102 protein-coding genes, 2 tRNA genes, 1 other RNA gene and 1 riboswitch (1 of these 106 running past the window's edge) are annotated in these 115,343 nt (G+C 47.3%); of the genes, 84 read left to right on the top strand and 21 right to left on the bottom strand.

Features of this window, described 5'->3' with window-relative positions; all coding sequences use genetic code 11:
- The 16 genes from K8S19_08450 to ruvX all read left to right on the top strand — a co-directional run.
- A protein-coding gene (locus K8S19_08450; protein MCD4813705.1) for a VWA domain-containing protein crosses the window boundary here: on the top strand, positions 1-243 show its final stretch. The gene continues 732 nt to the left of window position 1, outside the view; 243 of the gene's 975 nt are visible here — the last part of the coding sequence; its start codon lies off the left edge, out of view; its stop codon occupies positions 241-243.
- Positions 244-263: 20 nt separating this feature from the next.
- The gene (locus tag K8S19_08445; protein MCD4813704.1) at positions 264-1,100 is read left to right on the top strand and encodes a hypothetical protein; all 837 of its coding nucleotides are present in this window, start codon (positions 264-266) and stop codon (positions 1,098-1,100) included.
- Between the two features lie 392 nt (positions 1,101-1,492).
- Complete coding sequence (gene priA / locus K8S19_08440; GenBank protein ID MCD4813703.1) at positions 1,493-3,673, top strand: primosomal protein N'; 2,181 nt, start codon at positions 1,493-1,495, stop codon at positions 3,671-3,673.
- 436 nt (positions 3,674-4,109) lie between these two features.
- On the top strand, positions 4,110-4,652 hold the full coding sequence (gene def, locus K8S19_08435; protein MCD4813702.1) for a peptide deformylase: 543 nt from the start codon (positions 4,110-4,112) through the stop codon (positions 4,650-4,652).
- Positions 4,649-5,635, top strand: a complete 987-nt coding sequence (gene fmt, locus K8S19_08430) for a methionyl-tRNA formyltransferase (GenBank protein MCD4813701.1) — start codon at positions 4,649-4,651, stop codon at positions 5,633-5,635. Before def ends, fmt begins: the two co-directional genes overlap by 4 nt.
- 123 nt (positions 5,636-5,758) lie before the next feature.
- On the top strand, positions 5,759-6,148 hold the full coding sequence (locus tag K8S19_08425) for a response regulator (GenBank protein ID MCD4813700.1): 390 nt from the start codon (positions 5,759-5,761) through the stop codon (positions 6,146-6,148).
- Positions 6,145-6,861 carry a hypothetical protein gene (locus K8S19_08420; protein ID MCD4813699.1) on the top strand — a complete coding sequence of 239 codons (717 nt, stop codon included), beginning with the start codon at positions 6,145-6,147 and terminating at the stop codon, positions 6,859-6,861. The genes K8S19_08425 and K8S19_08420 overlap by 4 nt, the downstream gene beginning before the upstream one ends.
- Positions 6,862-6,895: 34 nt before the next feature.
- Complete coding sequence (locus tag K8S19_08415; GenBank protein ID MCD4813698.1) at positions 6,896-7,609, top strand: TPM domain-containing protein; 714 nt, start codon at positions 6,896-6,898, stop codon at positions 7,607-7,609.
- A gap of 50 nt (positions 7,610-7,659) precedes the next feature.
- Positions 7,660-8,253, top strand: a complete 594-nt coding sequence (locus tag K8S19_08410; protein MCD4813697.1) for a LemA family protein — start codon at positions 7,660-7,662, stop codon at positions 8,251-8,253.
- 112 nt (positions 8,254-8,365) lie between these two features.
- Positions 8,366-8,780: RNase P RNA component class A (gene rnpB, locus K8S19_08405), an RNA gene on the top strand.
- A 251-nt stretch (positions 8,781-9,031) separates the two neighbouring features.
- Positions 9,032-10,051: a 3-deoxy-7-phosphoheptulonate synthase gene (gene aroF, locus K8S19_08400; GenBank protein MCD4813696.1), complete on the top strand. Its 1,020-nt coding sequence runs from the start codon at positions 9,032-9,034 to the stop codon at positions 10,049-10,051.
- Positions 10,052-10,332: 281 nt separating this feature from the next.
- Complete coding sequence (locus K8S19_08395; protein MCD4813695.1) at positions 10,333-10,962, top strand: recombination regulator RecX; 630 nt, start codon at positions 10,333-10,335, stop codon at positions 10,960-10,962.
- A 295-nt stretch (positions 10,963-11,257) separates the two neighbouring features.
- The gene (alaS, locus tag K8S19_08390) at positions 11,258-13,885 is read left to right on the top strand and encodes an alanine--tRNA ligase (GenBank protein MCD4813694.1); all 2,628 of its coding nucleotides are present in this window, start codon (positions 11,258-11,260) and stop codon (positions 13,883-13,885) included.
- A gap of 308 nt (positions 13,886-14,193) precedes the next feature.
- The gene (locus K8S19_08385; protein MCD4813693.1) at positions 14,194-14,562 is read left to right on the top strand and encodes a phasin family protein; all 369 of its coding nucleotides are present in this window, start codon (positions 14,194-14,196) and stop codon (positions 14,560-14,562) included.
- Positions 14,559-16,232, top strand: coding sequence for an AarF/ABC1/UbiB kinase family protein (locus K8S19_08380; GenBank protein MCD4813692.1), 1,674 nt, complete (start codon positions 14,559-14,561; stop codon positions 16,230-16,232). Before K8S19_08385 ends, K8S19_08380 begins: the two co-directional genes overlap by 4 nt.
- The gene (gene ruvX, locus K8S19_08375) at positions 16,232-16,654 is read left to right on the top strand and encodes a Holliday junction resolvase RuvX (GenBank protein MCD4813691.1); all 423 of its coding nucleotides are present in this window, start codon (positions 16,232-16,234) and stop codon (positions 16,652-16,654) included. Before K8S19_08380 ends, ruvX begins: the two co-directional genes overlap by 1 nt.
- A 414-nt stretch (positions 16,655-17,068) precedes the next feature.
- Here the strand turns inward: ruvX and K8S19_08370 are convergent, their stop codons facing one another.
- Together K8S19_08370 and K8S19_08365 are read right to left on the bottom strand one after the other, a co-directional pair.
- Complete coding sequence (locus K8S19_08370) at positions 17,069-17,815, bottom strand: glycosyltransferase family 2 protein (GenBank protein MCD4813690.1); 747 nt, start codon at positions 17,813-17,815, stop codon at positions 17,069-17,071.
- A gap of 47 nt (positions 17,816-17,862) precedes the next feature.
- Complete coding sequence (locus K8S19_08365) at positions 17,863-18,186, bottom strand: hypothetical protein (protein MCD4813689.1); 324 nt, start codon at positions 18,184-18,186, stop codon at positions 17,863-17,865.
- A 303-nt stretch (positions 18,187-18,489) separates the two neighbouring features.
- On the opposite strand from K8S19_08365, the gene K8S19_08360 reads away from it, so the two are divergent.
- From K8S19_08360 to K8S19_08205, 32 genes are all read left to right on the top strand, one after another.
- On the top strand, positions 18,490-20,424 hold the full coding sequence (locus tag K8S19_08360; protein ID MCD4813688.1) for a S8 family serine peptidase: 1,935 nt from the start codon (positions 18,490-18,492) through the stop codon (positions 20,422-20,424).
- Between the two features lie 73 nt (positions 20,425-20,497).
- Complete coding sequence (locus K8S19_08355) at positions 20,498-21,898, top strand: hypothetical protein (protein ID MCD4813687.1); 1,401 nt, start codon at positions 20,498-20,500, stop codon at positions 21,896-21,898.
- A gap of 198 nt (positions 21,899-22,096) precedes the next feature.
- On the top strand, positions 22,097-23,143 hold the full coding sequence (mltG, locus tag K8S19_08350) for an endolytic transglycosylase MltG (protein MCD4813686.1): 1,047 nt from the start codon (positions 22,097-22,099) through the stop codon (positions 23,141-23,143).
- Positions 23,080-25,083 carry a DUF5693 family protein gene (locus K8S19_08345; protein MCD4813685.1) on the top strand — a complete coding sequence of 668 codons (2,004 nt, stop codon included), beginning with the start codon at positions 23,080-23,082 and terminating at the stop codon, positions 25,081-25,083. The genes mltG and K8S19_08345 overlap by 64 nt, the downstream gene beginning before the upstream one ends.
- The gene (gene csaB / locus K8S19_08340; GenBank protein ID MCD4813684.1) at positions 25,080-26,108 is read left to right on the top strand and encodes a polysaccharide pyruvyl transferase CsaB; all 1,029 of its coding nucleotides are present in this window, start codon (positions 25,080-25,082) and stop codon (positions 26,106-26,108) included. The genes K8S19_08345 and csaB overlap by 4 nt, the downstream gene beginning before the upstream one ends.
- A gap of 441 nt (positions 26,109-26,549) precedes the next feature.
- The gene (gene ftsE, locus K8S19_08335; protein ID MCD4813683.1) at positions 26,550-27,227 is read left to right on the top strand and encodes a cell division ATP-binding protein FtsE; all 678 of its coding nucleotides are present in this window, start codon (positions 26,550-26,552) and stop codon (positions 27,225-27,227) included.
- Positions 27,217-28,107, top strand: a complete 891-nt coding sequence (locus K8S19_08330) for a permease-like cell division protein FtsX (GenBank protein MCD4813682.1) — start codon at positions 27,217-27,219, stop codon at positions 28,105-28,107. The genes ftsE and K8S19_08330 overlap by 11 nt, the downstream gene beginning before the upstream one ends.
- Complete coding sequence (locus K8S19_08325) at positions 28,104-29,297, top strand: peptidoglycan DD-metalloendopeptidase family protein (protein ID MCD4813681.1); 1,194 nt, start codon at positions 28,104-28,106, stop codon at positions 29,295-29,297. Before K8S19_08330 ends, K8S19_08325 begins: the two co-directional genes overlap by 4 nt.
- A 111-nt stretch (positions 29,298-29,408) precedes the next feature.
- Positions 29,409-30,923 (top strand): S41 family peptidase, encoded by a 1,515-nt coding sequence (locus tag K8S19_08320; protein ID MCD4813680.1) that lies wholly within the window; start codon positions 29,409-29,411, stop codon positions 30,921-30,923.
- 281 nt (positions 30,924-31,204) lie between these two features.
- A complete protein-coding gene (tsaD, locus tag K8S19_08315; GenBank protein ID MCD4813679.1) occupies positions 31,205-32,221 on the top strand; it encodes a tRNA (adenosine(37)-N6)-threonylcarbamoyltransferase complex transferase subunit TsaD in 1,017 nt (338 codons plus the stop codon).
- Between the two features lie 65 nt (positions 32,222-32,286).
- Complete coding sequence (locus K8S19_08310; GenBank protein MCD4813678.1) at positions 32,287-33,009, top strand: nucleotidyl transferase AbiEii/AbiGii toxin family protein; 723 nt, start codon at positions 32,287-32,289, stop codon at positions 33,007-33,009.
- Positions 33,006-36,848, top strand: a complete 3,843-nt coding sequence (locus K8S19_08305) for a helix-turn-helix domain-containing protein (GenBank protein ID MCD4813677.1) — start codon at positions 33,006-33,008, stop codon at positions 36,846-36,848. The genes K8S19_08310 and K8S19_08305 overlap by 4 nt, the downstream gene beginning before the upstream one ends.
- Positions 36,849-36,978: 130 nt before the next feature.
- Positions 36,979-37,227 (top strand): AbrB/MazE/SpoVT family DNA-binding domain-containing protein, encoded by a 249-nt coding sequence (locus K8S19_08300; GenBank protein ID MCD4813676.1) that lies wholly within the window; start codon positions 36,979-36,981, stop codon positions 37,225-37,227.
- Positions 37,221-37,544: a type II toxin-antitoxin system PemK/MazF family toxin gene (locus K8S19_08295; protein ID MCD4813675.1), complete on the top strand. Its 324-nt coding sequence runs from the start codon at positions 37,221-37,223 to the stop codon at positions 37,542-37,544. The genes K8S19_08300 and K8S19_08295 overlap by 7 nt, the downstream gene beginning before the upstream one ends.
- A 37-nt stretch (positions 37,545-37,581) precedes the next feature.
- Complete coding sequence (dusB, locus tag K8S19_08290; protein MCD4813674.1) at positions 37,582-38,550, top strand: tRNA dihydrouridine synthase DusB; 969 nt, start codon at positions 37,582-37,584, stop codon at positions 38,548-38,550.
- Positions 38,551-38,635: 85 nt separating this feature from the next.
- Positions 38,636-39,496 (top strand): tetratricopeptide repeat protein, encoded by an 861-nt coding sequence (locus K8S19_08285; protein ID MCD4813673.1) that lies wholly within the window; start codon positions 38,636-38,638, stop codon positions 39,494-39,496.
- Between the two features lie 24 nt (positions 39,497-39,520).
- Positions 39,521-40,822: an NAD(+) synthase gene (nadE, locus tag K8S19_08280; GenBank protein ID MCD4813672.1), complete on the top strand. Its 1,302-nt coding sequence runs from the start codon at positions 39,521-39,523 to the stop codon at positions 40,820-40,822.
- 34 nt (positions 40,823-40,856) lie between these two features.
- A complete protein-coding gene (locus K8S19_08275; protein MCD4813671.1) occupies positions 40,857-41,315 on the top strand; it encodes a hypothetical protein in 459 nt (152 codons plus the stop codon).
- 15 nt (positions 41,316-41,330) lie between these two features.
- Positions 41,331-42,212: a 16S rRNA (cytidine(1402)-2'-O)-methyltransferase gene (gene rsmI, locus K8S19_08270; protein MCD4813670.1), complete on the top strand. Its 882-nt coding sequence runs from the start codon at positions 41,331-41,333 to the stop codon at positions 42,210-42,212.
- A 310-nt stretch (positions 42,213-42,522) separates the two neighbouring features.
- Positions 42,523-43,314 carry a DUF4065 domain-containing protein gene (locus tag K8S19_08265; protein ID MCD4813669.1) on the top strand — a complete coding sequence of 264 codons (792 nt, stop codon included), beginning with the start codon at positions 42,523-42,525 and terminating at the stop codon, positions 43,312-43,314.
- Entirely contained in the window at positions 43,298-43,663 is a 366-nt protein-coding gene (locus K8S19_08260) for a hypothetical protein (protein MCD4813668.1), read from the top strand. The genes K8S19_08265 and K8S19_08260 overlap by 17 nt, the downstream gene beginning before the upstream one ends.
- A complete protein-coding gene (locus K8S19_08255; GenBank protein ID MCD4813667.1) occupies positions 43,657-44,202 on the top strand; it encodes a hypothetical protein in 546 nt (181 codons plus the stop codon). Before K8S19_08260 ends, K8S19_08255 begins: the two co-directional genes overlap by 7 nt.
- A gap of 196 nt (positions 44,203-44,398) precedes the next feature.
- Positions 44,399-44,671 (top strand): stage V sporulation protein S, encoded by a 273-nt coding sequence (locus tag K8S19_08250; GenBank protein ID MCD4813666.1) that lies wholly within the window; start codon positions 44,399-44,401, stop codon positions 44,669-44,671.
- Positions 44,672-44,787: 116 nt separating this feature from the next.
- Positions 44,788-46,515: an AAA family ATPase gene (locus K8S19_08245; GenBank protein ID MCD4813665.1), complete on the top strand. Its 1,728-nt coding sequence runs from the start codon at positions 44,788-44,790 to the stop codon at positions 46,513-46,515.
- The gene (locus tag K8S19_08240) at positions 46,512-47,405 is read left to right on the top strand and encodes a hypothetical protein (GenBank protein ID MCD4813664.1); all 894 of its coding nucleotides are present in this window, start codon (positions 46,512-46,514) and stop codon (positions 47,403-47,405) included. Before K8S19_08245 ends, K8S19_08240 begins: the two co-directional genes overlap by 4 nt.
- A gap of 2 nt (positions 47,406-47,407) precedes the next feature.
- Positions 47,408-48,157 (top strand): alpha/beta fold hydrolase, encoded by a 750-nt coding sequence (locus tag K8S19_08235; protein ID MCD4813663.1) that lies wholly within the window; start codon positions 47,408-47,410, stop codon positions 48,155-48,157.
- A gap of 372 nt (positions 48,158-48,529) precedes the next feature.
- Positions 48,530-48,820: a co-chaperone GroES gene (locus K8S19_08230; GenBank protein MCD4813662.1), complete on the top strand. Its 291-nt coding sequence runs from the start codon at positions 48,530-48,532 to the stop codon at positions 48,818-48,820.
- A gap of 48 nt (positions 48,821-48,868) precedes the next feature.
- A complete protein-coding gene (gene groL, locus K8S19_08225; protein ID MCD4813661.1) occupies positions 48,869-50,524 on the top strand; it encodes a chaperonin GroEL in 1,656 nt (551 codons plus the stop codon).
- A 498-nt stretch (positions 50,525-51,022) separates the two neighbouring features.
- Positions 51,023-52,495, top strand: coding sequence for an IMP dehydrogenase (gene guaB / locus K8S19_08220; protein MCD4813660.1), 1,473 nt, complete (start codon positions 51,023-51,025; stop codon positions 52,493-52,495).
- A 191-nt stretch (positions 52,496-52,686) separates the two neighbouring features.
- Positions 52,687-54,234, top strand: a complete 1,548-nt coding sequence (gene guaA, locus K8S19_08215) for a glutamine-hydrolyzing GMP synthase (GenBank protein MCD4813659.1) — start codon at positions 52,687-52,689, stop codon at positions 54,232-54,234.
- A 137-nt stretch (positions 54,235-54,371) separates the two neighbouring features.
- The gene (locus tag K8S19_08210; protein ID MCD4813658.1) at positions 54,372-54,812 is read left to right on the top strand and encodes a secondary thiamine-phosphate synthase enzyme YjbQ; all 441 of its coding nucleotides are present in this window, start codon (positions 54,372-54,374) and stop codon (positions 54,810-54,812) included.
- A gap of 17 nt (positions 54,813-54,829) precedes the next feature.
- Positions 54,830-58,342, top strand: coding sequence for a DNA polymerase III subunit alpha (locus K8S19_08205; protein ID MCD4813657.1), 3,513 nt, complete (start codon positions 54,830-54,832; stop codon positions 58,340-58,342).
- Between the two features lie 70 nt (positions 58,343-58,412).
- Here the strand turns inward: K8S19_08205 and K8S19_08200 are convergent, their stop codons facing one another.
- Both K8S19_08200 and K8S19_08195 read right to left on the bottom strand, forming a co-directional pair.
- Positions 58,413-60,692 carry an O-antigen ligase family protein gene (locus tag K8S19_08200; protein ID MCD4813656.1) on the bottom strand — a complete coding sequence of 760 codons (2,280 nt, stop codon included), beginning with the start codon at positions 60,690-60,692 and terminating at the stop codon, positions 58,413-58,415.
- A 75-nt stretch (positions 60,693-60,767) separates the two neighbouring features.
- Positions 60,768-62,324: a YifB family Mg chelatase-like AAA ATPase gene (locus K8S19_08195; protein ID MCD4813655.1), complete on the bottom strand. Its 1,557-nt coding sequence runs from the start codon at positions 62,322-62,324 to the stop codon at positions 60,768-60,770.
- Positions 62,325-62,566: 242 nt separating this feature from the next.
- Between K8S19_08195 and K8S19_08190 the strand changes: the two genes are divergently transcribed.
- The 15 genes from K8S19_08190 to K8S19_08120 all read left to right on the top strand — a co-directional run bounded on the left by K8S19_08190 (position 62,567) and on the right by K8S19_08120 (position 74,799).
- The gene (locus K8S19_08190; GenBank protein MCD4813654.1) at positions 62,567-62,932 is read left to right on the top strand and encodes a response regulator; all 366 of its coding nucleotides are present in this window, start codon (positions 62,567-62,569) and stop codon (positions 62,930-62,932) included.
- A 61-nt stretch (positions 62,933-62,993) separates the two neighbouring features.
- Positions 62,994-63,824, top strand: a complete 831-nt coding sequence (locus K8S19_08185; protein MCD4813653.1) for an AAA family ATPase — start codon at positions 62,994-62,996, stop codon at positions 63,822-63,824.
- Positions 63,825-63,963: 139 nt separating this feature from the next.
- Positions 63,964-64,833, top strand: coding sequence for a ParB/RepB/Spo0J family partition protein (locus tag K8S19_08180; GenBank protein ID MCD4813652.1), 870 nt, complete (start codon positions 63,964-63,966; stop codon positions 64,831-64,833).
- Between the two features lie 119 nt (positions 64,834-64,952).
- Entirely contained in the window at positions 64,953-65,855 is a 903-nt protein-coding gene (locus tag K8S19_08175; GenBank protein ID MCD4813651.1) for a M23 family metallopeptidase, read from the top strand.
- Positions 65,856-65,876: 21 nt separating this feature from the next.
- A complete protein-coding gene (locus tag K8S19_08170; protein ID MCD4813650.1) occupies positions 65,877-66,257 on the top strand; it encodes a polymer-forming cytoskeletal protein in 381 nt (126 codons plus the stop codon).
- Positions 66,258-66,477: 220 nt separating this feature from the next.
- Positions 66,478-67,947 carry a glutamate--tRNA ligase gene (gene gltX, locus K8S19_08165; GenBank protein ID MCD4813649.1) on the top strand — a complete coding sequence of 490 codons (1,470 nt, stop codon included), beginning with the start codon at positions 66,478-66,480 and terminating at the stop codon, positions 67,945-67,947.
- A gap of 96 nt (positions 67,948-68,043) precedes the next feature.
- Positions 68,044-68,119 (top strand) — tRNA-Gln (locus K8S19_08160).
- A gap of 10 nt (positions 68,120-68,129) precedes the next feature.
- A complete protein-coding gene (locus K8S19_08155; protein ID MCD4813648.1) occupies positions 68,130-68,495 on the top strand; it encodes a hypothetical protein in 366 nt (121 codons plus the stop codon).
- A 224-nt stretch (positions 68,496-68,719) separates the two neighbouring features.
- Positions 68,720-68,794: transfer RNA gene (locus K8S19_08150), tRNA-Glu, on the top strand.
- A 199-nt stretch (positions 68,795-68,993) separates the two neighbouring features.
- Positions 68,994-69,362 (top strand): four helix bundle protein, encoded by a 369-nt coding sequence (locus tag K8S19_08145; GenBank protein MCD4813647.1) that lies wholly within the window; start codon positions 68,994-68,996, stop codon positions 69,360-69,362.
- Positions 69,363-70,206: 844 nt separating this feature from the next.
- Entirely contained in the window at positions 70,207-70,749 is a 543-nt protein-coding gene (locus K8S19_08140) for a helix-turn-helix domain-containing protein (protein ID MCD4813646.1), read from the top strand.
- 315 nt (positions 70,750-71,064) lie between these two features.
- Positions 71,065-71,247, top strand: coding sequence for a helix-turn-helix transcriptional regulator (locus tag K8S19_08135; GenBank protein MCD4813645.1), 183 nt, complete (start codon positions 71,065-71,067; stop codon positions 71,245-71,247).
- Positions 71,248-71,413: 166 nt separating this feature from the next.
- Positions 71,414-71,608 (top strand): hypothetical protein, encoded by a 195-nt coding sequence (locus K8S19_08130; GenBank protein MCD4813644.1) that lies wholly within the window; start codon positions 71,414-71,416, stop codon positions 71,606-71,608.
- A gap of 102 nt (positions 71,609-71,710) precedes the next feature.
- Positions 71,711-74,044 carry a hypothetical protein gene (locus K8S19_08125; GenBank protein MCD4813643.1) on the top strand — a complete coding sequence of 778 codons (2,334 nt, stop codon included), beginning with the start codon at positions 71,711-71,713 and terminating at the stop codon, positions 74,042-74,044.
- A gap of 32 nt (positions 74,045-74,076) precedes the next feature.
- Positions 74,077-74,799, top strand: coding sequence for a hypothetical protein (locus tag K8S19_08120; protein ID MCD4813642.1), 723 nt, complete (start codon positions 74,077-74,079; stop codon positions 74,797-74,799).
- 147 nt (positions 74,800-74,946) lie between these two features.
- Here K8S19_08120 and K8S19_08115 read toward each other — a convergent pair whose 3' ends face one another.
- Positions 74,947-75,150, bottom strand: a complete 204-nt coding sequence (locus K8S19_08115) for a cold shock domain-containing protein (GenBank protein MCD4813641.1) — start codon at positions 75,148-75,150, stop codon at positions 74,947-74,949.
- A gap of 340 nt (positions 75,151-75,490) precedes the next feature.
- Between K8S19_08115 and K8S19_08110 the strand changes: the two genes are divergently transcribed.
- The 9 genes from K8S19_08110 to K8S19_08070 all read left to right on the top strand — a co-directional run bounded on the left by K8S19_08110 (position 75,491) and on the right by K8S19_08070 (position 84,532).
- Positions 75,491-78,130, top strand: coding sequence for a hypothetical protein (locus K8S19_08110; GenBank protein MCD4813640.1), 2,640 nt, complete (start codon positions 75,491-75,493; stop codon positions 78,128-78,130).
- A 101-nt stretch (positions 78,131-78,231) separates the two neighbouring features.
- The gene (locus K8S19_08105; GenBank protein ID MCD4813639.1) at positions 78,232-79,014 is read left to right on the top strand and encodes a YoaP domain-containing protein; all 783 of its coding nucleotides are present in this window, start codon (positions 78,232-78,234) and stop codon (positions 79,012-79,014) included.
- A gap of 88 nt (positions 79,015-79,102) precedes the next feature.
- Positions 79,103-79,287: riboswitch (cobalamin riboswitch) on the top strand.
- Positions 79,288-79,419: 132 nt separating this feature from the next.
- Complete coding sequence (gene metE / locus K8S19_08100) at positions 79,420-81,720, top strand: 5-methyltetrahydropteroyltriglutamate--homocysteine S-methyltransferase (protein MCD4813638.1); 2,301 nt, start codon at positions 79,420-79,422, stop codon at positions 81,718-81,720.
- A 14-nt stretch (positions 81,721-81,734) separates the two neighbouring features.
- Positions 81,735-81,881: a hypothetical protein gene (locus K8S19_08095; GenBank protein MCD4813637.1), complete on the top strand. Its 147-nt coding sequence runs from the start codon at positions 81,735-81,737 to the stop codon at positions 81,879-81,881.
- 170 nt (positions 81,882-82,051) lie between these two features.
- Positions 82,052-82,261: a cold-shock protein gene (locus K8S19_08090; protein MCD4813636.1), complete on the top strand. Its 210-nt coding sequence runs from the start codon at positions 82,052-82,054 to the stop codon at positions 82,259-82,261.
- 105 nt (positions 82,262-82,366) lie between these two features.
- A complete protein-coding gene (locus tag K8S19_08085; GenBank protein ID MCD4813635.1) occupies positions 82,367-82,924 on the top strand; it encodes a manganese efflux pump MntP family protein in 558 nt (185 codons plus the stop codon).
- Positions 82,884-83,090, top strand: a complete 207-nt coding sequence (locus K8S19_08080; GenBank protein MCD4813634.1) for an EamA family transporter — start codon at positions 82,884-82,886, stop codon at positions 83,088-83,090. Before K8S19_08085 ends, K8S19_08080 begins: the two co-directional genes overlap by 41 nt.
- 145 nt (positions 83,091-83,235) lie before the next feature.
- The gene (locus K8S19_08075) at positions 83,236-83,790 is read left to right on the top strand and encodes a hypothetical protein (protein MCD4813633.1); all 555 of its coding nucleotides are present in this window, start codon (positions 83,236-83,238) and stop codon (positions 83,788-83,790) included.
- Between the two features lie 43 nt (positions 83,791-83,833).
- Entirely contained in the window at positions 83,834-84,532 is a 699-nt protein-coding gene (locus K8S19_08070; protein ID MCD4813632.1) for an SDR family NAD(P)-dependent oxidoreductase, read from the top strand.
- Positions 84,533-84,694: 162 nt separating this feature from the next.
- On the opposite strand, the gene htpG is transcribed toward K8S19_08070, so the two are convergent.
- The 3 genes from htpG to K8S19_08055 form a co-directional block, all read right to left on the bottom strand.
- Positions 84,695-86,626 (bottom strand): molecular chaperone HtpG, encoded by a 1,932-nt coding sequence (htpG, locus tag K8S19_08065; GenBank protein ID MCD4813631.1) that lies wholly within the window; start codon positions 86,624-86,626, stop codon positions 84,695-84,697.
- Positions 86,627-87,234: 608 nt separating this feature from the next.
- Positions 87,235-88,017, bottom strand: a complete 783-nt coding sequence (locus K8S19_08060; GenBank protein ID MCD4813630.1) for a hypothetical protein — start codon at positions 88,015-88,017, stop codon at positions 87,235-87,237.
- A 166-nt stretch (positions 88,018-88,183) separates the two neighbouring features.
- Positions 88,184-89,029: a polymer-forming cytoskeletal protein gene (locus K8S19_08055; GenBank protein MCD4813629.1), complete on the bottom strand. Its 846-nt coding sequence runs from the start codon at positions 89,027-89,029 to the stop codon at positions 88,184-88,186.
- 282 nt (positions 89,030-89,311) lie between these two features.
- Here K8S19_08055 and K8S19_08050 point away from each other — a divergent pair, with 282 nt between their 5' ends.
- Together K8S19_08050 and K8S19_08045 are read left to right on the top strand one after the other, a co-directional pair.
- Positions 89,312-89,518, top strand: coding sequence for a DUF2892 domain-containing protein (locus tag K8S19_08050; protein MCD4813628.1), 207 nt, complete (start codon positions 89,312-89,314; stop codon positions 89,516-89,518).
- Between the two features lie 100 nt (positions 89,519-89,618).
- The gene (locus K8S19_08045; protein MCD4813627.1) at positions 89,619-90,161 is read left to right on the top strand and encodes a class I SAM-dependent methyltransferase; all 543 of its coding nucleotides are present in this window, start codon (positions 89,619-89,621) and stop codon (positions 90,159-90,161) included.
- Positions 90,162-90,202: 41 nt separating this feature from the next.
- On the opposite strand, the gene K8S19_08040 is transcribed toward K8S19_08045, so the two are convergent.
- The 7 genes from K8S19_08040 to K8S19_08010 form a co-directional block, all read right to left on the bottom strand.
- Entirely contained in the window at positions 90,203-92,389 is a 2,187-nt protein-coding gene (locus K8S19_08040; protein ID MCD4813626.1) for a caspase family protein, read from the bottom strand.
- Positions 92,389-93,171, bottom strand: coding sequence for a hypothetical protein (locus K8S19_08035; protein ID MCD4813625.1), 783 nt, complete (start codon positions 93,169-93,171; stop codon positions 92,389-92,391). Before K8S19_08035 ends, K8S19_08040 begins: the two co-directional genes overlap by 1 nt.
- Complete coding sequence (locus K8S19_08030; protein ID MCD4813624.1) at positions 93,161-93,652, bottom strand: RNA polymerase sigma factor; 492 nt, start codon at positions 93,650-93,652, stop codon at positions 93,161-93,163. Before K8S19_08030 ends, K8S19_08035 begins: the two co-directional genes overlap by 11 nt.
- A 132-nt stretch (positions 93,653-93,784) precedes the next feature.
- Positions 93,785-93,955: a hypothetical protein gene (locus K8S19_08025; protein ID MCD4813623.1), complete on the bottom strand. Its 171-nt coding sequence runs from the start codon at positions 93,953-93,955 to the stop codon at positions 93,785-93,787.
- A gap of 184 nt (positions 93,956-94,139) precedes the next feature.
- Entirely contained in the window at positions 94,140-94,442 is a 303-nt protein-coding gene (locus tag K8S19_08020; GenBank protein MCD4813622.1) for a hypothetical protein, read from the bottom strand.
- Positions 94,443-94,445: 3 nt separating this feature from the next.
- The gene (locus K8S19_08015) at positions 94,446-94,823 is read right to left on the bottom strand and encodes a hypothetical protein (GenBank protein MCD4813621.1); all 378 of its coding nucleotides are present in this window, start codon (positions 94,821-94,823) and stop codon (positions 94,446-94,448) included.
- 98 nt (positions 94,824-94,921) lie between these two features.
- The gene (locus tag K8S19_08010) at positions 94,922-98,695 is read right to left on the bottom strand and encodes a DUF3857 domain-containing protein (GenBank protein ID MCD4813620.1); all 3,774 of its coding nucleotides are present in this window, start codon (positions 98,693-98,695) and stop codon (positions 94,922-94,924) included.
- 658 nt (positions 98,696-99,353) lie between these two features.
- On the opposite strand from K8S19_08010, the gene K8S19_08005 reads away from it, so the two are divergent.
- The gene (locus K8S19_08005) at positions 99,354-101,699 is read left to right on the top strand and encodes a glycoside hydrolase family 65 protein (protein MCD4813619.1); all 2,346 of its coding nucleotides are present in this window, start codon (positions 99,354-99,356) and stop codon (positions 101,697-101,699) included.
- A complete protein-coding gene (locus K8S19_08000; protein ID MCD4813618.1) occupies positions 101,671-102,915 on the top strand; it encodes a glycosyltransferase family 4 protein in 1,245 nt (414 codons plus the stop codon). Before K8S19_08005 ends, K8S19_08000 begins: the two co-directional genes overlap by 29 nt.
- Positions 102,916-102,958: 43 nt before the next feature.
- Here the strand turns inward: K8S19_08000 and K8S19_07995 are convergent, their stop codons facing one another.
- The gene (locus tag K8S19_07995) at positions 102,959-103,435 is read right to left on the bottom strand and encodes a chemotaxis protein CheX (GenBank protein ID MCD4813617.1); all 477 of its coding nucleotides are present in this window, start codon (positions 103,433-103,435) and stop codon (positions 102,959-102,961) included.
- A gap of 274 nt (positions 103,436-103,709) precedes the next feature.
- On the opposite strand from K8S19_07995, the gene K8S19_07990 reads away from it, so the two are divergent.
- Both K8S19_07990 and K8S19_07985 read left to right on the top strand, forming a co-directional pair.
- Complete coding sequence (locus K8S19_07990; GenBank protein ID MCD4813616.1) at positions 103,710-103,922, top strand: hypothetical protein; 213 nt, start codon at positions 103,710-103,712, stop codon at positions 103,920-103,922.
- A gap of 275 nt (positions 103,923-104,197) precedes the next feature.
- Positions 104,198-104,698, top strand: coding sequence for a hypothetical protein (locus K8S19_07985; GenBank protein ID MCD4813615.1), 501 nt, complete (start codon positions 104,198-104,200; stop codon positions 104,696-104,698).
- A gap of 16 nt (positions 104,699-104,714) precedes the next feature.
- On the opposite strand, the gene K8S19_07980 is transcribed toward K8S19_07985, so the two are convergent.
- On the bottom strand, positions 104,715-105,188 hold the full coding sequence (locus tag K8S19_07980) for a hypothetical protein (protein ID MCD4813614.1): 474 nt from the start codon (positions 105,186-105,188) through the stop codon (positions 104,715-104,717).
- A 302-nt stretch (positions 105,189-105,490) separates the two neighbouring features.
- On the opposite strand from K8S19_07980, the gene K8S19_07975 reads away from it, so the two are divergent.
- The 4 genes from K8S19_07975 to K8S19_07960 all read left to right on the top strand — a co-directional run bounded on the left by K8S19_07975 (position 105,491) and on the right by K8S19_07960 (position 109,559).
- Entirely contained in the window at positions 105,491-106,093 is a 603-nt protein-coding gene (locus tag K8S19_07975; GenBank protein ID MCD4813613.1) for a hypothetical protein, read from the top strand.
- 99 nt (positions 106,094-106,192) lie between these two features.
- Positions 106,193-107,686 carry a response regulator gene (locus K8S19_07970; GenBank protein MCD4813612.1) on the top strand — a complete coding sequence of 498 codons (1,494 nt, stop codon included), beginning with the start codon at positions 106,193-106,195 and terminating at the stop codon, positions 107,684-107,686.
- A 319-nt stretch (positions 107,687-108,005) separates the two neighbouring features.
- Positions 108,006-108,383, top strand: coding sequence for a holo-ACP synthase (acpS, locus tag K8S19_07965; protein ID MCD4813611.1), 378 nt, complete (start codon positions 108,006-108,008; stop codon positions 108,381-108,383).
- 3 nt (positions 108,384-108,386) lie between these two features.
- A complete protein-coding gene (locus tag K8S19_07960; protein MCD4813610.1) occupies positions 108,387-109,559 on the top strand; it encodes an amidohydrolase family protein in 1,173 nt (390 codons plus the stop codon).
- Here the strand turns inward: K8S19_07960 and mazG are convergent.
- From mazG to K8S19_07945, 3 genes are all read right to left on the bottom strand, one after another.
- Positions 109,492-110,340, bottom strand: a complete 849-nt coding sequence (gene mazG, locus K8S19_07955) for a nucleoside triphosphate pyrophosphohydrolase (GenBank protein MCD4813609.1) — start codon at positions 110,338-110,340, stop codon at positions 109,492-109,494. The two genes, K8S19_07960 and mazG, sit on opposite strands and share 68 nt — an antisense overlap.
- Before the next feature lie 329 nt (positions 110,341-110,669).
- Positions 110,670-111,584, bottom strand: a complete 915-nt coding sequence (locus K8S19_07950) for a HAMP domain-containing histidine kinase (GenBank protein ID MCD4813608.1) — start codon at positions 111,582-111,584, stop codon at positions 110,670-110,672.
- 59 nt (positions 111,585-111,643) lie between these two features.
- Complete coding sequence (locus tag K8S19_07945; protein MCD4813607.1) at positions 111,644-111,886, bottom strand: hypothetical protein; 243 nt, start codon at positions 111,884-111,886, stop codon at positions 111,644-111,646.
- 542 nt (positions 111,887-112,428) lie between these two features.
- Here K8S19_07945 and K8S19_07940 point away from each other — a divergent pair.
- On the top strand, positions 112,429-113,730 hold the full coding sequence (locus K8S19_07940; protein MCD4813606.1) for a hypothetical protein: 1,302 nt from the start codon (positions 112,429-112,431) through the stop codon (positions 113,728-113,730).
- Positions 113,731-113,745: 15 nt separating this feature from the next.
- A complete protein-coding gene (locus tag K8S19_07935; GenBank protein ID MCD4813605.1) occupies positions 113,746-114,678 on the top strand; it encodes a hypothetical protein in 933 nt (310 codons plus the stop codon).
- Between the two features lie 99 nt (positions 114,679-114,777).
- Here K8S19_07935 and K8S19_07930 read toward each other — a convergent pair whose 3' ends face one another.
- Positions 114,778-115,146 carry a metallopeptidase family protein gene (locus tag K8S19_07930; GenBank protein MCD4813604.1) on the bottom strand — a complete coding sequence of 123 codons (369 nt, stop codon included), beginning with the start codon at positions 115,144-115,146 and terminating at the stop codon, positions 114,778-114,780.
- Between the last annotated feature and the right edge of the window lie 197 nt (positions 115,147-115,343).

Here is a 115,343-nt window from a genome sequence, read left to right as displayed (position 1 = left end):
GGCGGTGCTGATTCAACCACATTGCAGAGCATCGCGACTCAGACCTATGGGCTGTACTATGAAGCGCCCACCTCTGCTGAATTGGCGACTATCTACTCACGGATTGCTCAGATTTTTAATAACACCTTGCTTATTTCCTGGCCGTCATTTGTGTACCGTTCGGGTGATACCATTGTGATCACTGTCACCTACAGTTGCAGCACGGGCACGTATACATCAACCATTTCGATTACATTACCTTAAATGCAGTGAAAGGAGCAGGTATGAATTATCAAAAAGTTGGAATTGCTGTTCTCGCAGTATATTTATTGACCGGGTTTGGCAGTCAGGTTCAGGCTAAAACAAAAAGCATCGGGCAGATAATGCGCGATGCCGGTTTTAAGCATAAAAACGCGAGCTGGACGGCCGTAAGTACACACAAGGATGAGAAGGGGAAGACGGACACAACCCTTAGCAAAATCTGGTTTTCCGGGGACAAATACCGTCTGGAAGCAGTTAATGCTCAGGATGGCAAAGATGTGATTTTTATTGATGACGGCAAAATGAAATACATCTACATGCCGGATGAAAAAAAAGCGATTAAAATCACACCGGATATGGAATCTTCCTATGGCCAGATGATGAGCGCGGATATTATTGCTGAATCCGCACGTCAGCGGAAAAAAGCCAAAAAAACCGGAACCGGGAAAGTGGATGGAAAAAAATGCACAATCTATGAATACAAAACATCGCTCACGGTCATGAACAGCACCATCAAAGGTGATGTCAAGGAGTGGGTTTGGAAAAAAGAAAACTTTCCGCTTAAAAGCATCATGAAAACACCCCGGCAAAAGATGGATATGGGGTTCATGACCACGGAGATGCCGGCCGCGGAAACGACGACCATTATAAAAGATCTTAAATTTGGGAAAAAAATTAAGGCATCAATGTTTGTGCTGCCTAAAGGAACCAAGGTTGAGACAATGAAGGCACCTCCGGCCGGCGGGAGTAAAACCAAACGTCCGCCAGTGACAAAACAGAAATCCACCAAGCAAAAACAAGAGGAAATTCCCGAAGAAATACCTGCCGTAGTGAAGGACTTGATGAAAAATTTCTTTTAAGCAATCAATAATTTGTTGAGCAGGGATGTTTTTTGAGCATCCCTGCTTTTTTTTTGCGTGTCCAGCCGGGTGTACTTGTCGGAAGGTGGCCGTAGGGAACGGTCGCCCGGCATTCGCCAGGCAAGCTGACCGTTACTTACGGGTACCGTTTGGCGGTTTCTTCTGTTAAATCTTTATCGTGTGTCACGTATGAACAAAAGTTTACTTGTTGAGATTTTTCGTGTTCGTGTGTAAAAAACAAATAGTCTCCAGTTACGGTTCTTGATGACCGGGTTATTTAATATGGCCGTGGATGGTTTTTATACGTCAGCCGTATAAATTATTCGCTTGCTTAACCGCTCCGATAGCGCGTATGCTTATTCGGTTTTAAATGCTTTTTACCGGGTGGATTTATGTATATCAAGGTTGCAGTGCCGGTTCCTGGACTGCCCGATTTAACCTATCAAACAAAGGAAAAACAGCTGGTCCTGCCGGGAGTTCGTGTGGCGGTTCCATTGGGCAGGCGGGTTATCAATGGCGTGGTGGTTGAGACGGAAACCGTGTCCCCGGGTACCGTGCGAACGATTCGTTCAGTTGTCAAACAACTGGATTCGGAACCGGCGTTATCACCCGAATTGCTTAAACTGGGAAACTGGATCAGCGCCTATTATCATTGTTCCCGGGGTGAGGCGCTGGCAGCCATGCTGCCCGGTCCGGCACAGCCGGCCAGTATTGAAAAATACCGTCAATCACAGGAACAAGAACTGCACTTGGAAAAACCGCTGCGCGGTCATGCCCAAACGCTTTTGGAACGTTTGCAGACCGGACCTAAAACTCGTGACGTGTTACTACAAGATTTGCCGATAGCAGCGAGTGCCGCCTTGCGGAAACTTCTGCAAAAAGAGTGGGTGACCAAGCAGGTGGTTCCGGCATACGCTGAAACACCCGGGGAGTTGGAATCCTTCCAGCCGCTGGTCGGACCGGTTTTGACATCGGATCAATCAGCGGCACTGGATGAAATTGTAAAAGCAATAAACCAGAGATGTTTCGAAACTTTTTTATTACATGGCGTAACCGGAAGCGGGAAAACAGAGGTCTATCTGCAGGCGATTGCGCAGATTTTATCCCAGGAGCAAGGTGCGATATTACTTGTTCCGGAAATCGCGTTAACACCGCAGACCTGCAAACGTATTCGTGAGCGCTTTGGTAATCTGGTGGCGTTATTGCACTCGGGCTTGACACCTAAAGAGCGTGCAACCGCCTGGCAGCGTCTCCGCGTAGGTCATGCCCGGGTAGCTTTGGGACCTCGATCAGCTGTTTTTGCGCCGGTTCAAAAATTGGGTCTGATTATTGTGGATGAGGAATATGAATCTTCCTTTAAGCAGGATGACACGCCACGTTACAACGCCCGGGATGTGGCGGTGGTACGGGCGCAAATGCAAAAGGCGGTCCTGATATTAGGCTCGGCCACACCGGCGATTGAAACCTATTATAATGCATTGCAGGGAAAATATAAATTATGCTCACTTCCCAGGCGCGTGGATGATAAACAACTGCCGGAAGTCATAGCCGTTGATATGAGCCGGGAAATCAGCGAAAAACAAGGACCGCCGATTTTTTCACAGGCATTGCTTACCGCCTTGGCAGTACGCCTTGATTCGGGGGAGCAAAGCATTCTTTTTCTGAACCGTCGTGGATTTGCTCCGTGGGTCATGTGTCCGGCATGCCGGCATGTTTTGGTTTGTCCGGATTGCAGTGTTTCACTGGTTTATCATCAAGAGCAAGACCGTCTGATGTGTCATAGTTGCGGTCATACAGCATCCGCAAGACCGGCATGCCCCAAGTGCGGAACTGCTTGTGTGCGCTTGGTCGGCGCAGGAACGCAAAGGATAGAATCCGAACTCAAGCATTATTTTCCGCAGGCGCGGGTTTTGCGTATTGATCAGGATACTGCGCGGCGGCGGGGAAGCCTGGAAAAAGCATTTGCTTCGTTCGGCAAAGGGGAAGCGGATATTCTCATCGGCACTCAGATGGTGGCCAAAGGGATTGATTATCCCAACGTGACTTTGGTGGGTATTATTTCTGCGGATACAGCATTGCATTTACCTGACTTTCGTGCAGAAGAAAAAACTTTTCAATTGATGGTGCAGGTTGCCGGTCGCGCCGGGCGGGGCGGCAAGCCGGGATTGGTTCTGGCCCAGACCCATACGATCAACCATCCGGTGATTGCATTGGCGCAGCAACAGGATTACAAAGCTTTTTTTGATCGGGAAATCCAGCAGCGCCGGGAATTGGATTATCCGCCTTTTACCAGAATGGCGGTCATCATTTGTCGCGGCGTTCAACCGGCTGCGGCACTGAAATTGGCCAATGTGATTGCCGACCGGATGAAACGTATTGCACAAAAGCACGATAGACTATTGGGCCCGGTACCGTCGCCGAGGGAAAGAGTTGCCAAAGAGCACCGCTTTCAGATTTTGGTGAAATGTCCGACCGTTGCGGCAAGGAGACGTTTGTTGGATGTGGTGGATTCCATGAGACCGGTCTCCGGGACGCGCGTTATAATTGATGTTGATCCGCAGAACATGTTGTGATAGTTTCATTGTTGCAAGAAAAGGTGAAAGTGGCTCAAGCAGGTTTTTCAGGTGTGTGTTCACTGCTGTTTAAGTTATAAAACACACTGTTTGCTATTCGTCCTAAGTGATGATTTTTAAAGGAAAACTGATACTGTATCTATACGCTAGAGCCGGATTTGACGATAAAGACCCTTGCCGTTTCATTGAAACTCGTGGTGCGTTTTTTTTCTTTAAAAATCAGCACTTAGGACGATATGGTTAGCTGCCGTATTTTTTAATTTGGACATATATGATGTGTTTTGTAGAATAAAGCCCATATTTAAAGGAAATTATTTGGTGAAAGAAAAAGGCTGGATTCGTGGAGAAACCTTTTTTAGCAGGCGATCAGTCGCATCTTGAAACTCCGGATGTGAATGTTATATAATGTGTGAGTTTATTAAAAGAAGGTGATATTATGGCAATACTGGAAATATGCAAGTGGGGGCATCCTGTATTAAAAACCAAGGCAAAAACGGTGGATGCCATTACAGATGAGATTAAGAAATTGGTTGGCGATATGTATAACACGATGGCAGCTGAAAACGGGCTGGGTCTGGCAGCCAATCAGGTCGGCATTACAAAAAGAATATTCGTGGTGGAAATTCCGTCAAAGTCCGGTCCGGCTGAGAAATATGCCATGATAAACCCGATCCTTGTTTCTAAGAGCAAGGCCAAAGATACGGCGGACGAAGGTTGTTTATCTTTTCCGAATATCTATGGTCCCGTTGAGCGGTCTGAAGAAGTGGAAATCCGCGCCATGGATATTGAAGGAAAAAGTTTTACAGTGAAGGGAACCGGCTTGCTGGCCAGGGCTTTGCAGCATGAGCTGGATCATTTGGATGCCATTGTATTTGTAGAAAAAATGAATGTGGTTTATCGGATGCGCTTTGCCAAGCAGTTGCGCGCGCTGGCTAAGCAGACCAAGCAATTGCTCATGCAAAAAAAGGTTGTGTCATGAATGTTGATGGAGAATCTTTACGTCCCCGGCTGGTTGTGATGGGGACGCCGGATTTTGGTGTGCCGGCATTTCGTTGTCTGCATGCGCAAGGATTTCCCATTGCCGGGGTAGTGACAGCGCCGGACCGTCCGCGGGGACGCGGACAGAAGGAGGCGGTTTCTGCTGTCAAGCAGATGGCAGCAGAACTTAATCTGAAGATTTTTCAGCCGGAAAAAGTTAATGATGAAGCATTTTTACAACAATTGCGTGAGTTAGATGCTGATATCCTGGTCGTGGCTGCGTATGGACAAATTCTCAAGCGGGCACTCCTTACGCTGACCCGGTTGGGGTGCGTGAATTTGCATGCATCTTTGCTTCCCAAATACCGGGGTGCCGCACCGATTCAATGGGCCATTGCCAACGGTGAATCAAAAACCGGCGTGACTGTACAGATGATGGCGGAACAAGTTGATGCCGGCGATGTGATCGTATTAAAATCAACCGTGATCGGTCCGGATGAAACCGCGCCGCAGCTTTACCAGCGGTTATCCCAAATGGGGTGCGCGGTCATGGTAGAAGCGCTTGAAAAGTTGGCTGTCCAGGGACCCGGTTGCGGAATACCCCAGGATGCCTCTCAGGCTACATCGGCACCCCGGTTGGGCCGGGATGACGGGTTGATTGACTGGAAGAAAACGGCACAGGAAATTCATAATCATGTGCGGGCATTTAATCCCTGGCCGGGAACATTTACACATATTGAAAAGGAACATCTAAAAATTACAGCGACCCGGTTAGGTGAGGTTGAAGTATCCGCAGAGACGGTGCCGGGAAGTGTTTTGGAAGTTGATGATAAAAACGGGTGGCTGGTAGCGGCAGGATCGCAAACCGCGCTCCGTGTTATGACCGTACAATGCGCCAATTCCAAACAAATGTCCGCACAGTCCTATACCTGCGGTCATCAAACCGGAATCGGCAGCATACTCGGCGGCTCTCTACAAGATTAGAGAGCGGGGGGTTCGGGGGCGAAGCCCCTGAGTCGGATAGGAGGGGCCAGCAAAACGCATCGGCGTTTGCGTCGGGGGAACCTTCGGTTCCTCCGAAAGCTGAGCTGAAGGAGGGTGTGAATCGTGGCCAAAAAGCGTATCATCATCGTTGATGATGATCCAAGTATTGTTGAATTATTTCATGATATTCTGGAAAGCAAGGGATATGACGTTCAGACATTTCATCGCGGTTGGGAAGCGCTTCAGGCAGTATCCCGACAGCATCCGGATTTGATGGTTTTAGACATTATGATGCCCCGGGTGAATGGCTATGAAGTCTGTCAGATTATGAAGGAAAATCCGAAAACCAAGGATATTCCGGTTATTTTTCTGACCGCCCTTTCTCATCAGGAAGCTTTGCGTTTGGCGGCTGAGGGCGGGGCGGATGATTTTTTAGTAAAGCCCTGTACCCCGGAGCGTTTGGTGCGGCATGTTGAGCGTCATTTGAATAAATCCAAGGAAGAGAAGGCATGATGATAAATTTAGAGAAGCAGTTGGATATGGCAAAAAATACCCTGTTGGAAATATTAGGTGAAAATGTCATCGCGGTGTTGGTATACGGATCAGCGGCCGTGGGTGATTATTTGGACAAATCCTCGGATATAAATCTTTTGGTCGTGTTGAAAAAAATTGATCTTTCTGTTTTAGATGCGGTGCGCCGGTTTGTGAAAAAAATGGGAACTGCCAAAATGACCGCACCCTTGTTGATGACACCCGAACATATCCAGACATCGACAGATGTTTTTCCAATAGAATTTTATGAGATCAAGGAAAAACATCGTATGATTTTTGGCGAGGATATTTTTACCGGGCTGGCGATTGATCCGAAAAATTTACGGCATGAGTGCGAGCATGAACTCAAGGGGCGCATCATGCGCATTCGACAGAGATTTCTTGAAATCAAAGACAGTGTGCCGGCGCTTAAGCAGTTGTTTCTATCCGCCCACAATGCAAATTTTCCCGCTTTCCGTACGGCACTGCGTTTGAAGCAGGTTGATCCGCCTGTGAAAAAAGAGGAGGTCACGGCGGCATTGGCGGAACAGTTTGGTCTTGACCGGGATTGTTTTAAAACGATCAGCCAAATGCGGTTGGGGACCATCAAACTGGATGTTCCCGGATTGCGTACATTGCTTGAAAAATATATGATTGAGGTTCAAAAACTTGCTGCAATTGTTGATCAACTTTAAAAAAAATCTATTTGTTTTAGGACTTGTTTTGGGAATGGCCGTTCCGGCATGGACGGCGGCAACCCCGGTGGAACCGGATATCCCCAAACCAACGGGATGGGTCAATGACTTTGGTAATGTGCTTTCCAGTCAGTGGGAGGCGCAACTGACCGAGATATCAACCGGACTGGAAAAAGCCACCAGTGCGGAGCTGGTGTATTTAATTATGCCGACCATTGCACCTTTTGATGATTTTACGTATGGGATGGCGGTGTTTAAAGCCTGGCAGATAGGAAAAAAAGACAAGGATAACGGACTCCTGATTTTGTTGGCGCTCAAGGAGCGGCGTATCCGCATTGTCAATGGGTACGGGCTGGAAGGGATTCTGCCGGACGGTAAACTGGGACGTTACCGTGATCAGTATCTGGTTCCCCAGTTAAAAGCCAGTCAGCTGGGCAAGGGTTTGGCTATGTTGGGGGCGGTGATTGCGCAGGATATTGCCAAAGATGCCGGTGTTACATTAACCGGTGCGGCTGCCAAGCGTGTGCCGCGCCGTAATAAGGGTTTTCCTTACAGCACTTTGATAATGCTGGGTATTATGATTACGCTCTCGGTTGTATCCCGTTTTAGAAGGCGGCGCGGCAGGTATGTTGGCGGCACCTATATTCCGGGCGGTTATTACGGCAGCGGCGGCGGCGGCTTCGGCGGCGGTTTTGGCGGTTTTGGCGGCGGGTTCTCCGGCGGCGGCGGCGTCGGCGGCAGTTGGTAAAAAAACAGGTGTCTTCACCTGAAAATATTGGTTGAGGAGGATGACTGGAAATGGAAAAATCAGGATTGGCTTTACTCACGCTTTTAGGTATTATCCTGGCGGTTTGTCTGCTGGTTTTAATGGGGGTGGTGTTTTACATTATCGGCAGTTATAACAGTCTGGTAAAAATGGATGAATCGGTGAAGACCGCCTGGTCGCAGGTGGAGAACCAGTTGCAGCGGCGCAATGACCTTATTCCCAATTTGGTGAATACGGTGAAAGGGTTTGCAGCCCAGGAAAAGGGGATTTTCGAGCATGTGGCCGATGCCCGGGCCAAATTGGCTGGGGCGCAAAATGTGGGCGCCAAGATTAAAGCGGCCAATGAGGTTTCTTCAGTGTTGGGAAGGTTGCTTATGATTGTGGAGAACTATCCGCAGTTGAAATCAGATCAAAATTTCCGGCAATTGCAGGACGAATTGGCAGGGACGGAGAATCGGATCGCGGTGGAACGGATGCGCTATAATGAGACGGTTAAGCAATACAATCAAAGCATCCGCGTTTTTCCCAAAAACACGATTGCCGGTTTTTTTAAATTTGGAAAAGCGGAATTATTTGAAGCAGCGGAAGAGACAAAAAAAGTCCCTACAGTGGATTTTAATAAATAGTAGAACCGTTGCCAATGTAGAGACGTAGAGGTTGGCATTGTAGAGACGTTGCAATGCAACGTCTCTACGACGGCTGCGGCAAATTATTTTCCCATCAGGAAGATGATTTGCCGGAGCAGTCCAGGCGGCCGCTCCTGTAGATACGTTGCAATGTAACGTATCTACAGGGGAGGAAAGTCCGAGCTCCCCGGGCAGAATGCTGGGTAACACCCAGTCGCGGCGACGTGAAGGAAAGTGCCACAGAAAATATACCGCCCTGAGTTGATCCCTGAGCTTGTCGAAGGGGTCGCAGGGTAAGGGTGAAATGGCGAGGTAAGAGCTCACCGCGCTTCAGGTGACTGAAGTGGCAGGGCAAACCCCATTCGGAGCAAGACCAAATAGGAGGGGCCGGTATTTATTTGCCGGAACCGCAGCCCACGGTCCCCTCGGGTTGGTCGCTTGAGGCTCTGCGTAAGCAGGGTCCCAGATAAATGGTCGTCATCCCTGGCAACAGGGAAACAGAACTCGGCTTATGGACTGCTCTGATTTTTTTCATAATATGAAAAAAATCAGGGAACAGCAGAAAAGCCGATCAGCGGAACAGCAAAAGCAATCAGCTGTGGTCTGCTGTTCGGATGCTCAGTTTTTTTGATTTTTTTCATAATATGAAAAACAGCAGAGCACAGCGGAACTGCAATCAGCTGTGGTCTGCTGTTCGGATGCTCAGTTTTTCTTTGTTTGTTTTTTAATAGGACCTATATGATCTATAGGTCCTATTTCATTTTTTTGGAGGCTCCCTTTGATTATTGTTATGAAACCCGGCATTCCCATGAAGGAAATCCGTACCGTGATGGCGCGGATCAAGCAGATGCGTCTGGTACCTCATCTGCTGAGAGGTACGGAACGCAATGTGATTGCGGTTATCGGCGACGAACGTAATTTGCAACGCCAACCCTTGGAAGCCATTCCCGGCGTGGAAAGCGTCATGGCTGTTTTAAAACCCTATAAATTAGCCAGCCGGGAAAGCAAACCGGAGCGGACGGTTGTCAAAGCCGGATCGATGAGCGTTGGTGGTAATGAGCTGGCCGTGATTGCCGGACCCTGTACGATTGAAAATCGGGGCATGATGCTCGCCACTGCCAAAGCGGTCAAAAAAAATAAGGCCCATGCCCTGCGGGGCGGTGCATTCAAGCCCCGTTCCAGTCCCTATGCTTTTCAGGGATTGAAGGGGAAAGGTCTTCAGATGATCAAAGAAGTAAGACGGCTGACCAAACTGCCGGTGATCACCGAAGTGTTGGATCCGCGCGATGTCACAGCGGTCTCCCGGGCGGCGGATATCCTCCAGATTGGCACCCGCAACATGCAGAATTTTGAACTTTTAAAAGCAGCGGGAAAACAGAAAAAACCTGTTTTGTTGAAAAGAGGAATGGCTGCGGGCATTGATGAATTTTTGATGTCAGCGGAGTATATTATGGCTCAGGGAAATTATCAGGTTATTTTATGCGAACGCGGTATCCGTACCTTTAATGATTTTGCCAGAAACACGCTTGATCTGACCATTATTCCGGCATTAAAAGAAAGGACCCATTTGCCGGTGCTGGTTGATCCTTCACACGGAACCGGGAAACGCGATTATGTTGTTCCGATGTCGTTAGCGGCGATCGCGGCCGGTGCTGACGGTTTGCTCATTGAGATGCATCCCCATCCGGAGCGCGCCTGGGTCGACGGCCAGCAATCACTCTCATTTGATGAATTCGCCGACTTGATGGCGGCACTGCGGCGCATCGCACCGGCTGTGGGGCGCACCCTTTCGGAATAGTCATTGGGCTATTGCAGCTCCAAGCAGGCATGATCCAGACCACCCGGTATTGCTTTTATTCATACGAAACGATATAGATGGATAGGGTAAAACAATTTTCCAAGCAGCACAAACCATGAATCATCAGGTGTTTTTCGTGTTCGTATGAATAAAAGCAATACCGGGTGGTCGTTTCTGTAGTTAGGCTGTTGGTGTGAAAAACGCAAATTTTTCATTTAGTTAAATTCAACAAATTATCTTTATTTTGGGCAAAAAAAAATTTAGAATAGATTGGTTTGTATATGCCGGAAATCACTGCCATTCAACCACAAGTGAAACGAAAAAAGCGGTACTCCATTTTTATAGATGACGTGTTTTTTTTCGGTGTAGACCAGGCAGTGGTGGCCAAGTTGGATTTGAAAACCGGTCAGGTGGTGGAACCACAGGATTTACAAACCATTATGCGGAGTGAAGAGGAATTGCAGGTGCAAGCGCGCTGTCTGCGCTTGCTGGAGCGGCGGGCCCATTCCCGCTATGAATTGTCAGTGAAACTGCGTCAACGCGGGATTGAGGATGCGATTGCGGCAACGGTGTTGGATCGCTTGCAGCACACCGGTTTGATTAATGATCAGGTCTTTGCTGAGATGTTTATCCGGGACCGGATGACCATGGCATCCATGGGAACTCAGCGGCTTCAGTTGGAATTGATGAAGCGGGGCATTGACCGCCAAATCGTGGAGACGGCCATTGCCCAAGAGGTTGAAGGTGATGAAGAAGACCGCTGTTGGGAATTGGCAGAACGTAAAATGCGGGTGTATCAAAAACTTGATAGCGCAGTCGCCCGGCGGCGCCTGACGGCGTTTTTAGGCCGCAGGGGATTTCAGTATGAATGTATTCGTGCGGTGATGAACGATTTTTTTTCTGAGGGATAAAAATCCACGGGCTTGACCCGCATGATATATGATGATTTTTCTCGGGCTCATACTTGATACCCCGACCGGATGGATAATGTTTTTTTGGGACGCTATCGCAGCCCGTGGTATTTTTGTCGTGAGGTGTTCGCCCTGCCCCAAATACGGCAGGATGTCGCACCGATCTGCTGAACTATCAATTCGGTGCTCCACCTTAAATCGGCGATATTGACTCGCTTCATCGATGGGCTTACGCCCATCGTGTTCGCGCCAGCACGATAGCGGCCGGGTGTTTTAAACTATTTTGGAGGCAGGTATGACAAGCAGCGAAATTCGCAATCAATTTATTGAGTTTTTTAAAAAACAAAACCATGCGCATCGTCCCAGTGCGTCACTGGTCCCGGATGATCCCACCGTATTGTTTACGGTTGCCGGGATGGTTCAGTTTAAAGCCCAGTTTCTCGGTATCGGCAATAAATCATTTACCCGCGCGGTGACTGCGCAGAAGTGTGTCCGCACCAATGATATTGAAAACGTTGGTTTTACGCCGCGGCACCATACTTTTTTTGAGATGCTGGGGAATTTTTCTTTTGGCGATTATTTTAAGCAAGAGGCCATTACCTGGGCGTGGGAGTTTCTTACAACAGTTTGCAAGCTGGACAAAGAAAAACTATGGGTGACCATTTACAAAGATGATAGTGAGGCCTATGAAATATGGAAAAATGATGTAGGTCTTGCGGAAAAACGAATTGTCCGCATGGGTGAAGAAACCAATTTTTGGACCATGGGCGCGACCGGCCCTTGCGGCCCCTGTAGTGAAATTCTTTATGATATCGGACCCAAACCGGGCAAGCCTGAGGCCGGCCCGGATGAGGATGAAGATCGTTATTTGGAAATATGGAACCTGGTTTTTACCCAATTTGACCGGCAAGCCGATGGCAGTCTGGCACCCTTACCACAAAAAAACATTGATACCGGCATGGGACTTGAGCGTCTGGCAGCGGTGATGCAAGGTGTTTCCTCCAATTTTGATACGGATCTTTTTCAGCCGTTGATTCAAGCTATTGCCAAAGAAACGATGAAACGCTATGGCAAAGATGAAAAAAATGATAGTTCGATGAAAGTAATTGCAGATCACATCCGGTCATCCGTGTTTTTAATTGCCGATGGCGTGTTGCCGGGAAATGAGGGGCGCGGCTATGTTTTGCGCCGTATTTTGCGCCGGGCTGTGCGGCATAGCAAGCTGCTGGGGCTAAATGATGTTTTTCTCTACCGGTTGGTACCGGTTATTGTAGGTTTGATGGCAGCCCACTATCCGGAAGTAAAAGAACGCCGGGAGCACGTGGTCTCGGTGGTCAAAAGCGAAGAAGAACGTTTTCAGCATACACTTGATTCCGGGTTGGCGATTTTAAATGATACGATTGCCGAGGTAAAAAAAACCGGCAAAACCATTATTTCCGGGAAACAATGTTTTCAACTTTATGATACCTACGGATTTCCGCTGGATTTGACCCGGGAAATTGCCCAAGAACACAAACTGGGTATTGATGAAAACAGTTTTAACCGGGAGATGACGGCGCAGCGTGACCGCGCCCGCTCAGCTTGGGCCGGCAGCGGGGACCGGGTGATTTCTCCGGCTATGAGCATTTTGACATCCAAAATTGTTCCTACTCATTTTGCCGGGTATACGAATCTTATCGTGAAGGGCAAGGTTCTCGCATTGCTGCAAAAAGAGCAAGCCGTCAAAAATGTCAAAGCAGGCGATGAGGTGGTCGTGATACTGGATACCACCGCTTTTTATGCTGAATCCGGCGGCCAGTTGGCGGACAAGGGTGAGTTGTCGAATCATGAAATGCTGGCGGAAATTTCGGATGTACAAAAAACACCGGAAGGACATTTTCTTCATTTTGCAATGATGAAGCGGGGCAGTCTCGCGATCAATGAGTCGGTTCAGGTAGCAGTGAAAAGCGGTGAACGCACGGCCATTGCCCGGAATCATACTGTCACGCATTTGCTGCACGCCGCACTCCGACAGGTTTTGGGGAAGCATATTGAACAGGCCGGATCAGAGGTGCGTTCCCAGGACTTGCGTTTTGATTTCAGCCATTTTCAGGCGGTGACAGTTACTGAATTGGATCGTATTGAGGACATCGTTAATACAAAAATATTGGAAAATGTCCAAGTGGATACGCAGGAGCTTTCCATTGAGGAGGCCAAATCCAAAGGCGCGATGGCACTGTTTGGAGAAAAATATGGTGATCGAGTCAGGATGGTCCAGGTGGATGCGTATTCCAAAGAACTCTGCGGCGGAACCCATGTGCGGGATACCGGGGAGATCGGCTTGATGAAGATTGTGACGGAATCCAGTGTGGCTGCGGGTGTCCGGCGCATTGTCGCGGTAACAGGCGAGAATGCATTGCGCGAAATCAAGCGGCAACAAAATGTTGTGCGTGATGTCTGTCAAACATTACATACTTCTGAGGAAGAAGTTCCGGCCCGGGTGGAAAAATTAATGGTCCGGGTTAAGGAACTGGAAAAAGAAAAAGAAAAAAATATGATCAAGCATGCCAGTACGAGTGTCGATGATTTAATTCACCAAGCGACCAAAATTAAAGGTATTGCCTGTATTACCGCTGAGCTGCCGGGATTTAATATGAACGCCATGCGTGCGGCGGCAGATGCGCTTAAACAAAAAATCGGTTCCGGTGTGATTGTTTTGGGCACGGCGGAAGACGGCAAGGCGACCTTAATTGCGGCAGTGACAAAAGATTTACTGGATAAAAAAGTGCATGCCGGAAATTTGATTCGTGAGATCGCCAAAGTGATCGAGGGTTCGGGCGGGGGACGTCCTGATTTTGCGCAGGCAGGCGGTAAGAATCCGGAAAAGCTCAAGGCGGCTTTGGCCGCCACACCGGCGGTGCTGGAAAAAATGGTGACAGGGTAAAAAAACTGATAATCGGAAAAGATGTCATGAAGTGCGATATTCGGTACGGAGAGTGGTTGCATCCCCTGGGAATCGTATGCGGGATAGCCTGCACAAGCTAATGATCGCGTTAGCTGCCAAAGGACATTGTGCAAGCCGGGGGTGTGAATAAATAAAAAGGTGATGACCAAACAGGGTGGGGAAAAGCCTGATCATCCGGATCCTGGCAGCATACTTGCTCACTAGCTTGCACAGGCTTGGAGAGGATAGCAGCTTCAAGTTTGTTTTTTCAGGAACATGCAAATACATTTTTTCAAGGAGGCAGTCGAATGGATACAATGAAAAAAGTGTTTTTGGCAGGAGTGGGTGCGTTGAGTTTGTCCAAGGATCGCGCCCAAAAAATTGTTACGGAATTGATCGCGCAGGGAAAGATTCGGGAGAAGGAAGGCCGGAAATTGGCCGAAGAGATGATGCGGCGGGCTGAGAGCACACGCAAAGATGTCGAGAAAAATATTCACACGCAGGTGAATACAGTTTATACCAAAGTGAATGTCGCCACACAGGTGCAGTTGAAAAAAATGGAAAAGCGTATTCATGAATTGGAGCGGGAAGTGGCAAAAAAAAACAAGCCAACCGGACCTGCCAAGAAAAAGACTGCGGCCAAATCATCGGCAAAAAAGAAATCCGCCGGTAAATGATTCCGTTAAGCCAGATAGGCAGCACGATCCAGGATTTTAACCGGTTTGGTGAGATCCTGACCGTGTTGACCAAGCACGGATTTGGGTTTTTAATCGGCCGGTTAAATTTAGGCGGTTATTTACCTGCCAAGGAACGGATTGTCCGGCGCCAGAAGCAGAAAGCGTCAACCCCCACACGGGTACGGCAGATGCTGGAAGAATTGGGGCCGACATTTATTAAAATGGGTCAGGTGCTTTCCATGCGTCCGGATATTCTTCCGGATAAATATATTCAGGAGTTGTCAAAGCTCCAGGACCGGGTACCGCCGTTTACCGAACCCAGTGCGGAACAAGTCATCCGGCAGGAGTTGGGGGGGGCGGTCTCCGATCACTTTAAATCTTTTTCCAAGACACCTTTTGCCGCAGCTTCGATTGCCCAGGTCCATCACGCCGTTACCAGGCAAAATAAAAAAGTGGTTATCAAAATACAGCGTCCGGGATTGAAGCGGAAGGTTGAATCAGACCTTGAAATTCTGCGGTTCATGGCCAAGGCATGGGAAAATATTGAAAACAGTGATTTGCCGCGCCGCCCGGTGGAATTTGTGGACGAATTTGAAAGGATTATTCATGAAGAATTGGATTTTTTGATTGAAGCCAGACACCTGGGGCGATTTAAAAGGAATTTTAAAAAACGGCCGGGATATCGTTTTCCCGAAGTGTATTGGAATTTAACCACAAGCAAATGTCTGACATTGGAATATATTGACGGGATTAAACTATCTGCAATACCTGCGACGACCCCGGCACAAAAGAAAAAGGAGATCGCCCAAGCCCTGTTTGACGGCTATATTTTAATGACGCTGGAGGACTGCTTTTTTCATGCAGATCCGCATGCCGGGAATTTTATTCTTGCGAAAGACAATGCATTGGTTTTTTTGGATGCCGGGCAGGTCGGGCGGCTGGACAATGAAACCGTTGCCGCGTTTACAGATATGCTGCTGGCACTGGAGGAACAGGATGTCGATAATTTGGTGGATGCCTATTTGCGTCTGGGAACCGTGGAAGAGGGGATTGACCGCCGCCTGCTCAAACGCGAGGTGGGCATTTTTCTTGAGCAGTATTATGATGTGCCAATAGAAAAAATATCCTTTGGCAGGGCATTGCAGGATTTGGTGGGGCTTTCCACCAAATTTAAAATAACGTTGCCCCCGGATTTTATTGTTTTGGCCAAGACATTCCTGGGTGCCGAAGGCGTGGGCAGAAAACTCAATCCTAAATTAAATCTCATTGATACCGCCCGTCCCATTGCGGAAAAAATTATTCTCAAGCGGTATCAACCGCGTCAAATTGTTGAACAGTTTTATCACCGGCTACAGGAGCTGTACCGATTTTTATCCGGACTTCCGAACCAGATGCAGGACCTGTTGGGGAAACTTCAACACGGCAAGCTTAAAATGGAGTTTGAGCACAAAGGGCTGGAAGGGTTGCAGCATAATATTGATCGTACCGGCAATCGTGTCTCTTTTGCGCTGGTGGTCGCCGCATTGATTATCGGTTCTTCGCTTATTTTGGCTTCTCAGGTGGGACCGCAGTGGGGCGGTTTTTCAATTTTGGGTTTGATCGGTTTTCTCCTGGCAGGATTGTTCGGGCTTTTATTGATTATTGCCATACTGCGCTCAGGGAAAATGTGATGGCGAAAGCGCGTATTCTCGGGCTGGACTATGGCGTTCGGCGTATCGGGGTGGCGATTTCCGATCCGCTGGGGATTACGTCACAGCCATTGGCCACGCTTCGCAACCGCAAGGACAAGGTGATGGAAGAGATTGCTGCGATTATTCAGGAAAAGCAGGTTGCAACCGTGGTGGTAGGTCTGCCAAAACATATGTCAGGCCAAGAGGGAACCGCAGCGGAGACGGTCCGGTCTTTTGGCAACAGACTCCAGGAGCGCTGTACGGTTCCGGTTGAGTTTGTGGATGAGCGTCTCAGTACTGTCGCGGCCCAGCGGGTATTGACACAAAGCGGCATGTCCGGTCCCAAGCAGCGGCAGGTGGTGGACAAACTGGCGGCTGCGATTATTTTGCAAACCTGGATGGACTCGAAACGATTAATTTAAGAATATCCTGAAGGTTTGCATCCTTTTTAAACTAAAAAATGTATTGAATGAATATCTGGATTTGTTCCGGGCCTGCACAATAGCAAAGGGGAACATGGTATCCTTTTTTGCTTGTTTTTATTTTAAAAAGGATGCAAACCTTCAGGATGACTTGAGTGTTCGGGAATTTCCAACCAGCATACTTGGTCTTGTAAAATGCGCCGGCTTAATTTGCTGATACTACTTTGAATATTGCATTCAGAAAGCCTGTGTCCCTTTCAAAAATAAAAAAGCGCTTTAAAGAAGAAAAATCATTTCCCGGGCTGACCGTAAAACCCACTTGGAATATCCGGTCTTTTGCGGTTTTTATTTTTGAAAGGGACACAGGATTTCTGACATGCGGAAAATAAATGGAATTGCCGTGGGGCTGAATATTCAGAACAATATCTTGAAGAACCGCGCGATCCGCCGGGGGATCAGGGTCCAGCCCGCCCAGAAAGCATACCAGAGACAGAGCAGGCCGTATTTTGAACTGCGCATAAAATTAATCGAAGATGCCTCTTTGAAATATTTGGTGGGGCAGGATACCTCGCCGATGGAGATTCCCTGTTGGATGGCGGCGATTAAAAACTGATTGTCAAAAATAAAATCATTGGAAAAATTTTCAAAAGGAATTTTTTCCAGGACCTCACGCTTATAGGCGCGGTATCCCGTATGGTACTCGGAAAGCTTGGCGCCCAATAATAAATTTTCCAGCAGCGTAAGTACGCGGTTGGCAATATATTTATAGACCGGCATGCCGCCGAGCAAAGCCCCGCTGCCCAGGATTCTTGACCCCAGTACAATTTCATAAACATCGTCCGCCAAGAGGGAACACAACGAGCGTAAAAGTTTGGGCGTATACTGGTAATCGGGGTGGAGCATGACCACGATATCAATGTTTTTGCTCAGGACGGTGCGGTAGCAGGTTTTTTGATTACCGCCATAGCCGCGGTTGGCGTTGTGGATATGGGTTTCGATGCCCAATGATTCAGCTAATTTAGCGGTTTGATCAATGCTATGGTCATCAACAAGAATACATTCATCAACAATATTTTTGGGGATTTCATGATAGGTGGTTTCCAGTGTTTTTGATGCATTGTAGGCCGGTAAAACGACAGCGATTTTTTTCCCGTTGATCATCAGCAATTTTCTCCGGATTCAGTGAGGCAGACCAACACCATGCAGGCTTAGATGTTTCTTTCAGCAATATCCCCGATCACCGGGAGCTTGAAGGCGATGCCCTGAGAAGCTTTGACCATCATAAAAAGCCAGACTGAAAAAGCGGCAATCGACAGGAAAAAATTAAGAATAAATCCCAGGACCGGGATGACTTTGAGAATCATGATTATGACAAACAGTCCGCCGAAAAGCATGGTGGATTGCAGGGCATGAAAACGGACAAAGGGGTTATCTTTTTCAAGAATATAAAAGAAAATACCGGAAATAAACCAGAGTAAATACGCCAAAGCACCTGCAACAGTTGGTTCAATGCCTGATTTAGTGGTTCCCAGATTATTGTCGGAACGGCGGTGGGAATGCATCGCCATGGCAAAAGCCCCCTTTAATACTTGAATTTGAATATGGCGTTATTATAGGTATGAAGCCGGAATTTGTAAATAGGAAAGAAAGGTTTTCACCGGAGAACTTGAAAGCGTTGCAGGGGATTGCTATACTATATAAACAGGGATCTATTCAAGAAAATGAGTGATTTTTATGATTTTTTCCATTAGTCTGGTTGGATAGGCACTTGTGATGATCGTGACACGAAAATCTAAAAAAAGTTAATGGCACGATAAATTAGAAAAGAGGATTCCATGCTAAAAAAAACAGTGCTTTTTCTGGTGATGGTTATAATAGCCGGTCTGGCAGGTTTGAGTTATGCAGCATCACCTGTAAAAAAAATGTCGGCACCTGCTCTGGCAGACCGGCATGGCCGGGACTTGCCGGAGTATGTGGAAGGAGAGCTGCTTATTCAGTTCCGGGATAATTTTACAGCGGCTGACAGAAAAATGTTTAATGAACAAGTTGGTGCTGCGGCAGTATCGCAAGGTGAGGCCAAAGCGGCATTTCATAAACATTTTAAAACCCGCGTACGCCAACAGGTGATTGCCGGGTGGGAATTGGTTGAACTGCCGGCAGGTAAAGATGTGCAGGCCGCAATAGCGGAATATAAACAAAATCCGTTGGTGGAAAATATTGAACCCAATGGTCTGGTGTATGCCAGTGCTCTATCCACGTCCTATACGGCATTGAGCAGCATTGATGACACCTATTATGCAGACGGGTCGTCGCAATGGTGGCTTCATCGTACTCAGGGGGATGATGCGATTGATACTGGATATTATTTTAGTGCTGCCTCCCAAATCGTTGTGGCAGTGTTGGATACCGGGGTGGATGACGATCATACCGACCTGTCCGGCAGGCTGCTGAGCGGATGGAATTATGTTAGCGGCAACAGCGACACAGATGATGATAATGAGTGGATCGGCGGGACCCATGTGCGCGGTCACGGTACGCATGTGGCAGGTACGATCGCCGCTTTGGTGGATAATACTTCCGGTGTGGCCGGGACAGCCTGGGATAGCCGGATAAAGATTTTACCAGTCAAAGTGCTTAATAGTTCAGCCAGCGGTACATTTTCCAATATTGCGAGCGGGATTGATTATGCCCGGCTTAATGGCGCGGATATTATGAATATGAGTCTGGAGACCACAACGGATTCTACAGTCATCAGCACGGCGGTCACCAATGCCGATAGCGCCGGTATTCTGATGGTCGCTTCAGCCGGGAACAGTAATTATAATATGCGGATAACTCCGGTCTATCCCGGTTGTTATGCTTCGGTCTTCAATGTGGGAGCGACCCACTCATTGGACGGAGTTACCTATTATTCCAATTGGAGCGATCCATCCGGGTTGGTGGATTGCGTTGCACCCGGCGGTGCCTTGATTGAATATGCCACCGGTTGGGAGCCGGATGGCGGTGTGACCTGCACTGCCCGGGGCGGTGGATGGAGTCCGGTGGATGGGACCTCATTTGCTTCGCCGCAAGCAGCCGGTTTGGCTGCACTGTTGCTCTTGCAAGATTCCACGCGCACATCGGCCCAATTAAAAACACTCATTACCAACGGTTGCGAAGGCGGGGATGCGCGTGTGGTGGGCGCAGGCAAAATTAATATTGTCAACTCACTTAATGTCAGCCCGATCACACCAACCTCTACGCCGACCATAAGCGGAACACGGACGTTTACACCTACGGTATCACCGACAGCAACTATTACATCGACCCGGACAGTAACAAGAACCGCAACCATGACCGCGACTGTTACCCCGACACCATCAGCCACAAGAACCGCAACTGGGACACCGACGATTACGATGACACCGACTATTTCGCCTACACCAACCATCACCCCAACCAGCACGCCTACATCAACGATTACCGTGACGTCGACGCAAGTGCCACTGACTTTGGCAGAGGATGAATTTCAAGCTTATCCGCAGCCGGGCAAAGCATTTGTCCGCATTGCGTATGCTTTTTCCGGAACTGGAAAAGTAACCTTGCTGGTATACAATGTTGTAGGCGAACAGGTTTTAAGTGTAGAAGACACACCTGTGGATCGGGGTGATTTTGGAATCACAGAAATTAATACGCAGGATATTGGTTCGGGTATTTATTATCTGCACCTCAAGGTGGAAGATGAACGCGGAACCAGAAGCATCATTGGCAAAATTGCCATTACAAAATAGGGAACCGGGAGTGTAGGGAACGGTCGCCCGGCATTCGCCAGGCAAGCTGATCGTTCCTGGAGTAAGGAGTTCTATGAGAAAAAATATTTTTTTGGTTGGACTGACTTTGTTATGTTTGCCAATTGCCGCGCAGGCGGTTTCTTTTGGCGAGACCGGGACCGGAACGTTGACATTACTTATGTCTTTAAATGAGGCCGTGGCGACCTATTTCACCTGCGGGGCAACCGGCAACATCAACCGGATTCATCTATATGTATCTGTGCCGGCTAGCGCCAATGGCCGGGTGGCCATCTACAGTAACAGCGGAGGACTTCCCAGTACACGTTTGGCAGAAAGCGGGTCGCAGGCGCTGGTCACAGGTTGGAATACATTTACTGTTTCAGATACTTCCGTGACCAATAGTACGACCTATTGGCTGGCCTACCAGGTCAGCAGTAATACGACTGAAGTGGGAGCGTATAATGATGTGGATCCGAATCGCTGCCAGGTTCGTGTGTGGACCTATGGTTCTTTTGACAATCCTTTTGGTGCGCCGGACTACAGTATTTCATACCGGGCTTGTATTTATGTCAGTGAGGTAGTGCCTTCGCCGACCTGTACGCCGACATCATCAGTTACACCCACGGCAAGCCCGAGCAGCACGTATACCGCTTCACCGACTGCGACGCCGACCGCGACGATTACCCTGACCGCAACGCCGACCTCAACCCCGACTACAACCTTGACCGCGACCCCGACTCCCACCCTAACCGCCAGTGCGACCCGGACCTCAACCCCGACCATAACCTTGACCGCGACCCCGACTCCCACCCTGACAGCCAGTGCGACCCGGACCGTGACCCCGACCATTACGCATACAATGACACAGACCCCGACCTATACAGTCACCCCGACGGTTACGGTGACTCCGACAATTACCCAGACCGCGACAATTACCTTGACCCGTACGCATACCCCGATTCACACGCCGACCGTGACCCCGACGATTACCGAGACATCAACGATCACGCACACCGCCACCATTACACAGACACTCACCGTGACCCAGACCTTTACCATCACGCAGACCAGGACCATAACTCCCACGTATACCATGAGTCCGACGATCACAGTGACATCGACGATTACGCTGACCAGTACACCCCGGCGGTCGGCACCTGATTTGGAAGATGTGATTATTTATCCCAATCCCTGGAAAGGTGATCTGCCCTGGGTGCAAAAACGTATTGTCTTTCAGAATTTGACCGAAGATGCGACGATTCGGCTCTTCAGTATAGACGGCCAACTGGTTTATACACTGGAATCCGGGGCAAACGATCATGGCGGCATGACCAGTTATCCGGGCAATACCGGCCAGGCGCAATGGGGGATGGCCAACCAACAGGGTAAGCCGGTGGCATCGGGTGTGTACATTTATATTATCCGGGATAAGGCCGGGCGGGAACGCTGCGGCAAGCTGGCGATCGCGCGCTAAGCATTGCGAGGAATATCCTTAATTTTAAAAAACAGCATGAATTAATTGTATCAAGGCTGTCTCGGAAGGTGTGCAGGGGAAAGGCGCGGACTGCATTGTGCAGACGCGCGGGATATGGTATAAAAAAAAGTATTGTAGAGCAGGCGGGAAACCGTCCTGTTGGAGAAATGATTCTGAGAAAGCATGAAGGGGATTACTGTGCAGTGGGTATTATCTAAGAAGACTGTTTTTTACAGCTTGCTCTTGGGCTGTGTTTTTCTAGGCAGTATGACTATTTTCGGGGGGCTTTATCTCTGGTCAGGACTGGCGGGTGAAGCGGAAAAAACTGTCGTGATTCCTTTGCACTCCGGCACGATCGTGATTGGGGAGAAGCTTGAGCAGGCGGGAATTATTCGCAGTGCCGAGGCTTTTCGTGTGTATGCGATTTTGACCGGAGCTGCCAGGAGGCTCAAAGCAGGTGAGTACGCCTTTGCACCCAAGTCCAATCTGGCCCAGGTCGTGCGGAAACTGGAGACTGGCGAGGTGGTTCGCCATGCGGTCACCATTCCGGAAGGGTATACCATGGGGCAGATTGCTCAGAAATTAGAACAAGCCGGCTTGGTATCAGCGCAGGATTTTTTAACGGTTGGCACCGATGCCCGGCTTGTCAAAGCATGGGAAATTCCCGGACGGACATTGGAGGGTTTTTTATTTCCGGATACCTATCAATTTACCAAAGGCATGACTGCCCGTCAGATAGCCAAACAGATGGTGGGTCAGTATCGGAGCAAGCTCTCGCCTGAATTGATTGCCGGGGGCAAAGCCCAGGGTGCGGACCTTTTGAAATTGACAACCATGGCATCCATTATCGAGCGGGAAGTACGGGCGAAACCGGAACAGCCGGTTGTTGCTTCGGTTTTTTATAATCGGATGAAAAAACGCAAGCGTCTTGAATCCTGTGCGACCGTGCTGTACAGCCAGGGGCGTATTAGCGGTGCACTGAGTCTGGAAGATCTGGAAACCCAATCACCTTACAATACCTACCGGCATCGGGGATTGCCGCCCGGACCGATTGGTAATCCCGGGCTCAATGCCCTGCGCGCAGCTGCTTTTCCGGCGCAAACCGAGTATCTTTTTTTTGTGGTTCGGCCGGATGGGACCCATGTTTTTTCTGAGACCTTTGAAGAACACAAGCGGGCCAAATGGAAGCAAAAACGGGCCCGGCGCCGTCAGCTGCAATTGACACCTGCGGCATCCCAACCATGATCCGATCACAGCCAGGTCCCCGGCTGGTTGAACGTTTTGTTGCGACCTGTCTGATTACCATGGCGTTGGCTGTGATTGCGGTGCTCGCTTTCCAGCGTTTTGATATCGAGACCCGGCCGCGCAGCATCGAAATTGCCTTCCCGGAAAACCGTTTGATACAAGCCATGCGCACTGACCCGGAAGCGCTGCAAAAACTCCAGGCCGCCGGGGTCACGACATTGATGCGCGTTCCCTACACCCTGGATGATATGATCCGCTATGGTTTGGCGGAAGCCTGGCATCCGGAGAAAGACCTGATGGAAATCCGTCTGGCGGATAATCAGTTGACCAGCAATGCCACCATTTATTTAACCGGACAGTTCGGCATGGAGGCGCTTCAAATCCGCATCCGGGAAAATGTATTTATCTGCGATATCCGCCTGCCCGCACCCATTGAAAAAATTGAGCCCAACCGGTTTATATTGGAAATCCCTTCAGGACCCATTCCAGAGGGATTCCGCAGCGCTTTGTTATTGCCGGTCGGCGATTGGGGAAAAACCCATGATTTAAATCAATTTACCCGTGCCATTTATTCGCTTCAGCCGGACAGTGTGGTCCCTTTTTGGAACGGAGGAATGCATGCCAATAATTTTTTCAGCTCTTATATGAAAACTCCCTGGCTGCGTAAACCGGTGATGGCGGTCCCGGAGTTTCACCTGCCGCGCCTCGGCCGGGCAGCACTTCAAAAATATTCCCGCCGTCAGATACTGCGTGCCCATTGTGTCCTGCGCCGGACGGCTGCCCGCTATACACCCCAGCGGCTGCAGCAAAGGCTGCTGCGGGCGGTGGTTGAGCGGGGGGTGAATTTTATTTATGTAGAACCTCCCCAGGGCTGGTCTTTTGCACAAAGCGTGCATTTTTTTAATAGCCTGAAAATTGATCTGGCCGGGAGGGGTTTTCAAACCGGTGCGGCAACACCGGCGCACAAAGGCCGCACCGGACATCTTGCCATGGGAATTCTTTATGGCGGGCTCGGTGCGCTGGCGTTTCTTTTTATTTGGCAGATCGCCTTATGGGCGGTCGGTTTTTCCGGTCAGGATGAGCAGGTAGACCGGGTATTGACAATCCGGTTGCGGCCGATGTACTTTCGCTGGAGCGCGGTGGTATTTGTGACAGCCCTATTGATTATTCATTTTGAGGGGTCGGCGGCATGGGGAGGGAAGATAAGCGCCTGGCTGGTTGCTTGTCTGGTGCCGTTGATAAGCATTATGCTGGTGCCGTCCTATACCTCCCCGGCGGAAACCGCCCGGCAGGATGTTTTTTCAAAACCGGTTAAATCTTTTTTGCTGATTGTTTTGATCAATATTCTGGCAGGATTGGGGATCGGTGTTTTATTATTCCAAACCAACTTTATTCACCGTTTGGATATGTTTTTTGGCGTGAAAGCGGCGTATGTGGTGCCGCTCATGGTTGCGGCGATTTATTTATTTCCCGGCATCACAGACGGACATTGGTGGAAGGCGCGTTGGCAGGGGGAGAATCGTTACTGGACACTGGGTGCGATGGTATTATTAGGCGCAGGTATTTTTATCATGCTGGTACGGTCCGGCAATGTCACTTGGTTTCCTGTCAGCGTTTTTGAGATGAATTTGCGCGAGAGCATGGAAACCCTGTTCGGCATCCGGCCCCGGTGGAAGGAATTTTTTATCGGACATCCTTTTTTATTACTTGGATTGATGGGCCTGAAAATGTCCGCCAAGCAAGAGCGGGTTTGGCCCCGGGTTTGTCTGGTAATCGGATTGATTGGTCAAATTTCGATTATCAATACATTTTGTCATATTCACACCCCTTTGCATATCAGTCTGTTGAGAACGCTCTTGGGTGTCGGCTTGGGCCTGTTCAACGGGATGCTGCTGATGATGGCGGTCCGGTCAATGGAGCGTTGGCGGAGCCGGCGATGAGAATTCTTGTTTCTGGTTATTATGGATTCGGCAACACGGGTGATGAATTGATTTTAAAAAGAATTATTCGGCTTTTTTCCAACACAGACCATCATGTGACCGTATTGGACCGGGTGCAACAGGAGCAATCGGCTGAATTCAATATCCGGCATGTACCGCGATGGGATCTGCGCGTGATTTACCGGGAAGTGAAAAAATGCCATGTGCTCATATCCGGCGGGGGCGGGCTGTTGCAGGATGTGTCCGGCCCATTATCACCGCTGTATTATCTGGGAATCATCGGGCTTGCCCAGCGCATGGGAAAGCGTACGCTGCTGCTGGGTCAGGGGTTCGGCCCTTTAAAGCATATCTGGAACCGGTGGGCCGCCAAAATAGTTTTGTCTAAAGTGGATTTTATCGTGCCGCGGGACCAGGCGGGTATGGCATGGTGCCATGCCAGGGGAGTGGCACCCAAGAACCTTTTTTTGGGAGCAGACCTGGTTTGGTTGCTGCCCGGTCTGGAGAAAACCAAAGCCAAAAAATGGATGGTTTGTTTGCGGGCTGATTGGCTGGAAAACAAAGTGCCGGATTGGTTGGAACTGCTTAAACAGGCGTCAGACCAAAAAGGCCGGGAGTTACACTTTGTTTCTCTGGGAAATCGCGGAGATGCCGAATTGCTGGACCGGATAAGGCGTCTGCCTTTTTTTAGGAACTGCGGGTTTTCGAAAATGACCGGTACATTTCAAAAAGAGTCGGAACCGGTCCGCTATTTTCGGGATGCCCAATTGGTGTTTAGCATGCGCTATCACGGGTTGGTTCTGGGCGCACTGGCAGGTGCAGTGGTGGTGGGATTTGGCAAAGACCGAAAAATAGCCAATCTCATGAATGAATTGGGGCAGCCGGTTGCCAATGAAAAAGAAATTGATTTGAAAATGCTGCTGGAACAGTTGCCGGGTCTTTCACGCATCCTGCATCGCCGGGTGGCAGTACTGCGTGAGCGGGCACGGACGAGCGTGCAAACTGCTTTTGATCGTTGCGGATTGTAAATGTTTTTATTCGTCAGCCGGGTGCAGGCTTTTTTTCAAAAAGCAAAGTGCTTTCAAACTGATGTCATACCACCACGCCTATCGAAACTGCCGGATAACGACAATCTTTTTCATACACTTTTATTTACAGAAGTCATTTCGCTTTTTGAAAAAAAGCCTGCACCCGGCTGACGATGACAAATAAACATAGCGGAACTTTGGCAGTCGTCATTATCTTGCCATGATTTTGTTTTCGGAATACAAGGCGTCATAAAGAGTCAAAGAACAATTTTTGCCAAGCAGTGCTTTTGTTAAATTGCGGTTATTTCGCTTTTGTATGTCGAAAACAAAGTCATGGCAGGATCGGACCCGGCTGGGGAGGTGGAAGTGAACCGCCGGTCAGTGATTGACGCAAGGGGCGGTACGCCTTATAATCGGACAACACGACCAAGGAGTTTTTTTGTGATCCAATTTCATCATGTCTTTATGACTTACCAAAATGAATACAAAGCGCTGCATGATGTTACTCTGAGTATTGACCGGGGAGAATTTGTCATGATTACCGGACCCTCCGGCGCAGGCAAAAGTACGCTTATCCGTCTCATCAGCCGCCAGATACTTGCCACCAAAGGCCAAGTGATTGTTTTCGAACAAAACGTGGCCAAACTCAAACAAAATCAACTGCCCTATTTCCGCAGAAAAATCGGGGTTGTATTTCAGGATTTTAAACTCCTGTATGACCGCACGGTGGCGGAAAATGTAGCCATGACCTTGCATATTCTTGGATATACCGGCCGGACGTTGACGCGGGAAGTCAATCAGGCGCTTGACCGTGTGGGACTCACCCGGAAGAAAAGCGTGATGCCCTGGCATTTATCCGGCGGAGAAATGCAGCGGGTGGTGCTGGCGCGCGCCATTGTGCATGATCCGCCGATTTTATTGGCAGATGAACCGACCGGTAATCTGGATTTTGCAACCGGATGGGAAATGATGCGGCAGCTCAAACAGGTGACCGAGGGCGGGACAACTGTTTTGTGTACCACCCATAATTTGAATTTTATCCAGAAAATGAAGAAGCGGACGCTTTTTTTGGACAAGGGTCTTGTGCACGGGGAAAGGAACAGATCCCATGGCAATTAGTTTTTTAATTCAGGAAGCCTTTCGCAGCCTGTTTCGCGCCAAGCGTCTCAATGCCATTTCTTTGGGTGCCATGAGCATGTCTTTGATGGCATTGGGCATGGTGTTGATTTTGAATATCAGTATGATTAAATTAACCGAATTTATTGAAAATAAAATTGAAGTGGTACTCTTTCTGGATCAAACCGCCCGGGAATCTGAAATACCGGGTTTTATCACAAAAATCCAGGATCATCCGCAGGTGATTGAGGCCAGGTTTATTTCACGCGAGCAGGCTTTGGCCGAGTTTTCTGAAGACGCAGCCTTACAGGATTTGCTCAAAGTATTGGGAAACAATCCGCTGCCGTCTTCTGTCCGCATCAATCTTATGGAAAAAACGCCTGAGAATGTAGAACGGTTTATCGCCTGGTTGAAAAAATTTCCCGGAGTGGAAGATGTTGGTTACGGCGGGGGTGATGTCAACCGTCTGCTCAAGGCGTTACAGTTTATAAAGTTGGCGGTCATGATTTTGACCGTAAGTTTGGTCGTGGCGGCGGTGGTGATTGTTGCCAATATTATCAGTTTGATGGTCTATGCCCGTCAGGAAGAGATCCGCATCATGCGGCTGATCGGCGCCACCAACGGATTTATTCAAGGGCCGTTTGTGCTTTGGGGAATGATTCAGGGGACAACCGGCGGCGTGATTGCCACGGGGTTGCTTTATACCATTTGGGCGGTTTTACAATATTATACCCATAACGAGTTGGGCATTGATCTTGCGTCCTTGCTGCCCGCCAATATCCAGCAGCTGGTGTTGAGCGGAAGCGGTATTCTGATTGCAGCGGGATGCTTGCTGGGTCTGGTCGGGAGCCTGGTTTCCGTTGGGAGGCGGTTGGACGAATGAAGGTGTGGGTGTCCGCTTTCTTTTTTTTATTTCTACCCTGTGCGGTTTCCCAAGCCGCCACCATGCAGGATGCCCAGCTGGAATTAAAAACCTACAAGCAAAATATTCAACAGGAACGTAAAGATTTAAACGCGGTAAAGAAAAAAATTCAGCAGAAACGCCAAGTCATCCGTAAACAGAAGAAACAGGAACGCTCCATTCTTCGGGATATCCAGCGCATAGGAAAAAAAATGGAGGAAGCTGAGGAAGCGCACCAGGATAATCTCGACAATCTCGCATTGGTCAAAAACCGAGTTATAGATATTCGAACGCAGATTACGCAAACAGAATCGGAAATCAAGCGCATGCAGCAGTTTTTGGCTGCGCGGCTGCGGATGATCTACCGGGAACGCCAGAGCGGTATCTGGCGGGTGCTGGCGACCTCCCAGACCATGACGCAGGCATTGAGCCGTATGAAATTTTTTCATGTTGTTGCCGCGCAAAATGCTTATGTGGTTGAGCGGTTGAATCTGGAGCGGAAAATGCTGCTGGAACGGACCCGGCAGCTTATACGCGAGGAACAAAAAAGTGAAGAAATGGAAACGGCCTCGCGCCGGACGCTGGGGAAAATAAAACAGCACAAGCATACACGGGAAAAAATCTTAAAAGGTGTCCGCCGGGAGCGGGGCCAGCATGAAAAAGCTGCTCGTGAATTGGATGCTGCTTCTAAAAAATTAAACCGATTGATTACGATGCTGAAAAAGCGGGCGTCCAGGATTCAGAAGCGTATTGCCCAATATGGCAAGCTGTTTGCCAAAAGAAAAAGCACTTTATCCTGGCCGACACGGGGAAGAGTCGTCACAAAATTTGGTAAATCACGCCATCCGCGTTTTAATACATATATCTATAATAAAGGAATTGACATCAAAGGGTCTATCGGTCAAAATGTGATTTCCGTTGGCCAGGGTCAGGTGCTTTTTGCCGAATGGTTTGAAGGTTTTGGACGAATGATTATTCTTGATCATGGCGGCGGCTACAATACCGTCTATGCCCATCTTCGGAAAATCCTGGTGAATGAAGGCGATACGGTCAAGGAAGGACAGGCCATCGGGACGCTTGGTGAATCCGGTACCTGGAAAGGGCCAGTCTTGTATTTTGAAATCAGAAAACGGGGCAAAGCGCTGAATCCCTCAAGTTGGCTTGAAAAATAGTGGCGTTTTTTTGAATCGCTGTTGAAAAACCTTGGTTTTTTTTGAGTAATTCGATAGTTAAGCGGTACGGATTCTTTTATCAGTCGGATAATTTTCAGGAGGCAGTTTTACATGATGAATTTAAAGAAAACCCTTTGGATTACCACAACGGTATTATCACTCAGTCTTTTTGGATTTTTCGGGGGCTGGCTTTCCGGCGCATCCCGGTCTACCAGCGAGGATATCAGCCTGTCGGAAGACAGCTATGAAAGTCTGCGCCCGCTGATTCAGTCCATGTCCCTGATTAAAAATAATTATGTTGATGTGGAAAAAATAAACCAGAAAGATCTGGTCTACGGCGCAATCAAAGGCATGGTGGCTGAGCTGGACCCTTACAGCCAGTTTATGGACCCGCAGAGCTACAAAGATATGCGTCAGGATACCAAGGGGAGCTTCGGCGGTCTAGGCATAGAGATTTCCGTTCGCAACAATCAGTTGACCATTGTCACCCCGATTGACGGTACACCGGCCTACCGGGCGGGTCTGCAACCGGGTGATGAGATTATGAAAATTGATGATGAGAGCACGGAAGGCATCACGATTATGGATGCGGTGCATAAAATGCGCGGTTTAAAAGGCACCAAATGTGAATTGACCGTCCGCCGCCGGGGAGAAGAAGATTGGATTGATGTCGCCATCATTCGTGATACGATTAAAATTCAGTCAATCCGGCATGAAATGCTGGAAGGCGAAATTGGGTATATTCGGCTTACTGAGTTTATGGAACGGACCGGCGATGATTTCAACAAAGCGCTGCGGACATTGGAAAACAATGGCATGAAAGGCCTTATTCTTGATCTGCGTAATAATCCCGGCGGATTGCTTAACATGGCGGCCGAGATTGCCGAATATTTTGTGCCCCAGGGGAAATTGATTGTGTACACCGAAGGCCGGCATAAATCCCAGAATATCCGTTTTTTCTCCTCAACCATGCGTCCTTTTAAGGACATTCCCTTGGCTGTCCTGGTAAACCGCGGGTCGGCATCCGCTTCGGAGATCGTGGCCGGCGCCATTCAAGACTGGAATCTCGGCGTTATTGTGGGAGAAAATTCGTTCGGCAAAGGATCGGTTCAGACCATCGTACCGTTGGGTGACGGTTCGGCATTGCGCATGACCACGGCGCGGTATCTAACTCCCAAAGGACAGATGATCCATGGCAATGGGATTGCACCGGATATGACGGTTGAACCCTACCGGCCCAATGAGTTTATGGTCTCGCTCATCAAGGCACGGGCTTTTGAGGAATTTACCATGCATTATTTAAAACTGCATCCCAAAGGCGAGTCGGCGGAAGAGAAAGAGCATGAAAATGTTAAAGTATCTGAAAGCTCCTGGAAAAAATTGAAACCCAAAACCAGGGATGAAAAACTCAAAAATGCTTTTCAGAAATGGCTTAAGGATGAACACATTGAGATCAATAAGGCGCAGCTCAACGAGGACCTTCACTTTATTCTCAACCGTGTTCGTCAGGAAATTGTAAGGAAAGTAAAAGGCGTAAAGGCGGCCAGAAAAATCAAGCTGGAGGGAGATCTTCAGGTGGAGCGCGCCAAAGACGCGATTAATATTTTGTTGCTGCATGGCAGATAAAAATTCACAGGCTGTGACAGCGTTCCAAAGAACGGTATTTTTTCAGTCGGGGCTTACGCCGGGGATTAAAATAATTTAATGGATTGTGCCAAGTGTTTGTTTTATTCAGATGAAACGGTATTATTGGATAAAGCAAATCGATTCGTCAAGCAGCATTTACGGTGAATCATCCGGTTTTTTTTGTTTCTCGTCTGAATAAAACAAATACTTGGCACAATCTCCACACCACGTTCGAACGATCCGGGCGTGGTGTTTGATTAAGGGCGGCAAACGGAAGCTTTATGAAAATACTCGGCATTGAATCATCTTGTGATGAAACATCAGCAGCCGTGGTCACAGAGCAGCGGGAAGTGCTTGCCTCTGTTGTGGCATCGCAGCTCAAGGTGCATGCGCCTTATGGCGGGGTGGTTCCGGAGCTTGCCTCGCGGCAGCATCTGCGCGATCTACCCCGGGTCATTGATGAGACATTTTCTCAGGCCGGGTTATCCTGGGATGATATTGACGGCATTGCCGCCACCTGCGGTCCCGGTCTTATGGGTGCTTTATTGGTTGGGTTGACATGGGCCAAGGCAGCTGCTTTTGCACGTCAACTGCCTTTTATTGGCATTAACCATCTGGAAGGCCATCTGTTTGCTTCGGAATTGAATCATCCCGCTTTACCCTATCCCTTTGTCGGGCTGGTTGCATCCGGCGGACATACTAATCTTTATCTGGTGACAGCGGGCGATCTTCCGGAGTATGAATTGCTGGCCAGTACCCGGGATGATGCGGTGGGGGAGGCATTTGATAAAGTTGCCAAATTGTTGGGGATGCCATATCCCGGTGGTCCGGCCATTGAGGCGGCAGCCAAGAATCACCCGCAATCCGGTATTCGGTTCACCCTTCCGCGTATGAAAGACGGGTCTGCGGATTTTTCCTATTCCGGGATAAAAACTGCGGTTCGTTATTTGCTCGAGAGCAGTCGTAAAGCAGGAAAAGAATTGGTGGCGGCAGAGATTGCCGCCGGGTTTCAAAAGACGGTTATTGAGGATTTGGTACGCAAAACCCTGGCGGTTATTCAAAAGCATGAGGTACATGCTTTGGTACTGACCGGCGGGGTTGCCGCCAACCGGTCTTTGCGGGAGGCGTTTTCTGCGGCCGCACATCAAGAGGGTATCCCGTTTTTTAGCCCGCCGGTGGAGTGGTGTACAGACAACGCCGCCATGATAGCATCCGTAGGCGCGCGCTATTTGGCAGCGGGTCGGCGCTCTGCTTGGGATTTGCCGGCTTATGCCAATCTTGCTTCAATGGATAGTTGACAAAATATAGCTTTTAAACTATAATCAATATAGCATATAAGCTATATTTTGTTGGCGGTGTTGATGTGAATAAAAGACTGCGAAAATTACATCTGGAAATTTTGAACTTATTTTCCAAAAATCCCGGGAATTTTGCTTTGGCCGGCGGGACGGCATTGGAGATTTTTTATCTTCAACATCGTTTTTCACGCGATCTGGATTTCTTTTCACTTGAGTTTAATTATGGGGAAATTGTTTCGATTCTTGAAGAAATAAAAAAAGGTGGATACAAACCGGAATTCAAGGATGAAATTACTCATCCCGGGAAAATGAATGTTCATTTTTATACCATCCCTATAGAGAAAACTTCCGAATCATTGAAACTTGATTTCGTAGAAGATGTCCTTCCGCAGCTAACCAGGGAAAATTTTATTAAGAAAATTAAGGGTATACCGGTGTATGATGTCAATCGGATTTATTTTCAAAAAATAATCGCGATTACCGGAATTGTACCTGAGAAGAATGGACATGGAGAACCGCAAGCTGTTGGTCGAAATGTCCCGCGTGATGTTATTGATCTCTATTATTTGTCCAAAAAGATCGAGCCATTACATTCATTTTTAAAAACGATTCCACGCACCTATCAGCGAACGATGATAGGGTGGCGCAAGAGATTTTCAACCCAAAAGTTTGAGCAAGATTATTTGGATTATGCTGATGCCATTTATGACCGCAAACTCAAATCAAAAATGATTATCCGTCATTTAGATGATGAATTGAGCGCGTTTTTGGAGGGTGAACTCTCATGAAGATCGGAGATTATTTTTGGGATTTGCCGGAAGATGCCTTGAAGGAAACGGAGCGAATCCTTAAGATTCCTGAACATCCTGATTTTCCGAAAAAAATTATCCGTGTTTTAACACGCAATGATCGCCCCAAAGACATTTTTACCTTCATCACAAAAGAGCAATTTACTGAAGTGTGGCCGAAAATCCGGCGGGAATGGAAGCGCACCAGTGAGGCGCCGGATTATTATGCCAAGTGGGAGCGTGTTTATGAACTGCTTGAACAAAAAAAAGGTAAAAACAAGCGGATTAAAGGTGCGCCGGCTGAAGAGAATCAGGTAATTGGAAGAAAAATAAAACAGGCCAGAGAACAGAAGGGTTGGACACAAGCAGATTTGGCCCGCCGCACAGGTTTAAAGCAGCCGGATATTTCCGCTCTTGAAAAAGGGAAAAAAAATATCACAATTGCGACGCTTGCGAAATTGGAAAAGATATTAGAGCTGGGAAAATTGCCTGAGCAGGTGGACAAAAAAGCAGCAGAGATGCCCCTAGGACCGCAGCAAAATTTTCAATTAGATGGCATCCAAAGACAAGTCTATGAGGACTTAAAAGAACTGGCCGGGCCTGGAGCAGAAGCGTTTTATTGGGATATTTGCTGGATAAGACGAAATGGAGGGGAATTAAAGACTCGCTCGCATTTGCTGGGGCATTTGCTTAGAGAAATTGAAAGCAGTATCAGGGATGTGTTGAGACTTTATCTGGATATAGAAAAAAAACAAGGTGAACATGATGCGCATAAAAAAGAAATAGAGAGGTTGTTAAAAGAATTAACAGGAGAGAGAGAAGAAGATGAATTGCAGTGGTTTGTAAAGCCTGGAACCCTGCAAAAAATAGCGCACCGAGATAGATTGGATGCTCCGCGAATGACTCCAAGTGATCTGGAAAAAAACTTGTCGGACATGGATGTTTATTTGAAGCGGATTTTACATGCGTTGCGCAATCATAGCTCGGGATTGATTGCCGAACTGGATAAATTACTGGAAAAAGATAATCCGACTTCTAAGGATGCGGAAAAACTCTACAAAGAAATTCCTGATGTCTATTTTATACGCAAATACTTTTTTGAAAGATGCTCTAATCCAAAATGGCTTGCACGGCTAAAAGATACATCAGTTTTTCGAAGTCCCCCGGAGCTGCTACAAAATGAAGATGGTTCCATAACGTTTCCATTTTGGGCGGAATCCGGTTATTTAGTGCGGATGGCCAAAATAGCGCCCCAAGCAGTTGCGGATATTATTTTAATCATCCCTGACACACAAAATGTCTATGTTATTGATGGTTTGGTTAAAGCAACGCTGAATCTGCCGATTGATATAGCTATGAGTTTAATAGATAAAGCAGCCAAGTGGATGGTAAATGAATATTTGTTTTATCCGCTTGACAAGCATTTGGCTGAACTGGTCCTGTATTATACTTTGGCAGGAAAAGCGGAGGAAGCTTTCGGGCTGGCGAAAAAAATGCTGGTAATACTCCCGGATCCTCGCTGGCAGAAGAGCAAAGAAAACGCAGAGCGCTATTGGGATGGCCCGCATCCGAAAACAAGAGTAGAAATTTCCCGGTATAAAGAGATAACGGAGAAGATTATTCCGGAACTTGCAAAGTCAACCGGTGTTCCTGTGTTCCGATGGCTATGCGAGATGTTGGATATGGCATTGAGATATTCACAAGCCAAGGATGAGGAACCGGAAAATAATAATGATTATTCTTTTTTTTGGCGCCCGGAGATTGAAAAACCAATGCAATATGAGATGTACGAGCTTAGAAATATTCTAATCGATTTGATATTAAAGACAGGCACGCAATTGGATGCGACTATAGGTATTGATGTTTTGGTAAAAATTTCAAGCGAGAAACCATGGATGCTTTTCAAGCGGATAGCGCTTCATTTATTAAGCCTTTGTCCCGGGTCAGCGCCGGAACTGACAGATAAATATTTATCAGACAAGGCGTTATTTGCAAGTGGTGAATGCTGGGATGAATATGGACCGCTGCTGGAAAAGGGTTTTGGATTTTTACCGCAGGATAAACAGGCGATGATCTTAAAATGGGTTGAAGACGGGCCGGATTTTGACAAGAGGTACAGAAAACCCGGGAAAGATGAGGCTGAGCAAGTTCGCCGGCACTGGCAAAGGGATTGTCTGGCCAGGTTTGGCCAAGCTTTGCCAGCGGCATGGCAGCCTTATTATACGAAATTAGTTCAAGAATATGGTGTAGCGGAGAAAAAGAGAAACACCGGAGTTGTAGTGGAGGGGGGATGGGAATCCAGCCCAAAAACCCTGGACGAGTTAGCCGCCTTGCCAATTGAGAAGCTGGTTGAATTTTTAAACGCTTGGAAACCATCAGCAGAAGTCAGAGACGTTTCTGCGGAAGGATTGGCGCAAATGCTGTCGTCTTTGGTGCAAGCCAGGCCTGAATTGTATTCTGTCGAGGCACGGCAATTTACCCGGCTTACCAGTCCATATACTTCAAATTATTTATTTTGGATATTATTTGGATTTAAAGAAGTGATCCGTAATACCAATACAAAGCTGGAGTGGGCGTCTATGCTGGAACTTGGTCAGTGGATGCGACAGTCACGCGAAATAAAAGAGGAAAATGCGGACGATAGGGGCCAAGCCAGGGGGGAGATAGCAGACTGCCTGGTTGAAGGTATGCGTAAAAATTTAATCCCCTTAAAGCTACGGAAAAGCGTTTGGACTGTTTTAGAGCCATTAACCGAAGATTCGGATCCGACAAGTGAATATGAAAACACACATGACATGGAACCATATTCCCGTTCAATCAATTCTACCCGCGGAAAAGCCATGCATGCAGTTATGAATTATATGTGGTGGATTTACAGAAATAAAATCCAGAGTCAAACAGATGATTTTGAAGAGGATAAAAGAGAAGAAATGATGCCTGAAATTGAAAAGATTTTGGATAAACATCTTGATCATACGCAAGATTCCAGCTTGGCTATTCATTCGGTATACGGGCGTTGGTTTCCTTGGCTGGCAAAAGTAAAACCGGAATGGTCAGCCAAAGCACGGACCCGGATATTCCCGGAAGATGAGAGGGAACGTGAATATTGGGCTGTGGCCTGGAAGGCATATATTTTGTTGTGTCAGCCCTATGATAATGTTTTTGAAATATTGAAAACAGAGTATGCTCGGGCAGTCAACGAAATTGAGGATGTTGCGGAAGAAAAAGATAAGCGATTGGCTTGGCATCTGATGTTGTTTTATATTCGCGGAAAACTGGAATTAGAATCGGATATTTTTATAAATTTTTGGAAAAGAGCGCCGGATGAATTAAGAGGGACAGCAATGCAAATGATCGGTTTTGATATATTAGGGAGCACGGAAAATTTATCAGCTATGGAAATGCAGCGCATAAAAAAAATGTGGGAAAAGCGATGCAAAATGCTTTTTTTATCAACGAGTCCGGAAATCTTTTTGAATGAAATGTCGGCGTTTGGGCATTGGTTTGGATCCGGGAAGTGTGACTCGCAGTGGGCGATTGATCAATTATTATTTGTGCTGGAAAAAACCAAGCATATCGAAGCAATTCCACCAATTATGGAACAACTTAAAACAATGGTTGAAACTTATCCAACTGAAGTTGTTAAAATATTAGTAGCTTTAGCGGAAAATGAAATAAATTTCATTGCGTTTCATCAGGATGAGATTATGGCGATACTCGAGAGTGTTTTCAGTAAGAATCATCAAGCGAGTAAAAAGAGAGCAGAAGAGTTTTGTAATTATTTATTAAGCAAAGGATTTATGGAGTTTCGCAATATTTTGCAAAAATACAGTCGGTGAGACAGATATGCATATAGCCGACTTGCATTTTCGTCCTTCGTGCCGGCGCTATAGCGATGATAGGCATGAATGCTTGACAAACAAATGTAATTACAATATAATTACATTTGAAGTAAGGGAGGTGAATACAATGCGGATTGATATTATACAAATTGGAAATTCCAGAGGTGTTCGATTGCCAAAAGCTATTTTGCGGCAATGTCATATCGGCGAGCAAGTTGATGCCGAAATAACCAGTGACCGTATCGTTTTAAAACCAGTCAAAAAAGATATTCGGAAAGACTGGGATGCAAAGTTTTTGGCAATGAACAATAATAAACAAGATACCCTGCTTATTGATGATTATCTTGATCTGGATAAAGGTGACTGGAAGTGGTGATCACTCAATATGATATTTATCTTATTTGTCTGGATCCTGCAATGGGTCATGAGATCAAGAAAACCAGACCCTGTGTTGTCATTTCTCCTGATGAAATGAATCGGTATATTTCAACTGTTATTATTGCGCCAATGACCACACAATCAAAGAAATATCCCACCAGAGTTGGTCTGACATTTCAGAATAAAAAAGGATGGGTTGTTCTTGATCAAATCCGGACCGTTGACAAACGCCGATTGGTTAAAAAGATTGGAAAGCTAAGTGCCAAAACCCGTCTGCAAATTAAAGCGGTGATCAATGAAATGTTGGTAGACTAATTATTAGGGTACAGCCTTTTGGTAGTAAGGGACAGGAATGGATATAGGCAATTTGAAAATAAAGGGGCAGGCAGTCCTGGCGCCATTGGCCGGTGTGGGAAATCTTCCTTTTCGGAGATTGTGCCGTGGTTATGGCGCGGCACTGGTTTACTCGGAAATGCTCAGCTGTCACGGCATTATGCGCAACCAGCCCAATACCCTGAAAATGCTGGCAACAGAGGCAGAAGAGCATCCCTTGGCATTTCAACTATTTGGTGCAGATCCCGATATCATGGCCGAAGCCTCTGTTAAGTTAGCGCAAGCCGGAGCAGATATGGTGGATCTTAATTTCGGCTGTCCGGTGCCCAAAGTGGTCCGTCATCGCGGCGGCTCTGCACTTCTCAAAGAACCGGCATTGCTTCAGTCCATTGTGGTCGCATGTGTCAAAAAATGTCCGGTACCTGTTACTGTCAAAATTCGAATAGGATGGGATCAGTCCGCCATCAACGCGATTGAGATTGCACAGCGGGTTGAAGCTGCGGGGGCAGCGGCTATTGCGGTGCACGCGCGGACCCGTGCGCAACGGTTTGAGGGGCGGGCCGATTGGCGGCATATTCAAGATGTGGTCAATGTCGTGACCATTCCGGTGATAGGCAATGGTGATATACTAAGCGGCCCGGATGCCAAGGCCATGCTTGATCAGACCGGCTGTGCCGCCGTGATGGTGGGGCGCGGTGCCATGGGACGTCCCTGGGTTTTTCAGAACATCAATCAATATCTTCAAACCGGCGAGACGCTTTTGGAACCAGGCTGGAATGAGCGTGTGGGGATTATTCGTGGACATTATCAACAATTGAAGGCGCTCAAAGGCGGGCACACGGCGCGCCTGGAAATGCGCAAGCATACAGCTTGGTATCTGAAAGGATTGCGGGGTGCGTCGGTTTACCGGCGACAGGTGAATACCTGTGAGACAGAGGCGGCATTTTTAGCTGTGCTGGACAGCATGGCGGCAGGGCCGCTTTCTTGACAAGCCTAAAACGATCTGCTACCGTAGAAGCAACCAACACCGGATTTGGGGCCGGGGGAACAGGACAGGGTGGTTTTGTTAACCAATGAACACTTTTTTTAAGAAAATACAAATAATACTTCTTCCCGGTTTTGTCATGCTGCTGCTGGCGGGATGTGCTTCTCTGGGCGGACATGTAAAAAACGCCGGTGAATTGGAGTCTGCCGGAAAAATTGATGAAGCCATTGCCGCCTATTACCGGGCTTTGGAACAGGAACCGAAGCATGTGGATGTCAGCATGCGGTTGTCCAGGGTTCTGGAAAAAAAAGGATTGGCGGATGAGGCTGTACGCGTCCTGGAACAGGCACAGTCTGCACATTTAGAGCATACCGGCATTGCCGGAGAATTGGCAGACACTTATTTTCGGCGCGGTGAAAAATACCGGGCTGAGGGAAAAATCAGCGATGCATTTGAATCCTGGCAAAAAACGCTTAAACTACGACCCGGGCACATGGAAGCCAATGCGCAACTGGCAAAACTTTATTCAGATCAGGGCGAAGATGACAAAGCAGCTGCGCAATACCAGAAAATGACCCGGCAACGTCCGCGTGATTTTGAGGCCCATCGTTCTTTGGGGCTGGTTTATTACAAGCAAGGAAACTATGCGGAAGCGATCCTGCAGTTTCAGCAGGTTTTGCGCCTCAACCCCCGGGATGCGCGGGTGTATAATAATCTCGGTAGTGTTTATCTCAAGGTTGGACGTTTGGATGATGCCATTGCGGCGTTTGAACAGGCAGTGAGTCTTGATCCCGGTCTTTCCGTGGCGCATAACAATTGGGGGACCGCTTTTTTTAAACAGGGACGTTACCAACGGGCCCGGCAAGAATGGGAGTTGTCCCTGAAGCTTGATCAAAAAAATGAAACCGCGCGTCGAAATTTGGATTCGCTGGCAGCTTTAGGCTATTAGACTATATTTTTTTTAGGAGAAAACATGCTCGAAGAGGGACAGTCAGAAAGAAAACCGAACACGCCGTCTGGAGAGAAAAAACCAGCCGGAGCGACCAAACGCAGACGCCGTCCTTATCGTGAATGGCGAAAAAAACCATTGGTTCCAAAAGATGGGAACACGGGGTTGACGGCGAAGCAACCGTCGAAAGCGCCCCGCCCGATGTCTGCACCGGAGAAAGCAAGGAGTGTTCCGCATCCAAGACCTGCGATGGAGAACACGGCAAGTCCGCCGCGTTCAAACCCCGTTCCGGAGAAAGCAGCGAGCGCACCGCGTCCGGTACAGAGGGATGAAAAAAAACCAGTGCAGCGAAAGAGCTATCATAATCGCGGCGGAACCGCCAATCGCCGGCCCAAACAGCGTACGGATAGATTTCAGGATTTTTCAGCGTTTGAAGGCATTGTGGAAATGGATTTTTCGAATCTTTTTTTTCAGGAACATGCCCAAGCGATCAAAAGCTTTACCGGAGAGGTTCCGGTGGGTTTGCGGAATCTAAAATTTCCGGGGGTTGATACCAAGGTTGCCCGTGAGCGGATTGTAGCATTCATTAAAGAACAATTTGAACATTCCGGCAAACAAAGCGTATGTTTGGGCATTTCCGGCGGATTGGACTCGGCAGTCACCGCTGCGTTGGTGATGGCTGCGCTGGGAAGAGAAAAAGTCCGGTTTGTTCATTTTATTGAAACCGAAAAAAGCGCAGCCACACGCGCCCGGGCTGATTTGATCAGCCGTGGTTTGAAAAACCAGTTGGCAATGCACGATCTGCGGCCGCGGCTGCAAAATAGTTTTACCAATGGATCCGGGCTGGTCGGAGAAAAGAAGAAGAAAATTGCGCGTGTTCGGATGCTGGCATTGTACGAATTGGCGGATGCCAATAATGCTTTGGTCATTGGCAGTATGAATAAAACCAAGCGGTTGTTGGGGTATGGCACCCGCTTTGGTGATTTGGCGTATGATATCAATCCATTGGAAGATGTCTATCTAAGTCAGCTTATTGAACTGGCGCGTGTCTTGAATGTTCCCAAAGTTATTCAGGAGCAATCATTATTGGTGGAAGCGCCTTATCGAACCTCCCGGTCTGCAGAGTTGGTCTGGAAGGAAGTGGATTATTATCTTTATCAGATTGCTGATGTGCGTATTTCACTCGCGCATCTAAGGAAAATCGGGATGGATGAAAATAAACTTCTCTGGATTTATCACTGCATGCAAAATGCTGTTCGGGCGGGTCGTCTCGCACCCCGGGTGGACTTAACGGACGCGACGATCCCGCGCTCCGGTGGGCTCTAAATCGGGTCGTTTTTTTTAAAAGAGAGGAAGCGGTATGGGAAAGAAACAAAGAAGCAAAAAAGAAAAGACTCAGCAGAAGAAGGTCCCGGCGCGCGGCAAGTCTTCTTTTTCCGCCTGGGTGGTGGGGAGTGCTGTTTTTTTTGCAGTGGTAATTATCAGTATTGTGGGATTTGTACAGCTTAACAAAGCCCGGTTTATCAAGATTAGTGTGATGGCAACCTCGCAAACACTCGAGAGTGAGTTGCGAAAATCGAGCAGCCGCTTTACCATGGATGAACGGGACCGCTTGGCAAAAATTATTTATGGTGTCAAGGCTATGGTACAATCCGAAAAAAAATTGGATCCTAAAATTGGCGGGCATCTTATGTTTGTGCTTAAAGTTTGTGAGGAGATCACTCGCGAAGGGAAACTGGCACCTGGTGAGCTCGAAAAATTAGAGATGCTGCTTTCCGAGGCGCAGCGCATTTTGGTGCTCAACCGAAAACGGAAATAATTAAGGAAAGCCGCTATGGCAAAAACGCCGAATTCGCAATTGTTTCATCCGTCCGGTCAGGATGAACGCGCGGGAACACTCTATCTCATCGGTACCCCGATTGGTAATCTGGAAGACATGACGTTGCGCGGTTTGCGCCTGCTCAAAGAGGCGGATCTGATACTTGCCGAGGATACCCGCCATACCCGCAAGCTTTTATCCTACTATGATATTCATACCCCGCTGACGAGTTATTATAAGGAAACCGAAAAGAGAAAAGCGCCGGAAATTCTTGCCCGCCTGCGTTCAGGTAAAACCATCGCGCTGGTTTCCGATGCGGGCATGCCGGGGATCTCCGATCCGGGCGCTTATTTGGTACAGACGGCCCGCGAACATGGTGTGCGGACCGAGATTTTACCCGGTCCGTCCGCAGTGTTAACTGCGCTGGTAGGTGCCGGGTTTCCAAATGATTGCTTCTCATTTTTTGGATTTTTAGATGCCAAGACCGGACCGCGATGCCGTTTTTTGGAGACCCTCAGGCAGCGCAGTGAAACTCTGGTTTTTTTTCTCTCGCCGCATAAATTAGACAAAATTTTAAAGGATATTCTTGATATTTTGGGAGACCGGCCGGCGGTGTTATGCCGCGAGATGACGAAGATCCATGAAGACTATATCAGCGGCACGATTTCGCAACTGATTGAAAATGCAGCCCAAATCACCCGGGGTGAATATACTTTGGTGATTGACGGCAATCATGATCCTGAGGAGTCCGTGGTCTCAGAATCCATTCAGGAACAATTGGATCGTTTGCAGGCAGACGGATTGACCCTGAACCAGGCCATTGCGCGTGTCGCCCGGCAGAAAAACCTTCCCCGGCCGGAAGTCTATGCACTGGCCCATGCGATTCATAAGAAATAGAGCCAAGGTGTCGGTTCTTTTTTAGGAGACCCTCGGCATACTACTTTTTCTGGTGCATAACTCGCCCCCTTCGGGAAGCTCAAACAGGATGCACTGTGAAAAAGTAGTATGCCGAGGGTCTTGAAGAAAATGAAAGTGGTGCCAGCCACTTTTTTTTATTTTTGACTTTTTCAGGATTGACCAGATAGCATGACCAAGATGAAGCCATCCTCTAATAAATAGCCCAGGGACAAAAGTAATAAATGCTAACTTTGCGTTGACAGGAATAATTACATGACGTAGAGTGAGTATAGAAAAGGGGGTGTTCACCGTGGGCGAATTTGATAAAAAAATAGGCAAACATGTCAAATTGTTGAGGGAATCTCAGGAAATGAGTCAGCAGGCATTGGCGAACTTACTGAAAGTGGTGCGTCCCACGATTTCTCAAATGGAAAACGGCACCAGAGCTGTCTCAATAAAAGAGTTGAAGAAAATTTCCCAAATATTCGGGGTCTCGGTGGAGAGCCTTATGGATATTTCCAAAGAGCCGCAGGTGATTTTGGAAATGACTAAAGAAGAAAAAGAGACCAAACCCGGTATTCGCATAAACGTGCCGCAGAAGAATCTGAAAAAATTCAAGCAGATTTTATTGTATATACTGGGCAAAGTGGGATCAAAACCCAATATCGGGGAAAGCGTTATCTATAAACTCCTGTATTTTATGGACTTCGATTATTATGAAAGGTTTGAGGAACAGCTTATCGGGGCCACGTATATTAAGAATCATCACGGCCCTACACCGCGGGAATTTAAAGTGATTGTGGATAACATGATCAAGAATAATGAAATCGAGAAAGTGAAAAGCCAATACTTTGACTATCCGCAAACAAAATATTTGCCGCTAAAGGAACCGGATTTAAGTGTTCTTTCAGCGAATGAAAAGGAAGTAATTGACGATGTTTTGGCCCGGCTGTCGGATAAGAATGCCAGGCAAATGGAAGATTATTCACATGCTGATGTTCCCTGGATGACCTCCGAGGAGGGTAAAAATATTGAATATGAATCCGTGTTTTACCGGACAGCACCCTATTCAGTGAGACGAAGCGATGAAAATATTCAGTGAGGTCAGACGCTGGCCGGAATTTGAGAAGGATTTAAAAAAGCTGAGGAAACGATTCAAAACCCCGGAAGATGATTTGGATGTATTTATCAAAGTTCAGCTTCAGCTCTATCATAAGCTGGATAAGGATAACCAGGGCATCGTATCCATTCCTGATTTAGGCATTGAAAATCCGAAAATCTACAAAGCCCGCAAATTCGCCTGCAAGGCTCTGAAAGGCAGGGGCGCGAATTCCGGGATCAGGGTGATCTATGCGTATTATGCGGCGGAAAATAAAGTGGCGTTGATAGAAATTTATTTTAAAGGGGATAAGGAGAAAGAGGATCGGGGGAGGATTGGGAAAATATGCTAGGATTTTGGCACTGTTTAGGAGTTCACGCTGGAGAAACCCGTGAGGACATTCTTCGGCGTAAAGAAAAGGAAATTGAAGCAAACGAATGGACGCTATGGTCGTTTCAAGATAGAAAAGAAGAATTTATTAGACAGTGGATTAACTACATTAATGCGAATCCACAACCCCAACCCATCTATGCTTTCTGTTCAGATAGTCCGGAAGCAAAAGATCCCGGAGGTGTCCAAGCAAAGGCAACTCAATACAAGAGTGTTGATGATCAGGAATGGCAATCAATCCCATCAACAGTAGAAATCCCTCACCCTTTTGGCAAAAAAAAACGGGCAACAGCGTTTAAAGTTGTTGAGGTGATACATCCTGTTTTGCAAGAACTGAAAGGAATCAAGGTGGAATGGCTTTATAAAAATGGATCTTGGAGAAAGGACACAATCCCGACGCGAGGTGAATATCTGATTCGATCTGGAGGAGAAAAAACTCTTCGTAAAACATATGCACTCTTAAAACTTGACCCACCATATATAGTACAAATAGAAAAGTAATTCATAAAAGCTTCGGGGATTTGGTGCCAGGCACCGGTTTTCCGGGCAGAAAAGTCCAGCGTCAATAAAAGAAGTCAAATTGAAATACAGGCATGAATATGCTATACTTTAAAAATAATAATCAGCCCCTATTTAGGGTTGCGCCGGTTAGGTCCCGGTTCAATAACGTCGCAAAAGGAGACTTACGACTATGCCAATGCTCACTCTCAAAGTTGCCGGGAAAAGCAACCCTGCCACTGTAGCTGGTGCGATTGCTAATAATATCCGCGAAGGCAAGGATATTGAAGTTGTTGCGATGGGTCCTCAAAGTGTGAATCAGGCAGTAAAAGCGATTACCATTTCCCGGTCTTACCTTACGGATGATAAAATTGAATTGACCTTTCGTCCGGAATTCATGCATCTCGAATTGGACGGGGAACGGAAAAGCGCGATCAAGATTGTTGTCCTGACCCATAAGGTTGAAGGATAATCCAGTTCGTTTCCGGAGCATGACAGATGAAGCAGTTATTTACGCAGCCGTGAGCAGGGCGTGATGCTATTTTTACCCCGAAGTTTCAGAGGGTCTAAAAAAGGGAGTTAATTTTTATGTGGTACCGTAGAGTTAAAGTATGGTTGATGAATTACTGGGTGCGGATGTTGATCATCACAGCGGTCATCCTTTTGCTGGTTTTTACCGTGATCGGACTGGCGTCGTTGGAATCGTTTTATTTGAATTTGACTCTGGCCACCCTGCCGCTTCAGCTTTTAATGGCAGCACTTAATGCGGTGATTTTTGTATATCTGTATATGACCGTATTCCGCGGCGGTTTTTCCCAGATGAAAAAACAGAAAGTCAAATCATCCTATGTAAATATTACATTTGCCGATATTATCGGGTTGGAGCAGGCCAAACGGGAAGCCTGGGAAGTTGTACAGCTCATCTCGGACCGGGCAAAACTCAAAGCCATTGGCGGCAAAATTCTGCGCGGCGTGGTGATGGTCGGTCCGCCGGGCTGCGGCAAGACCATGCTGGCCAAGGCAATCGCAACTGAGGCCAAGGTGCCGTTTCTGTCTGTGGCAGGTTCCGAATTTACCGAGGTGTTTGTGGGTGTGGGTGCATCGCGTGTACGGAAACTTTTTAAACAGGCGCGCCAGCTGGCCTATGCGGAAGGAACGTGTATTGTTTTTATCGATGAAATTGAGGTAATTGGGCGCGGCAGAACTTTTACAAAATTTGGCGGCGGCGAGGAGACCAACAGTACGCAGAACCAACTCTTAGTGGAGATGGACGGCTTGGGATCCAAGCGCGAGAACGTTATTGTGATTGGCGCGACCAATGCAAGTGAAGATGTGCTGGATCAGGCGCTTATGCGTCCCGGTCGTTTTGATCGCAAGCTCTATATTGATAAACCCAATTTGGTTGAGCGCGAAGAATTATTTAAATTTTATATGTCCAAGATCCAGCATGATCCGGATTTGGACATAGGCCGTCTGGCCCGTAAATCCGTGGGCAAGAGTCCGGCGGAAATTGAAAATGTTATTAAGGAATCCGCCCTGATCGCCATGCGCCGCGGAGGTGACCAAGTTGAGTATGCGGATATGACCAAGGCGATTGAACGGATTGAACTTGGGATTGAACACCGCAAAACCATGACTCCGCATGAGCGGGAGATGGTGGCTTATCACGAGTCCGGGCATCTGGTAACCCTGTATTTGCTGCATCCCACAGATGATGTGTTCAAGGCCTCAATTATATCCCGTGGCGGCGCTCTGGGTGTGGTGCATCATTCGCCGCGCGAAGAGCTGTATACCATGGATCGGAATACCCTCATGGCAAATATTAAGGTTTCTTTGGCAGGGTATGTATCGGAGAAACTCCGCTTTGGTGTTACGTCTACCGGTGTTTCCAGCGATTTCCAGCATGCCATGGGCATGGCGCATAGTATGGTCTGGCGGGTGGGTATGGGCAGCAATGGCTTTTTGGGTGACTTTGCCATTTTGCCTGAGGCACAGATTTCTGAGTCACTCAAGGAACGGCTGAATGCAGAGACTGAGAAAATTATGAAGGAATGTTATGATGATACGGTTCGGGTACTTAAGAAAAATTGGAAGATTGTAGATCACTTTGTTAGAGAATTGTTAGAGCGCGAAGAACTGGATTACGACGAAATTGATGCAATTTTTGATCAGTATGGACTGAAACATTCTGTCAAAGAATTTTTGGAAACCACGGCAGTTACAGTTGCGGATAAATCAGGTTCCAAGGGTGGCGGAAAGAGTGCTGCAAAGACCGCGGCCGCTAAAAAGGCGAAAACCGGGAAACAAAAAAATTGAAGCGTATTTCGAAGCTTGTCATTTTACTTGGTTTGGTGATTCCGGTGATGGCCGGATGCCGTGCCTCCTACCCTACGGGTTCGGTAGAAGAGACGATCAAACAAATCTGCGAGAAAGAGTACGGTGTGGATGTCACGGTAGCGACCCGGAACAAAACCGTGGGTGCTTTGATTGTCATGCCGGACACGCTGCTCTCTGACCTGACTTTTTCCGACCAGGCTTTAAACAAGATTGAAAATGTCATGCTGACCACCTCCCGGGTCACACTCTCTTCTGAATTTGTTTTTGATTTTTTTGTGATCTCTTTGCGTGATGCGGATACGGGTGTCGAGGTGTCTTTTGTCCGGTATATCAAAGATATTCGGCGCCTGATTATGGACGATATTTCCCGTAGTGATTATTTTCAAAGATTGCTTATCGAGGTTTCCGCGCAAGCGCCGGTGCCGAAAAACAGCCGGGGTATTCACAAGCTTAAAGATTATTCTGTGCCGGATTTTTTAGCGGCACAAATTGCCGAGCGTGTAAGGCTGAAGTTTCAGATGAGTTTTATCAGCGAGCGGCTTTTTAGTATTTCCGGTGTACAGGGAATCTTTGATAAAAAAGACAAACCAGGTGACGGTTTGTTCATACTGACACTCCATTTTTTACCGGACGCGGAACCCTTCAAGTCATTTGATGTGCCGGCGGCAGTGAAAGAGGATTTTAAAAAATTAATTTTCACGACTGCCAGCCAGGTGGTGCGGCGCTATGAATTTGATGATTTTGCGGGGATGCGTATCCAGGATGCGCAAAACCGGCAGTTGGCCTATTATGACCGTGGGGCGTTTAGCAAAACCAGTATGAATACATTGATGGAACTTATCCGGACAATTAAGAAAAAGGATAAATAGCCATGACGTCATCCGAATATCTCGGCGGTGAATCTGTTTTACTGGAACGCGGCCCTCAGGCGGTCTTGTTTCTTCATGGATTTACCAGCACCACGCAGGCACTGCGGCCGATGGGCGGAATTTTGGCAGATGCGGGTTTTACGGTTTCGATGCCGCTTTTGCCCGGGCACGGCACCACGCCGGAGGATATGGCCGCGCATTCTCATGCAGATTGGCGTAAGGCCTCATTTGCCGCCTATGATCAGTTGGCTGAAAAATATAAAAATCCTGCAATTATCGGTTTTTCCATGGGCGGTGCATTGGGTATCCAGATAGCGGCCAACCGGCCGGTACCTGTCTTTGTCGCTTTGGCACCGGCTTTGTTTCTGGATGATTGGCGTACGTTTTTTTTACCAATTCTTAAATATATCATGCCCTGGAAAAAGTCCATTGGGAATGATGTGAAAGGGACGCGGTATCAGGAAAAAAGTTACCCGCGTTTTCATCTGAAAAATGTAGAAGATATGTTGTACTTGGGAAAAATGGCACAAAAAGATCTGCCAAGCTTAAAAATGCCGGTGTTGGGTATTCAGTCGGAAATTGATCATACCATTTCGCCCCGGTGTTTGGATTATTTTATCGAGCATGTTGGTTCGGAAATCAAGGAGATGCACCGTCTGAAAAATTCCTTTCACGTATTGACATTGGACAATGAATTTGAGCAAGTTGCCCAGTGGATTGTTGATTTTTTAAAGACGCATATGCCTGCCTAAAAATAAATCGTGTGAATAACCAGAATCCAGCCAAAGACAGTTAAACTCGGTTAAGAAATATTTTTTCGCCCTGCGTACCGTGTCCGGCGGACTTGCCCGGCGAATGCCGGGTGTCGGATGCCTGCTCTATTTCAGCTCGACTTCTCAAAATTTGCTGAAAAGGCAGGCAAATTATTTCGGATTTAAGACGATCCGGTTAGCTGCCGTTTTTTTAATTTAGATAAGAATGTACAAAAATCCGAAAAAAAAATTGACAATTTTTTAAGAATGCGTATAGTTGTCTCTCGGAATTAGCAGTCTCTGGCGGAGACTGCTAATTCTATTGGAAACCTGTTTTTCAATATATCAACATGAATGAAGGGGGAATCACGTATGAAATTCAAACCACTGGGTGACCGTGTCCTTGTGAAGCCGAATGAAGAAAAAGAGGAGAAGCGTGGGGGGATCATTATTCCTGATACAGCCAAGGAAAAACCTTTGGTCGGAGAGGTCATCGCTGTTGGACCGGGTAAGACGGATGACAAGGGCCAGAAAGTTGCGATGAATGTTAAAACCGGGGACAAAGTCCTGTATGGCAAGTATGCCGGCAATGAAGTAAAGCTGGATGATGCAGAGTATATGATTATGAACGAGGATGATATTTACGGAATTTTGGAAGGCTGATTACAGTGACGCACGACTGAAAATTAAAAAGTGGGAGGAAAGAAAATTATGTCAAAAATGTTATTGTTTGATGAAGAAAGTCGCCGCGCATTGCAGCGTGGTGTTGATAAGCTGGCGGATGCAGTCCGTGTGACCCTGGGTCCTAAGGGGCGCAATGTTGTTTTGGATAAAAAATTTGGCGCACCGACCATTACCAATGATGGTGTTACCATTGCCAAGGAGATCGAGCTGGAGGATCCCTTTGAAAACATGGGTGCGCAGTTGGTCAAGGAAGTTGCCACCAAAACGCATGATGTGGCCGGTGACGGCACCACCAGCGGAACAGTACTGGCGCAGGCCATGATCCGCGTCGGGTTGAAGAATGTTACCTCAGGTTCCAATCCTATGTTTATTAAACGCGGGATTGAAGCGGCGGTGGAAGTAGCGGTTGCCGAACTGAAAAAAATCTCCATTCCGGTAAAAGGGAAAGAGGAGATCGCCAGTGTTTCCACCATTTCGGCCAACAATGACCAGGTGATCGGTAATTTGATCGCTGAAGCCATGGAAAAAGTGGGGCGTGACGGCGTGATCACGGTGGAAGAGGCCAAAGGCATGGACACGACGCTGGAAGTCGTAGAAGGGATGCAGTTTGACCGCGGTTACATTTCACCTTACTTTGTTACCAACTCAGAGCGGATGGAGACCGTGCTGGAAAACGCCATGCTCCTCATCTATGACAAGAAAGTAAGCTCGATGAAAGATCTGCTGCCCTTGCTGGAAAAAGTTGTTCAGTTAAGCAAGCCCTTGTTGATCATTGCAGAGGATATTGAGGGGGAAGCCCTTGCCACGTTGGTGGTAAATAAATTGCGCGGGACACTCAATGTCTGCGGTGTAAAAGCACCGGGATTTGGCGACCGCCGCAAGGCCATGCTGGAAGATATCGCGATTTTGACCGGCGGCCAGGTGATTTCTGAAGAATTGGGTCACAAGTTGGAAAATATTGATGTGAACATGCTCGGTCAGGCCAAGCGCGTTACCCTGGACAAGGAAAACACCACCATTGTTGAAGGGAATGGCAAGAAGAAAGACTTGGATGCGCGGGTTGCTCAGATCCGGAAACAGATTGATGATACGGATTCAGACTATGATAAGGAAAAACTTCAGGAGCGTCTGGCCAAGCTGGTCGGCGGTGTTGCTATTATTAATGTAGGGGCAGCGACTGAGGTGGAGATGAAGGAGAAAAAACTTCGCGTAGAAGATTCTCTGGCCGCGACTCGTGCCGCAGTTGAAGAAGGCATTGTTCCCGGCGGAGGCGTGGCATTGCTGCGTACCCTGGGAGCCATTCAAGGTGTAGCCCTGGAGGGCGATGCACAGGTGGGTGTGGAAATTGTCCGGCGTGCAGTTGAAGAACCAATCCGCCAGATTGCCCGCAATGCCGGCATGGAAGATTCTGTGGTGGTTAATCATGTGATGACACAGGACCTCAAAGTCGGTCTCAATGCTGCAACCGGTGAGTACGAGGATTTGATGAAGGCCGGTGTGGTTGATCCGGCCAAAGTAGTTCGGTCGGCATTGCAGAATGCCGCTTCAATTGCCGCACTGCTGCTTACCACAGAGTGTTTGGTGACAGACAAACCGGAGAAAAAAGAAGCAGCCGGGATGCCGGGCGGCGGCGGCATGCCTCCGGGCATGGGCGGCATGGGCGGTATGGACGGGATGTACTAGAAACAAAGGAGTTCGATCCTTTGTTTCTAAGCAGTTGAAAATAATCAATAAATAATAAATAGATATAAGTGCGGTTTCAATCCGTACTATAAAAAAAGGGGACAAAGCATCCGGCATGCGCCGGACAAGATGCTTTGTCCCTCTTTTTTTGTGTGAATATGAAATTGGCCTGGCAGTAGCTTTGGTTGATTCATACGAAACGCCATATCAGATCAATCGTAAATTGTTTGCTAAAAAGTAAGGCGTAATCACATCCGGTTATTTCGCCTCCAAAGGAAAAAAACAGATATACTGCCAGACTTCAGATGAAGATTTCAATCGGAAGATAGATAAAAACCGCGTTTTTCTAAGGAAACACCTTCTTGTGGCTGTTGAAAATCTTTTGAAAATAGTGTTTTTCTGCTACTTGACTTTTTTGAACCCATCTGATAACATCACAAATTCAATTGTTCCCGCAGTAGCGGTTTAATGCAGCCGGGATGAGGAGGGTTTTCGTTTATGCCAGTTTCACCGCAGAAAAAAAATATTCCTGAGGGACTGACGTTTGATGATGTCCTGCTCAAACCTGCAAAATCGGATGTTTTACCCAAAGAATCTGATGTGAGAACGCATTTAACCAAGAAACTGGCATTGAACATTCCCTTGATATCTGCTGCCATGGATACGGTGACAGAAGCGCGTCTGGCCATTGCATTGGCGCAGGAAGGCGGTTTGGGGATTCTGCATAAAAACCTTGATCCGCAAACACAGGCTGCGGAAGTGGATAAAGTTAAGCGCTCTGAGAGCGGTATGATCAGGAACCCGATCACGCTGGGTCCGGACAACATTATTGCGGAAGCCGGTGCGCTGATGGCCAAGTTTCGTATTTCCGGAGTTCCGATCACAGAAGACGGCAAGTTGGTTGGCATCCTGACCAATCGCGATCTTCGGTTTCAGAAAGATTTTAAGCAAAAAATTTTCGAAGTCATGACAAAGAAAAATTTGGTAACAGCACCTGTGGGGACGAGTTTGAAAACAGCGCAAGAGATTCTGCATAAGCACCGGATTGAAAAACTGCCGGTGGTGGATGCGAAGGGGACCCTCAAAGGTCTGATTACGATTAAAGATATTGAAAAGCGGTTGCGCTTTCCGCATGCATGTAAAGACAAGCTGGGCCGTCTTTGTGTGGGAGCATCGGTCGGACCTGCTGCGGATTTTAATGAACGCGTGGATCTGTTGGTGGAAGCCGGTGTGGATGTTATTTGTATTGATACCGCCCATGGACACCACCAGGATGTGATCAATGCGGTGAAAGTACTCAAGAAAAAACATCCTGCGATGGATGTGATAGCCGGGAACGTCGCAACCGGGGATGCCACCAAAGCGTTGATTGCGGCAGGTGCCGATGCGATTAAGGTCGGGATTGGTCCGGGCTCGATTTGTACTACGCGTGTGGTGGCCGGGGTGGGTGTGCCTCAAATTTCAGCCATTATGGACTGCGCCATTGCGGCGGCGGGTAAGGCGAAAATAATTGCCGACGGCGGCGTGAAATACTCCGGGGATATTCCCAAGGCGATTGCCGCCGGTGCGGATGTTGTCATGATCGGGAATTTATTTGCGGGGACGGATGAAAGTCCCGGCGAAGTTGTGATTTTAGAAGGTCGTCAATTTAAAGTTTACCGGGGGATGGGGTCTTTGGCATCCATGCGTCGGGGAAGTGCTGATCGCTATTTTCAGAGTGATGTGAAAGAGGAAAAAAAATTGGTGCCTGAAGGTATTGAAGGTCGGGTGCCTTATCGGGGTGCTTTGGCTGCTTCCGTGCATCAGTTGATCGGCGGTTTGCGATCCGGGATGGGTTATTGCGGCTGCAAAACAATATCGGATTTAAAGCGAAAAGCGGAATTTGTGCGGATCACCAATGCCGCACTCCGGGAAAGCCATCCCCATGATATTGTTATTACCAATGAGGCTCCCAATTACCGGCTAACTTAGTTGTTTTATCGGGTCGGTCGGTTGGACTGTAGCAGCATATAAGGGCGACCCAAAGGGTCGCCCTTATTGGTTTTATCAGGCGATCGTATTGTGCATTGTAGGGGCGAATCCATGTATTCGCCCGTTGCATTGTGTCCAGTGAATACGGGAGGTATTCATCGGGTCATCTTAAATAGTGAAGGAGAAGGCACGTGACCACTGCACATGAAGAATTTATTCTTGTTTTGGATTTTGGATCTCAATATACCCAACTGATTGCACGGCGTATCCGGGAATTAAATATTTATTGCGAAATTCACCCCTATAATATTCCATTGGAGAAGGTAAAAGATATGCATCCCAAAGGTATTATTTTATCAGGGGGACCTTCCTCAGTTTATGCCGAGGGGGCGCCGCTGGTGGATCGCGGACTATTTGAATTGGGGCTGCCCATTTTGGGGATCTGTTACGGGATGCAATTAATCAGTCACCTGTTGGGTGGGAAAGTGGAACCATCACAGGACCGGGAATATGGATTTGCCAAGTTACAGATCTCCGCAGGTTGTGACCTGTTTGCCGGTGTTCAGGAAACCACCCAGGTATGGATGAGCCACGGTGACCGTCTGGCAGCTTTGCCGCAAGGGTTTGAGATTGTGGCCGGAACAGATAATGCGCCGATGGCGGGGATCGCCGATGCCCGGCGAAGGATTTTTGGTATTCAGTTTCATCCTGAGGTTGAGCATACCAGCGAGGGCATGACCATTCTAAAAAATTATTTGTATACGGTTTGCGGCTGTTCCGGGACCTGGACACCGGCCTCGTTTGTAGAGGAGACCGTGGCGCGAATTCGTAAACAAGTTGGCAAGGGTAAAGTACTTTGCGGTTTGTCCGGCGGGGTTGATTCCGCGGTAGCTGCGGTTTTGCTGCATAAAGCAATCGGGGACCAATTGACGTGTATGTTGATTGACAATGGGGTTCTCCGGACAGGTGAAGCGGAACTGGTTTTGAGTATTTTTAAAAAAAATTATGATATCCGTTTTGATCTGGTGGATGCCACAGACGATTTTTTAGATGATCTTTCGGGCATCACAGATCCCGAAGAGAAAAGAAAACGTATCGGAAAAAAGTTTATTGAGGTATTTGATAAGGAATCCAAAGCATTGGGGCATTTTGAATTTTTGGCCCAGGGGACGATCTATCCGGATGTGATCGAGAGCGTCTCGGTCAAAGGTCCTTCCGCCACCATTAAATCTCATCACAATGTCGGCGGACTTCCCGATGACATGCGTTTTGAGCTGGTTGAACCGCTGCGTGAGTTGTTTAAAGATGAGGTGCGGCGTGTGGGATTGGAAATGGGATTGCCGGAGGACATGGTTTGGCGTCATCCTTTCCCCGGGCCCGGTTTGGCAATTAGGATTATCGGAGAGGTGACGCGTGAACGTCTGGAGGTTTTGCGCAAAGCGGATGCGATTTTGATTGAGGAAATAAAAACCAGCGGCAATTATCGCAATCTCTGGCAGGCATTTGCTGTTTTATTGCCGGTTAAGTCGGTCGGGGTTATGGGGGATGAGCGGACCTATGAAAATGTCGTTGCCATTCGTACGGTGACCAGTGTGGATGCCATGACAGCGGACTGGGCATATCTGCCCCAGGAGGTTCTGGGTAAAATTTCCAACCGGATCATCAATGAGGTCAAAGGTGTCAACCGAGTGGTGCTGGACATCTCCTCCAAGCCGCCTGCAACGATTGAATGGGAATAATTGTCCAAAAACAATTATTCCCATTCAATCGTAGAGCAGGTGAGCAGTAGAACAGCAGAACAGCAAAAAAGTGAACCTGCGGTCTGCTGATCAGCTGCTCTGCTGTTCTGAAATTAAAATAGTGATGAGGTTTTAAAATGCCCAAGACGGATACTGACTGGAAAGTGATGACCAAGGAAATCACAGTACCGACCCGCGGCAAAGATCATATTATTGATGTGACCGAAGCGGTACGTGATCTTGTCCGGAAAAGCGGTGTTGCGGAAGGTCACGCCACTGTGTTTACTCCGGGTGCGACCGCCTCAATCACAACAATTGAATATGAACCCGGTCTGCTTAAAGATATTCCGCAGGTATTGGAGTCTTTGATTCCATTTCAAAAAAACTGGGAGCATAATCAGACCTGGGGGGATGGTAACGGTGGATCGCATATCCGGGCCGCCCTGATTGGGCCGTCACTTACCATTCCGGTACTGGGCCGGGAAATGATGTTGGGAACCTGGCAGCAAGTGGTCTTGATTGATCATGATACCCGCAGCCGGAACCGGTGTGTGGTGATCCAGGTGATGGGAAAATAAATCAATGAGTTATGCTGATGCCGTTTAAAAATTTTGTCCACCTGCATGTTCATACCGAGTATTCCCTGCTGGACGGTGCCTGCCGTCTTGATTCGTTGGTGAAACGTGCCCGTGAGCTGCGCATGCCGGCTCTGGCCATGACAGATCACGGCGTTATGTATGGTGCCATTGAGTTTTATCATACCTGCCTCAAGCATGGTGTTAAACCCATCATCGGAATGGAAGCCTATATTGCCAGCGGTTCCAGGCTGGACAAAAAAAGCAATCATGGCATGAAAGACGCAGCCTACCATCTTACCTTGCTGGCAAAAAACTTTACCGGGTATCGAAATTTGGTGGCATTAACCAGTATTGGGTTTTTGCAGGGATTTTATTACCGGCCGCGGATTGACAAGGAAGTTTTGGCCAAGCATAGTGAGGGACTGATCGGTTTAAGTGCCTGCCTGCATGGTGAGATTCCAATGAGTCTTCAAAAAGGCGAGATGCCGTTGGCCCGGCAATTGGCGGAAGACTATCAGCAATTGTTTGGGAAGGGTAATTTTTATCTCGAAATCATGGATCAGAATCTTCCGGTGCAAGGGGCGGTGAATCGCGGTTTGATTGATCTTTCCCGCGAAGTGGGTATTCCTTTGGTGGCAACCAATGATGTTCACTATCTTCGGCGCGAGGATGCTCTGGCGCAGGAGGCATTGCTTTGTTTGCAGACCGGGACAAATTTGACGGATGAAAACCGGATGCGTATGTCCACTCAGGAATTTTATTTAAAATCCGGCGATGAGATGGAATCCTTGTTTCACGAGATACCTGAAGCGGCCCATCATACAACTGAAATTGCCAATCATTGCAATTTGGAAATGCCGACAGGCAGGATACAGCTTCCGAACTATCCTGTCCCGGCCGACGTTATTGCTCAACTCCCGCAGGAAACGGAGGAGGAGAAGACAGGAACGCTGGATGCTTATTTAGGGCATTTGTGTCAAGCAGGATTGCAGCGTTGTTTTGGGGACCCTGTACCGGCGGTTCATGAACGACTGGACTATGAGCTGGGGGTTATCCGGAAAATGGGATATGCCGCTTATTTCCTTATTGTCTGGGATTTTATCAGTTATGCACGTACGCAGGGGATTCCGGTAGGTCCCGGCAGGGGATCTGTAGCAGGCTCTTTGACAGCCTATCTTCTCGGCATCACTGATATTGATCCCATGAAATATGGGCTTATTTTCGAAAGGTTTTTAAATCCGGAGCGAATCTCCATGCCGGACATTGATGTTGATTTTTCCGATACCGGACGGGAAAACGTTATTCGATATGTTACTCAAAAATATGGCCAGGAAAACGTGGCTCAGATCATTACGTTTGGCACCATGGCTGCCCGGGCTGCGGTGCGGGATGTGGGACGTGTTTTGAACCTTCCCTATGACAAGGTTGACCGTATTGCCAAGTTGATTCCGCAAGTTCCGGATATAACCATTGATCGTGCCATGGAGCAGGTACCGGAGTTGCGTGAAAAATACCAAGGCGATGAACCTATCCGGAAATTACTGGATGTGGCACGTGCGTTGGAGGGACAGGTGCGGCATGCGTCCACCCACGCGGCCGGCGTTGTGATTTCGCGTGATCCGCTGATGGACTTGGTCCCGCTTTGCCGGACCAAAGCCGGCCGCGGCAGCATAAAAGACGGGACAACCGATGACGCGACCTTGACAACCCAGTATGCCATGGAATCATTGGAACGTCTGGGGTTGTTGAAAATGGATTTTTTAGGGTTGCGAACGCTTACAATTATTGAAGATACACTCGAAGAAGTGTATTGGCAGACAAATGAAAAATTAGACATAAAACAAATTCCTTTGGAAGATGAAAAAACTTTTGAGTTGCTCAGTGCCGGGCGGACTGCCGGTGTTTTCCAGCTTGAATCATCCGGGATGCGCGATCTTTTGAAACGATTAAAACCGCGTTCTTTAGAAGAAATTTGTGCGCTGATTGCCCTCTACCGGCCGGGTCCCATGGCGATTATTGATGAGTATATTATGCGCAAACAAGGCCGGGTGCCGATTCGGTATACCCATCCTCTATTGGAACCCATTCTCAAGGAAACATATGGAACCATTGTTTACCAGGAACAGGTGATGCAAATTGCGGTGGTAATCGGCGGTTTTACCTACGGACAATCCGATCTGCTCCGTCGCGCCATGGGGAAGAAAAATCCGGAAATCATTGAACAGCAGCGGGACCGGTTTGTAAGCGGCGCCCATGCAAAAAAAATCGCACCGGAGGTGGCGGAGGAAATTTTTGATTATATGGCGCGTTTTGGAGAATATGGTTTTAATAAATCACACAGTCTTGCCTATGCGCTTCTGGCATATCAGACCGCTTATTTAAAAGCAAATTTTCCTCTGGCCTATATGTCTGCGTTGCTTTCCAATGAAATGGGGAGCACGGATAAGGTTTCCCAATACTTGATGGAATGCCGCAGCATGGAGATTGCCATCCTGCCGCCGGATGTCAATGCAAGCCGGGACAGATTTGCCGTGGAAAAAGATGCCATTCGCTTCGGATTGGCTGCAATAAAAAATGTCGGGACCGGTGCGGCCCAGGTGGTCCACTTAGAGCAGGAAGCCAATGATTCTTTTACTTCTTTTGAGGATTTCTGTAACCGGGTGGATGTGAAGACAGTGAATGCACGGGCGATTGAAAGTCTTATCAAAGCCGGTGCTTTTGATTTTACACAACAGGCCCGTAACATACTTTTGCAGAACATGCCGCAGATGTTGTCTTCTGCGCAAAAGTGGCAGGTGGAAAAAGACCAGGGACAGGTTAATATGTTTGAGCATCTGGATGATACGATTTCCATGGAGATTAAAAATATTCCGGCTGAGACGGAAAAAGAACGGCTTGCCAATGAAAAAGAGGTTTTAGGATTTTATCTTTCCGGTCATCCGCTGGAGGAGTTTCAAAAACTGCTGGAGACATTTCGTACTACCACCACGTTGAAGGTTGACAGATTGAACGAGGGGCAGTCCCTGGTGGTGGGTGGTGTGGTGGTCGGGATTCGGCACAGCATGACCAAGCGCAAGGAGGCGATGCTCCGTTTTTCATTGGATGATGGTGAAGGGATGGTAGAGGTGATTGTCTGGCCGGATCTTTTGGGGAGGCATAAAACCTATTTAGTCAAGGATGCGATGCTGTTTGTGGTGGGCAAGCTTGATCGCAGCGGGGATGAAAGTAAGGTAGTGGCCACGGATATTGTGCCGTTGAGTCATGCGTATTCTCAGCTTACTAAAAAACTCCGTTTGCTCATTACCGTGACCACCGGGATCGACCAATTGGAGTCTTTGAAATCCATTTTATTGAAACATAGCGGGCCGGTGCCGGTGGTACTCCATTTGCAAACCACGCATCATGGTGAGGTTATCGAGTCTTTGCCGGAACGTTTTGGAGTGACCGTTACATTGTCGCTGCTGGAAGCCTTGACAGGATTGATCGATAGCAGCCGGATTAAAATTCAGGGAATTCATCGCGGGAAATAAAAAATAAAATCATCGTATCGTAAATTTTGTAGGGAACGGTTTCAAACCGTTCCCTGCGACGAACCCCTTATTATTTATTCATGATGACCCGGCCGGGCATGGTTTGAGGATCGGATTGATACCGCTCCAGCATTTGCTTGGCAGGGCTAAAAGAGGGTTTTAATACCAATGCCTGTTGCCAGTGTGCGATGGCTTCTTTTTCGCTGCCCATTCTTGCCAGGGTTACCCCCAGATTAAAGTGCGCCTCAACATAGTCCGGATTGATTTCCAGCGCTTTTCCATAATACGTTTTGCATCCTCCCAAATCATTTATGTTGTAGAGTTGGTTACCTGCAGAGAAAACCAGTTTGGAAGCTTCGACCGTATTAAAGACCGCCAGCTTATCAACAATTTTTACAAAGTCATCATAATTTCGCCGGCCAAAGTATGTCATCCCAAGGTTTTGATAAAACAGCACTGTGACCGGGGCGTAAACAATCGCCTCGTTTAAATATCGAATTGAGTTATCGGAATAAGTTTGATTCGTCGGTTCCACGTTGGAGGCAAAAGCATAAGCACGCCCCAGATTGCCTAAGTAGTAGGCATTGGTGGGGTTCATCTTTGCGCCCCGGTGATAGGCTTCCAGAGCCTTGAGAATGAGCGGGAGTTGCTGCCCGGGCGCAACATGTTTGGCTTTCTCTTCATAGGCCAGGCCTTGATAGACGGCATATTTGACTTCCGTGGGAGAAAGGGTATGTGCGCGGGTGAAGGCGACAATACAATGGTCCCACATACTGCGCAAGCGATAGATGGTCCCCAGATTGTAGGCATAGTCAGCCAATGCGGTTTTGAGAACTTGCCAGGAGCCGAAACCGGCCAGTCCCAGCATGGCCAGAATGACCACAACACGCAAGGGTGCCAAGCGCGAAAAAAAAGTGTTGGGATTTTCTTCCGGAATTTGAGAAGGTGCCAGTGCGGTCTGCTTTTTTGGTGACTCACCGAGCAGAATAATAACGGCAATCATCAGCCAATAGAGTGAATCAATGGCCACCACCCCGAAAGAGAAAAGATTTTGGATGGAATAGGCTGTCCAGCTTGCTGCCATGCCGACTAAAACAAGGCGGTCTTGCCAACGTTCCCGGCTTCGCTGATAGGCTTTCCACCAATTGATCAGGAGCATCACCGTTAGCCAGGTGACGATAAGCAATCCAACAAATCCCTGGGTTGCAAGTACTTGTAGAATTTCATTGTGAGCTGTACGGGAAGAAACATTGGCACCATCGATCGCAGCAAATTTAGGTGTGGCATAGCGTGGAAAGACGGTTTTGAAGGTATCCAGCCCGCTTCCCAAAATTGGATTTTCCTTAATCATACCCAGCGCCGGCCCCCAGATATGCAGCCGCGAGACGGTCACGGCATCTTTGATATGGATAACGGTATCGGCCATGCGCAGCATATGCGCCCGGCCAAAAGTGGCTGAAATACTTATCAGAAGGATGAGGGCGGCAGCCATTGTCATACTCAGCATTTTGTGCGCATCAATCCATTCTTTGATGAGCGTACCGATGTTGGCTTGCCGGTTGGCGGATTGCGTCTGGAGGGCACGGAACGCTCGTACCACGCCAAAAAGAATGATCACATCTAAAGCACCCAGCAGACCTAAAAAACCGCCGCGACTCCATGTCCCCATCAAGGCCGTGAACATAACAATGAAGCTTACAAACAGCAGGATTCGGCGAAAACGCGAAGTGCTTTCAATAAAGAAAATGACGATTAATGGCATGATCATGGCCAGGTAGGCTGCCAGAAAATTGGGGTTTCCCAGAGAGGCAAAGTAGCGGCCCGGCGCGACGGAAGTCGGATTCCAGGCAATAAAATCCATACCGAAAAATTGCGCAATTCCGTAAGCGGTCACCAATAGGCCGGTAAACAAAATGATGAAAAGCATGCGGTTGATTTGTTCGCGGGTCCGGATAAAATTGACAGCCACAAAGTATAAAACAGCATAATTGAGGACGGTGATTAAACCGCGGAAATTTTCGTACTCTCCGCGGTAAGATACATATCCGGAGACGGAAATAAAGGTGGTGACGATTTGCAGAGCAGCCCAGACCAGGATGGGAATATCGAGTGGTGTTTTGCGGAAATGGATCTTTCTGGCGGCCACGATCCGGACACCCCAGGTTCCCAGCATAAAGCAGGTTAGGATGCGGAAAATAGTCAGTTTAGGCAGTTCGAATTGGTCACGGGTTAAAATAATGAAAAAAGTTGGAATAAGCAGAATCACCAGAGCGATCAGGATTTCATTGAGGCGGTCACAGATTTTTATAATTTTGGTATCCGAAGATGTTTGGGCAGTCAAAGCATTCACGTAAAGCCTCCCGGCAAAGAACAAAGTCCTTTTAATATAGAGGAGTGTGCTGCGAGTGTCAATAAAATGCTTTTTTTAGCGCATTGCGGTATGCATCTGCCCCCAATAGCGTTTGTCCAATGTCCGGTACTGGATAGCCTCACCCACATACTCCGGCAAAATATCGGCGGACCCCTCCAGATCGGCAATGGTACGCGCCACCTTGATGACCCGGTGATAGGCACGGGCGGAGAGATTGAGGTGCTCAATGGCGTTTTTGAGCAGGGCATGGCTCTCGCTTCCCAGACGGCAATAGTGCCGCATCAGGCGGGGACTGAGTTGGGAATTCAAATAAAGTCCGGGCAGTTCCTGGAAACGTTGTTTCTGGTTTTTTCGTCCCTGTACAACCCGTTCGCGAATTATCTGAGAAGGTTCGGGATCCTGTGTACCGGCAAGCTCTTGGTATTTAACTGCCGGGACTTCAAGATGGATATCAAAACGGTCAAGCAGAGGTCCGGAAATTTTTCCGAGATAGCGCTGAATCTGTGTCGGTGTGCAAAGACACTCTTTGGCCGGGTCTGTGAAAAAACCGCAGGGACAGGGATTCATGGCCGCGATCAACATGAAGCGGGCAGGATAGGTAATTGCCGCCGCAGTACGGGAGATGGTGACTTCCTGGTTTTCCAGCGGCTGCCGGAGTACTTCCAGGGCATTTTTTGAGAACTCCGAGAGCTCATCTAAGAACAGAACACCATTGTGTGCCAATGAAACCTCGCCCGGTCGCGGGAAAGTGCCGCCGCCGATTAAGGCGACATCGCTGACAGTATGATGGGGGGAACGAAAGGGGCGTGAAGTCATCAGGGTATGCTCGTGAGAGAGCAGACCGCTAATACTATAAATGCGGGTGGTTTCCAGTGCCTCCGGAAGCGTCAGTTCCGGCAGGATGGTAGGCAGGCGCTGGGTGAGCATAGTCTTGCCGCTGCCAGGGGGACCGATCATCAGTACGTTGTGTCCCCCGCACGCTGCGACCTCCAAAGCGCGTTTGGCATGCGCCTGGCTGCGGACTTCTGAAAAATCCACGGTGTACTGATTGGCGTTCTGGAAAAGTTGCGCGGTATTGACCGTGAAGGGTGTAGGGGTGGTTCTTCCGGAAAGATAGTCAACCGCATCCAGCAGTGTATCCATGGGGAAAATAGTAAGATGTTCAAGGACACCGGCTTCCGGGGCATTGCCCCGGGGAAGCATGACCTTCGACAAGCGGGCTGACTGCGTTGCGGAAATAAGCGAGAGCGCACCGCGCACCGGACAGACCCGGCCGTCCAAGGAGAGTTCACCGAAGATGAGGTGTTCTTCCAGCGCCGGCAGCGGGATTTGTCCCAAGGCACCCAACAAGGCCAAAGCAATCGGGAGATCGTATGCCGGACCTTCTTTACGGAGATGCGCCGGGGCTAAGTTGACCGTGATACGGCGCGGCGGTAAATCAAGCTGCGAATTTTTCAAGGCGGCGACAACGCGGTCGCGGCTTTCCTTGACTGCGGTATCCGGGAGACCGACAATACAAAATCCCGGTAATCCGCGGCTGACATCGATTTCCACCCGGACGGGTTTGGCTGAGATGCCCCAGAGGGCGCTGCTATAGACCTGTGAATACATGGGAAGACTCCTTTGGCTTTTTTAGGGTTTGACTCATTTTTAAGTGAAATCATGCTAAAAAAATCATTATTTTTTGAAGTATTCCCGCACAACCCCCTGCCCGGAATGGGCAGGGGGTTGTGCGGGTCCGGTGATGAAGCTGCGATGTTATAGCCGGGGTGCTTTTATTAAAATTGCTGCTTGCGAAAATTCAAATTATGCTATACTTTACGTTTGCACGATAATTTCAGGAGTTCATGCACATGGCCGCTAAACGCATTCTCGTGGTTGAAGATGAAGAAGACATCAGTATGCTGATTCATCGCAGCCTGGATATGAAGACATTTGAAGTCACACCAGCGGGTTCGGGTTATCAGGCATTGGAAATTTTGGAAACATTCAGACCTGATCTTATTTTATTGGATGTGATGATGCCGGATCTGGATGGTTTTGAAGTCTGCCGCCGAATTAAACAAAACAAGGATTTAAAAGATATTCCGGTGGTTTTTCTCACCGTGCGCAACAATGACGATGATTTTGAACGGGGCAAGGAAGTCGGCGCGGCCGGTTATTTTACCAAGCCCTTTGATCCGTTTCAATTGGGCGAGGAAATAGCCAAACTGCTTTAAACTTTTACAGCCGGGGAATCCGGAAGGCTGATATTAAAAAAATTAGAACATTAGGATTGTAATGGGAAAAGTTATTGCGATTGTTAATCAAAAAGGCGGTGTGGGTAAAACCACAACCTCGATTAATTTATGTGCCGGGTTGGCAACCTTGGGAAAGAAAGTTTTGTTAATTGATATTGATCCCCAGGGAAATTCGACCGTTGGATTGGGATTTGACAAAGAAAAGCTGGAAAAAAGTATTTATGATGTTCTGATCGGAAACCAATCCATGGCTGATGTTATTATCAAGACCGAGACGGAGAATTTTTATTTGGCACCGGCCAATATTCAACTGTCCGGTGCTGAAATTGAGCTGGTCAATGTGATTGCCCGCGAAACCAAACTCCGCCAGGGGATTGCCCCGCTGCGTGATTCATTTGATTTTATTTTTATCGATTGCCCGCCTTCCCTGGGATTGCTGACATTAAATACACTCACTGCCGCCGAGACCGTTTTGATTCCCATTCAGGGGGAATTTTACGCGCTGGATGGTGTGGGGCAGTTGTTGCGTACCATCATTTTGGTGAAAAACGGGCTGAATCCGGATTTGCGGATCGAGGGTGTGGTCCTGACCATGTGTGACTTAAGGACTAATTTAACGGTCCAGGTTATGCAGGAGATTAAAAAGCGTTTTCAAAATAAAGTCTACGACACGATTATTCCGCGCAATGTTAAACTTTCCGAAGCACCCAGTTTTGGTAAACCGATCATGCAGTACGACAGCAAGTGTAGTGGATCGGTTGCCTATATCCAACTGGCGGAGGAGATCATCGCGCGCAATCAGCCGACGACGGAATCAGTCGCGGTCAGTGCCGACAATTCCAACACCACACAAACCAGTCTTCAGGGTTAAGGAGACAACCTCTTCTGGCGGGCAGGGCATGTGATTTTTCATGCGATATTTACTTGATGGATGACTGTTTTTCGGATATGATTTCGGGCTGCACTTTCACAGCAGGATCATCAAATTTAGCGTAAAGGGGCATTTCGCGATGAGTAGACAAGCACTCGGAAAAGGTTTGGAAGCACTGATTCCCATGCAAGGGAATATTGAAAACGCGCCTTCTACGTATGCCATGCCGGCTGAGATCACGATCGAGAATATTTTTCCCAATCCATTTCAACCCCGGCTGGAATTTGATCCCAAGGAACTCGATGAGTTGTCCGCTTCGATCAAGGAAAAGGGCATTGTTCAGCCTGTCATGGTTCGTCCCCGGCAGGATGGGAAGTTTGAGCTGGTGGCGGGAGAACGTCGCTTCCGCGCGGCCAAGCTGGCCGGGCTGTCGCAAATTCCGGTGATTGTCCGCGAGGTTGATGATACCGAATGCCTGGAAATTGCCCTGATAGAAAATATTCAGCGTTCGAATCTGAACGCCATTGAAGCGGCACTGGCTTATCATCAGTTGATGACAAAATTCAGTCTTACTCAGGAAGACATGGCCAAGCGGGTCGGTAAAGACCGGTCTTCAGTTGCCAACACCCTGCGCCTGCTCAAACTTCCCCAGTCTGTTCAGGAACTGGTTAAGAAAAGCCGCATCAGCGAAGGACATGCCCGCGCTTTATTGACAATAACTGACGAGAGTATGTTGGAACGGTTGGCTGAGAAAATTGTTCGGGATAGTCTCTCGGTTCGCGAGGCGGAGCGTCTTGCGCAGGGAATACGCCCTGAAAAGGCGGTGAAGCATAAACGGGTGGGACGTGGTGATGTCAAGGACCCGCATACGCGCCAGTTGGAAGAAGAATTAAGACGGAAATTAGGCACCCAAGTCAAGGTGATGCCGCGGAGTGGTCAAAAAGGCAAAATTGAGATTGAGTATTATTCGCTCGAAGATTTAGATAGAATTTTAGCTTTGCTGGGATGACCGTTTTTTCGTGTATTTTGTAAGAGACCTCAATCCTAACAAAATAATTGACAGCTTTTTTTAAAATTGGTATATTAAAGATTAGCGCTAACGACCGTTACTATAATAGGTGACTACTTATGGCAAAAAAGAAAAAAGACAACTTTGTAACACTGATGTTGATCCCCCATGATGAGCGGAAAATATTTTCGTTTAAAATATCAACGGCAATTCTCTTGCTGGTTGGGTTTTTGGGGCTGACCACGGTAGGCGTCTCTTCTTTCATCATGACCCGCCATGTGGGTTATGAATTGACACGCCGGGCCAATATCCAATTGGTTGAAAAAAATGCTTATTTTATACAGGAATTGGCCAGTACACATGAAGCTTTTCAGCGTGTGGTTAAAATCGAAGATGAATTACGCGCTATGTTAAAAATGAAGAATAAAAAAAATCTGCTTAAATATACCGGCGAGGGGGGGCCTTCACCGGTGGACCAGGTTAATCTTATGAAGGCCTTGAACAGCAAATCAACCCTGACGCCCAATGAATTTGCAAAATCCCTTACATTTCTTAAACAAAATGCGCGTGAAAGAATGCAAAGTTATCAGGAATTAAAAAAATATATAGCGACCCAGCGGTCCTTGCTGGCTTCAAAACCCACAGACTGGCCGATTCGGGGCTGGATCACCTCCCGTTTCGGAATGCGCAATTCACCGTTTTTTGAAGGTACGACCATGCACCACGGTCTGGATATTGCCAATGAGGCAGGAACCTCGATCAAAGCGCCGGCTGACGGTGTGGTAACGTATGTGGGATGGGAAGGCGGCTATGGTAAACTGATCGTGGTTGATCATGGATATGGTTTTTCCACCCGTTATGCGCATCTTCAGCGCCAATTGGTGAATATCGGGCAGCGTGTCCGGCGCGGCCAGGTGATTGGATTTGTCGGAAATACCGGCCGTTCTACGGCAGCTCATCTTCACTATGAAATTCGCGTCAATGGCATTCCGGTTGATCCCCTAAAATATATAAAACAATAATACCTATCGGAGATAAACGACATGGCAGAAGAAAAAAGCAGAGGCGTTGATACTATTTTGGGCGCCGGTTCAGAGTTTAAAGGGCAGATTAATGCCAAAGGTACAGTTCGCATTGACGGCAAGGTTGAGGGAAATGTCAGCAGCGAAGAGGGCGTCATTGTGGGCGAGAAAGGTTTGATCAAGGGAAATATTACCGCCAAGACGGTTTTACTTTCCGGAAAAATAACCGGCAATGTTTCGGCTGCCAAGCGCTTGGAAATCATGCCGGCCGGTCAGCTCCAGGGTGATATTCATACTCCCCGTCTGGCCATTGCCGAGGGCGTTATTTTTAAGGGCAATTGTGATATGGGATTTGAAAAATTTGAGCCGGAGACCAAGTACGACCCTGCCAAGAAGCGTTGACATAGATTTTTTTGTATGGCAACGGATATTATTCAAAAGTGACATTGAAAACCCGAGAAAGGGTGAAACTGGAAACCTTTTTTCGGGTTTTGTTATTATAAAACGTACGCAGAGCAATAGAAAGTTGAGAATAGACCACATTTGAGTGTGTTGAACTGTTTTCTGTTTTCTTCTCTCAAATGCTCTGCATTTTTGTTGCACAAAAATGCCTGGAGGTACTATGTCTGGAACCATTCGCGTCCGCTTTGCACCCTCGCCGACCGGTCATCTGCATATTGGCGGCGCACGCACCGCACTCTTTAATTATCTCTATGCACGCCGTCAGGGGGGGACCTTTGTGCTTCGCCTGGAAGATACCGATGTTGAGCGCAGCACCGAGGAATCTGTGCAGATGATCCTTGAAGATATGAAATGGCTCGGCCTCAATTGGGATGAAGGGCCGGGTGTGGGCGGTGATTTTGGACCCTACCGTCAGACAGAGCGGTTGGATATCTATCGGGAGAAAGTGAATCAGCTGCTTGACTCGGGAGATGCCTATTATTGTTTTTGTTCAGCAGAAAGCCTGGACAGTATGCGCAAGCAAGCATTGGAAAAAAATGAAGATCCCAAATACAACGGAGCTTGTCGTCACATCCCGTCAACAGAGGCCAAAGCCCGTGTTGCTGCCGGAGAACCGCATACCATTCGCATGAAAATGCCGACCGAGGGCGAGACGATTATCGGGGATGCTGTTCGGGAAAAAGTTGTTTTTGAAAATAAAGTACTGGATGATTTTGTCCTGTTTAGGACCAATGGTCTGCCGACCTATAATTTTGCTGTTGTAGTGGATGATGTGACCATGAAAATTACGCATGTGATCCGCGGTGACGATCATCTTTCCAATACACCCCGTCAGATTGCGGTGTACAAGGCGCTCAATGAACCGCTTCCGAAATTTGCGCATGTTCCCATGATTCTGGGTCCGGATAAGACGCGGTTGTCCAAACGGCACGGCGCCACTTCAATTGGTGCGTATGCCAAAGAGGGTTACCTGCCGGAAACCATGATTAATTATTTAGCGCTCTTGGGCTGGGCATTTGATGACAAAACCACACTATTTTCCAAACAAGCACTGGAAGAAAAATTTTCTTTGAAAAAAGTCAGTAAAAATCCTGCGGTCTTTGATCCGGATAAATTGACCTGGATGAACGGGCAGTATATGCGCAGTATTGATGAAGCTGTTTACATTAAACGTGCGCTGAGTGTTTTACGAAATACCGGGGTTTTATCTGATAAAGACGATACAACCTATGCCACAGCCTGCGTCAAATTGGTGCGGGAAAAATTTAAACTGCTTACGGAGCTGCCCGGTCAGGTGGATTATTTTTTTCAGGAGCCGGATTTGGAAAAAATAGATGAAAAAGCGCGGGAAAAATTAGCGAGTATGAAGGAAAATCAGGTTTTATTTAAGGCTTTACACGAAAAATTGAAAATGGTAGAATCCTTTTCCGTTTCAGGATTGGAAGAATCCCTCAAGGGTTTTATTGAAGAAAAGCAGGTGAAATTCGGGATTTTAGCGCATCCTTTGCGGGTTAGCCTGACGGGACGTATGCAATCACCCGGTATTTTTGAAGTGATGGAAATTTTGGGTAAGGAAAAAACGATCAGCCGTTTGGAAATAGGTTTGAAAACGGCGGGGATCGATATTTAAATTTTTTTATTGCAGAGAACGCAGAGAGATTTGAAGTCGTTTAGATTTATTTTTGGTTTACTCTGTGTGCTCAGCGTCTCCGCGGTGAAGAATTGTTGCCGATTAGCTCAATTGGTAGAGCACCTGCCTCTGGAGCAGGGGGTCCCTGGTTCGAGCCCAGGATCGGCAGCCACTCTTTCGTAGTGAGAAAGAGTGGCAGAGCAGCAGAACATCAGAACAGCAGAGCATCAGAACAGCGGAACAGCAGAACAGCAGAACAGCAGAACAGCAGAACAGCAGAACAGCAGAACAGCAGAGCTGTCTTGCTGCGCAAGACGACGGATGATTCTCAGTCATCAAGCCGGGGTTCGCAATTTCGAAAAAGCGAAATTGCAGAGCAGGTGAGCATCAGAGCAGCAGAACAGCAGGAAAAAGCGAACCAGCGGTCTGCTATCGGCTGGTCCGCTGATCATATTTTTAAGTTGTTGGAATTGGCTTGTACATATTTATTGAAATCAGAGCAGCAGAACAGCAGAGCTATTCGCTTCGCTCATGGCGCTATCGTCTAGCGGCTAGGACGGATGATTCTCAGTCATCAAGCCGGGGTTCGCAATTTCGAAAAAGCGAAATTGCAGAGCAGGTGAGCATCAGAGCAGCAGAACAGCAGGAAAAAGCGAACCAGCGGTCTGCTATCGGCTGGTCCGCTGATCATATTTTTAAGTTGTTGGAATTGGCTTGTACATATTTATTGAAATCAGAGCAGCAGAACAGCAGAGCTATTCGCTTCGCTCATGGCGCTATCGTCTAGCGGCTAGGACGGATGATTCTCAGTCATCAAGCCGGGGTTCGATTCCCCGTAGCGCTACCAGAAATAGAAAATCCTGCACCAATAAGGTGCAGGGTTTTCTATTTCTGGTGGAGTCCTGAATCACATGTGATTCAGGGCGGTCTGCTGCTCAGCTGATCTGCTGTTCACAATTTTTTTTGTATTTTTTTCATTTTCCCAGCATGAAATCTTCCTATTTTCAGTCTAATACCATAAAGGACCCAAATAGGAGGTTTGAACTATGTCTTTCATGTTTGAGAAATTGGAAGTTTACCAAAAAGCGGTCGATGTTGCAGAAAAGACATCTAAACTTACCGACACATTTCCGAAAGGCAACTATTACCTTATTGATCAGCTCAATCGGGCAGCGCTATCCATATCGGCTAATTTGGCAGAAGGAAACGGTAGATGGCATCCAAAAGAACGCAAACAGTTCTTTTGGATTGCTAGAGGATCTGCTCAGGAATGTATACCGATTATTGAAGTATGTAAACGCAAACAATTAATAAATTCAGATAACTGTCTAGACTTGAACGAAAATCTTAATGAAATTTGCAAAATGATCAACGGACTGGTGAGGGGTTTGGATAAAAAGGAAGCAGGAAAATAGAGTTTTTTGGGATGAAAAACGAGATGTCTTTGGCTAGCTGTCGAGGCGGGGTTACGCAGGGAGCAACATGATGTTGCGACCGTAGTAACCGATTCCCGAGTAGTGAAGATTGGTTTTTTCTGTTTTTCTTAGATACCAAACGGGGAATCTCATGCGAAGAGAACTCTGTGAGCACAGCAGCCAATTTCCCTTATCTCATTTCAGCCATCTTATCCAAAAACCATGATATTCCTTGTAGGAGTCCTTAATACAACCTCAATATCAATCCGTAAAAAGAATAAAAAAAATAGTAATAAATGCATGAAACTCTCGAAAAAATTGTCTAACGAATAAAGGGTACGCAAGATACTTATTCGAGGGAAACGTTTTATGGAAGCGTTGACAAATATAACCAAAAGAGATAATATTCCAATATGGAATAATTATACCAATACCTACGGATTGAGCCGATGATGGAACCATGGCATCTCCAACCGACGCAATCCTTCGAGAGGGACCACAAGCACTATCAAAAAAAGCACAAAGATGAATTAAAGTGCGTTTTGAACAACCTGGACACGTATTTTAGGACTTTGTGTGAGTGTGGGTCGCCTTCGTTGGTCCAGGTGGGGTTTGTCTATCCGGAACCCATGGGCATCAAAGCGATTGACCAAAGATGTGGAGGAATAAGAAAGAAGCTCCAGGAAACACGGCTTTATATCTATTCCGACGTAAAGGAAAAGAGGGTTGTGCTTTTAGGAATAGGGGATAAGAGGTCCCAGAGTAGGGATATTGAGGAATACAAGAAAAAGGTAAAGGGTATGAAACAGGGGGGACAATAATGGCGAAAAAATATGAAAATGTTATGAAAATGATGGAAGGGCTTTCAACGGATGAGGAATTCAAGAAAAGCGTAGCGTATGAAATCGAAAACCGGATGATTTCCAAATTCCTGCTCATGTTGCGTTGCAAACACCAACTCACGCAGACCAAACTGGCGAAAAAAGTTGGTTGTTCCCAGGGGAAAATATCCAAAATCGAATCCTCTTATGACAAAGATATCGCTGTTGGTGATCTATTGAATTATGCAAGCGTCCTTGGGCTTCACTTGGAAATTGGTTTTCGCCAGCCTTCGGTAAAAATTGTTGATTTGATTAAATATCATGCATTTAAAGTAAAAATGTATCTTGATCAATTGATACACATGGCTGGTAAAGATGTGGATATTAAAAACGGAGTGGCTCGCTTTCATGTGGAAGCTAAAGAGAATATTGATAGATTTATATCTGAAAACCTCTCGAAATTAAACCAGGGAGGCCAGAAGCGTAAAAAAGAAAAATCACGAATACATATTTCAGCCCCGATGGAGGGAAAAAAGGCGGAGCTATTAGCAATGCAGAGTAAATAGAACAAATATAAAAATATTTTTTTGATAATCCTCACATCATCAAATCAATGAGCGTTATCATTTGGTTTAGATGCTTAAGTCTATCCCGTCGTTTGATTTTTTTCATGTCCTTATTATTTTTCAGTAAATCTTTATAATAATGACAGGCCAAATGTAAATAATTGATGTCATCCGGTGAAAATTCAATGACATAAGGAATTGTAGATTTTAAGATTTGCATATTTAACCTCCAAAAGTTTCTTATAAGAAACTACTATAAACCTAAAATATTGTAAAATCAACTCCATTATGAGCCAATTAACCGAAAAACTGGGCATGAGGATACATAAGCTAAGGAAGGAGAAGGGGATTACCCTGGAACACCTAGCTTATGAAAACGGCATGTCCAAAGGCAACCTAAGTAAGATCGAAAAAGGTCTTGTGGACCCGCAATTCACCACTCTAGCTAAGATAGCTCATGGGCTGGGGATTAAATTAAAGGACCTAATGAATCTTTAAGAGCCTCCCGAAAGGGAGGCTCTTTTTTGTTTATAAAGAATTAATTAGAAGAAAGGGACAAAGCGGAAATCCCTGCGGTGCCAAGTGTGGAGTCAGTCACTGGAATGTTGTTATCAAGGAACAGTTTGAGACTGGCAGTATCAGCCAGGAAAAGGTTGCAGGCGCCATGATCAAACAAGCGGCACGGGGTGATATAAAGGTCTTCCAAATCATAACTGAACGTATGGATCGAGAAGTAGTAAAAGAAAACCAAGATAAAAGCAGCGGTAGACTTGATTTTATCCAATACGATCCAGAGATAATGCAAGAAATCAGTGATTTGGTAGTAAAAGCCATAAAGAAACAGTCATGTATAAAATAACGGTGCTATTTACGGTGTAATATATTTTGAATTGCTATTCCGCTAAAAGTTGACGATAATGCCCTATATTTCGCTGACAGGAAAATAGATTCAGAGGATTATATGAACCAAAATAAAAACAAATCATACTTTAAAATTCGCAATTTATGGTCAACAAACGTAATACTATGGTGGCCAAAACTAGTGAAATATTTCAAACGAATGATTATGTCGCTACGTGATGGATTGAAAACTATAATAACGCGAATAAAAACGTATTTGACAATAAAAGTTGTTCGTTTATGGTTTTATATTACTTCGTTTAGTCGTGGGTTGCTTTTGAAAACAAGCAAGATTATGATAGGTATTATTGGCCTTATAATAGCATCATTTATTCTGGGTTATCCGCCTTTGCGAACAGCATTAAACACAACGCAATCAATAGATAAAATGCTCATTCAACTTGGTGCCACGTACGGAACAATTCTGGCACTTGTATTAACCCTATCAATTATACCAATACAACGTGCAGCAGAAGCTTGGTCATCTTCAATTGTCCGTCTTTATCGGAGAGACTTAATTACAAATGCATCGTTTGTAGCTCTTGCGATATTGTGTATAGCGTGCTTTGCTTTTTCTGCGGGTGGATTCGCTGGAGTTTCAGAAAACTTGAAATTAGCTGTTGCTATATTAACTCTGGGATTTAGTCTTGATCTGCTACGCTTGTATCATCGTCATATATGCAAGCTGTTAGATCCAACTTATTCAACAAATCTTGCTCTCAAGCAAGCAATGAGAACAATTGATCGTATAAAAAAGACAGTTAATCGATCAGCAAGACTTCATTATAAATTACTCCCGGAAGAAAAAAAGCAGGGAGTGGTAATTGAGGATATAGAAACGATTTATTATCCTCAAGTGTTCGGCTATCCCCAAACTATCAATAGTTGGATTAATGATTTATCTGAGATCGCAGTAAAAGCTATTTCTCGAAATGAGAAACTATTAACGAAATCGGCTGTGTATGCGATTGCTCATTTGACTATGTATTATTTATCTGCAAGAAAGCTAAATTTACTAATTTTGCCCTGCCCAGATACATTGCTGTTAACTTCCCAATCTGATGTAGAAGCAGTTACAGGCTGTTCCTATGAAATGTTAAATGAAATTAGCCGTATTGCTATATCACAAAATGATGAATCCGCAGCTTTAAGTGTTTCTGAAGCATACAAGAAAATTACTATCCACACAGCAAATTTAGGAGCAAGAAAATACCGGCCGAACACTGCACCATTGTCTATGAAACCAATTAACTACATGTTGTCATGCGTGAGGATTGCCCAAACAAAAGGGCTTGATGAGGTGCCGTTTCAGACGAGCGGCATGCTTTCTGGAATTATTAAATGTACTCCGAAGGATGTTGATGACTCAGACATTCACTTGCCAGTTATAAATGGAATATCAGAAATTGCTCAGTACTTCTATATTAACCGCAATCCTGTATTAGCAGAAGAAGTTATTAAACAGTATTTTATCATCCTTGACCATATGCTTCGGAATAAAGATTATTACTTCAAAGAAGTACTTGGCCAAGTTTTTCAAAAACTTGGAAATTTAGCGCCCTTTGCAATAATTAGTGAAACTCTTCAAGGAAGACTATCAATGAATCATCCGTTTACAAAGGCATATAGTCTTGTCGAACAAACTTCACTCGGGAATTTATTCGCTATGGCTGCAACTATATTTCCGAAAGTAGATCCTGAACGAGATGCGACAAATCCATATTACGAATTAATAGACATGACAGACATCATTGCACGGCACTTGCGCAATGTTGCAGAAAAAAATGAGTTTGGAGATAGTTTTCTTATTTGGGAGATTAATGAGCTAATTAAGCATATTGCTAAAGTTGTGTGTCAGATATTAGATAATCCACTACGATCTAACCAAAATGATGTGAAAGAATTAGTTGATAAATTCACGTGGATTTTGTCATTTTACTGGGTTGCTTTTGATAGAAAGAAGAGCATATTTAAAGAATGGACTGATATTGCATGTGATTCTATGGTGTACATAGGCCTTTTATTTTATACCCGAGAGTGGTGGCAAGATGTATTACTCTTATGTATTTCAAATATACGCTCAATCCTGGAATCATATTGCGAAATTTCTAAAAATCCTGATGATTACGCAATTGGTGATATATATGCACATTTTTATGCTATTCAATTAGTAATGCGTGCAAAAAACAATACACATATGGCAAACAAGGTTGACGAAGAAATTAAAACAAAACCGAAGGTTTTCACAGAAGAACAATGGAAAAATGTACAAAAACATATTTTACTTAGACAAAAACAACTTGAAGAACGATTACGGGAAAGAGGTGGATTTCCAGGCCCAAATGACGGAGAAGAATTAGCACGACAAATTCTTTCTAAACATCCGATTAAATAAAATCAATAAGTGGTCTAAAATGGAGATGAGGTATGTCTTGGAAATTATTTAAAAATGTTAGCAGTGACCAGATAATCGAATATTTGGATAAAGATTATAAAAACTCGATCCTCTTAGAAATGGGTGCTCTTCTAAAAGCAGGGATAGGAGAGTTTACTATTCCATTGATGTTTTTTAGTTATGTGCTGGAATTGAGTGAATATCTTCATGGTCAAAGACCCTTCGGGAAAGATGGTGAGGATGTTGAGTTAGGATTTATTCGTAATTATTTTGACACAAGTATTTACAAAGACCAGGAAGTTAAATGGTTTTATTACATGTATCGACATGGATTGTGTCATAGATTTCATCCACAAAATCTATTAATAGATCTCGAAAGTAAAAAAGCGATATTAAAGTGGTTGGTATTTTCTGATGAAGACGGTGAACGAAATAGTTACAGCCACAATTTCCAAATAGCAGATAATGATGGCAAAATAATATTTGAAAAAAGGCTTGATGTTAAACACTTCCAAATAGTGCAAGTTCATTCTGCCGGAGAAATAACGCATTTGAATAACTATGCTGGATATTGGTTGCCGATATCAATTAATGCCTTAAAGGTTGATTTAGTAATAGCGCTGGATAAGTATATTTCAGCAATTAGAAATAATATTATTTTGCAAAACAAATTTCGTGACAAGATAAAAAACATACACTATTCGGCTAAAATATATCCAACACCCAAAAAGCCACCGTACTATGAGTGCTATTAGTAGTAGGAAAATAAAGAGCTTTTATACTACTCTTCTTTTGTTAATGGGGAGCAGTAGGGTAGCGCTACCCCAAATTAAAAACCCCCGCACCAAAAGGTACGGGGGTTTTTAATTAAAACCTATACAACGAGTTGTCGGATGGGTTGCTTAGCCAAGTTTGGAAACATTGGATGCCTGAGGGCCTTTGGGACCGTCAACGACATCAAATTCTACTGCTTCACCTTCAGCCAAACTTTTGAATCCGTCGCCTTTGAGAGCTGAGAAATGAACAAATACATCACTGCCGCCTTCGCGCTCCAAGAAACCGAATCCTTTTGCATCATTAAACCACTTTACTTTACCTTGTACCATGAAATACGTTCCTCCTATAAAATGAACCTAACTGATCCCAACCCTATCCGGCTGAAATCTATAAGAAACATAAGCTTTATTTGGAGATATGTCAAATGGCATTTTGCCTTTTTTTCATCTTTATAGACAAATTGGATTAAGCACCAACCTCTCTCTCCCGGGCCAATGGTCTGGCCGCAATTGTCAAGCAGATGAAACGCCTGGCTGCACAAGCGCTGGAACCGTAATGGTCCGTCACCTGATTTGATTTTGTGACTTTTTCCTTGTTTTTATAGTTTGTTTTAAAAACCTGTGTTATTACTTTATTGGGAAGGCAATATCACGAAGATGGGGGTTTGACATGGTGAAAAGATATTTAGGGGTCAGGTATATTGCAGTTATTATTTTATGCGGTATGGCGACACTTGCGCAAGCTGCTACCATTCAAGTCACCAGCCGCGAGGACAGCGGTGCGGGGACGTTGCGCCAGGCGGTTCTGGATGCCACGGCAGGTGATACCATTACCTTTGGGCCGGGCGCCAGCGGCAATTCCAATTCCATCACGGTTTTCAGCGCAATATGGATTAATAATGAATTAATTATTGATGGGGAGAGTAATGACGTGGTGATCGGGTACTATCCGGCGCAGGAGAGTAATACGTATATGTTTTTGATTGCCATAACCAGTGATAATACGCAATTCAGAAATGTAGCGTTGGTGGATGCGTATCAGGCAATCCGCTCCGTTAATGCCGACAATATTTCAATTACCGGATGCAGGATCGGTCTTGACTGGACAGATGTAAGCCGGCCAAATCGCGACGGTCTTTACATTTTGGGCAGTACGAATGCAGTGATCGGCACACCCAATATCAGTGACCGCAACATTATATCCAGTAATACCCATTATGGCATATATGTTGGTCACTGCAGCAGTATGAAAATCCAGAATAATTATATTGGGACCGACAGCTCCGGGCTTTTGGCCCGGCCTAATTTAGTTGGCGTGGAGTTTGGTGATCAATGTGAAAATAATATGATCGGTGGGAGCTGGTATGCCAATGAGGGCAACCTGATATCCGGCAACAGCAACTCGGGTCTGCGTTTCACCTATGCGGCAACCTCGGGCAACAGTGTCTGCGGCAATGTGATCGGTCTGGGCAGTGATATGGCCACACCTTTGGGCCACTCCTTTGCCGGGATTGGTATCGGCAATTATTCCAATAACAACTGGATCGGTTTGCCTGTAGACGGTTATGGCAATACCATTGCGGCCAATGACCGCGGCATTTATAACACTGCCACAACCTCGCATCATTATATTATCCAGAACAACCAGATTACCAATAATTCCAGTTACGGTCTTGATCTGTATGGGTTTTCTTTCGCGATCGGCGGTCATTTGAATGCAGCATATAAGGAACGCAATCTGATATCCGGCAGCCAATACAATATCCGGCTGCAAGGATCGGGCAATACGGTAAGCGGCAATTTGATCGGCACCAACTGGGCCGGTGACGCGGCAGCCATCAGCGACCAGTGCGGGGTATGGATAACCGGTGATAATAATCTGGTCGGCGGACCCAATTTGTCAGCCGGCCAGATGCGGGGCAATTTGATTTCAGGCAGCAGTGGTACGGGAAACGCGGGTGTGCTCATTTACGACTGCCAGGGAAATACTGTGATCGGAAACATTATCGGCCTTAATCTGGCCGGAAATGCCGCGATTCCCAATTATCACGGCCTCCGCTTATATTACGCGAATGCCACCAACAATTATATCGGCGGTCCGGATCCCATCTACCGCAATATCATTTCCGGCAATAGTTTGAATGCGGTTTTTCTGGAACTTGCGGTTGGCAATTATATACTGGGAAATGATATCGGGTTGAGTCTTGACCGTAGCAGCGTAATCGAGAATTTTAACGGTTTCCAGCTTCGCGTCGCGATCGATAACGTGATTGGCGGACTGCTGCCTGAAGACCGCAACTATATTTACTGTTTAAACTACGGATTTGAACTGTATGACGGAGCGGACAACAATACCATATGCCAGAACTGGCTTAATTGCATGCCAGACGGCACGGCCACTGGATTGACCATGGGTACCGGTGTCCGTATTTCGAACGGGCAGGGCAATTTTTTTGGTATTCAGCATACCGGTTCGGGAAATATTTTTACCGGCATGAATTATGGAATTAGTATTTTAAATTCCAATGCAATTCAAAACGGTTTGTTTGCCAATACCATCACAGCGATAGGCCATGATGCGATTCTGTTGTCCGCGGGCGGCAATACGGATAAAATACCGCCTGTGATTACGGCTGCCTCCAGCACCCTGATTTCCGGAACCGCGGGGAATAATGATTACATCGAGGTTTTCCTGGCTGAAGCGGGCGGAAATCCGGGAGGGAGCATTTCCCTGGTCGGCAGGACCACGGCCGATGGCTCGGGCAACTGGAGCCTCACGCCGTCCGGTCTGGTTGGCGGAGAGACGGTTTCCGCTTTGGCCACGGACAGCAGTAACAATACATCCTCGTTTGCAACGGATGTGGTTGTGATTGGACCGCCGACCGCAACCGCGACACCTACCCGGACCATCACTTTTACCGCAACCGTGACACCCACCATTACCCTGACCGGAACTATTACATTGACCCAAACCGTCTCACCCACTTTGACCGTAACGCCAACCGCAACCGTGACACCGGACAATCCTTTGCTCAATGTCGACCTGGGCGGCCGGCCGGCGTTGGCATTTCCCAATCCAGCCAAATCAGAGATGCGCTTTGTGCTCCATTTGGAGCAAGCTGCCCAGGTTGAGATTATGCTCTATAATTTGATCGGTGAGCGCGTGGCGGTACTGCAGGAAAATTTACCGGAGGGTCCGGGCCAAAGCCTGGACTGGGACTGCAAAGATGTTGCGCCCGGTGTCTATATGGCGCGTGTTATTGTGCAAGGGAGCGTGAAGGGGACTATCAAAGTTAGCATTGTTAAATAAATTGCATAAAAACAGTCGGCGTATATCCCAAACCTGACACAGGGTTGTCACGTGATTGTGTTATGATGTGCGCAACATTAATACTGCCAAGGGAGGCTGTCATGGATGCGTTGAAAATGATACAAGTGACACCGGAAAATTATCAGACGTTTGCCTTTTGTGGGTATAAAAATCCAAAACGGCCCGGGTATCAGGAAAAAACCGGGTGGGTTTTAGAACAGTTGAAACACGGTTTGAGAGTATTTATGCTTCATTCTGAAAAAACCGGAACACAGGGAATGATTGAATATATGCCGGGTAAAACTTGCTGGCGGTCCATCCGGGCGGATAAGTATATGGTGATTCACTGTTTGTTTGTGGGATTTAAAAAAGAATTTAAAGGGCACGGATATGCCTCCAAGCTGATTGAACAGTGTGAAGCGGATGCAAAGAAACAAAAATTGGCGGGTGTTGCCGTGGTGGTGCGTAAGGGTTCTTTTATGGCGGATGAACGGATATTTCTAAAAAGAAAGTATGCGGTTGTGGACCGGTCAGAGCCCGATTTTTTATTGATGGCAAAGACATTTTCCACACAGACACGGACACCGCCACCTTGCTTTGCAGTGCAATTAAAAACCATCCCGGAAAAATGGAAAAAGGGACTCATTCTTTTCAGAGCTGATCAATGTCCTTATACGGTGACCAATGTGCAGGAAATGGCGGAGGTTGCGAAAAATGAATTTAAGCTGACACTCAAGATTGTGGATTTAAATGACAGCAGAGCAGCACAGCAAAGTCCGGTGCCGTTTGGGACGTTTGGGATACTGTATCAAGGTGATATTCTGGCATACCATCCCATCAGCGCAACGAGATTTAGAAATATTCTGAAAGCGCTCAAAGATTGACCAGCTCCATGACACACTAAAAAACGCGAAAAAAATGTGGAACGGTAAGTTAAGGATTGACTTTCAATTTTATAACGATAAAATCTATCTAATAAAAAAAGTCTTATGTTCCTCGCGAGAGGATGAAAAGGGAAGACGGTGCAAGTCCGTCGCGGTCCCGCCGCTGTAACCGGTGACGAACACCCAAATGACCACTATTCAATACGGATGGGAAGGTTGGGTTAGTAGAACGATCCGGAAGCCAGAAGACCTGCTTAAGACAAAAAACTTGTTTGACCCTCGTGGATTGGGGTGAAGCAGCCGGGAAAGCATCATCGGAAGGCAGGACTTTCAATGATCCCCTGGTCTGTTTTATGCCCCGTGCATGACAGGTCAGGGTTTTTTATTTTGAAAGGGGGCCCGAGGATGGCCAAAACTGCAGTTTTAGGATTTCCCAGAATGGGAAAAAAACGCGAGCTTAAAAAAGCTCTGGAAAAATATTGGAGGGGGGAAATAAATAAGGAAGAATTACTTGAGGTTGCTTCAGCATTAAGAGTCGCTCACTGGCGGCTAATGCAGGAACATCAATTGGGAATTATTCCTTCCAATGATTTTTCGTTTTATGATCAGGTTCTTGATACGACTTGTATGGTAGGTGCCGTGCCCGAACGCTACAATTGGAATGACGGTGATATTGATCTTGATTTATATTTTGCAATGGCACGCGGTAAAAAAAACGACAATCAGAATATTCCCGCCATGGAAATGACCAAATGGTTTGATACCAACTATCACTATCTTGTTCCTGAATTTAAAGAAAACCAGGAATTTAAACTTTATGCATTGAAAGCGGTTCGGGAATTTGAAGAGGCCAAGGCAATGGGGATTCATACCCGGCCTGTTTTGCTTGGGCCGGTTTCTTATCTTTTGTCGGGAAGAATGGTTGATGGCGCGGCATCAGTATTAACATTATTGCCATTACTTTTGCCGGTTTATGAAGCTATATTGGATAAATTGGCGGAAGCCGGGGCGGATTGGATTCAGATGGATGAACCCTGTTTGGTTTTGGACCGGGCAGAAGACGTTGCTGCAGCTGTTCATAAAACCTATAAACAATTATCATCAGTAGATTCAAGATGGAAAATACAATTAACCACATACTTTGGCGGTATCACAAATTATTTAAATGACATTGTCAATTGTCCAATCGATGGTTTACATGTTGATCTTGTTAGAGCGCCGGAACAACTTGATCAGGTTTTGGAAATCATCAGACCGGATCAACAATTGTCTCTGGGTGTGATTAATGGGAGGAATATCTGGCGCAGCGATCTGGGGATTTTTATTCCAATGATTGAAAAAGCGATAACCAAGCTGGGTGAAAATAATGTAATCATTAGTTCTTCATGTTCGTTATTGCATGTTCCGTTTGGCCTGGAAGAAGAAACCGAGCTTGATGAGGAGATTAAATCCTGGCTGTGTTTTGCAAAAGAAAAAATGGATGAAATAGTCCTTTTAGGAAAAGTGGGCACTCAAGGAAAGAGTGTAATAGCTGATGAATTAACCAAAAGACAGGCAGCTGTTCAATTCAGACGAAAATCGGAAAAAGTCAATCAATTACGGATTAAAGAACGGGGTCGCAAAGTTACTGCCCGGATGCTGGCCAGAAATGCTCCGTTTAATGAACGGAAAAAGATGCAGCAGGAAAAATTCCGGCTGCCTTTGTTGCCGACAACAACGATCGGATCTTTTCCGCAGACGCAATCGGTTCGTTTGAAAAGACGGGATTTAAAATCAGGGAAATTGAATCAGGAAGCGTACCAACAGTTTTTAAAGGAAGAAACAAGAAAGTGTATCGCATTTCAGGAAGAGATAGGCCTGGATGTATTGGTGCATGGAGAATTTGAACGTACGGATATGGTTGAATATTTTGGTGAACATCTGGATGGTTTTGTCTTTACTAAAAACGGATGGGTACAGAGCTATGGGTCTCGCTGTGTCAAACCGCCGATTATTTATGGAGATGTGGAAAGAAAAGAACCGATGACCGTAGCGTGGAGTTCTTTTGCACAATCTTTAACGAAAAAACCAATGAAAGGCATGCTTACCGGACCGGTTACTATTTTGCAATGGTCTTTTGTACGTGATGATCAGCCGAGGAAGGATACCTGTCAACAAATCGCCTTGGCGATTCGGGATGAGGTAGCTGATTTGGAACGAGCGGGTATTCATGTGATACAGATTGATGAACCGGCTTTGCGGGAAGGGTTGCCGCTGAAAAAAACCGAATGGCCCGCATATCTGAAATGGGGAGTGGATTGTTTTCGATTGGCATCAGCGGGGGTTAAGAATGAAACGCAGATTCATACGCACATGTGTTATGGGGACTTTGAGGATATTTTGGATGCCATTGCCGCAATGGACGCAGATGTTATATCGATTGAGGCCTCGCGGTCGGATATGGTGCTTTTGACGGCCTTTGGTGAATTTAAGTATCCCAATGATATCGGTCCGGGAGTTTATGATATCCATTCACCGCTTGTTCCGGAAAAGGAAGCAATTATCAATAGGATGAAAAAAGCAATGGCAGTTATGGCGGTTGAACAATTGTGGATTAATCCTGATTGCGGAGTGAAGACCAGAAATTGGCCTGAAGTCAACGATGCCTTGCACAACATGGTTGCAGCAGCCAAAGAGCTGAGAGGGCAAATCAAGATAAGCGGATAAATTTCTGTTAGCGTGTGGCAATACTGCAGGAAGAGTTGCCGGAGGGTCCGGGTCAAAGTCTGGTCTGGGACTGCCAAGATGTTGTGCCCGGTGTCTATATGGCGCGTGTTATTGTGCAAGGGAACGTGAAGGGGACGATTAAAATCAGTAGCATTAAATAGGAATGGATTGTAAATTTGACCAGGGCGTCAGTGGGAATAAAAAAGCGCTTTATTATTTATTTATAATAACCGATAATTTATTTGACAGGTTTACCACGCAATGGTAAGGTGAACCCCCTTCTTTGCTAAGGCAAAAAATGGGTATTGAAAATTTTGGAGGAACAAGATTCATGTCAGTTCAAGGTAAGACAAAATGGTTTAATGGAACAAAAGGTTATGGTTTTTTGGAACAGAACGATGGCGGTGAAGATGTATTTGTACATTTTTCAGCCATCCAGGGTGACGGCTTCCGTAACCTGAACGAAGGCGACGAAGTTGAATTCGACATTGTCCAGGGACCGAAAGGCGCCCAGGCAGCCAACGTTCGCAAAATCGGCTAACTTTAACAAGTATATTCAATTTTGCCAATGATTGAAACGGCCCCCTTAAAGGGGGCCGTTTTTTTTTGAAATGTTACACGGATTTTCATCAAAGAGGGATATCATATGTCATTTTGGATGCTTTTAGGTGTAGCTGTGGGTTTAGGCATGGATGCCTTTGCAGTAGCTATCGCCACGGGTGTGAAATTATGCCGGCCGAACTTAACACAAACCATGAGAATGGCAGGGGCGTTCGGATTTTTTCAGTTTACTATGTCGGTGATCGGTTGGAAGGCTGCGTCTGTATTTGTAGGATATTTCAGGGATATATCTCATTGGATTGCTTGTATATTGCTGTTGCTGGTGGGGTTGCATATGATTTGGGATAGTATGCAAGGTGCGGATAGAAAGCGGAAATCTGGCGATCCAACCAAGGGTTGGATTTTATTAACTTTGGCTATTGCAACCAGCATTGATGCTTTGGTTGTTGGAATTGGGTTTTCAGTACTTGAGACACCCATTTTTTGGCCGGCCGGATTGATTGGTTTGGTTGCGGCAGGGATGACTGTGGTGGGATTGGAAATTGGTTGCCGGTTTGGTTTGGCTTTGGGGAAACGCATGGAAATATTGGGAGGGTTGATTCTTGCAGGTATTGGTATCAAGATATTGGTCGGGCATTTTTAAATACAAGCTGGTTACCACCAATACCTATGTTAATCCAGTCATCGCAGTTTTTTTAGGATGGATTATTCTGGGGGAGGTGATCACCCCGGGGACAGTACTTGCAATTGTTTTAGTCATTTTTTCCATCGCCGGTATCATGAGAAATAACCGGACTCAAAAGGTCTGAAGCCGGGGAGGGGATATGGCGCTTGACAAAGCACTTTTATCCCTCATAAACTTAAATTATACAGAATTTATCAGGGAATAGTTCTAATGTCTGCTTCAGTACCGGTTGAAATGAAGCGGCAGGCCCCCACACTCAGGAGATGACGATGACAAAAATTAAAGGAACCGGATTAATTATACTTAAAAAATTGATTGAAGACAAAGGGCCGGAGGCAATAAAACAGCTCGAAAAAAATCTTTCGCCGGAAGCATTGAAAATATGGGAATCCACGACACTGGCGATTTCCTGGATTGAGACGGAACTGGCATATGAGGGAACATTTTTATATGAAGGCTGTAAAGTCCTTTTTCCCGGGAACCTGCAAAAAGCACTCTGGGAGACAGGAAAAATAATGGCCAAGGAAGGGTTGCCCCGGTTTTATCAAATTTTTATTCGGATTCCTACGCCGCAATTTATTTTCAAGCGGGTGGCGCAATTATGGCATAGTTTTTATCGGGAAGGTGAGGCTTCAATCGAGAGTGAGGGAAAAAACACGGCGGTCTTTGTTCTGCGTGATTTTCCGGGCTATGACGCCAACATGCGCGTGTATATGACTGGTTATCTTTTTGGCATGGGAGATATTTTAGGGCTGAAAAATATTCGGGTTAGTCTTGATGAGGGCAATCCTCAGGAATGGAGATGGAACATCGTTTGGAGTTGAATAATCATTAAAATAGTATATGTTTTTTTTGTGAGGCGGTATTATGCTCAAAAATAAAAAAATTATTTTAACCGGTGTTTCGCGTGGTATCGGGCGGGAGACGGCGAAGTTATTATTGGAAAAGGGTGTCCGCCTTTTGGGGATCTCGCGCGATAAGGAGCGCATGGCAGTCACCGCTGCTTTGCTCGAAGAGAAAGGGGATTTTCAGGGATTGGTCCTCGACGTGTGCAATCCTGATGCTGCCCAGGCAGCGGCAAGCTGGGTCGAAGAAAACTGGGGAAGCCTGGATGTGCTGATTAATAATGCCGGTGTGATGACCTATACGCTTCATCCGAAGGAAGATACCCTGGAAATCATGGAGAAAACCATGTGGACCAACTTGTACAGTCCTCAGCAGATGATAAGGACATTGCTGCCTTGGCTGGAAAAAGGTCAGGAACCCCGGATTATTAATGTTTCGTCCGGTGCCGGAACCAAAAAAGCGGTGCAGACGGAAAAAGATATGATTAGCTATCGTTTGAGTAAATACGCTTTGAACGGATTGACCATGATGTGGGCCACTGCACTCCAGGGTAAAGTGGCGGTCAACAGTCTGGACCCGGGATGGCTTAAAACTGATATGGGTGGTTCCAATGCGCCCGGCGAGCCGGTTGACGGCGCTGTTCGGATTCTGGAATTACTGGCTAAACCGTTTGGCGAGACCGGCAAAACCTGGTACGGGGCTGAGGAACAGAAATTTTAGTAGGGTCATTTGTTTTGACCCGGCACCCGGCATTCGCCCCCGCATACGCAGGGCAAGCTGGGCAAGTCCGCCGGGCAAGAGTGCGGGGATTTCTTTACATGTTGAACAGGATGTTTTGGCAAGGTGATCGCTTGGGCGGGGAAATCCCGCCCAAGCGATTTTTTAGGAAGCGGTTGGTCCCACCATCAATTGTGTCAGCCTTTTTGAAAATGCCAGGGGATCTTTGACCTTGAACCCGGCGGTAAGCAGCGACTGATCGTAGATCAAAGAGACATAGTCGGATAATTTTTCTGAGGCTTGGTTTTCCTGGAAAAGCGTGTTCATGGTTTCTACAACCTTATGATTGGGATTGAGTTCCAGAATGTTTTTTTGTTCAGGCGACTCTTTGCCCATGGCTTTAAAGAGTTCCTGCATTTGGCGGGTCATGCCGGCATCATCCAATGCCAGGCAGGCCGGGCTGTCTTTGAGTAATTTTGAAAAACGGACTTCTTTGATATTATTTTCAAGTTTTTTCTGTATATAAGCGAGTAGATCTTTATAGGTTTCATTGGCTTTTTTTTGAGCTGCCTCGGCTTTTTCTTTTTCTTCGCTGCTTAAATCAACATCCCCGCGATTGATCGGTTTGACCGGTTTTTTCTTGTATTCAAAAAGATCAGGCAGAACAATTTCATCAATGGCTTCCAACATGAGCAGGACTTCCCAATTTTTGGATTGGAAAGTTTCCAGATAGGGCGAAGCGAGTGCCAATGCCCGGTCCTCGGCAGTATGATAATAGATGGCGGTTTGTTCAGACGGCATATCCGAACAATACTGATCAAGGGAACGCAGCTGACCCGGCTCGGTTTTGGTGCTCTCAAAAAGCAGCAGTTCGGCAATGGCTTCCCGGTTATCATGATCATAGTGCAAGCCTTCTTTTAATGCCGTGCCGAAGGTTTTGTAAAATTTCAGATATTTATCAAAATCCTTATCCTTCATGGTTTTGAGTGTAGCCAGGGTTTTCTTGACAATATTTTTACTGATTTTTTCCAACTGGGCATCCTGCTGAATCATTTCGCGCGAGACATTCAGCGGCAGATCACTGGTATCCACAACCCCTCTGAGAAAGCGCAGGTATGCTGGAATAAGTTTTTTGGCATCACTCATGATAAAAATCCGGTTGATATATAATTGGATGCCCTTTTGGGAATCGCGCATAAAAAGATCAAAAGGTGCCTGACTGGGAATATAAATGAGGGCTTTGAATTCAATGGTTCCCTCAGCGTGATAATGAATGGTTTCTAGAGGATCGGTGAAATCATGGGAAACATGCCGGTAAAATTCATGATATTCTTCCGGGGTGACATCTTTTTTTTGTTTGGCCCAGATTGCTTTCATAGAGTTGAGCGTCTCGGTGATGATTTTTTTCTCTGGTTTGGCATTCTCGATCGGTTTGCCCTCGGCATCTTGCGGGGTTTCCTCACGTTCCACATCCATTAAAATCGGGAACTCGACAAAATCAGAGTATTTTTTAACCAGAGAGCGGATTTCATATTCTTCCAGATAGGTCCGGTTTTCTTCATTGAGATGAAGGATAATATCCGTGCCGCGCTTGGATTTGTCATCCGGCGTGATCTCAAAGCCCTGTTTGCCGTCCGAGACCCAGCGGTGCGCCGGGTCCTGGGGTGGCTTGGAAACCACCTCGACCTTGTCAGCGACCATGAAGGAGGCATAAAAGCCTACGCCGAATTGACCGATGAGATTAACATTATCCTTGCTTTGCTGTAAGGTGGCCAAAAACTCTTTGGTGCCGGATTTGGCAATGGTACCGAGATTATTGACCAGATCATCATGATTCATGCCGATGCCGTTGTCGGAAAGGGTGAGTGTGTTGTTTTCTTTGTCCAGGCTGATTTTTATTTTCCAGTCAGCATCATCACCCGTAAGATCACTCTGGGTTACAGCCTGATAACGGAGTTTGTCAATCGCATCCGAGGCATTGGAAATGAGCTCGCGCAGAAAAATATCCTTGTGCGAGTAAAGGGAATGGACCACAAGATCAAGCAGTTGGCTGACCTCAGTTTTGAATTCAAGTTTTTCTACAGTTGGTTCTGTCATGTTTGTGCCCTCCAGCTATTGAGAATGTGTCTTGGATAAATAAGATCGTGAGAATAGACGTTTTACCATATTTCAAAGAAAAATCAACCCATTAATGCATTTTTATAGAAATGCCGAATACAGGTAACGCGGGGACGGAAAAAAGAATGCCGGCGAAAGACTGATGAAAAAATCATTTTACAGACGCAGAGAAAAGTTTGGGTTGGTGCTATAATGCTCCCAAACGCAGAAACGGGATTATTGTCTGCAGGAAAGCGCGAAAGATTCCAAAGGGAAATCCTTAAGTATGCTTACGCTGCTCACCATACCTGCATTGGAAATGTTTTTTCAGGCAGCCGGACTTCAGCACAAGCGGATCGTCTGGGATGATTATGTGAAACACCGGAATATCCGTTGGCAGGATTTTCATTAACCTGAAGCCAAACAGCAATCCCATTGGGCGGATGTTTATCGTGCCGGCTTGCGGGTGGCCTATTTACTGGAAATATAACAAGGCCAAGCCGGGGATATGTCCTGCCTGGCCTTGTTGTTGTTTTTTTATCGTGCCGGCGCGAATACAATGGGCAGCTTGCCCGGCGAATGCCGGGTAAGCCTGTGGATTTTTACGATTAAAAATATCCGAATTTGAAGAGTAGTTCGGCGGAAGCACCGCTCAGGTCTTGATTGCTCACGCCCTTGAGCTCACAGCCTTCTACATGCCGGTAACCGCCGCCCAGGCAGACCCGGAACCATTCGGTTACATTTAGCTCGGCATAGATCATGGGTTCGACCACAAAGACCGTATCTACCGGACCTTCCCAAGTATGTTTTTTATTACCGTCTTCGTCTTCATCAGCATAAACTTTGTCCAGGGTGCCGATACCGCCACCGGCAAACAAAGTGTGCACCACAAGATGGATCAACTGATCCGAGAAAAAAGTGTACCCCAACTCAATACCGCCGTAACCAAAATGGAGCTTCTTCATCTCACCGTCAAACTCACGCTGGATCTGGGAATCGGCCAGGTTATAGCCCGCACCGCCGATCATGAGTGAATGGTTAATGATCCAGCCACCCCGGCCGCCGATCATGTGTCCGGTCTCTCCGTCGATACGGGTGGGTTTATAACCCGCAGTACCGTATCCGCCGTTTGAGGTGATGCGGCCTTCAAACAGGCTGTTGATTTTGTAGGATGATTCTGGATTTTCAATCATGGCGGTTTCTTTCTCAGTCAGCATTGCCGGCTTGGAAACAACCGGTTGGGGCTCAGGTGTGGGTGTTGTTTCAGGAATGACGGATTGTTCTGCTGCAGGACTTGGTGTGCCCACTGCGGTTGGCATGGTCTCAGCCTGAATCTGCATAGCCAGGAATAGGGGAATGACCCATGCCAGAATAGATAGTTTTTTTCTCATGATAGTGCCTCCTATATTTAAAATGGTGATTGTTGCTTCTATTGGTGAAACACCGGGAGGTGGAGAATTTGTTACTTGAAATGCCGGTTATTAAAATAAATTTGTGCAAGGGACAGTCTAGGAACCATGCCGGGATTTTGATATGCAAATGACAGCCGTGATGGACCTATTTTTTTTTAGAGGATTTTTCGTTTTTGGATCCCATCCAGGGCCGGTTGGTGCCGAACCGCGTCAGGAGAATCGCGCCCAGACCGGGCAAAATGGCAATGAAGTAAAGGATGAAGCCGATGAAGGGGACGAAATGAACAAATTTAAGAATGAGCAGGCCAAAAATAACCGCGACCAAAGGCGAGAAACGGTTGGAGATTTTTGTGCCGACCAGATAGGCCATACTGGCAATGCCAAACCAGCTGGCAATCAGGAGAAAAACCAAAATGGCAAAGGCGATGGGGAGTCCGAATAAGGTAATGGCAAATCCGATCCCCAGGGGAACCAGCAACGCGACTGCAAAAATCCCCACCAGAATGGATTTGACCAGATCGTGGGAAGCCTCTTGCGCGGCATAGCGGATTTGATTGGGCCACATCAGTACAAAAAATACACACAGCAGTACCAGGATAACGGCGGTAGAGATTTTATATAAGAAGCTAAGGAACATAAGCTTTGCGATAGAAAAATAAGGGAGTGATTTCCAGCTGATTTTCCCGCCGATTTCCACTTTGGAGCCTTTGATGATCGCTGCGGTGCTGCTCTTGAGGATGCCGCCCAGACAGACCACATCGCCGCTGACATACGCTGAGGGATTGAGCACAATGTCGCCGCCAATGACAATCACGTTGCCCAGTACGCGGCCGGAAATTTCGGCATCGCCATTGATGACAACCACATCTTGTAACTCCAGTTCGACTGTAACAATCGCGTTTTCACCAATCCGGACCAGGTTTTTGGCCTGGACAAGCGCCGGCAGCAAAAATAAAGCTATCAATGAAATAAGAAAAAAACGTTTTAACATGGAAACACTCCAATAAAATCGAATATTTTATTGTCGCATTTTTTACCCGGATGAGACAAGATTAAAAATCAAACATCATCCGCAATAAATCGAGTTGTTATGCCGGTGCGAACATAATGGACGTGAGCCGAGGGGGAATTAAATTTTGAAAAAAAAATCAGGGCACATGTAAGGATTATACAGATACAGCGGTCATAAAGGGTTACAAGCATTTATTGCTGGAATCTCTTGGCAGAGCATTGTAAAATTACCCAAGCATTAAGGCAGTCCGGGAGGTGTGGTATGAAATTGAATATGGGAAGTCTTGATCGTATTTTGCGTATTGTGATTGCTTTGGTCATTACCGGCTTGTTTATCGGCGGTGTTTTAAAGGGGACACTGGGAATTGTGCTCATGGTGTTTGCGGTTGTCTTTGTAATGACAAGTTTTATAGGGTTTTGTCCCTTGTATACGTTGTTCGGCGGGTCGACGTGTAAAAGAAAGTCGTGAGGTGCAGGCAACAACATATCGCGGCTTTGGGAAGCCGATGCATGTTGCTCGGTATGGTGTTGGACACCCGGCCGGAAAAATGATTTGAAAGGAAAATCTTATGCCGCATGTGTGTCCCTGGTGGTTTGTCTGGACTTTTGACAATCCGGTGCGCAATCTGATCCACAATATAGAGAAAATTTACAGTCCTTATATCAAACCGGGCATGGAAGTCCTGGATATCGGCTGCGGGGGTGGATTTACCACCCTGCGGCTGGCCAGGCTCCTACAGGGCCGGGGACATGTGCATGCAGTGGATATGCAGGCAGCCATGCTGTCCATGACCCAAAAGCGCGCGAAAAAATTTGGGGTGGCGGACCGGATTGTATTGCATCAGTGCCGACAGGACAGTCTCGATATTACTGTAGCAGTCGATTTTGCCAATGTATTCTGGGTGGCGCATGAAGTGCCGGATATACAGGAATTTCTTAAGCAAATTTTTGGCAACTTGAAGCCAGGGGGACGGCTGCTGATTACAGAGCCCAAAATCCATGTTTCCGCACATGATTTTGAAAAAACCATACAGGTGGCACAGGCATTGGGATTCAAAACAGAGACACCTCCCAATATTGCATTTAGTATAACAATGTTATTTAAGAAATAGCCATGCTATGACAATCACACATCGTCACTGATATAACTTTCCTAAAAGTGCAGTGTAGCACCGGCCAGATAGAGGGGGCGCATATCTTTTTTAATGCTTTCCGATACTTCTTTTTCCCAGCCAATTTCTGCGCGATAAATATAGGCACTACCCACTCCGCCAAATACTGAAAGGCGCCGGTAAAAGGTTGCACCTGCCATTACCCGGAGTTGGGCCATCTGCAAGTCATCATCAGTGAAGGTATCAGTTGGGCGATGATTTATAAAAACAAAGCCTGTATCCGCTGCTACATAATATTTTTGTGTGATAGGAATCTGAACTCCATAATAAAAACCGCCACCCCAAGCATTTTCCGAATCATCCATCGCAGATTTTTTATTACCGGCAATGATTGAATAGAAATGTCCTGCTCTGAATTTAGCGCCGAGATTAAAACCACTCTGATTATCCCACCAGGTGGTCAGTCCCACACCGCCGTTTTTTGCAAGATTGACCAAACCGATAGGGACTCCGTTTTGCTCATCTGCAATATTTACAATGCCGATTTGAACGCCCCGGGATTTTCCATGAACAATATTGATCCCGCCGGACAGTTGAGCGCCTTCCATCTCAGTAGTTGCAATATTTACCATCCCGGCCGCTTGAATTCCCCGGCAGGGGCCGTGGGTCAGGTTGAAAATCCCGGCAAATTGCCCGGCATTGGCACGGCCCTCAATCATATTATAAACGCCGCTACTTTGAAAACCCCGGACATTGCCCCGGCAAATACTAAAGATACCGGCTGTCTGGACGCCATGAAGATCACCGCCCAGTTGGTTGAAAATCCCGGCTGCCTGGACCCCATGCAATCTTTTACCTAAAAAATTATAAATGCCGCCAATTTGGGCACCCTGCATATCCCAACCGGTATCATTGCCGATTGCCGAGATTTGAGCGCCGCGGCTATTTTCAAGAATAATATTCGGCCCCACAGCCAGGGAAATACCGTCAACCTTGCCGCTCGAAACACCCAAAAGTCCGATCGCATTGTGATGCAAAATATTTTTATAGACTTTCGGTTCAGCCATCAACATAAAATCCCAGGGGACTACTTGAGCATCCCCGGCATGAAAGAGCACCGGGTCTTTATAAGCGGTTTTCGCTTTTGCCGGGTTACCCCGTGCCACGGTTGATTCACGCATCACTTTTTCAAACTGCGCCTTTGCGACGTGTAATTCCTGACCAAGGGTCAAATGGACCGAGGCCGCATACAAGGCACGGTTTATTTCGTAGCTGATTGTGTAATCGCCTTCTTCGAGACCGATCTGCATGGACTTGCCGTCGGATTTGCGCATTTCCAGGACCAACCGGTCTTCGTGGTCGCGTATAAAGATACGACCCTGGATACTTTTGTCAAACACCATGATCGCCGAACTCTGACGGATATCCGTCATGATGACGTCACCCGTGCCGGTCATCTGAATGTTATAATTGGGATGCTGCGGACCGCTCATGGTTTTTTCGGTATTCATCAGGGTTTCGTGATAGGCATACTGATAAGCTTCGTTGAGTGTGACCTTGCCATCCTGGCTCATATCCGCGGCACCACGCATGCCGGAAACCAGATAATGAGTAAAAAATGAGCTGCGCAGCCGGTCCGATTCCTGGGAAACCTCGTCCGAGGAACTCGAGGTTAAAAATGCGGAACCCTTCATGTCGTTGGCATCATCCAGCAAAAATGGCGGACGGGTCTTGCCGCCCTTGATCCGGGTGAATGCCCCGGAAGAGCAGGAGTCCAAAATGGCAATGCGTACATCAGCATTCACCGCTTCGATGGCATGTTTGATTTCAGTATAATAGACTTTCTCGCCGCCCAGCAGTACGGACTCTTCATCCGAATGCCCGGAGTAGTAAAAAATCATCTCGGTTTTTCCGGTCCGGCCGTGAATTTTGCGAACCTTGCGTTGAAGTGATTGAAGGGAAGCGAGCAAGGTCTCCCGGTTGGGTTCAACCAAAAACCGGCAATCAAGCGGAAACACGCCGCCGATTTTTTGAAAAAGTTTCATCACGGTCCGGGCATCGGATACAGCATAGCGCAGACGAACGCGGGATTCACCGCCGTCATTGGCCCCGACCACCACCGCAAAACGTCGCATACCGTCCTGGGGAACCGCCCTAACAGTTTGCGGCAGCGTCGTGATGAGCATGAGGCAGAATAAAACGGGTCCAATCCAAAAAGAATACTTCATCAGTGATCCCCCTTTTTCAGAACAACGGAAATCTGTTGCCAATCCTTTGGCAGCGCCAACGGGGCATGGATCGCCTGCTGTGTATTTTCGGCCAGTGCCCGGGCTGCCTGGAGAGTGGATTGGACATCCAATTCAACGGCTGATGTGATGAAAAAGAAGCGCTCAAAATCAGGCGCATCATCCAACTCATAGGCAGCCGGCAGCAAAGTTTTTTTTGCGGCAGCCAGCTTGGTGGTATCATCCGGTGTGCGGGGGAAATGCAAGGTGACCTGCCGGGCGCCGTCAATCGAGAGGATGACACCAAAGGATTGGGCTTCACTGTGATAAGCAATCTGTAATAAATCCCCCCGGCCAACCGTTTGGTTGTTTTTCAGCAGATCAATCGATTGCTCGCTTTTTCGGTAAACAAACAAACGGGACTCATTGCCTTTAATCCGAGTGGTTTCCCCGGAATGAAAAACATTGATTTGCAAAGCCGGCCAGGCCAAAAACAGGACCACGGCAACAGCGGCCATGGACAGAACCGGAAATGTAAATTTTCCGGGAAACCACTTCTGCCGGCCTGTTTGGGACGCCGGCATGGTTTTACAGCGGATGGCAGCAACCATACCGGAAGCCGGATAAGCTTGTGCAATGGCTTGGTTGGATTGCTTGAGCGATGCCAAGGCTTGTTGCAGGTCCGAATCCGTTTTAAGCTGCCGGGCAATGGCTTTCATCCGGTCAGCCGGCAGTTCCTCAAGCAGATATTGTTCAAGCATAAAAAGAGGAATGTTAGATCCCATTTTGGAACTCCTTTGCATCTTTGACCCTGGCTTTAAATTCCCGTACCCGTTTTCGGATGCCGGAGACGGAAAGGCCGGCAATCCGGGAGGTTTGCGCCAAAGTCATATGATCAACATAGAGCATGACCATGATGTCCCGGGTTGAAACAGGTACATGCTTGAAAAGACGATTCAGCAGATCGTGGTTGACCAGATGCTGAAGAGAATCGTCATGGCATGCAATGGTCAATAGAATTTGGTCATTCTCGTTTTCCGGGTGCCGTTTGGTTGAGCGTATAATATTGAGACAAGTATTGGTGGCCATGGTGTATAAAAGACTCGAGGGGTAGGTGTCTTTGAGCCGGGTTTGATTTTTAATCAGCTTGACGAAAACATCCTGCATGGCATCTAAAGCCCTTTCTTCGTTTTTAAGCAGACCCCGGCACCGTCGCAATACCATGGGTCCGTAGCGGGTATAGAGTACTTTGATGTCAATGGCCATACATGGTTCTCCTAAAACATGCTACTGATAAAACACCGGAGGTGTCATGAACTGTCACCCGCGTTTTCATGATGAGTTGAATATGTATCCGGGACGTTGTTCGATAATACGGTGATGATCGTTAAGCTTGCCTCAGAGTTTGTAAAGTGTTTTACCAACACGAGTTATATGATTTTTCAATTCCGGTTGTTCCAGCGATCCATAATCCACAACATCAACATAATAGGGGACCGGCAGTTGCTTTTTCAAAATTGGAATAACGCTGTTTCCAACGGATGTCTTTGTTTTCCATATTAACCTCATCTTGGTAATGGACTTCATTGCTATTAGCGGCATCATAACAAATTAAGCCGGGGAGCTTAAAGGGAAATCTTTTTTTCCTGATCAGTGGGGGGGACTGCCGTAGTCGGAATGCCGGTTTGATTTTTTTGAAAGAGCAGGGACACAAAAGGCCGGGATGCAATCCGGCTGGTAGGTGTGTCTGTGATTATTCGAAATCAATGTCCCGCATTTGTTTTTTCACCGGCCCTTCTTTTTTTGCCTGATCCAATGACTTGTTGAATAAATTATCCAGATCCTGGTGTTTGGTTTTTTCAGCTTGTTTGGATTTTTCGAAGAGCGCCTCGGCCAGTTTGGGGCTTGTTTTGACTTTTTTTAAGGAATCCTGGAAACGGTCACCCGTACTTTCTTCAATCAGCGGTTCCCGGGATTCAATAAGCTCGCCGGTAATGCGGTCCACAATTAAAACAACATTGCATTTGGGACAGGGAATTTTGAAATAATTTTCCATGCGTTACTCTCCGGAATTTTTGGGTGTGTGATCCTGCCGGTTCGCTCGCAGGGAAATGATGACCAAAAAAGTTAAAGCCAGCGGCAAAACCAAAAAAAGCCCGGACACACAGCCGCCTAACATACATGCCACCAGTGCGAGCGTCCCGGTACGGACTTGTTGGTAGAATTTTGCGACAAAAAAAGGGACCAAACCGACCAACGTGCCGCTTAACAATCCCGAAAAAGCATGGAGTTTCATTCTTCCGGGCAGCAACAGTATCACCACAATACACAAGAAAGCGGCAATAAGTATAAAACGGTATTGAGTAAAAAAAGTTTTTAGATCAGCTGGTTTTTGTAAGTCACTGTTTTTAGGCCCCTCTGACGGGCTGGATGTCATAACCGGATACCTCCTGAAAGAAATAGTTATTGAAAAGAAATTATTTCACTTTTTCAAGGGTTTGTCAAATCGCTGAATCCGGGAGCCGCCAGCCTTGATTACAGTTCCACCATGATCGTCGCGGTAGCCGGGTGGTCAAGGGTGCGTTGGATTTTTAGCAAGCGATCATAGTGTTTCGCATCGATGACAGCACCTTTGAGATTGATCCGGCGGAGGATGTTCAGTTTTTTCTTTTTGGCATCCCAATCAGAGGTATAGGTTATGGTGCCCAGCGGATCAGGTGCCTGGAGGGTGAGGTTTTCCGGCAGCAGCATGATCCGGCGGGTTGATCCGGGCAGCTGGATGGCATAGTGGACCTGGAGCGTATCCTGCGTGGGATGATAAAAAGGATTCTCGCGTGTATCCGCGCGCAGTCCGAAGACGGAGGCCAGGGAGCGGGGAAGGTTGAAATAGAGTCGGTTACCGGAACGGACCGCAAAACGCTTTACATTTACAGTGAATATTCTCACACCCGGATGCGCTTGATAGTCTGTGATAAGCTTACCTTGGGCAATGGCGTTTTGGGAAAGCCCTGCCACCAGTTCCTGGAAATAGCGGTTGCGTTCCTCAGGCGGGAGTTCGGCAAACCGGCGGTGGAATGCAGCGTAATCCGGTCCGAAATAGCGTTTGGTCCAGATGATCCGGGCATCGCCATTGGGCTTGATTTTGATGGTATACAGGTCTTCGCTGCGCACGGATGTTTTCGGCAGCCCGTGGATCGTAAAAATGTTGCCCGCCATATCGAGGCCGAGGCGCTGATCAAAAAGTGTGGTGCCCAGATGGGCATACTGACTCGAATCATTGAGATAAATCGGCTGCCGGTTATGCACAAGCCTGACCAGGACATGGTCAAAAAAACCATACTCAGGGAATGCAACGAGAGGATCACGCAATGCCGGTACATGCGCACTGGCGGCAGCTAAGATGAAGCCGGGTTTTCGTTCTATCGCTTTGAGCATGGCATAGATGACCACGGCCTGGTCTGCATTGTTGCCGTAGCCTTCTGCCAGGGTTTGGTCAGCCGGGGTGATCGCAGTGAGCGGCAGTTGGGAAAGGGACGGTCCTGCCGGACGGATCTGCTTGGCGACAAAGTCGCGGATGGCAATGATTTTTTCTTCATTTGTTTTAAGGTTTTTGGTTAATGCCATGGCTTTGGCAGCGGTTGCCGGCTGCCGGTCAGATGCTTTGTTTAAGGCTGCCTGGACCTGGCGGGTAAATGTTTTCCAATCACCGGTGGAGATTAAAATATTGGGATTGAAACTCCAAAGCGGCGGCAGGCTGTCCTCGAGTTTGAGCGGGGTCTGATGCCGTGCCTGCCAGGTATGAGTGACAGTGCCTGAACCCTGTTTTTGATAGGCGATGTTTTTGCCGCTCAGATCTTTGATTTGCAGCGGTACCGAGGCAGGTGCCTGGATGATCAAGGTTTCCTTGTCAATGGGATCAAAACCGGAGAAGGTTTTTTGTAAAGAGAAAAAAGGGCGGCCGCGCTGGACACTCTCGATTTCATACTCGATTTCACTGCCGATTTCAACACCGGGCAGACTGACCACCATGGTTTTGGCAGCCGGGTAGCGCGGTGCGGCACCGGCCCAGGCAGCATCCATTGTATTGATTTCATCTGCCACCACCCGGTGGCGTTTTCCCCGGCGGTCTTTGACCACGGCTTTTTTGAGTGTCAATTCGGTCCAGACCGGGTTGTAGGCTAATTTTAATTCAGCATGGGCTTTTTTTCCGGCATACGTCAAAATCTTTTTTTTGATACGGATGCGTGTGCGCCAGGAACCCGCATTTAAAAATTTAATTTCCGTAGTTTTTTCCAGAATACGGACATCCGGTTGAGAATCCTGCGGCGTTTTGGCAAAAACCGGACGTTTTTTATATTCAAATTCAATATCCTTGAGTGACTGTTTGAGTGTTTGGTATTCTTCGGGGGTATATTCGACACCTTTGAGTTTGAAAAAACCATTCCCGGAAAGTGTGGTATTTTGCATGGCAAGATTCAGGGTAAAGGCTGTTTTGGGTGTTGTAATGGTATTGTAGACGGGGAGTGAAACAATTTTTTCGACGCTGTTCTGCAAATCAATATGGAAAGTCTCTTCCACACCGCAGGCAATTTCGGTCATCATGGCGTACTTTCGTTGCTTTAATCCGGTCTGCCCCAGAACAAAATTAATATATCCGATGCGGGCACCGAGAATGGGCGGGTCCAGCATCACAACCTCACGCCCTTTGATTAGGTAGTTGGGCGCTTCATAGGCAATATGGATGGTCAAGGGTTGGGACATGTCCTGAAGATCAGCAGGTGAAATTTTCAGATGGGTTATTTTAGCGCCTGCCACCACGTCTTTGACAACACCTTCACAATATTTTTTGCGTTCTTCGGGTTTGCGCCGGGCGAAGAATCCCCGGTAGGCACTGTCGTTGATACCCTCGAATAAAAGGGTGCTTTTCATTTTTAAGGTGCCCGGTGCTGTGACCCTGCCCTTGCTCTCGATTTTCACCAGATTTTTATCTGCCGGAATGATGGGGGAGACCAGCAGGGTCTCGCCCTGCGGATGCGCCACCAGGTAGGAGCGATTGCAAAGATAGGCAGGCAAAAGTTCTTTGGTGTTCTCATTAGTCGGGTCCATCAGGATATAGGTGCCGTCCGGGTTGCGGACGCCGACAATGGCATGATTGAAGTACGGCTGGGGGACATCGTTGTCTTTTATCGGGCCTACCATGATCAGCACCGGGTAGGCATCCAGTCCGGCGATACGCAGCAGGGAAACCAAGAGCGCAGCTTTATCGCGGCAGACGCCATACCGGTTTTCAAAAGTCAAACTGACATCGTGCGGTTCATAGCCGGGGGCTTCTTTTTCCGTGGTAATGCCCATATAACGAATTTCTTTGGACACATATTGGAAGAGGGCATGGATTTTGTCATCGCGGGTCTTGGCAGTTGAAATTAAGTCTGCGGTCTTTTTTTTCATGGCAGGTGTGACGGCATTGAGGTGCGGTTCACTCAAATTCCAGTACCAGACAGAGACTTCCTGCCAGTTTTTAATTGTGCTGATTAACAGCCGCTGGACCACGGTGTGCAGCGCGGGCATCTGGGGCTCTGCGTACATACGCGGTACATCCGTAATTTCCCAGCGATACAGCAGATGGTTTTCCGATTCCCCCGTGGTGGCGCGTACAGTTCCTGGGACCGGGTCTTTCAGCCGGATATTTTTTAGCGGAAAAGATTTGGGGCCTTTGACGTCATAGATTAAGTGCCGGATGGGCGAAGTGTATTCAAAGACCTCATAGCTGCTCCAGGTATCTTTGGCCCGGGCTTTGACAGTATCGCGAAAAGACAGCAGGTGCAAAATATCATTGATCTCCAGGCCGGGAATCGTAACCTGATAGAGTTTGTCATTGGGATTATAAATATTGCTCCCCATTTGAGAGGGGTCAATCATCACCCGGCTTTGCCTGGCCAGATCAATGGGAATAAGCGTGCCATCCGGTTTGATGATCTCGATTTTTTTATACTCAGCAGTGCCGTAGGGCAAGGTGAAGTGCAGGGACCGGGATTGCAGACCGCGTTTTCCCTTTTCTGTGAGCACTTTAATGTATTCATCATCCCAGAGCAGAGAGCTTCCATCTGTGCGGTATTCCTCGTGTATAAATTCATCGATCACCACTTCGTCGGCATTGGGAAAGGATGCCGGTGTGATGAGCGCGGCCTGTTGAATGACCTCGGCTTGATTGATCACACCGTGTGACCAATCAGTCCGGGCGAGCAGTGGTTGGCTAAGGAGGAGAAGTGTGAAGAGCAGGATGAGACTTTTCAAACGTAATAATTTCATAAAAAACTCCTTTGGATTAGTTCAGAAGAATACTGGAACCGGCAATGTGTCTTTTGACCCCTGTTTTGTTTCAAGGTGCGGTATGGTTTGGTTCGAAATGCGTAAATAGTTAATCCTGAAAAAGTCAAATTGGAACTCATTTCCCGATGAAGCCTGCTCAATCGTTTGACCAGGCGATAGCGTAATTTTGTATCTTCGCATGTTTGCGACCTGTGCGCATTGTTTCACTTCTATGCTGCAAACGGGCTTTAAATATTACGGGGATATGAAAATAACAGCCTGCAATGAGCCGCTAGCTGCTAAATAAGTCTGCCGGGCCATACCCCTACAGCATATTCGTTCAACAACACGCACAGGTCTTTTTTACTGTTTCTTCAATATTCCCGACAGTTTGTATTTTTCAGGAGCAACTAAATAGATGCAGCCCCCTCCTGCCCGAAGGGATGATGACTGTTTCCATAGCCTGGCATCTTAGCGCAGGTGCGGTTAAAAATCAACGGCTCTTGCGCGGGTGAAAATAGGTGCACCGTGTATGGGAAAAATCAGTCTCCAGAATGATTCAGTGATAGTGGATAATTTTAATGATAAGAAACATAATTGACGCAAAATTTTAAATAATGCAATAATAATCACTTGAATAAGAAGAAAAGGAGACACCATGCGCGACAAAGATTATTTTAAATCCTATATGTCGGATGCCCGGTGGCAGATTTATGCCAACGGCTGGACAACTGAAGCTCAAAATGTAAGAGAGACCCGGTTTGCGCTGGGAAACGGTTATCTGGGAAGCAGGAGTGTTTTGGAAGAGACCCCGGAAGGGGCGCATCCGGGAACTTATTTTGCCGGGGTTTTCGACCGGATGTTAGCTCAGGTGCCTGAGATGGTCAATGCGCCGAATCCCATGGATATCCGTGTCTCGGTGGATGGTGAGAAATTAGGTGTCTCTACCATGGATGTGCTTGACCACCGCCGCATTTTGGATATGCGCCGGGCGTTTTTAACACGCCGGACCATTTTTTCTTCGGCCATGAAAAAAAAGTTTTCGATTCAGTCGCTCCGTTTTTTTTCTTTGCCGGATAAACATCTGGCGGTGATGCGGATCTATTTGACACCTTTGGACGGACCGGCAGAATTCGCAGTGATCTCTGAAGTGAACAGCGCGGTGGTTAATACGGGTTTTATCACGGAAGGGGACAAACGCGCGTTTAATATTTATGAAGTTGATAAACAGGGGGATACGGATTATCTGTGCGTCAAGACACTGGAAAAAGAAATTCTTATCGCTTATGCAACGCTTACGCAGGTTGAGTACCGCAACCGGACCTATTTTGAGCCGCACCGTACGTTTGCCATTAATATGAAAAAAGGCGAGACACTGTGTTTGACCAAATATATCAGCATGTATACTTCGCAGGATACACCTGCCACCCGGGTCAAACGCAAGGCGATGGAGAGTGTTGCCAGGGCCGCTAAAAAAGGGTTTGATCCGCTGGTGCAAGACCACAGCAAGGCTTGGGCCATCCGCTGGAAAAAGGCGGATGTCGGTATCACCGGAGATCCGGATACTGAACGGGCTTTGCGGTTTAATATTTACCATTTGTTGATTGCCGGTAACAATGGCGAGGAAGATGCCGGTATTGGCGCCAAGACATTGTCCGGCGAGGGTTATCGCGGGCACAGTTTTTGGGACACGGAAATATTTACCTTGCCGTATTTTACGTTTAATTTTCCCCAGATGGCGCGTTCGTTGCTTTTATACCGGTACAATCGCCTGGAGCAGGCGCGGCGCAATGCAATTGCGCAAGGTTATGAAGGGGCCATGTTTCCCTGGGAGTCTGCGGATACCGGGGAAGAGGTGACCCCTGAGTGGCATAAAGATTTGGATGGGACGATAAAAAAAATATCCACCGGCCAGCAGGAACACCATATCACAGCGGATGTCGCCTATGGGTTATGTCAATATTATATCGTCACCAATGATGAAGCGTTTATGCTGAACCACGGGCTGGAAATGTTGATTGAAACTGCACGTTTCTGGACCAGCCGGGTATCCTGGAACGAACGCCGTCAGTGTTATGAAATCAAAAATGTTATCGGTCCTGATGAATTTCATGAAAATGTCAATAACAATGCGTATACCAACAGTCTGGCGGCATTTAATCTTTCTATGGCCGCAGGACTCTACCGGATTTTTCGGGCCAAGCAGCCCCAGGTTATAAAAAAAATGGCAGACAAGATTGGCTTGCGTACCGGAGAGACCGAGGACTGGCGGCGTATTTCGGTAAATGTTCCCTTTAAGCGCAAAGGGGACATGATCGAGGCGTTTGACGGTTATTTCCGGCGCAAGGACCTGCCCTTGCCTGAGGTGGATGATTATTTTATTCCGGTTTTGCCGGACATGCCGTCTAAAAAACTGGAGGCCACACAATATATTAAGCAGGCTGATGTGATCATGCTTTTGTACCTGTTGGAAGGCCGGTTCAGTGAAAAGGAGATTAAGGCCAATTATCATTATTATGAGCGGCGGACGCTGCATAAATCTTCGCTCTCACCCTCGACCCATGCCTTGGTGGCGGCCCGGCAAAATGATATGCTGCATGCCCGGCGTTACCTGCATGCTTCACTGATGACGGATTTAAAGGATGTATACGCCAATACCAAGGATGGTATGCATGCCGCCAGTTTGGGCGGGTCCTGGCAGGCCGTGGTTCTGGGATTTGGCGGACTGCGGATTGAAAAGGGAATCATTGTTTTAGACCCTCATCTGCCGCCGGAATGGAGCACGCTCTCTTTCTGCGTTTCTCTTTTTGGAGATTCTTTATGGATCAGCATTGCGCGGACTCAGATTAAATTGCGCTGGGAAGCCAAGCGCACGAAGGGGAAATTGAAAGTGAAGCTGGGCGGTCGGCACCACAGTCTCGTTGCAAATAAAATGACGGTGATAAGTGTGTCGTCAAAGAGAGAAGGGAAAAAAAATGGTCGTACGCAACGGAAAAAAAAGTAACAGTGCTTTGACGACGAGGAAAAAAAAGCTGAGGATTGCCCAGATTCATTGGGCGTTTTTGCCGGTTATCGGCGGGGTGGAGACCCACCTGACCATTCTTATGCCCGAGTTGATTAAAAATGGGCATAAAATCAGTCTGCTTACCGGATCGCTGCGCGACTCACCGGAAGAAGAGGATTATTTTGGTGTGCGTGTTCAGCGCTCGCCGTATATGAGCCTGGATTACCTTTTGCAGCATGATGCAGAGTTGTTGCAAAAGGAGATCGAAAAGACCCTGGCAAATTTTATCGCGCGGTTCAAACCGGATGTTGTGCACGCGCATAATTTGCATTACTTTACATTTATACATGCCCAAGTGCTTTCGCGGTTGTGCCGGGAAAAAGGCATTCCCTTAATCTTAACCGCACACAACGCCTGGAACGATATCCAGTTTCTTAAGCTTTCCCGCGATATCGCATGGGACCATATCATCGCGGTCAGTCATTTTATCAAGCGGGAGATGCTGAGCGTAGGATGTCTGGAAGAGAAAGTAACTGTTATTCATCACGGACTGGATGTCGATCTTTTTAAACCCGGCATTAATCCTGAATCCATTCTGACGCGTTTTCCGCAGATGCGGAATAAGCGGATTGTGTTTCATCCGGCCCGGCTGGGTCTGGCCAAGGGCAGCGATGTGGTGGTCAAAGCTTTTCGCCGGGTGCGGGAGAAATTTCGTGATGCGCTTCTGGTTCTGGCCGGAAGCAACAATATTGTTGACTGGGAGCAGACCCAGAAGAAGGATATCACCTATATCCTCGATCTGATCAAATACTTTGGGCTTAAGAAAAACGTTTTGATTGATAGTTTTCATTTGTCCGAGATGCCCAGTCTCTACAGCGTCAGTCAGGTGGTGGTGTATCCTTCTTCCGGACCGGAACCATTTGGTTTGACCCTGTTGGAGTCGATTGCCATGGCCAAGCCCATGATTGTGAGTAATATGGGTGGGATGCCGGAGATTATTCGTGAAGGGATTTGCGGCTATGTGGTGCCGGTGCATGATTCCGAGACCCTGGCGGCCAGGATTCAGCAGTTGCTGGGGGATGATAAACTGCGTCAACGCATGGGCTTGAACGGCCGGGCCCTGGTGTCGGACCATTTTTCAAAATCACTTATGTGTCGGAATCACGAGGGTGTTTATTATCAGGCAGTGGCAGAGAAAAAGGCTGTTGGGATATAAAAAACGGGGCGGCCGATTGGCCGCCCCGTTTAAATTTTCGGAGTTATTTTTGCCGCAACACGATTAGATAGCACTTCACATTTCCGAACATGACCATCTCAGAGCAGACATCCTGTTCTTTGGTAAGCCGGATATGTCCTTCAATAAAGATCGGCAATCCCAGTGTGGAATTGGAGACGTCTCCTTCGATCTTGGCTTTGCTCATGCCGCAAATAATATTCACCACTTCGCGGATGGCATCCGCCATATCCTCAGCGCAAAGCAGTTCGTCCGGAGATCTTTTCAGAAGTGCGCGGGCCAGGGTGTTGCAGCCGTCTTCTGTAGAGACCAGTCCTAACTGGAGCGAATAATCCCGGCTGATGATGGGAATATAGGCGCCGATGGTATTGTTCCAGGGAAGATCATTTTGGCGCGGATTGAAAGAACCCTCTTCCTGATTAAGGATGGTTTTGGATACTTCCGATAAAGCGGCTTTTAAGGCATCAAGCCAGTTTTGCAGAGCAGTGACTGTTTGCGTCATAAGAACCTCTTTGATTTATTTTTATTCAGTATAGCATAGGTTTTGGCACCGGTTCAAGCAAACCTTGGTTTTTCGCCTGTTTCCGGTTTGAAAAAGTATCAGTCGTAAGGCGGGCAAAGCTAAGTTGGAATGAAAATACGACCGGCCGGTATTTAGCTTTGCTTACCCGGCTGCCGAAACTCATAAGATGAGCCAACGGACCGAAAAAATATTCATGACCCGGCGTTCGGTTGGTGTAGAATAGTTAACTATAGTATTTTTTAGCGAGGTTGAAGTGATTTCACGGGATGAAGCGGTTTTAAAAGCTAAAGTTTTTCTTAAACAGCAACCATGGCATGCTGAGTGCGATGAGGCGACCGCGCGTGTCATTGAAAGCAATGAATACGTCAATATTTTATTCCGCTATCGTGCGGTGCGTAAACCCCAGGAAATTATGATTGGTGTGAATAAAAAAGATGGCGGAGTAGAAGTCATTCAATTGGGCTAAAAATCTACGGGCTTACCCGGCACTTGCTGTCATTGCGGGCGAAGCGAAGCCCCGACCGGATGGGGGATCGTATGGGACTTTCGTTGGTCGCAATCTCGGTTTTCCCAGCACGTCGCGTTTAAAACAGATTGCTTTGTCGTAAAAATTACTCCTCGCAATGACTTTTAAAAAGATCAAGCAGCGTACGACACGACACGCGTGTACTAAAGTGTATCGAAATGTGACGGCGGCCTTAAACGGTGCTTGTGGGAAACCCTGTTTGGCGGAGGAAAAAAATGAGGACCCTTATGATCGTCTGTGTTTTTTGTGCGCTGCTTTTCAGTTGTGCCCCCAAAACACAGGTTGTAATCAATGTGGATCAGGCGATTGGAACAGTAAATACATTTTTTCGGAACATTATGCAGCACCAGTATCAGCGTGCGTATGACACTGCAATGTCACCAGGGATTAAATTTAATCCCGCTTCAAGTCTTGAACAATTTTCAGCTGACTGGGATGCGATTTTTGATAAATACGGTCCTCTTCGGCGGGTGGTTTTTAATGCTTATCAGCCGGTCGCAGGCAGACGGGTGATACAGCTTTATTACACGGTTGAACACGAGAAAGTGGTTGATCCCATTGTTTACCATTTTGTTCTTGAACAAAATCGGCAAGGGGCCATCACTATTTTTATGATTGATATTGGCAATGAAAAACCATACCCGCCGCATGTGAAGACCCCGGCTGAAAAGCAAACCAAGGATACGCTCATCGAAATTCTTCCGGAAGCACGATAAAAATAGTTGCGGATGTTTATTGCCGGAAGACCGCAACCGCGCAGTCGATTCCGCCCCACTTCATGGCGAGTTGGTTGGCGGCGTTTTTTTGTATGAGCTGTTCACAGCCTTTGATGATGATGGGCAGTCCCGGGGTGGTAATTGCACCATGTTCCTGCAAGGTGTTTTTGCACATGTCAGCCAAAAGCACGGCGATTTTTCGGAAAGCATTTGCGGCTGCTTTTTCTGTGAGGTTTTGGTCAGGATCTGTTTTAAGAAAAGCCCTGGCCAGATTTTCATATCCGGCAGGTGTGGTCATAATTCCCACCAGGAGGGGTCCGTTGTGTGTCGCCAAGGGGACGAAAGCGCCGATGAAAGGGTCATGGCTTGGCTGGTCATTTTCTTCTGAAACCCTGCAATCACTCAATCCGAGTTTTGCCGGTACCAATTTGTAAGAGGCATTTTTTAGTGCGCTCAGCCAAGCTTGGAAATAGGGTGCCGTAAGCTGCATACTGACTCCTTGCATTGGTGGACTTTCAATAGAGGCAGTCACGGCAGGTCACGCCGATAACTTTAAAAAATAATCATGATACAGTTTGCTGCAGAAGTCGACCCGTGGCATTATTAGTGTTGATGCGTCCTGCATCCGCCGGACAAGTTTTTTTAAAAAAATAAGTATTTTGACCGATCATAGCATAGGCTGGATTACTTTATTTGGACAAGAATGTGCTAAAATAATGAAATTTAGACAGGCGAACCATTGCGGCGGGATCTACCGCAAAAGTGTGCGCTTTGAGCATAAGAGGTGAGCAGATGAATCGCGTAGAAACGCAAGCACCAGTTCAATTTAAAGCGCGTATATCGTTTAAGCATACTTGGATATTTTTTGCCGGCATGGGACTGTTTTTTGCCGGAGGAATTGTGATGATGTTCCACCATTTTTATCCCGGTTTGGCCATCGCAGGATTTTTTGGCGGGATGCTTGCCTACCTGGTGGTCCAGGTACTCGCCCTGGGCAGCGGGTATGCTGTCACTGACCAGGGTGTGACAGCCCAGCGGTTCTATAAAAGAACGGTATTTGTTTGGGAGCATGTGCGGGATGTTGCAATAGTCTCGGAAGAAGCGGCGGCACAGGCCTGTCTTGACTACCAAAATTCAGAAGCAACCGGTGTTGTCTCGCGTTTTCGGGCAGCCAACCGTCTGGGTCAATTTATTGAATTTTGTACGGTGAATATCGTTTTTTTTGAAGAAACCCAGGGAACCGAGTATCAGGTGACCCGCCGGCGGGCCAAAGCGGATGGTGATTTTGTATTATTAACCACACTTGAGAAAAAACAGTATTTGCTCAGTCCCGAAAATCCACATGCCTTTTTTACCCGGATTCAATCCCGCATTCAGTCAACTCAAGACGCCTGAAGGGAAATCTGCTGGAAATCATCGGGGAACAGATTAATGCTTTGTTAATTTTGTCGAGACTAGAGAGAGGTTTGCCATACCCAAAAAGGAGGGGGACCTGTGTCTGCGATCTTGGTGGTGGATGACGAAAAAAGTATTCAGGTATCTTTGTCCATGATTTTATCCGATGCCGGACATCGGATTGATATCGCAGCGGACGGTGTCGAGGCCCTGGAATATTTGCAGGAGACAACGTATGATCTTGTGCTTTCAGATATCCGTATGCCGCGTATGGACGGGATGGCGCTTTTAAAGACAATCCAACAACAATGGGGGTCGCAGGTGCCGGTGATCCTGATTTCAGCGTATGCCAATGAGACGACCGTTACGCAAGCTTTGGATTTGGGAGCGCGCGATTTGATTGTGAAGCCCTTTGATGTTCAGACTGTGCGTGATGCGGTGCAGTATGTTCTGGTGAAAAATGTTTTGCCGCCCATTGAAGAACTCAGTCATAAGCAAAAAACGAAGATTGAGGAGCGGCGGCAGGACCAGGAGACCCAAAAAAAATTATTGGAATTTTCTGTTTTAGATGAAATTGGCAAGACCGTCGGCGCCATGCCGGGCATTGAAAAAATCGGTTCGACCATCATCAGCATGGTACAGCAAATCCTGGGTGCGGATAACGCACTGCTGGTCATTTACCGTACAAATCGGAGTGGTTTTCTTTACCGTTGCAGCTATGTCGACGGCGAGGTAAGTCTGGATGATCCTTCGGCCACGGATGATTATGTGCTGGAATGGCTCCATAAAAACCGGCGGACATTGTATGTTCGCGAGGTGGAAAAAGACCCGGAATTCGCTGATTGCTTTTTAAGCGGTTCGTTACTGGCGGTTCCTTTTATGCGGAAGTCGCAGGTCCTCGGTGCCATCATTTTGTATAAAAAAACCGGGGATGAGTTTTTAGACGGCGGTGCGCAACAATTCCTCTCGGTCATGGCCAGCATGGCGACCGCAGCGATTGAGAACACCCATTTGTATAATGAACTCAAGGGATATTTCCAAGGGACGGTCAAAGCACTTATCGCCACACTGGAAGCCAAGGATTCATTTCTTTACAGCCATGCCGTCCGGACGGCCCGTTATGCCCGGATGATGGCCCGGTCGCTCAAACTCAATGAGATTGAGCAGCGTCGTCTGGAATATCTTGCCATGCTGCACGATATCGGAAAAATTGCCATCCCCGAAACGATTCTGCGTCAGCAGTCCAAGCGGAGTGAATGGGAAGAACGTATTTTGCGCACCCATGTTGAAGTGGGTGAGAATATTATGTGCAATATTGATTTTCTGCCGCATGGCGGCGCGGTGGTTCGGCATCATCATGAGCGCTATGACGGGCAGGGCTATCCCGATGGACTGGCCCGAGACGCGATCCCGCTGTTTGCGCGCATTATTGCCATTGCCAATGTGTTTGATATGTTAACCTCGGATTATCCGGGGGTGACCCGATTGGATCATTCTCAGGCCATGAAACACATGATACGCGAGGCGGGAAAATCCTTTGATCCTGAACTGTTGAAATTATTTTTAGAGGCTTTTCGCAAAACTCTGATTTAAGTCAGCCGGGGTTGCCATTTCTCACATTTTTTTCCGGAATAACCGGTATCTTGACTTTTGCAATTTTCTCTAACGCGATATTTAAACTCCGGCGGGGATGTGTTTTTGCAGCTCGCGAAAAGCCCGCCGCTTACAAAAGAGTTTGCTTAGTTTCGTAATAATTTACGGTATTTTCCGTAAATTTGGAGAAAGCGGGCAAAAATAGGGAAGGCCTTCGCAGAGCGGAAAAAGCGCATCCCCGCTGGAGTTTAACTCAAATATACAAAAGTTGTGTGGTATATTGTTTTTATCAGAGAGTGTAACAGAGAGGAACGACATTGTGGTGATCGGCGTGGGTATGGATATTCAGGAGATCGAAAGCGTCCACCGGGCGATTGAACGCGGCCAGGAACGTTTTCTTGAAAAAACGTTCACACCGGGCGAGCGGACTTACTGCCGGGAAAAGAAAAATGCCGCCCAGCATTTTGCCGGACGCTTTTGCGCCAAGGAAGCGTTTTTTAAAGCGCTCGGGACCGGTTGGGGACAAGGCGTTCGATGGACCGACGTGGAAGTGGTTCGGGAGGAAAACGGTCAACCGCGGTTGCGTCTTTTTGGCCGGGCTGCGGAATTAAGTGAACAAGCCGGTGTGAAAAAAAGCTGGCTCTCGCTCTCGCACAGTCGTGCCTATGCAGCGGCCACTGTGGTCCTGGAAGGCTAGACCGTGAAGCGATGGATTATCCGTGCGCGTGCCCTGGCAACCGAAGGGCGTCCGTTGGAAGATAAATTGGTGGTTATTTCAGGTAAACGGATTGAGAGTATCCTGCCATCTTCGGCCGCCAGCCGTTTTTCAGGTAAAATATTTTTAAGCAATCAGCGATACATTGTCGTGCCCGGCCTGGTGGATATCCACTGTCACGGGGGCGGGGGGGCTGATCCACGGACGCTGGGAGGGATTTTAGCTGCAGCGTATTATCATGCATCCAACGGCACCACGGCGATGCTGCTGAGTACTTCTTTTGCAGGGACAAAGGAACTGACCCGGATGGCGGAACTTATTCAGGAGGCGCGGCATTTGGCGCCGTTGCGTCTTTTGGGTCTGCATCTGGAAGGTCCCTATCTTAATCCTGAGATGCGCGGTGCCATCCCGCATGATTCTCTGCGCAGAATTAAAACCCCGGATGTTTATAAATTGGCGGAAGCGGCTCTGGGAGAGTTGAAGATGGTGACGATTGCACCGGAGCTGCCCGGTGCCGAGGGCGCGATTAAGGCATTTGTTAAATCCGGGGTGGTGGTGGCACTGGGTCATTCGGCAGCTACCGCCGAGGAGACGCGTCAAGCGGTGGGTTGGGGTGCGGGCAATGTAACGCATCTGGGCAATGCCATGCGTCCCTTTCATCAACGTGATCCCGGTTTGGTGGGTGCGGCGCTTTCAGAACAAAAATTGGTTGCCGAGGTGATTGCAGACGGTATGCACCTGGCCATGGATACCGTGGGGATGTTTTTGCGCGCCAAAGTGGGCGATATCGCCCTGGTCTCGGATTGCCGCTGGGTTGGCGGTTTACCGGACGGGGAGCATGAGCAGCTGAATATGGAAAAATTGGTTGTGGAAAACGGCATCGCATTACGCACGGACGGCACTTTGGCGGGCGGTGTTCAGCCGCTGTGGCAAGGTGTCATCAATGTTGCCAAACTTTCGGAATTCACTTTTTTTGACGGCATTCGTATGGCTTCGCGAATTCCTGCAAAATTAATCGGCAAAAAAAGTGTGGGGCGTATCAGCGTCGGCGGCCGGGTTGATTTGGTGCTGGCCGGACCGGATTATTCGATTAAACGCGTTTTTGTCGGCGGCGAGGAAATTTTTCGGGCTGTTGGCGAGGCACCGCTGCCTTTTTAGCTTTTTTAGTGGACTTTGCGCTGTTCCAAAGCATAAGCAGCTCATCGAGGGAATACTCGGAGAGCTGTTTTTTTTGTTTTTTTGAGTGATTTTCCACCTTGGAGAATCGCTGGATGAATTTCCCTACGGCCTGATGGAGGGCATCTTCCGGATTGGTGCCGGCAAAGCGTGCAAGGTTAACCAGTGCGAAAAACACATCACCCATTTCTTCGGTGATCTGCGCCGGTTTTTTTTGAATCAGCGCTTCTTCCAATTCGTTGATCTCCTCGGTGACTTTGGCCAAGGCCTGATCAATTTTTGACCAGGTGAAGCCGACCCGGGCCGCTTTGGCCTGGACACGGTGAGCTCGGATTAGGGCCGGCAAGGTATGCGGAACACCATCGAGCAAGGATTTTCCCGACCCCTTACGCTCGCGCCGTTTAATTTCCTCCCAATTTTCCAGTACCTGACCCGATGTGCGCAGTTTTTTGCTGCCGAATACATGCGGATGGCGGCGTGTCATTTTTTCCAGGCTGCCCTGGATGACATCATCAATTGTAAACTGTCCGGCTTCAGCTGCCAGTTGGGAATGAAAAATGACCTGGAACAGGAGATCGCCCAGCTCATCTTTGAGTTGAATCGGATCGCGCGAATCAATTGCTTCCAAAACCTCATGCGCTTCCTCCAGGAGAAAAGGCCTGAGGGTTTTATGGGTTTGTTTGCGGTCCCAGGGGCATCCGCCCGGGGCGCGTAATTTCTCCATAAGTTTAATCAGTTGACGAAAATTGTTCTTGCCTGGCATACAGCCTCCTTGATATGAAAATCAGGATATTATAGTACAAATCCGGAGAACGGTAAAACCCTAAAGGCAAGACGATTTATGAAAAAATCCCAAAAATAATAAATAATGAAGACCAGTGATAGGCACGATAAAAACGCAGAGGAGTACGGATAAAATCATTATGCATAGAGTTTTAGGGGAGACTTTTCCACTGGTTGCCCTAATCGGAAACATATTGAGTATTAGGACTTCCGTTGGTCGTCCCGACCGGAAAGATGATTGGAGTGTGGGACTTCCGCTGGTCGTCTGCTAAATGGGGGCTCTACAATGTCTCCTTGACTGCAATTACCTTATTTCCTGGGCAGGGTGAAAGAGATAGTGGTACCTTGTCCTGAGCGGCTTTCGACATGGAAAATTCCCCGGTTGCATTGAATGAATTTTCGGCAGATGTACATACCAAGCCCGCTGCCTTTTTCTCCTTCTGTGCCGCGCCGGGTATTACCGGGTTCCAGGAAACAGAGATGTGTGATTTCCTGTTGGGAAAGGCCGACGCCGTTATCGGAAACAAAAACTTTGACAAAGTCACCCTCCTCCAGGGCCTGGACCGTGATTTTTCCCTCGCGGGGGGTGAATTTGACGGCATTGTGCAGAAGGTTATGGATGACCGAATCGATGAGGTCCTTGTCGGCAAGCACGGTAATATGCGGTTCGATATGCTGAGAAAGTGAAATGTTTTTGGTGTTGGCCTGGTTGTGCAAAATTAAGATAGTATTTTGCACTGCGGTGGCTAAATTAAATCTAATGGGGCGGATGGCGATAAAGCCCGAATTCAACCTGGACCAATTGATCAGATTGTTCATCAGGGTTGCCATGCGTTTGGATGAAGATTGGATGGAAGCAGCCAGATCCTTGGAAGCATCAGGGGTCAATTGTTCCGGATTCATGCTTAAAATCCGGGTGTTGCCGACCAGTCCGGTAAAGATATTTCTCAAATCATGGGAAATAATGCTGAGTATCTTTGATTTTTCCCGGTTCAAATCCTCCACTTTTTTATCCAAAAAGAAAATTGCACTGAGGACCAGTATTGCCAGGATGAAAACGACTACGGTTTCGAAGATGCTTTCGGTAAGGTTGATAGGGGTGCGCGCAGCCCCGAAAAGCAAGGCCGGCAGGTCCAGAACTTCGTCAAGCCAGAGAAAAAGGATGACCAGCAAGAATCCGCAGCTGGTTAGGATGGCGATTTTGTTGGACAAAAACCATTTCATGGGTGTAGTACCTCTTTCAGGATAATTTTACTATAAATGTGAAGAATCAATCAGTCAATTTAAAATTCAATAGCTGATTTGTGTTTTAGGTGCCTGGCACTGACCTTCAGTACCAAGTGATTGGTTTCGACCATCCAACCGTTTTCACAGTAGGTTTTGTCTAGTGTGATGCCATTGGCAAAGGTGTTGTAGTAAAGAATACTTTCCAATCCTTTTTTTGGTGGATTTGTTTGACGCCCATAAAGGTAAGCCGGACGCTTTGGCGGGGTTTTTTCCGCCATAATGCAGTTAGCGAGCGCCATCCCGGCAGAGTCCGGTTTTTATGAAGTAATAATTCATTGAGATTGTAAATGACGCATATAAAGCCAACCACTTGATTATTGATGAAAACAATATGTATGTAAGTACAGCATGTATTCTGAGGCTTGGCAAAGCCGATGGATCGGGGAACGCGGCGGTGGCTTTCGCGAAAATCGGAGATGCCCTGGGGAAAAGGGGAGAATGGTTTTAAAAAAGATTGACGGACTGTATACGGAGCAGCAGTATAGAGATGCTAGGTGCTAAAATACGATTTGTTTTTGTGAGGAAACGGCAAGGGAGGCTATCTCCACAAGGGGACTGTATCAGAAAATGATCCTCGCTACCTGGCAGAACGTCACGCACTCAAAGATTGCGAAACCCCGCTGAAAAAGATTGGGAAGGCGCCGGCCAATTTCGCTCAGGCGGCCACCGGGTCAGACAGTCCCAATCCCTGATTTTTTTAGCGCTGGAATTCGGTTGCAACCAGGAAAATTAGGGATATACTTGTTTGTGTGAAGTGCATTTTTTCCAATGGAGGAAAATTATGAGTATGAAACGTTTGTTACTTTCGGCACTACTGATGATGCTCGCAATATCCTGGACAGTCAGCGCCACGGCGACAACGAAGATTCCCAAGGTGATGAATTTTCAAGGGTATCTAACGGATGCGAGCGGCACACCGATCAATGGGACCCGCAATCTGCGCTTTCGTTTGTATGATGCGGTGTCGGGCGGCAATGCGCTTAACTGGAATGAGACGCACAGCAGTGTTCCCATCACCAATGGTATTTATAATGTTATGCTGGGGAATTCGGGGAGTCCAACACCGAGGGCATTGAACGAAACGTTTCGTGAGCAGTATTACCTTGAAATTCAGGTGGATCATACCGGCAGCGGCGGCTGGGAAATCATGTCGCCGCGTCATCCCCTGGCCAATGCGTCCTATGCCCTGGCAGCGCGCAAGATCGTCTATCAGCAGGTCCTGACAGTGGCGGCAGACGGCGGAGACACGACCACAGTCTGCGGCGCAATTGATATGCTGCTGGGCCAGGGTGCGTTTACCGGCGCGGCCTACGGTGCCTTGTCGCCGGCACCCAGTGCATCCACACCCTGGGTGATTGATGTGCAAGCCGGGCAGTTTAATGAACAAGCGGGGACCTTTGGTGCCGGAGCAGGAACAATCGCACTTCCCAACTATGTCACCATTCGCGGTCAGGGATGGAATGCCACGGAATTGATTAATGTTAATTCTGTGGACATGACCGGTACGCGTCAGGGTTTGGAATCACTGATGATTATACCAAATTCCAACACCACGGCCATTACGCTGGCAGGTTCGATGTACTGTTATGTACGCGCAGTCAAGATTGAACAAATGGAAGCAACACCGGCAATTGACATGAGTGGCGCCAATTACTGCGAAGTTATTGAAAACCACCTGTTTGTTATGGGGCCGGGTTCTGCCACGGGAATTATTACAGCAGGCATGACCAACAGCCGGGTAGAGGATAACGTGATTGACCTGACATTTATGCTGGCGGCCTGGACAATGGGTTCCGCCGGGATTACGGACAATGGCACAGCCATGACCACCAGCACGATTCTTGAGAATACCATTCTTTACAATACCACGGGTATCGCCGGTCCCGGGCCGTCTTATGGCATCGGGCTTTCCGGAGCCGGGACCAACGTACAGGTCAGCGGCAATATTTTTCAACTGGGTACGATTACCAAAGATATTGTTGCAGTGGGGACCGGTAATCCTCCAACCTGGACAGCACCTGGAGCGGGTGAGCATGGGACGGACAACCAGCGCAGTGACGGCACAACAGCACCGGTATTTTAAATGAGGGAGCATGTCATGAGACATCCAACGGTTTTTGGTATTGTCATGCTTCTGGGCCTGGCACTGCCAATGGTGGTTTTGGGGCACAGCAATTATTCATCCACCAATTATATTGGTGTGGATGATGTGGTGGATTCCGGCGGTGACTCGGCCGTCTCAACCAACTACAGCAATCTTTCCGCCATTGGTCAGACAGCGGATTTGACCAGTGCATCGACGCATTATTTTAATTATGCCGGTTTTTTACATGCAGCATTTTTAAATTCAACTGTGACGCCTACATCCACACCTTCCCATTCGCCTACGCCGAGTTACACTCCCAGTTTTACAGTAACCGCGACCGAGACAGTCGCAGGCACATCCACGGATACACCCACACCTACGCCCAGTGCGACCATCACGCTGACTGCCACAGACACGCCGTTGGCCAGTACAACCGTGACTCCGACCGTGACACCCACGCCGACCGCGACCCCGACCTTGACGAACTCGGCAACAGCGACCGCCACGCCAACTGCCTCACCAACATTGACCATTAGTGCGACCAGCACTATCACGCCAACTGCCACGCCAACCTTGACAATAAGTGTGACCAGTACGATCACACCTACCGCGAGTGTGACATTGACAGTGACCCGAACCGCGACCCCGGCATTTGTTGTGACGGACAAGGTGCTTTTTTATCCCAATCCGGCGCGACGTGGACAGCATGCGCGTTTTCATGTCCGGGTGGAAGCGGCGGATATATCCGGCGGCACCTGTGAGATTGTTATTGAGGTTTACAATGCGGTGGGTGAGCAGGTGGCACGGTTATCGCAAAATGGTCCTGTGGGTGTTAATTTGATCGCATTTGATACCAGTGAATTTGCCGGTGGAATTTATTTCTATCGCGGCGTGTTCAATGGTGAAGCGGATGTGTTCCGAAAATTGGTATTGCTACAGTATTGATTGGGAAAATAAAGTGAACTGTTGAACTGAAAAAAGGGAGGATGCCAATCAAGGGTGTCCTCCCTTTTTTATCGTGTTTGCGCTAGCACGATAAAATTTCTAATACCCCCGCTCGCGTACTTCTTTCTCATTGAATCCGAAATAATGGGCGATTTCATGAATGACGGTTTTGACGATTTGGTCTTTGACCTGAGGGGTGGGCAAGGGGCCGAAAACCTGTTCGATACTTTCCTGGTAAATCTCGATACGGGTCGGCTCAAGCTGAATATTAAAAACATTGCGGTGTTTGCGCGAGATTCCGGCAAAAATACCAAAAACAATACGGTCGGGAAAGAGTTCGTGCACGCGTTCCGGGACGATGTCGCGCGGAATAATCTCAAGGCCTTCGGTCTCCAGGATTTGTTTGAACTTTTCCGGGATTTGTTCAACCGCCTCGTCGACAGCCTGTTCAAAAGTTTCAAAAGTCATGAGAGTATTGTAAAGGGTCTGGGGAAAAGAGCAAAGCAGAAAAGAAAAAACTAAATACGGTCCACGAATTGACACGGATATTCACGAATAAAGGTGAAAGGGGAATAAAAAATTGTATTGTAAGGGTATAAATAATGTCGGACCTCCAATCAGGAGGAAAGGTTAGAATGGAGTTGAAGCAATCGGGAAACGAGAGG

It is taken from the genome of bacterium, assembly GCA_021108215.1.
GTDB lineage: Bacteria > Oederibacteriota > JAAXVQ01 > JAAXVQ01 > JAUVAV01 > JAIORK01.
The sequence above is the reverse complement of the archived record's forward strand: the minus strand, read 5'-3'. Positions and strand labels throughout refer to the sequence as shown.

Coding starts and splice junctions, on each gene's coding strand:
- K8S19_08445 (MCD4813704.1), top strand. CDS start 264: ATGAATTATCAAAAAGTTGGAATTGCTGTTCTCGCAGTATATTTATTG.
- priA (MCD4813703.1), top strand. CDS start 1,493: ATGTATATCAAGGTTGCAGTGCCGGTTCCTGGACTGCCCGATTTAACC.
- def (MCD4813702.1), top strand. CDS start 4,110: ATGGCAATACTGGAAATATGCAAGTGGGGGCATCCTGTATTAAAAACC.
- fmt (MCD4813701.1), top strand. CDS start 4,649: ATGAATGTTGATGGAGAATCTTTACGTCCCCGGCTGGTTGTGATGGGG.
- K8S19_08420 (MCD4813699.1), top strand. CDS start 6,145: ATGATGATAAATTTAGAGAAGCAGTTGGATATGGCAAAAAATACCCTG.
- K8S19_08415 (MCD4813698.1), top strand. CDS start 6,896: ATGGCCGTTCCGGCATGGACGGCGGCAACCCCGGTGGAACCGGATATC.
- K8S19_08410 (MCD4813697.1), top strand. CDS start 7,660: ATGGAAAAATCAGGATTGGCTTTACTCACGCTTTTAGGTATTATCCTG.
- K8S19_08395 (MCD4813695.1), top strand. CDS start 10,333: ATGCCGGAAATCACTGCCATTCAACCACAAGTGAAACGAAAAAAGCGG.
- alaS (MCD4813694.1), top strand. CDS start 11,258: ATGACAAGCAGCGAAATTCGCAATCAATTTATTGAGTTTTTTAAAAAA.
- K8S19_08385 (MCD4813693.1), top strand. CDS start 14,194: ATGGATACAATGAAAAAAGTGTTTTTGGCAGGAGTGGGTGCGTTGAGT.
- K8S19_08380 (MCD4813692.1), top strand. CDS start 14,559: ATGATTCCGTTAAGCCAGATAGGCAGCACGATCCAGGATTTTAACCGG.
- ruvX (MCD4813691.1), top strand. CDS start 16,232: ATGGCGAAAGCGCGTATTCTCGGGCTGGACTATGGCGTTCGGCGTATC.
- K8S19_08370 (MCD4813690.1), bottom strand. CDS start 17,815: ATGATCAACGGGAAAAAAATCGCTGTCGTTTTACCGGCCTACAATGCA.
- K8S19_08360 (MCD4813688.1), top strand. CDS start 18,490: ATGCTAAAAAAAACAGTGCTTTTTCTGGTGATGGTTATAATAGCCGGT.
- K8S19_08355 (MCD4813687.1), top strand. CDS start 20,498: ATGAGAAAAAATATTTTTTTGGTTGGACTGACTTTGTTATGTTTGCCA.
- K8S19_08345 (MCD4813685.1), top strand. CDS start 23,080: ATGGAAGCAAAAACGGGCCCGGCGCCGTCAGCTGCAATTGACACCTGC.
- csaB (MCD4813684.1), top strand. CDS start 25,080: ATGAGAATTCTTGTTTCTGGTTATTATGGATTCGGCAACACGGGTGAT.
- K8S19_08330 (MCD4813682.1), top strand. CDS start 27,217: ATGGCAATTAGTTTTTTAATTCAGGAAGCCTTTCGCAGCCTGTTTCGC.
- K8S19_08325 (MCD4813681.1), top strand. CDS start 28,104: ATGAAGGTGTGGGTGTCCGCTTTCTTTTTTTTATTTCTACCCTGTGCG.
- K8S19_08320 (MCD4813680.1), top strand. CDS start 29,409: ATGATGAATTTAAAGAAAACCCTTTGGATTACCACAACGGTATTATCA.
- tsaD (MCD4813679.1), top strand. CDS start 31,205: ATGAAAATACTCGGCATTGAATCATCTTGTGATGAAACATCAGCAGCC.
- K8S19_08305 (MCD4813677.1), top strand. CDS start 33,006: ATGAAGATCGGAGATTATTTTTGGGATTTGCCGGAAGATGCCTTGAAG.
- K8S19_08300 (MCD4813676.1), top strand. CDS start 36,979: ATGCGGATTGATATTATACAAATTGGAAATTCCAGAGGTGTTCGATTG.
- dusB (MCD4813674.1), top strand. CDS start 37,582: ATGGATATAGGCAATTTGAAAATAAAGGGGCAGGCAGTCCTGGCGCCA.
- K8S19_08285 (MCD4813673.1), top strand. CDS start 38,636: ATGAACACTTTTTTTAAGAAAATACAAATAATACTTCTTCCCGGTTTT.
- nadE (MCD4813672.1), top strand. CDS start 39,521: ATGCTCGAAGAGGGACAGTCAGAAAGAAAACCGAACACGCCGTCTGGA.
- K8S19_08275 (MCD4813671.1), top strand. CDS start 40,857: ATGGGAAAGAAACAAAGAAGCAAAAAAGAAAAGACTCAGCAGAAGAAG.
- rsmI (MCD4813670.1), top strand. CDS start 41,331: ATGGCAAAAACGCCGAATTCGCAATTGTTTCATCCGTCCGGTCAGGAT.
- K8S19_08260 (MCD4813668.1), top strand. CDS start 43,298: ATGAAAATATTCAGTGAGGTCAGACGCTGGCCGGAATTTGAGAAGGAT.
- K8S19_08255 (MCD4813667.1), top strand. CDS start 43,657: ATGCTAGGATTTTGGCACTGTTTAGGAGTTCACGCTGGAGAAACCCGT.
- K8S19_08250 (MCD4813666.1), top strand. CDS start 44,399: ATGCTCACTCTCAAAGTTGCCGGGAAAAGCAACCCTGCCACTGTAGCT.
- K8S19_08245 (MCD4813665.1), top strand. CDS start 44,788: ATGTGGTACCGTAGAGTTAAAGTATGGTTGATGAATTACTGGGTGCGG.
- K8S19_08235 (MCD4813663.1), top strand. CDS start 47,408: ATGACGTCATCCGAATATCTCGGCGGTGAATCTGTTTTACTGGAACGC.
- K8S19_08230 (MCD4813662.1), top strand. CDS start 48,530: ATGAAATTCAAACCACTGGGTGACCGTGTCCTTGTGAAGCCGAATGAA.
- groL (MCD4813661.1), top strand. CDS start 48,869: ATGTCAAAAATGTTATTGTTTGATGAAGAAAGTCGCCGCGCATTGCAG.
- guaB (MCD4813660.1), top strand. CDS start 51,023: ATGCCAGTTTCACCGCAGAAAAAAAATATTCCTGAGGGACTGACGTTT.
- K8S19_08210 (MCD4813658.1), top strand. CDS start 54,372: ATGCCCAAGACGGATACTGACTGGAAAGTGATGACCAAGGAAATCACA.
- K8S19_08205 (MCD4813657.1), top strand. CDS start 54,830: ATGCCGTTTAAAAATTTTGTCCACCTGCATGTTCATACCGAGTATTCC.
- K8S19_08195 (MCD4813655.1), bottom strand. CDS start 62,324: ATGTATTCACAGGTCTATAGCAGCGCCCTCTGGGGCATCTCAGCCAAA.
- K8S19_08190 (MCD4813654.1), top strand. CDS start 62,567: ATGGCCGCTAAACGCATTCTCGTGGTTGAAGATGAAGAAGACATCAGT.
- K8S19_08185 (MCD4813653.1), top strand. CDS start 62,994: ATGGGAAAAGTTATTGCGATTGTTAATCAAAAAGGCGGTGTGGGTAAA.
- K8S19_08180 (MCD4813652.1), top strand. CDS start 63,964: ATGAGTAGACAAGCACTCGGAAAAGGTTTGGAAGCACTGATTCCCATG.
- K8S19_08175 (MCD4813651.1), top strand. CDS start 64,953: ATGGCAAAAAAGAAAAAAGACAACTTTGTAACACTGATGTTGATCCCC.
- K8S19_08170 (MCD4813650.1), top strand. CDS start 65,877: ATGGCAGAAGAAAAAAGCAGAGGCGTTGATACTATTTTGGGCGCCGGT.
- gltX (MCD4813649.1), top strand. CDS start 66,478: ATGTCTGGAACCATTCGCGTCCGCTTTGCACCCTCGCCGACCGGTCAT.
- K8S19_08145 (MCD4813647.1), top strand. CDS start 68,994: ATGTCTTTCATGTTTGAGAAATTGGAAGTTTACCAAAAAGCGGTCGAT.
- K8S19_08140 (MCD4813646.1), top strand. CDS start 70,207: ATGAAAATGATGGAAGGGCTTTCAACGGATGAGGAATTCAAGAAAAGC.
- K8S19_08135 (MCD4813645.1), top strand. CDS start 71,065: ATGAGGATACATAAGCTAAGGAAGGAGAAGGGGATTACCCTGGAACAC.
- K8S19_08130 (MCD4813644.1), top strand. CDS start 71,414: ATGATCAAACAAGCGGCACGGGGTGATATAAAGGTCTTCCAAATCATA.
- K8S19_08125 (MCD4813643.1), top strand. CDS start 71,711: ATGAACCAAAATAAAAACAAATCATACTTTAAAATTCGCAATTTATGG.
- K8S19_08120 (MCD4813642.1), top strand. CDS start 74,077: ATGTCTTGGAAATTATTTAAAAATGTTAGCAGTGACCAGATAATCGAA.
- K8S19_08115 (MCD4813641.1), bottom strand. CDS start 75,150: ATGGTACAAGGTAAAGTAAAGTGGTTTAATGATGCAAAAGGATTCGGT.
- K8S19_08110 (MCD4813640.1), top strand. CDS start 75,491: ATGGTGAAAAGATATTTAGGGGTCAGGTATATTGCAGTTATTATTTTA.
- K8S19_08105 (MCD4813639.1), top strand. CDS start 78,232: ATGGATGCGTTGAAAATGATACAAGTGACACCGGAAAATTATCAGACG.
- metE (MCD4813638.1), top strand. CDS start 79,420: ATGGCCAAAACTGCAGTTTTAGGATTTCCCAGAATGGGAAAAAAACGC.
- K8S19_08090 (MCD4813636.1), top strand. CDS start 82,052: ATGTCAGTTCAAGGTAAGACAAAATGGTTTAATGGAACAAAAGGTTAT.
- K8S19_08085 (MCD4813635.1), top strand. CDS start 82,367: ATGTCATTTTGGATGCTTTTAGGTGTAGCTGTGGGTTTAGGCATGGAT.
- K8S19_08075 (MCD4813633.1), top strand. CDS start 83,236: ATGACAAAAATTAAAGGAACCGGATTAATTATACTTAAAAAATTGATT.
- K8S19_08070 (MCD4813632.1), top strand. CDS start 83,834: ATGCTCAAAAATAAAAAAATTATTTTAACCGGTGTTTCGCGTGGTATC.
- htpG (MCD4813631.1), bottom strand. CDS start 86,626: ATGACAGAACCAACTGTAGAAAAACTTGAATTCAAAACTGAGGTCAGC.
- K8S19_08060 (MCD4813630.1), bottom strand. CDS start 88,017: ATGAGAAAAAAACTATCTATTCTGGCATGGGTCATTCCCCTATTCCTG.
- K8S19_08055 (MCD4813629.1), bottom strand. CDS start 89,029: ATGTTAAAACGTTTTTTTCTTATTTCATTGATAGCTTTATTTTTGCTG.
- K8S19_08050 (MCD4813628.1), top strand. CDS start 89,312: ATGAAATTGAATATGGGAAGTCTTGATCGTATTTTGCGTATTGTGATT.
- K8S19_08045 (MCD4813627.1), top strand. CDS start 89,619: ATGCCGCATGTGTGTCCCTGGTGGTTTGTCTGGACTTTTGACAATCCG.
- K8S19_08040 (MCD4813626.1), bottom strand. CDS start 92,389: ATGAAGTATTCTTTTTGGATTGGACCCGTTTTATTCTGCCTCATGCTC.
- K8S19_08035 (MCD4813625.1), bottom strand. CDS start 93,171: ATGGGATCTAACATTCCTCTTTTTATGCTTGAACAATATCTGCTTGAG.
- K8S19_08030 (MCD4813624.1), bottom strand. CDS start 93,652: ATGGCCATTGACATCAAAGTACTCTATACCCGCTACGGACCCATGGTA.
- K8S19_08025 (MCD4813623.1), bottom strand. CDS start 93,955: ATGAGGTTAATATGGAAAACAAAGACATCCGTTGGAAACAGCGTTATT.
- K8S19_08020 (MCD4813622.1), bottom strand. CDS start 94,442: ATGGAAAATTATTTCAAAATTCCCTGTCCCAAATGCAATGTTGTTTTA.
- K8S19_08015 (MCD4813621.1), bottom strand. CDS start 94,823: ATGACATCCAGCCCGTCAGAGGGGCCTAAAAACAGTGACTTACAAAAA.
- K8S19_08010 (MCD4813620.1), bottom strand. CDS start 98,695: ATGAAATTATTACGTTTGAAAAGTCTCATCCTGCTCTTCACACTTCTC.
- K8S19_08005 (MCD4813619.1), top strand. CDS start 99,354: ATGCGCGACAAAGATTATTTTAAATCCTATATGTCGGATGCCCGGTGG.
- K8S19_08000 (MCD4813618.1), top strand. CDS start 101,671: ATGGTCGTACGCAACGGAAAAAAAAGTAACAGTGCTTTGACGACGAGG.
- K8S19_07995 (MCD4813617.1), bottom strand. CDS start 103,435: ATGACGCAAACAGTCACTGCTCTGCAAAACTGGCTTGATGCCTTAAAA.
- K8S19_07985 (MCD4813615.1), top strand. CDS start 104,198: ATGAGGACCCTTATGATCGTCTGTGTTTTTTGTGCGCTGCTTTTCAGT.
- K8S19_07980 (MCD4813614.1), bottom strand. CDS start 105,188: ATGCAGCTTACGGCACCCTATTTCCAAGCTTGGCTGAGCGCACTAAAA.
- K8S19_07975 (MCD4813613.1), top strand. CDS start 105,491: ATGAATCGCGTAGAAACGCAAGCACCAGTTCAATTTAAAGCGCGTATA.
- mazG (MCD4813609.1), bottom strand. CDS start 110,340: ATGCCAGGCAAGAACAATTTTCGTCAACTGATTAAACTTATGGAGAAA.
- K8S19_07950 (MCD4813608.1), bottom strand. CDS start 111,584: ATGAAATGGTTTTTGTCCAACAAAATCGCCATCCTAACCAGCTGCGGA.
- K8S19_07945 (MCD4813607.1), bottom strand. CDS start 111,886: ATGGCGCTCGCTAACTGCATTATGGCGGAAAAAACCCCGCCAAAGCGT.
- K8S19_07940 (MCD4813606.1), top strand. CDS start 112,429: ATGAGTATGAAACGTTTGTTACTTTCGGCACTACTGATGATGCTCGCA.
- K8S19_07935 (MCD4813605.1), top strand. CDS start 113,746: ATGAGACATCCAACGGTTTTTGGTATTGTCATGCTTCTGGGCCTGGCA.
- K8S19_07930 (MCD4813604.1), bottom strand. CDS start 115,146: ATGACTTTTGAAACTTTTGAACAGGCTGTCGACGAGGCGGTTGAACAA.